We start from the raw sequence: 115,343 nt of genomic DNA, 5'->3' as shown, positions 1-115,343 counted from the left end.
TTTCACCTGCTAATCCATCCACCACGGCAGAATTGGATGCATTGATTGATTCCGCGGTTGATGCCGCTGGGGCAAAGGTTGGCATTGTGATCTCCAAGCCATCGGCAGGCGGTGGCGCAGGTGGCGTGGTGGATTCCGCAGCCCTGGATGCTTATTCCGAGCAGATGAATTCCGTGCTGGCGAATACTGCACGCACCCTGCTGGCGCAGCTGGGCAAGACTGCACCAGCGACGGAATTCACCGACGCCGATGAGAATGCGGCCATCGTGGATCTGGTCACCGCAGAACTCGGCGCGGATTGGCCACGTCTGGTCAAAGCCACGTTTGATGCGGATAAGGCTGTCCAGCTCGATGACCGCTGGGCATCAGCGCGTGAAGACCTGGTGCGTTTGTCATTGGGTGAAATTACCGAGCTTGATATTACTGGTGCCGGTGAAGAAGCGGCCGCTATGGCGGACTACCTCGGCTTGAATGAGCAAGCTGCACAGGCGCGCGTGGATGCTTCCACGCTGGAATTCAACGGCGAAGTCGCTGTTGTCACCGGTGGCTCACCAGGTTCTATCGCGTCTGAAGTTGTAGCGAATTTGCTGCGTGGTGGTGCAACCGTTATTGCTACCACCTCACGCCTGGGCCATGACCGCTTGGAGTTCTACAAGAACCTCTACCGCACTGCAGCGCGCGGCAATGCTCAACTCTGGGTTGTGCCAGCTAACTTGAATTCTTTTGTGGATCTGGATGCTGTCATCAACTGGATTGGCACTGAGCAGACCGCCACCGTGGGTGGTACATCCAAGCTGGTGAAACCAGCGATGGTGCCAACCTTGCTCTTCCCATTCGCAGCACCACGCGTGCAGGGCACCCTAGCTGATGCCGGCGCGCCAGCAGAGGCACAGATGCGCCTTCTGCTGTGGAGCGTGGAAAAGCTCATTGCTGGTCTGAGCCAGCTCGGCACTGGCACGCACGTGGGTAACCGCCTGCACATTGTTCTGCCTGGCAGCCCGAACCGTGGCCGTTTCGGCGGTGATGGTGCTTATGGTGAATCCAAGGCAGCACTGGATGCCCTCGTTACTCGTTGGCATGCAGAACCCATCTGGGGTGCGCGTACCTCGATTACCCACGCGCACATTGGTTGGGTCCGCGGAACGGGACTGATGGGCGGCAATGATCCACTCGTGGATGCGGTTGAAGCCAAGGGCGTGAGGACCTTCTCTACTGAAGAGATGGCGGCGAAGCTGGTGGCTGAGGGGGCATCGGCAAGCAATCGTGCATTGGCCGCCACGGCACCGCAAACGCTGGACTTTACTGGTGGCCTGGGCGAGGCCGATATAAACTTGCCTGAATTGGCACGGTCTGTGCAGGTGGCACCCGCTGCGGAAGAAGCAGCAGTAGAAACCTTCCGCGCGCTGCCAAATATTCGTGAGCGCATTGAGTGGACCAGCCCGGACTTTGCTGGTGTGAACCAGAAACTCGATGACATGGTGGTCATCGTGGGCGCTGGCGAATTGGGGCCAGTGGGCTCCTCGCGTACCCGCTTTGAAGTGGAAATGAGCGGTGAGCTGTCTGCGGCTGGCGTCATTGAGCTGGCATGGACGACTGGTCTGATTTCCTGGGATGAGGCTGCGGGCGCATGGTTTGATGCTGAAGGCGAAGAAATAGCCGAGGAAGATATCTATGAGCGCTTCCATGATGAGGTCCTGGCGGGTGTTGGCGTGCGCAAGTACCACGATGACTATGGCCCGAATATGCCGATGGTGGATAACCTCATGCCTGAGCTGACCACCATCTACCTCGAGCGCGATATGACGTTTGCGGTTCAGGATGAAGAAACTGCACGCACGTTTGTGGCTGATGTCGAGGGCGCGACCGCGCACTTCGATGGTGAAGAATGGCAGGTCACCCGACCAGCCGGTTCTGAGGTGCGCGTGCCACGGCGTGTGGCGATGACCCGTTTCGTAGGTGGTCAGATCCCGCAGGGCTTCGACCCCGGCGTGTACGGTATCCCGGCTGACATGATTGACAACCTCGACCGCGTGGCGCTGTGGAACCTGGTGTGCACCGTGGATGCCTTCTTGGCTGCGGGCTTTAGCCCAGCTGAGCTTTTGTCACACGTCCACCCAGCGCGCGTAAGCTCCACGCAGGGTACCGGCATGGGCGGCATGCAATCCATGCGCTCTTTGTACCTGGATAAACTGCTTGCGCAGCCACGTCCGAATGACATTTTGCAGGAAGCACTGCCCAATGTTGTGGCAGCGCACGTCATGCAGTCCTATGTGGGCGGCTATGGCCAGATGGTCCACCCAGTCGCAGCATGTGCCACCGCAGCGGTGTCTGTGGAAGAAGGCATGGATAAACTGCGTCTGCGCAAGGCGGACTTTGTGGTTGCTGGTGGTATTGATGACCTGTCGATTGAGGGGATCACAGGCTTCGGTGACATGGCGGCCACGGCTGATTCTTCCGAGATGGAAGCCAAGGGCATTGAGCACAAGTACTTCTCACGTGCCAATGACCGTCGCCGCGGCGGCTTCATTGAATCTGAGGGTGGCGGCACCATTCTGTTGGCCCGTGGCTCGCTCGCTGCGGAGCTGGGCCTGCCGGTTCTTGGTGTCGTTGGTTTCGCTGAGTCCTTCGCTGATGGTGCGCATACGTCCATTCCAGCTCCTGGCTTGGGTGCGCTGTCTGCTGCGCGCGGTGGCGCGGACTCACGTCTGGCATCTGGCCTAAGTGAGCTGGGCGTGAGCGCGAATGAGATCTCCGTGATTTCTAAGCATGACACCTCCACCAATGCCAATGACCCTAATGAGTCTGACCTGCACGAGCGTATCGCTGCCTCCATTGGCCGTGATGCAGGCAATCCGCTATTTATCATTTCGCAAAAGACCCTGACCGGTCACGCGAAGGGCGGTGCCGCCGCATTCCAGCTGGTTGGTCTAACCCAGGTACTGCGCAATGGTGTTATTCCACCGAACCGCTCTTTGGATTGCGTGGACCCAGCATTGCGTCGCCACTCCCACCTGACGTGGTTGCGCTCGCAGCTGGATCTGCGTCAGACTCCGCCAAAGGCTGGTCTGGTGACCTCCCTGGGCTTTGGCCATGTCTCTGCATTGGTGGCTATTGTTCACCCGGGGGCTTTCTTGGAAGCCTTACGCTCTGAGCGTGGCGACGCTGCCGCAGCTCAGTGGCAGCAGGCAGCAGCCGCACGTGAGACCGCTGGTCTGATGCGCCTGACGTCAGCCATCTCTGGTGGCGCAGCGCTGTATGAGCGCCCTGTTGACCGTAACCTCGGCGGCACCGGTGACGGTGTCAAGGAACGTGAAGCTGCCGTCTTGCTGGATGATTCAGCTCGCTTGCGCGGTCATCTGCTCGAGCCTGGTGCTGAAGTCAACCCCAGCTAAACATCAGGAAAACTGCGAACCGAAACGATTCACAAGAAGCGACTCAGCAACAAGAGCCACGAGGCAACAAGAAAGTGGGACACATGGAGCAATTCAACACGGTGACCGTGGGAGTGGACTTGGTTCATATCCCTGGCTTTGCTGAGCAATTGCGCCGTCCTGGTTCCACTTTCGAGCAAGTCTTCTCTGCTCTGGAACTACGGCATTCACACCAACGCCGCGATGGCCAAGAGACGACGTCCGCTGAGTCTTTCGCCGGCACCCGCACTGAGCATTTAGCTGGGCGCTGGGCTGCGAAAGAATCCTTCATCAAAGCGTGGTCACAAGCCATTTATGGCCGCCCGCCGGTCATTGACCCCGACCAAGTCAACTTTGCTGAGATCGAAGTCATCCCCGATAGATGGGGCAGGGTAACGCTGCAACTGAAAGGCGAAGTTGCCACAGCCCTTGCCGAATCCGTTGGCGAGGTCGCTTTGAGCCTTAGCATTAGCCATGACGGCGACTACGCGACCGCACAATGCCTCATGCGCTATAACGCTGGTTAAGCAACAGTCTTGACTAACCTGGTCAAGGCATAAAAGAACACCGCTCAGCAGGACAATCACTGCCTGCTGAGCGGTGTTTGCGTGTTAGCCTATCCAAAATCCATGGTGAATTGATCCGCTGGAAGTTGAGCGCCTTGCGCAACGCTAAAGAGATAAGAAATGAGCATGCGCTTGATTTCTCGAATGATGGAATCAATAGATTCTGAATCATCATTGCGGATAGCGTAATTCAGCAAAGAAACCACGGTGTGAACCAAGAAACCGGCCAGCTCCATGCGCTGCTCATCAGTCATCCCTTGTGCCAAAGGCTTCAAGATTTGTGACAGCGGTTCCAGCATTTCACGCTCGGTAGCGGCCGCTGTGTAGCGGGTAGCTGGGGTGGACTGGACGGCATGCCACACCGCACGCCGGGACGGGTCTTCCCGCCACATGCGCGCTAAGTGGTCAATGAACTCATCCAGCAAATCAGGCCACTGCAAGGCCGGTACCTGCTGAGAGAACTTCTCCAGCTCTTCAACGTTGGCTGCTGTATCTTCCCGGTCCAGTTCACAAATCAGAACATACTTATTGGCAAAAAACTGATACAACGTACCAATGGGAACCTCAGCACGTTTGGAAACTTCATCAAACGTAAAAGACTCAAAACCGAGGTCCACCAGCACGTCACGAGCTGCCTTTAAGATGCGCTGATAGCGTAGCCGACTACGCGCCTGAGAAGGGCGCCGCCGGGGGACAAGCAACTCTGGGTTTTCTTCGGTCATCTGTGAAAATGCAGACTCTTCTTAGTCTCGGTGGAAAGGATACGAACTTTTAATCAAGGTCCTTGATGATGCGGGCAACGTGGCCGGTGGCCTTCACGTTGTACTTCGCAACACCAATCTTGCCATCTGGCTCAACAACAAAGGTCGAGCGGATAACGCCCTGGACAACCTTGCCGTAATTCTTCTTCTCACCGAACGCGCCATAAGCGGTCAGAGTTTCCTTCTCAGGGTCTGAAAGGAGTGGGAAGTTCAGATCATGGTCTTCACGGAACTTGGCCAGAGCCTCTGGCTGGTCTGGGGAAATACCAACAACTGCTACCTCGGAGCCGTTGAGCTGTTCCATCGCGTCACGGAAGTCACAAGCTTCAGTGGTGCAGCCAGGGGTATTCGCGCGAGGGTAGAAGTACACTACTACGCGCTTTCCTGCGTAATCGGACAAAGAGACAGTGTTTCCTGCATCATCTTGCAAAGAGAATGCTGGTGCGGTGTCTCCAACTTCTAATCTGTTCTGCTCAGTCATGCCTTTTACTCTATCGTAAGATAAGTCGCGCTAGACTAGGTGCGAACCTTATATCCAATGTAACTTTTCAGGAGACTATTAACGTGGCACGCAATATTGATGATATTCAGCGAGACATCGAGCGCACCCGTCGCCAGCTCGCAAGCACTTTGGACGAGCTCGCTGATCGCTCCAAGCCAGAGAACTTGGTTAATGATGCCAAGTCAGCAGCAACTGAGAAGCTATCCCAGCAAAATGTTCAGATTGCTCTCGCATCCGTTGCGGCACTCGTTGTTGGTGCGATTACATTTAGCGTTGTGCGTTCACGTCGTCGCTCCAGCGACCTGAAAGAAGTACAGCGCCTGCTTTCCCAGCGCTAAACCTTCCTGCGCTGATAAGAAGCAATTAGCAGTGGACATTTCCGGGGCCCTTGAATGTGGGTGCCCGGATTTTGGTGATCGCAGGGCAGCAACGCTAGGCATTAGATAGGCTGGGTCAGGTGCAAACACCAATCCCTTTTTACCTTCAAGAGATCCTGGATAAAGTTCGTTATCAGGATGGCGGCGCTGTCGCAGATTATATTCCGCCCCTGGCTGCTGCTAATCCTTCCTACTTGGGGGTCGCGCTGTGCACGAACACGGGCCACCTTTATAGCGCCGGTGATGATGAAGAAGAATTCACCATGCAGTCCATCTCTAAGCCTTTCGCTTATGCTTTGGCCTTGCAGGAATTAGGTCTGGAGGCTGTCCGCGAAGTAGTGGGCATGGAGCCCTCTGGTGAGGCCTTCAATGAGTTATCAATCAACCGTGATGACCACCGCCCGGTGAACCCGATGATTAATGCGGGTGCCATGACGGTTACCCAGCTCATCAATGGCGTGGATTCTGGTGTGGATGAGCGCGTTGAACACATCCGAAAATATATCTCCCGCCTAGCGGGCAGGGAACTGTTTGTGGATGATGAAACCTGTGATTCTGAATTGGAGCACGCCGAACGTAATCTTTCGCTGGCACATATGCTGCGCAACTACGACATTATTCAAGATGACGCGCATGATGCAGTGATGACCTACACGCGTCAGTGCTCCATCAAGGTCAACGTCAAAGACCTTGCGGTAATGTCTGCGACATTGGCAAATGGCGGCCGCCAGCCAGTCACCGGCGAGCAAATCTTAGACGCCGATGTGTGCCGTTTGACTCAAGCCGTGATGAGCTCCGCCGGCATGTATGACGGCGCTGGAAGGTGGATGGCTGAGGTAGGCATCCCTGCTAAGTCAGGGGTCTCTGGTGGTCTTTTGGGAACGCTGCCTGGCCAGCTCGGTATTGCGACCTTCTCACCACGCCTGAATGCTGAAGGCAACTCAGTCCGTGGCGTGGAGGCTTTCAAGCGGCTGAGCCGCGACATGGGTTTGCACCTGATGTCCACTGACCAGCGCTATGGCATTCACCCAATCCGTGAGACTGAAATCATTAATGACACCCTGGTGGTGCGCCTGCAGGGAATCATGAACTTCTCCGCGGCTGAGTCGATCCTTTACCGCATTGAAGACTATGACATCACTGCGGATGAAATCCTCCTTGACTTCAGCCAAGTCACCTCAGTCAACCGTATTGGCCGTGTCATGCTGAAAGAAGGATTGCGCCGCCTGCGTGAGACGGGGCTGAAGATTGGTGTCATTGACCCCGACGAGCGCATCAAAGACCGCATCATGCGCGATGGCACTGAGGTCCGCCGCGACAACACTGAGGATTACATGATCGCAGACGAGGATATGTTTGAAATTTAATCCAGCGCAAGATTCGTGCGGTGTCCATGCATCAGTGGAGAAGGCTTGAGAAATTTAGCGCCTAAGAGCCCTGCTCTCTTCTAAAAAGATAGAGCAGGGCACCGGCGCATAGACGCGCGAGAGCCACGCTAGAGACTCGGAGCTGAATGCAAGCTTACGAGACTTAATTATCGTCCTCGGAGGATGCTCCGCCCTCATCTTCCCAGCGTTTGAGTTGACGAGTCTTGGATGCGGTGTGACGTTTGCGCACACCGTGTCCAAGATCTGACTCTTCGGCGATGAAAGCTATGCCGTAGCTCTCCAGGGTCTTTTGAAGACGCGTTTTCTCGTCGAGAGTGAGGCTTCCCACGCGCTTTTCAAAGTCCCTGACCTGCTGTCGGGTCAGACCAGCTTCTTCGGAGATGATGAGGGAATTGACTTGGGCTAGTGCACGGCCAGCGCGGGCGAGCCCGGGGGTTAAGTCCTGAGGTAGTACACGCATGATCTCATCCTTTCTAGATGTGATTCACCACAGTGGAACTTATGATGTGGAACACAATGTACCTACGAGTGTACCGGCTTTAGATATGCCTGGATATCCCCTTAACCCCCAACGGGGCTCAGGTCTTCGGTGCTAGGATTGAGCGCGGGAAATACAAGAAGACCAGGTGAGAAACTTTCATAGTTTCCGACCTGGTCTTGATTGTGCGCCATCAGGGTTTCGAACCCCGGACCCACTGATTAAGAGTCAGTTGCTCTACCAACTGAGCTAATGGCGCAGTGTTGTTTTGACTAGGCACCTAAAGCGTACTTTCGGTGTTTCCCCGGCCTGTGCAACGAGAATTAACTTTAACATCAGATTGCGTTAAACAAAAAATCTGCAGGTAAACAACGATTCTAGCCCCTTTTAATGAATGATTCTAGGGCGTTTATGCCGTAGTTGCTATGGCTTCGAAATAGTTGCCTGATTGAAGCTATATCTCGTCATATCCCTGCTCGGTATAAATACGATAACGAACCGGCTACGCTTGCGTGCCCAAGCTAGTGTTTTGACTGCTTTGCGGATAAGTTTAAGGGGTTGATTTGGTGCGAGAAGGTTAGGTTTGTTCGTTGTTCGGTTTGCGTAAAGTAAATACTCGTCGTTTCAGCCGTTCGGCTGTTGCGATTGCTGTTGTATCAGCGCTCGGATTGGCAGGATGCACGATTGACCGTGGAACCGATGCTGATCAAGAGGCAGCGGCGGCAGCGTCTTCATCGTCGGAAGATCTTGCACCGGAAGAAGCAGAGGAAGAAAAGCTCGCTCCGGAAGTCTCTGTCGAAGATGGCAACGATGACCATAATCCTTATGAGCCTGTCACCGTGACTTCACAGGGTGAAGGCTTGGAAGAGGTCACTATGACCAATGAAGAAGGCTATGAGGTCATGGAAGAGCTTTCTGAAGACGGGATGGAGTGGAGCTCAGCTGAGACACTGGGCTACAACCGCACGTACACAATCGAGGCCACTGATGAAAATGGTGAGTCCACAACAGTGACGTTTAAGACCCCTGAGATGGTCAATACCACTGCGGCGTCATTGTCCCCACTGCCTGATTCTGAGGTTGGCGTTGGCCAAACCATTGGTATCCGCTTCGGTGTTGCTATCCCTGACCGCGAGAAGGCTCAGGAAGCAATTACCGTGACCACCGCGCCAGAGGTTGAAGGTGCGTTCTATTGGCTCAATGACTTTGAGGTGCGCTGGCGTCCGGCTGAATACTGGGAGCCAGGTACTGAAGTAGACGTGGACGTTGATATTCAGGGCGTGGACCTCGGCAACGGTGTGTTTGGTAGTGAGAACAATGAAACCAACTTCACCATCGGTGACCGCGTGACGGCGATTGTGGATGATGCCACGAAGCTGATGACCGTGTACAAGAACGGTGAAGTCTTGCGCGAAATCCCCGTGTCCTTGGGCAAAGACGGCGGCCGCTGGGCTACCCCGAATGGTCGCTACATAATTGGTGACCGCCACGAGTCACTGTTGATGAACTCAGAGACCTTCGGCTATTCCATTGAAGACGGCGGCTACAAGACCATGGTCAATTATGCGACGCAGATGTCCTACTCGGGCATCTATGTGCACGGCGCACCGTGGTCAGAGTGGGCACAGGGCAACACTAACACCTCCCACGGCTGCATCAATGTCACAGAAGAAGCTGCCCAGTGGTTCATGAACAATACCAAGCGTGGCGACATCGTACTGGTGAAAAACACCACGGCGGGCACCCTGCCTGTTTATGACGGTCTGGGTGACTGGAATATGTCCTGGGAAGAATGGTCCGCCGGTAACGCTTAAGCTGGTGGCGAACTTTTTACCAGAGCAATGCGCGCATGAGTACAGTCGTACTTATGCGCTTTTCTGTTCTTGACCGGGCAGCCGGAACCCACAGTGAGACCTCAGATGAGACATTGCGAGGTGTGGCAACGCACGCGCAGCACGTGGAGAAACTTGGCTTTTCACGCTTCTTGGTAGCAGAGCACCACGGCGTGCCAGGGATTCCGGGCTCGCAGCCGGCGCAGCTAGCAACCTATGTTGCGGCCAATACCAGCACCGTCCGCGTGGGCACGGGTGGGATTATGGTGCCGAATCATCCGCCGTATCTCATCGCAGAGCAAATTGGTTTATTGCAGTCGCTGTTCCCGGAGCGCATTGATATCGGGTTGGGTTCGTCGGTGGGCTTTACCAAGCCGGTGCGCCAGGCACTGCGGCAGGGCGAGCCGAAGGAGCTTAAGGCGCGGCTGGAGGATGACGTAGAGGAGCTGTTGGGATATCTCGCTGGCACAGGTGCGGTGAGTTCCTACCCGGCAGATAATGCGCGCACACCCATCTATATGCTCGCTGGGTTCCGCTCAGCGCTCACGGCGGCAAGGCTGGGCATTGGAGTGATTACGGGTGGGCCTTTGTCCACGCAGGCAGATGCTATAAAGGCCTATCGGGAGAACTTCCAGCCTTCGAAGGTCTTGGATAGCCCGCACGTGATTGCGTCGATGAATATCGCCGCAGCAGATACCACGGAGGCCGCCCGGAACCTGTTGTTGCCGGAAGCCTATTCGCAGGTGCTTTCGCGTTCCACGGGTGTGTTTGATCCGCTCAGAACAGCCTCGGAGTTGGATATTGATTCCTTGACCTCGCAGCAAAAGAAGCGCATTGATGAATCGCTGGTCAATGCTATCTATGGCACAGCGGCAGAGGTGGGAGCATTGCTTGCCGATGCCACCGCGCAGCTATCCGTCGATGAATTCCTCATCACAGGCGACATTCCAGACCGCGAGGGTCGAAGCCGCAGCGAAGAGCTGCTGGCTGGCATCATGTAGTTCTTACGTGCGCTGCTCTTCGGTCGCAGTCGACATCTGCTCAATGAGTACGGAAATATTGCGAGTGGAAGAAATAAGCGCACCATAAAGTGGCCAGCTTGTTTCAGAAAGCTGATTTTCGGCCACCATTTCTCGCGCCAGTCGGTCTAATTCGTCAACAGAGGGTTCGACATCTGCGTTGGGATCACTGATTCGCCTAGCAATCGTTTTGAGGATCTCCGACCAGCGCTCACGGAAACGCTGGCCTCCGGGTGATTCTGAAGAATTTGTAGTTTCCAGCGTGCGGGTGAGGTTACGAAGGTGTGCGACGGCTTCATCGAGTCCGGTCAAAACCTGTTCGTATTTCTCCCTGCTGGTTCCTTGGAAAAGGAGACGTGGATTTCGTCGCCTGCTGTCTCTTGCAAACTGAACGGTTGACCAAGACTGATCCAAATCATTACGTAATTGCTGGACAGCTTTTGAAGATTCCCGTGCTTTGTCGCGGTCCCATTCTTCTCTGAAATCATCGCTGATTTCGACCAATATCTCGCCCATACGAACCCGGAGGGATTCCACGGTCTGGGAGGTTAAGCACTCCCAGACTGATCTGGTCAACGTCACCACTCGTGGTAACTCCTCTATGCAGGAGGATGGCGTACTGGCCAAGGACGGGCTGAAAGCCCCAAAAGCGTGAAGCGCGACAGTCCTGACGAGCGGGCATGGTACCGCCGTCACGTGCTGTCGCGCACCGGAAAAGTGACCTACGGCTACACACGTTTTCCGAGTTTTCGGGAGTTATCGCACGCCACTGACCGGGTGGATTTCATGCCGGTCTATACCCAGATTGACCGGAGCCTGGACTACGACCTGAAGCGACAGCCCGTGTGGTCGTCGATGACCGCGGAGACGGTGCCATTCGAGGGTGAGCAGTATGAGTTTGCCTCGTTCGCCACCACGGCATGGGACACGGTGGGTGATTACACCCGGGCCAAGGAGAAGGCTCGACACATTGCCGCCAATCGTCCGGGGACCACAGGGGATGACCGCCCCACAGGGTGTCTGCGCACCGTCAAGCAATGGCGGACCCTGCAGCGTCGAATCGGCCACGACGGTGAGCGACGCGTGCGCACCGACGACAGTGCCACGCTGACCGAGTTGGTCGCCGGCCACAAGGAAGGTTTGTGGTCATTGCCGGTACTGGCCTCGAAGCAGTCGGTGACTGACAAACTCACGTGGTTGTCGAGTCTCGGATACGGAGATTTTACCCGTGCTCAGTGGGAGCACATGAGCAAGCGGGATCGGCGGGCCCGGGTGCTCAAGAGCGCCGACATCGACGTGATCAAGTGCGTGGTCGAGGACGTGCTGGATGCGGCTGGTGAGGCTGCATGATCTCGCTTCCAAGCCTTGGGCGGCCACGGTCCCCACCGACGGGCGGTGCGCCGCCTGCCCAGGAAGACAACTCGCAACAACCCCGAAAGGACGCCAATCACCATGACCACCCCCACCGAAATTCAGGCCCAGATCGACGCCGAGAAGCACGCCCACGCCCGTCGTCTGGCCGAGCTGGAACAGAAGAAGCTCATCGCTGAACACGACGAGTTGACCGAGCTGATCACCGCCCACGCCCGCACCCTGCCCGCCGACGAGGTCGAGGCCCTGGAACTGGCCTAAATCCGCCACGACGTGACCCGCCTCAAGGCTGACATTAAGGCCGCGAGGAAGCTCGCGACGATGGTGTCTGAGGCTCGGAATCCAGGTCAGAACTGGGTCAGTTCTGGACCGGAAACCGGGTCGGAACTGACCCAGTAAACCAGTCAGCGCGGCCCCAGCGGCCACGCGGTGACGGCCCTCTGCAGATCATCTGCAGGGGGCCGTTGTCATGGCCCCGGACAGCCAGCGGAAGGAACGAGACATGACAGACAAAGGCCGGGCAGCATTCAACGCGCGCCACCTCCGCCACGGGACCGGACACGCCAAAGGCAAGTCCGGCACCACCGGCGACCGACAGCGGTTGCTGGAGGAGATGATGCGCGAGCTTGAAGAGAAGTGGGCGAAGCACCACGCAACGAAGAACCCGAACATCGTCTTGGATGAGACCCACCTCAACGAGAGCTTCATGTTCGACCCGGATACCGGCGGCTGGAGGACTCCGGAGTCCGTCGACGAGGTCGTCACGTACGGCGATGACCGGGCGGCACAGGTGGGCCGCAAGATCGGCGCCACATCGTTCGAGACTACGACACTGGTAGTGCACCTGCCGCGGACCCTCTGCACGGAGGTGCCTGGCTACTACCCCGTCCATGGCGAGGACGGTCAGATCAAACTCGACAAGGACGGCAAGGAGCTGCGCCGGTCGCGGTGGGTGGCCCGTGACCGGGCCGAGGCGAACCGCTACTTGATCGACGCCACGGAGTGGCTCGCCGACCACGTTCTGCCCGGCGGGCGTGAGGCCGTGCACGGATTCAACGTCCAGCATGACGAATCCACCCCGCACGTGCAGATCATGGCCGACACCTTCGCAGAGCATCCCGAGAAGCCGGGGGTGCTGCGGGTCGAGGCGTCGCAGGCGTGGGGGTCGCACCGGGATGTGCGCTACCCCGAGGACCATCCCCAGGCCGGCCAGCAGATGGGTGGTCCCCAGAAGATGCGGATGTACCAGCAGGGGTTGCGTGAGTACATGCGCTCGCTGGGCTACGAGGTGGAGCTTGAGGTCTCGGAGCGTGCCCACGAGAGTCTGGACAAGGACCGCTACGCCGCCGAGGACAATGCCCGGCGGGCGTTGGAAGCCGATCAGCAGGCACTGGCGGCCGACCGTGAGAAGTACACGGCCGATGCCGCGGTGCTGGGTATGGCGCAACGGAACTTCGACAACGATGTCGCCCTGTTCAAGGCTGACATTGAGAAACTTCGGTTCGCCAGGGAGGAGGTGGACGTCGACATGAGCAACGTTCTCGCCTTCTCCGACAAGTTGGATGAGGTGAAAGAAGAGCTTGGCGACCGCGAAAACGCTGTAACCGCTCGTGAAGAGACGGTGGAGACCCGGGAGAGAGCCGTGGAGGCCGAAGAAGCCTCACTGCCGGAGCTGAAGCGTAAAGCCCGTGAGGAAGGGCATGCGGTCGGTAAGGCTGAAGGGCTGCAGGCCGCCCAGGAAGCCGCGCAGGAGGCTGTGGCCAAGATCAAGGCCCAGGCGGCCGCTGACGCCCAGCGGGTGGCGCAGCGGGCCGCTGAGGCCGCCCAGCGGGTTCGCCACGGCGCTGAGGCCGCGGCCGCGGATAAACGCGCACAGGCCGACCAGGCGGTGGCTGATGCCGCCGTCTACCGAGCCCGGGCCCAGGACTCTCTGGCGGAGGCCGAGCAGAAACTCACCGCGGCGGCCGAGGAAGTGGCCACCATGCGCGAGGAGGCCGAGGAGATCAAGCAAACTGCCCACGCCGACGGTTTCACTCAGGGACTACGGCACGGCCACGATAAGTTCAACGAGTCTGTGGCCGATCTGCTCACCCGTGATGGCGGCGAGAAACGCATCACCATGGAGCTGATCAAGGTCTTGTCGGGTGGAAGCCAGGACCGCATCGACCAGGCCCGCACGCAGGCGATGGGCAAGCTGCGCCGTGAGGCAGAGGCCACCCTGATGATCGGTACGCCGGTGCGCCCCACGGAGCAGCAGATTGACGCGAAAACCCGACAGGCGGCCGCGACCCCGGTTACCGATCCCGAGCAGGTGCGACGGATTATGGCAGCCAGCTCTGGCACTGGGCGCGGCCCCAGCCGCGGCCTGAGCAAGGGAAAGGGCACGGGGCCCCAGTTTGGAGGATAAGCAGCAGGAGGCCCCACGGCCGCGTGGCGGGGTGGAAATACGCGCATCCCCGCCACAGACGCAGCGTTCGGGGGGGGGATTGCTGCGAGGGCGGGGATACGTTAGTGACCATAACCTCGGCACTGTAGGGGCGCATTTTTAGGGTAAGGCGTGTCGCATTGCTGGAGTTCAATTCCACAGCTCGTGTCTTGAATGTCTGGGGTCTCGCGTGTAGCAATCTCCCTTAGGGAATTTCTGACGGACGGGTCCATAGAGTCCTACCCTGAGAGGTCAGCTTGACTCCAGGCTTCCACTTGATGATGAGGTCTTTGTCCTCTTCGGTGCGTGGGAGGTAGGCGAAACCTGGGGTGTTAGTGAATCCGGGAACTGCAGGGTAGTTGGGGTCAAAGTCGACCACCTGGTTGAAGGCTACGATTTTCCGGAGGAATGCCCGCATCTTCGTCATGGAAGACTTTGAAAGGCCAGCGGGGTCGATTCTCCAGCTCCTGTACAGGCGTAGGGCCTGGTAGATGGTATTTGGATAGTAGTCGGGCCCAATTTCCCAGGGAAGATTTTCAGTAACTTGCGTGCTGATTGATTCCAGGCCGCCCTGTTTGGCGAGCTTGTGAACATATTGGCGAGAGACGCCATGAGCATTGGCGATCTCGGTTTGGCTCTTACCTTGGTTAAGCAATTGGATGACATATCCGGGACTAAGACCTGACATATTGCTGCTGGTTACCCAGTGCCCTTTCTCTGGAGCTTATCTCGACATCCTATGAAACTAGCGCTCTGTTCGCGATTAACCTATTTGTCAGTTGTTAACGCCCCCGACCTGTCGTCCTAGGCTGTCAGGTCAGAATCCGAATGCGTCTGACCTGTGGGAGGAAAGCGCATTGTGAAGCTGTGTGGGGCCGATCGTGAAGCACCCGGGAGCGGTACGCCCCGGATCCCCAGGGCGTTGGGAGCGACTCAAGCCAGGGCACCGCGACCGGAAAGCCGGGGTGGAACCGCAGCGTGTGGTTAACGTCTGTAACGGCCCGGCAACCTCTCCCGCGTGCCGGCCCCAGAGTGGAGCCCCGCATCCGCCTTTCCAGTCGTGGGGTGGATGTGAGGTTGTGTTGTTCCCGAGTGCGGCTACCTGCGCAGCGGTCCGGCGGAGTCATCGATCGCCTGGAACACCGTTTCCCAGCTCGCCCGGATGACCTTGGCCGGAGTGTTGCCCAATCGCCGTGCCGTGGCCAGGCGTCGCGGGGTGATCTCCATGGTGTCGACTCCCTGGCGTCGCGCTCGCCGGGCCGCCGAGTTGTTGATGTCCATAGGGGCGACGGCCTCCGTTCATGACGATGAATGTTCACTTCAGACTATCGCCCAACGGGCAGTGAGCCACCCTCGGGACTGACCCTGTTTAGTGGACCCCGTTCTAGCGTGTCCACTAAACGGGGATCAGGCCCCGACCTGGTGAGCCGCTTCCAGTTCGTTGACGACTACCGGAACACCCACGGGGTGAAGCGGCTGTGTGACGTGCTTGGCCTGAACCGGTCGAGCTTTTACAAATGGCATTCGGGACGCGACGCACGGAACGCCCGCCAGGACGAGGACGAAGCCCTCGTGGAACGCATGCGTGAGTACCACGAGGAATTCGATCGCACCATCGGAGTCAGGAGGATGACCATCGAGCTCAATGAGAACGCAGATCAGCCGATCAACCACAAACGCGTCGAACGGCTCATGCGCACCCACAACATCATCGGAGTGAACCTGCGCAAGCCCAAGAAGACCACCATCAAGGATCAGGGCGCGCGCGTCTTCGATGACCTCATCAAGCGGAAGTTCAAGGCTGAGGCGCCGAATCAAATCTACGTCGGCGACATCACCTACCTGCCCTGCGGCCAGGGGCAATTCCTCTACCTGGCTACCGTCATCGACGTATATTCGCGGCGTCTGGTCGGTTGGTCGATCGCTGATCACATGCGCACCAGTCTCGTCGAAGACGCCCTGGAAAACGCGGCCCGGGCACGCGGCTCACTACGCGGTGCGGTATTCCACTCCGACCACGGCCGGCAATACACCTCGTCGGCCTTCCAGGCCACCTGTCGGCGGCTGGGGGTCCGCCAGTCGATGGGCCGGATCGGATCGAGCGCGGATAACGCGATGGCCGAATCTTTCAACGCCTCCCTCAAGCGTGAGACCCTGCAAGGGGCGTGTGGTTGGGAGTCCGCCGAGGCGTGCCGACGTGAGGTCTTTAGGTGGGTCACCCGCTACAACACCCGCCGGCGTCACTCCGCCCTGGGCTACCGCTCACCTGTTGTCTTCGAGTCCGCGACGGTAGCTGCTACCGTAGGCCTCGTTGCCTAACCGACACCAACACCGTGTCCACTCCTCGGGGGGACACCCCCCACTTCCGCGGACTTGACCGGCGACGGTTGCGCTGGCGGTGATCCGGTACTGGCTGAAACGACTTTCGTAACACGACCTAGCCCGGCCTTTTCACGGTGATGGTCTAACACGACCCCGAAAATAGAAGAAGTGACCCCTCTGACCAGGTAAATTGATTGTTACCACACAAGAAATTTCCGAACCAGAAAGGTCACCTACACGGTGAAGACTACCACCATCACTATCGGGCCTCCCACAACACGCCAGCTCTGCTCCAACGCCGGGCTCATCGCCTTCGCACGCACCGCCACCAACCTCGGCGTCACCGACATCGTCGACGAGGCGTTCCTCGGACTGCAGAAACCGACCCTGACACACACCATCGGCTCAACGATGACCTCAATGGCGTTGGCGTTGATCCTCGGCGCCGACGACGCCAGCGACATCGACCTGCTGGCCCCACTGGTGGCCACCGGCCTGATCACCCAGATCCCGTCGGACTCGACGATCCACCGCCGGCACCAGGACATCGCCGAGGATGACAAGCACGCGCAGACCTCCTACTACGCGGCGATGAAAACACTGCGCACCCGGGCCTGGAACCAACTCGCCGACCGCAACCCGGCCTACTGGGCCACCGAGTCGAATCCACTGGTCATCGACATCGACGCCACCGAAATACGTGCCCACTCCAACAAAGAGCTGGCCACCCCGACCTGGAAGAAGCACTTCGGCTTCCACCCCTTGTGCGCCTTCGTCGACTTCGGCGATCAGCACGGCGGCGAAGTCCTGGCCGTCCAACTACGCACCGGCAAAGCCGGCTCCAACACCATCGACGACCACAAACACATCCTGGCCATGGCGTTGGCGTCACTACCCGAACACGCCGACGGTCAACCCTGGGGCAAGCGCCTGGTGATCCGATCGGACGCCGGTGGCGGATCAACGAAGTTCCTCACCCACCTCGACGAGCTCGGGCACGGCTACCTTGTCGGTTTTCGGGCGACCGAAGCGATCGGGGAGATAGCCTCGACCACCGGCCAGCTGGTCAAGTCGCATATCCTGCGCCCGGACGGCACGCCAGCACAGCTGGAGACCGGGTTCATCGCTGAGATCACCGACCGCATTCGTACCTGGGGTAAACGCCGCCCGCCGACGATCAGCATCAACCTGGACAACCACCCCGACGGGATGCGGGTCATCATGAAAGCCGAACACCCCGCCAGTGGAGCACAGTTGAATATCACCGACGTCGACGGCCGCCGGGTCCGGTTGTTTGTGACGAACCTGCCGGGGCAGCCGCAACGGTTGGACCGCGCCTACAGCCTGCGGGGGCGATGCGAGCAGCGCATCAAAAACCTCAAGGACCTGGGACTATCGAAACTCCCGCACCACAGCTTCGGGATGAATCAGGCGTGGATCTATGCGGTGATGCTGGCACACAATCTCATCGTGTACACCGGACTGGCGAACGCTCAGGCTGATTATCAGGAGAAGTGGTGGGCGTGGGAACCGAAGACCCTGCGGGCCCGGATCGTCAGCATCGCCGCGGTGGTCATCCGGCATGCCCGGCGGTTGGTGCCACGTGTTGATCAGGCCGCACCCTGGCAACAGTTGCTGCGCCAGGTGCTGGCGCGCCAACACGCCCGAGTACCGACGTAGACGCTGACTCTGTCTCCTGGTTTCTGCGCTGTCCCTGTTGTTCCGAGCTCCCGCTTCGTTTTGAGGAAAGGACCTTATCCCCACGCTGACCCCGGCACCCTGGGGTGGTTTCTCATGCCGTCATCCGCGAGGGTTCACTGTCGCGTCAACGACCATCACTTCGGAGGCCCCGTGAAAAATCCAGGCTAACGATGAAAATGTGCCGTGCCGATAAAATAGCTCAAAGCGCGTGCAGAAGACGAGGCGATTGCCATAATGGATTTATGCCCATCTCGTTGACATTCAGTGATTACACGGCTTCCGGCCATTCATATGCGGACGTTTTAGGCGTGAAGTACAGATTTCCAAGGATCTATCGCAAACTAGTCATCCCCGGCGAGACCGCAGTGTTTTATACCGGACAACGGGCTTATCCAGGGAAGACCCCGCTTTCATATCTGGGTATCGCAATTGTTTCTGATGTCCGAGAAAAAGAAGGGCCTGGCGATGGCGCTTTGGAATGCGGATTTCGTCTGTTTACCGAGTTTAAGAACCCGGTCCCTTTTAAGTGGGAGGGAGACTATCTTGAAACCAAGGCCCAAACGAATCCGAACCATTGGAGGCAGGGAGTGAGAAGGATCGATCAGAGTGAACTCGATAGCATCCTCACGCTCGAAGAGCAGATCAGAAAGGTTTAATCAGCACCCGATATGTATACGCTTATCTGCCATCGTAAAGTGTCCTGCTTTCCTGCTTGACATGCCACGCTACCGTAGGATTCCTTGAGAAATCCCCTTAGCAAGATACTCCCCCATACGAACCGGAACAGCGTTCCCAATAAGCTGCTCCGCGTTGGTCCTGGCGCAACTAAATTTAAAGTCCGCGGGGAAAGTCTGGATCTGAGCGCGCTCAATCGTCGTCAGCTCTCGGAGGTTACTCGTTGTTTTAGGGTTCACCGGATCTGCCGGATGCTTTTCATATGTCTTAGGGATGGGGCGGTTGACTCCCCTGATCGTCGGCGACGGCTCATCCACCGAGAAAATTCCACGACGCAAATAGCTTCGGGGATGACGATAATAGTGGTCGAACTCGAGCTCCTTTTGTCCCACCTCACGAACGTATTCGCGAATCGTCATCGGCTTAGCGGCTAAGTTATCTTGCCAAGTTTCCAACACGCGCGCCACAAGAGAGCGGTCCCTAGAGCCGAAGGCAATCAATCTCTTTCGAGACTGCGGGACTCCCATGAGCGACGCGTCGAGCACAACGGGTTCAATGGCATACTTAAGACTCCTCATGTGCTGAATCGCTCGCTGGTATGCACCTGCCTTCGCGGCTATCGACACGTTTTCCATCAAAAAGAATTCAGGCTCAAATTCCTCGATGATTAGAGCAAACTTTTCTGTTAAGTCAGCCCTGTCACCTTCAACCCTCTTTCCAGCTGAAGAAAAATCTTGGCACGGCGGTCCCCCGATAATCGCAGGAAACTGCTTCCCCGACTGCCGGTACTTGCTGAGTTCGTCGACGGTTGCATCGACGTCCGAAAGATCTAGAATTCTTGCCTCGGGTTGCCCGGCACCTTGGTGATTCAGATTGAACGTATCAACTGCGCAATCCCAATTGTCATAAGCACCCAGAACCTTGAACCCGGCGTTCTGAAAGCCCATCGATAGGCCGCCACATCCGCTAAACAGATCGACAACATCTGGAAGCTCCGTCTTCGTAATACCCGGAATTGCGCTGTAAGAATCAGCCGACGATAACATCGTCTGACTTGCAGGTTGAGCGGGTAAACGCTCCGCCTCGTTTGGCTGATGGGTGCCTGGCCGATTGGACGAAGTGTTAGTACTCATGTTTGACATGGTATTAGATTGACCGGACACAGGCCGTGAGACATCAGTTGGCATATAGCCCAATTTAGTTGGGCTCAGCCGTTTTCCTGAATTCGCGAGGCGCTGGTGCTTACACGGGCCGACCACCTGCTGCGTAATCTGGCTGCCAGGACCGCTACCACTCACTGAACGTCCCTAGTCTTCTTCGTTCTCCTCTCTTTTTCCTTCTTTCCCCACTCATCTCTAATCTGCGGCAACGACTCGCGTATTTCAACAAGAAAATCGTTGACCAGTCCATTCACCTCATTCTCCGACAACACGGCATCATCGACATACGCGAGCCTGCGGAGGAGGCGTGCCGAAATTTCACCGATCGCCTTGGTCCTGGGAATACCAATCTGTCCGTAAAGCTGGTAAAACTCGTCGCGCCTAGTACCGAATACGGACATCAGAGTGGAGTTAGCAGCAAGCCCGTCAGGGCGTTCGAGGAGCTGAGTCATCTCAGTCTCAGTCAACTGTCCGATTAACTCTGGATCGTTATTAAACCGGACAGGGCGCCACCAATACCTCGCCCACGTGTGTCGAGTGAGGTCGCCCCCAATCCATCGCTCAACATTCCATGTTTCATCCTGACTAGTGCGTGCGAACCGCCATCGCCAGTGCGTCAAATCAGGAAGAAACGCCAGCGAAAACCAAGACCAGACCTCATTCGAACCGGCTTCGGCCCAGCGCATGGGTGCTAATTCATGAAAGGCCAGGGTTAACTTGTGGTCCAGGTCCGACCGTGCATCGTCACCAGGATCATCTGTCATGTCGTACGCGTCATAAGAACGGCGAGCTCTAAACCCGAACGGCTCCGCAATCTCGATTATCGCGTCCCTGAGCTCCTGAAGGTCTCTGCTGTTTTTCCTCTGGCCGACACCGCTGTAGTCAAACGATGACACATCTAAATTGACTTCCGGTCCGCTCGTACCGCTCACTTTCTCAAACAATGACTCAGCAGTGGACCTGTCCATTCGGGGCCATACATAATAATTGGTCACTTTATTATCCTTCCAGCGCCGATGTCTCTAGCAAGACTGTCAAAGTATGCTCGCCTGTGTGAGACCCTTGAGGACCCAGACTCGCTGTCCCAAGTGGCGTCTCCGGAGTCGACGACAAATTCCGCCAACACGGCGCCGACCGAACCGTCTTCGTGCCCTTCGAGGTCCAAACTGTCTTCAGATCTCAAGAAGTAGGCGAGCTCGAGGAGCGTGGCGATTACTCCATGCTCGAGATTTTCAAGTAACGCGGTCTGTTCCCGGTCAGGCTTTGTCGCCTCGATCGCTTTAACCAACTTTTCATCACGTTGATTGATCATGACTTGGAACGTCGAGCTGAATCTTGCCTCCAGCTGTGTCGATGTAACCAGGTACCAGGAAGCATTATTCGGGTATGCGGTAGACGTGAAATCCACCACGGCCATCGGAAATACCGATCCGTCGCCTTCGACGGAGATTGGTACTTCTTCTCGAAGGAGCATGGAGCCGGGCTTGCTCGCCACCCACGCTGGAGTGAAGGACAGAGAGTTCATAAGAATCAGCGATGTCCGGAGTTTGATTGTGCTACTAATCTCATCGCCGGACAGCCTCGCCCTTATGTGAACTGGTTCTACACCGATTGGTGCCCGGTACACGGATCGACGAAATTTTGTGGAGTCGCTAAACCAACTCACCGCGATGCCCAAAACTGCAGCGTCGGGTAAACCGGTAGTGCGAATGATCTCCGGACGGTCTATTTCGATAGATCTGGTCACATAAATGTCAGTGCCTTGGCTCCAATGCGGAATACTCGATTCTAAAGGCTCCAGGCTGTCGCCGTTTTCGATGGACCACTCCTGTGCATGTAATGCCGCCGGCGAAGGGGTCAAATAGGGCGTATCAAGCGGAGAAAACACTAGGAAGCCCTTCCAACGGTTGCACGAAGTGCGACATTCTCGATCTGCCGAAATCGCACAGTAAAGTGTCCTGGCCCCAATGTCTTAGCATCTACTTTTTCGTCCGTGGAGACTAGGCGACCGTCTTCGTCGAACCACCCGAGGAAATCGGGTACGGGAGACCCTAACGGGCCGCCATCTTTTCCTTCCTTCTTGTTTTTGATGAGCACGACATACGCAGAGGCTTCGATGACCAAGTCTTTGGGGAAGCTAGCCGCGACCTCGATCGGCAACTCAACAGTCGGATTGCCTTCAAAGAGTCTGACAGCAGAACGTCCACGGACACTGAATCCCTTGCTGGAACTTTTAGCATTTTTCCCGCTACCGTTTGGGTGTCGTTTCTTTGGACCCGAGCCCGTGGCACGGGTGCCCGTCGCGCCCTGCACGAACGTGCCCAATTTGTGTGAAAGCCGACCCAATCCCTGGACGGTTTTTGACCTGGCACCACTGCGAGCGTTTACGAGCGACTCAGTCTCTGCTCTGATGAAGGACGAGGACTTAATAACAATCCCGCGATCATCCCCTGTTAGTCCTGCGGTTGACCAGTCATCATGCGTCGGTGGCTCAGCAACAGCGAAGCTTTCATCCGCGAAGGCGGTGCTCCTGAAGACACCGACATAACCGATTTCAGGAGTCGGCATTTGCACTGTGGGCAGGAAGTCCACCACCAATTCAGCTTGCCGCATACGTGCGATATGACGGTATGGAGCCTCGATTGGTGCCTCACCAAGGATTGAATCAAAGACATCCCCCTGACTACCGAGCATGGATTGGACAACCCATTCAGTGGAGAATTCTCCAATCGGCTTAGCGTACTTCTTCATCGTGCAATCGATGCCCTCTCGCAAAGAGATGTTGTCAAGCGCCCTTGCGAAGTCCCTCAAGACGGGAACGTTCTCAATTGACGGGAAGTCCAGCGCCTCCCCCTCTACTTCCACGCTGAAGTAAATCGACTGAGGCCTGGTCTGGGTATGGAACTTTGGCCACAGGTTCCAATAAATATGCCTGCGTAGCCTTTCACCTAACGATTGCGGCGTTTCCTTCGGGTTTTCCAGAGTGATGTCGGGCAGGAGAATCACTATGTCAGAGCCAGTCTCTCCTTCCGCAAACCCTGGCAGACCAAGATCTCTCGCTGCGAAAGCCGCTTGCTCTCCGAGCAATGGGTCTGGGACGTCGTCTACGACTTCTCCCCACCAATGTCTTCCTGTGAATCGCCGCCCGTCTTCATCATCAAAGGCATTGCTAAGGGCGGCGCCCATGAGTCTTCGGCCAGTTTTCCCCGTCTCCAAATTGCGAGAATCGACGAGAATCGCAGATGCTTCACTAATTCGGTAGTAAATCCCCTTGCCGAAACCGTAAGTTCCTCCGCCTAGGTGTGTATCGCGAGCCTCACCCACATTCCTAAGAAACTGGATGAAGTTGGCTGATTGGCCTTCCCTTACGGCTTCGTCAGATCGGATGGGGCCGTCGAGCCCTACGGTGCCTCGATCGCTCACGATCAGAACGAGCGAATCTGGCCCCACCTCTCGGAGGGCGCGCCCTGGTTTTCCTGGAAGCGTGGAGTTTCCGAGAAACTTCTTCCAGGTTTTGGAATGATCTCCAAGGCGCTTCAGTGAGAACTTCACTGTCACCGCACCTGAATCCGACCGACGCGCATCCCAGCTATTCTGGACAGCTTCTCTCACCAGCACCGCGTACTCGCCAAGGCGTGGGCGCCCCAATTGGTTCTTTATCCCGCTTCCGGTGTTGTCACCTTCAGGACGAAACGGCTGCGCCCACCATTCTGCGTTAGCTCGCAATTTCAGACACCAATTCCTTTAGCTCGATGAACTTCAACTTCGGCTGTACCTCGGAAAGCCGAAGTTCATACTGGATTCCATCTAACGCATGACTCAAAAGCGGACTTAATTCTTCAACGGTCAGCCTCGGAAAGGAGTGATCGACTTCGACAACCCCTAGTTTGGTCACGCGCAGTTTCACTGAGTCTTCAACATCTTGAAAGACCCCGAGCGACGCAGCTTTCATACGAAGATCGTCTCCCTCCGACGAACGGTTCGCGATAGACTCCAGCAACTCATGAACTGTGAGTCCTTCTTCAGACTCTTCCAGCCCAACTACCGCCAAATACAAGGGATTGGCTCCGCTTTGAGAGAGTTGATTAATTCCGTGAATCGAAATCGTTCTAGAGCTGACACCGATCGCTTTCACCTCAATGGATGCCCAAGGTACCTCGAAGTCATGTTCATCCTGGTTCGGCCCTGTCCACCAATTCGCCGAAAAATTTTCAGCTTGAAGCTCAAGCTGATCCATTACCGCCAGTTCAGCAAAAATCGCGTACTTCTCATGAAGAGAGAGCGACTTCGCCGAAGCTAAAGTGGAAAAAAGCCGCCGCCACGAATTCACCGTTGCCACAGCTCGCTGGGCTGGGTCAGAGGCTGTCTCGATCGACTCTAAGATGTCCACTACTACTCGATCGAACTGCTCATTCAGCTTCGGGACCCGACAGAACACGTCTAGGTATCGACCTTCGACCGCGGCGCCATCGTCAAACTCGAATCTTTGCTCATCCACGCCCACCGAGAGGGGACTCCGTGTGTTAACGGAGTACCGGCCCGGGCCTGCCGGCACAAGAAGATGACGTACATGGTTTTCATCTAGCGCGAGGAGCAATTTGCGCTCAATGGCTGACTCTGGAAGACGGATAGCAGACCAGTTCCCGCCAGAATCCCTCTCCTCGAGTTCTCGCCAAGCCCGGTCAAGAAAGTCATTGGGTAGCCCGCTCATCAATGGTCCTTGCTTCCGTCCGCGAACACATCCTCGTCAATGTCAACTTCCTCCGGGTAGGCAGACACATCGACGGACATGTGGGTGGAACGAACCGATGCCCTCTCGCTGTCGGAAAGGTTGTCTTGAGGAAAGACAAGGCCTAGGCCGAGAATGTCCATCGGTGCCCCCATCTTGTAACGCACCGCCTTCGCCTTCTCCGTCGTCGGCTCGCTATTGCGGTGGATCGGGTAAAGCACAAGCAAGCCGTTATCCTTCGTGGCGTCCGACTCAAGACGCTTAAGCTTGAGTTCGGATTCCGTGTAGGATTTCGCTTCCTTTGTGGTCATCTCCGGCATGTCAATCACCAGGTCTTGCGGGGTCATCAGTGTTCCGATGTCAGCAATTGGCGACGGGTCCTTCAGAGGCGCACGGTTTACAAATGGCACGTCGTACCCAGCGAATTCCTGCGGATCTTTTTGGCCCGAGCGAATGGCAATGTTCCAACGCGTCAGTTGCGGATGATCTGCACCGTTACGCTCCGTGATGTACTTCTCAAGCATCTCGCGGTTGATGTCTGCCTGGTCAGGAAGAATTTCATAACGGTCGAGAAACTTGAGCACATCACCGACCGGGACGTTCTTGAACAGCAAGCTTCCGTTGGACAGTGTGGTTCCCTTCGAGAGCCGCTCTGCCGCCCGAACTAGATCCAAACCGGCGTCCCAGTTGTTCTCGAGCCACTCGAGATCGTTCCTCTTGTAATAGCGCACCTGCAGTCGCGCTCCAGAGTAAGACGTTCGAGCCGGCTGCGCCGCACCCATCTTTGCCGTGACACGGAGCGACGGATGGGTTCTGATACGCACAGCTGCGTCCATTGGAGTCATGTGCTGCAACTGATACATGTTAATGTCGCTACGCATTTCATGTTCGACCAGGGAGAGATGGCGGAAGGCTCGCCGCAGCGAATCAGTAGTCCAAATCCTGGGCAGGTCCTCGTAGCCGTTTCGGAAGCCAAACCAGCGGCCCATCTGCAGTAGCGTGTCGTAAGTGTTTGTAGGCCTGAGAAAGATGCTGGAAACTAGCCCTTCCAACGTAATGCCACGGGAGAGAGTGTTTCCACCTACTGCAATGATTGTGTTGTAGTCATGTTCATCGTAATCAAGGCGTTCTTCACTCTTAGAGTTGTCAATCACGATGCGAACGTCATTGAGGACGTGTGGAACGTAGTGCATGACATCCGCAAACAGCTCGGTTTCTCGTCCCCAATCAGATGCAGGGACGCTGGCACCTTCCGACACCCATTGTTTTTCGAGCCTATTCAGTTCGGCGCTGGCGGATGCATCGATCGCCTTTTTTAGACGATCGAGCTCCCTTTGAATGACCGATTCATAGGACTCGTGAATCTTAGTTTTGAAAGACGTGTGAATAAGCATCGAGCTGTCTACGGGTCCCTGCCGGCCCCACCGTGCTGCCGTGGCCAAAACAAACCACGAAATTGCGTCGCGCAACTCGTTAGTCATCGTCGGTGCGAATCCGTCCTCATCATCCTTTGTTTTGGGGCGGTATAGGAACTCGTCCTCCTCTGGAATCTCGCGAATCATGTCATAACCGTCGATGTCATCGCTGTCTCGATCGAGGACGTCACGACCAAAAAGAACCTCGGGGCCGAAATATCCCTCCGGCTGAGGCAACGAATAGATAAAATCCTTTGGATATAAATCGGTGCTGTCATTCGGATCGATGAACACGTTGGCGAAGGGCGATGCCGTGTAACCGATATAGGTGCTTCGCGGCATCAGCTGCAGAATTTCACGAATGAGCGGGTTGATGCTCCTCGTCGCCACTGAAGCCTGATCAGCCTCATCGTCAATGATCAGTACCTGCTGATTCTGGAGCGCCTTCACTGCTTCGGGTGCGCTGAGCCATTTCAGCAGCTTTTTCAGAACAACGTGGTTCTTCTTGACCACAAGCAGCGACGTTTTCCCGGGGTTCCGCAGGTAAGCAGCGGCGTCGTGCTTCGTCGTCTTGTCATTGTCATTCAACGACGACAGGTCAAAATCCGAGGAGGAGCTGGTCAGGGGGAACCAGCGGCCCTTATTTGCCGGAATGAGGTAGTGATAAAGCCTGTCTTGCGTCTGTCGTCGAAGCGCGTTGTGAATTCCGGCGAGAACGATAACCATGCGATAGTCCCGGTCCGCTAGCTTCGCAGCAACAGCTGTGAAGTTAGTTGTCTTGCCACTCTGGATAAAACCGACCACAAGGCCCTTTGATGCGTACGGTTCTACTGCAGGATCCGGAGTCAGACCGACAATCGCGTCACTTGATTCATGGACCGAAGGAAGCTGAAAATCCTTGCCTTCTTCTTCCATCGTGTTGACGAAATATGACCAGGTGGGGTCCGTGGATTGAGCTCCCGGGTACCAGCCCTCCCGTGTGCGGGTCATCACCGGTCCGCCCTCACCGACGCGATCAACTCCAGCCTTGTACCAATGACGGAACTGTTCAGCTTCGTCGTCTTTGATAAACCCGAACGACTGGTATTGAGAAATGGCCGGTTCCAAGCCCATCTGAATAGCGTTCTGACGAATCAGATTGAACTTCTCTTGCAAACGGTCGTGCACCGGTACTCCTGCTCCGAATTTTTGGGACATGCTTAATGTATCCACATCTAGCACTTACTCGCCGCTGTTGGCGACATCATCTTACCCCACACTCGGGGAGTGATTATTGATTCAGGTTAATTCGTAGGACCGACATCCGCTGGTAAACGTTCGTAAGGAATTTTGAGAAGGAAGCAATCGTGTAGCAATCGATGGACAACTCGGGCCACTTTGCCCCACGCGGCCCAAAGGTGGAGCGGGTGATTCTCACGAGATTCCACTCGTTGGTTGGTTGCGTCCGTTAGCGTGGTGTATCTGTAACTGCCGGTGACGACCTCATGAATGCACGAGGCGACCACCGCAGTACCTTTCGACTAAACTCCTACATCTCCTCGAAAGGAACCACCACGATGGCCGCTGGCCCCCATTCTATCGACCCCACCACCTATCTCGACGACCTGCTGTCTCAAGCCTCTCCGGACCTGATGAGACAGATGCTCCAGAACTTCATCAACCAGATCCTGTCCACCCAGGCCGACCAGATCTGCGGCGCCGACTACGCCACCACCTCCGAGTCGCGCACCAACGTTCGTAACGGCTACCGCCACCGCGACCTCGACACCCGGGTCGGCACCGTCGACGTCGCCGTGCCGAAACTACGCACAGGTTCCTTCTTCCCCGACTGGCTGCTGGAACGACGCACACGCGCCGAACGAGCCCTGACCACCGTCATCGCCACCTGCTACCTCAAAGGCGTGTCCACCCGCAGGATGAACGACCTGGTCGCCAGCCTGGGGATCAACAATCTCTCGAAGTCCCAGGTCTCAGACATGGCCAAGGATCTCGACCAGATGGTGGAGGACTTCCGGACCCGCCCGTTGGATACCGGCCCGTATCTGTATGTTTCGTGTGACGCGTTGACGATGAAGGTTCGCGAAGGCGGACGCGTCGTGAAGACTTCCGTCCTGTTGGCCACCGGGGTCAACGCCGAAGGCTATCGGGAGTTGCTCGGTATGCAGGTCGCCACATCTGAGTCGGTAGCCTCGTGGACTGGATTCTTTCGCGACCTGAAAGCCCGAGGCCTGGACCAGGTGTACCTGGTCACCAGCGACGCACATCTGGGCATCCAGCACGCCATCAGCGACGTCCTGCCCAACGCCTCCTGGCAGCGGTGCCGCACGCATTTCGCGAAAAACCTCTCCGGTCTTGTGCCGAAAAACCAGTGGCCGACGTTGTCGGCGATGTTCCACACGATTTTTCAGCAACCGGACGCTGAAGCGGTGTGGAAACAGGCCCGGGAGGTTGTGGCGTTCTGTGAGCAGAAGTTCCCGCACGTCGCCGACTACCTCGAGGAAGCCTTAGACGAGCTGCTGGCGTTCACTCAGGCCCCGAAGGCAGTATGGACGAAGGTGTGGTCGAATAATCCGACGGAGCGGTTGAACCGGGAGATTCGGCGGCGTACTGACGTCGTGGGGATTTTTCCCAACCGGGAGGCGGTGATCCGTCTGGTCGGGGCAGTGCTTGCGGAGCAGCATGATGACTGGATCCAGCAGAAGCGTTACATGTCGTTGGCGAGTCTGGAGCAGACGAAGGCGATGATGGCTGCCAACGTCATCGATGCCGACGAGCCCACTGTGGAGGTCGCATGATTCCCCGCCAGCACCAGGCTCGGGCCGGGCCCTGAGACTGTCACGCTGCTTGTTTTATCGAAAGGGTAGATACACCACTTCACCGGACTTGATCGGGTGGCACGTCTGGCGCCGTCGTGTTTCGGCTATGACCACAACCTGGCGTTGACCACCCTGACGGAGGCGGCGACTGGGTCGACGCTGGTGGCGTCCGTGGCGGCGAACCTGGGATTCTACCTCACTCCTGAGGACCGCCACTTCGACGGGATCCTGGGCCGGCAGCATCTCGCGGTCGTCGAGGGGGTCCTCGACGACGCCAAGGTCGACGACCTGATGGCTCACCTGCCCGAGGGCCACACACTGCTGATCGCGGCGACGATCGTCCCGGAGGGCGTGCGCGATCATGTCCGACGCTTCAAGAACGGCTCCCGGGTACTCCACGTCCCGCTGGACCTGTTCACCTACACCACGGCCCAGGAGGAGAAGTAGACCATGGCTCTGCATATCAGCTACGACGAGAACCTCGTCGAGGAGTTGTCTTCCCGATTCGACCTGCGCACCCCCAACCGGGAGGCCCTGACCGAGCTGGTCAGGCGCCTCGACGTCGGCGAGTACACGCCCTTGGGCCAGCTCACGCTGGACCTGGCCACCGGAGTGGGCAAGACCTTCGTCATGGCGGCGTTCATCGAGTACCTCAACCGCCAGGGCCACCGCAACGTCATGGTCGTCACCCCCAATACGGTGGTCCAGGACAAGACGGTCCGGGACTTCTCCCACGGCTCCGAGCGCTACATTGACGGGTTCACCCGGCCCCCGGTCATGGTGACCCCTGACAACGCCCAGGGATTCGCCCTGGCCGAGAGCACCCGCAGCCTGTTCACCACGGATGAGGCGTCCATGCTCTACGTCTTCAACGTCCAGCAGCTGTTCCCGCCCAAGGACGGAGGCAAGTCCCAGACCACCGGTCAGGAGGCGCAGCGGCGCAAGACCTGGCGCTGGCAGGAGGAGTACGGCTCGCTGATGGATCACCTGCGCTCCCTGGATGACCTGGTGGTCATCGTCGACGAGGCGCACCTGTTCGGGTCCACAGCCAAGGTTTACCGCTCGGCGCTGGAGGAGCTGCTGCCACAGGCGACCGTGGGCCTGACCGCCTCACCGGGCAAGAAGGACGACCTTGTCTACCGGTATCCGCTGTGGCGGGCCATCAGCGACGGCTACGTCAAACAGCCCGTACTCGTCTACCGCAACTCCGGCTACGACTCCGAGGAACGTCAGCTCCAGGACGCCATGAGCCTGCTGTCGCTGAAAGAGAAGGCCTATGCCGGGTGGCGGGCGGCGCATCCCGGAAGTAAGAAGACCAAACCACTGCTGTTCGTCGTCTGCTCCGATGTCGCTCATGCCAGCGAAACCGCCGCACGCCTTCGCACCGCAACCTTCACTGGCAGCGATGTAGCGGTGCTGCAGGTCGACAATGAACACGATGATGCCACCACCCAAAATTTTCTGCGCTATCTAGACGCCGAGCATTCCCCGGTGCGGGTGATTGTCTCGGTCAACAAGCTGCGCGAAGGCTGGGATACCAAACGCATCGCCGTGATGTGCACCCTGCGGGCCATGGGCTCAGAGGCGCTGACCCAGCAGGTCATGGGCCGTGGCCTGCGGTTGCCCTTCGGGGGATTGACTGGCGTAGAGGCCATCGATGAGCTTGACATCATCTCGCACAAGTCGTTTGTTTCCCTGCTCAAGACCGAAAACGTCCTGCGCGAGTTCGGCATCGACTCCGAGGAAAAGGTTGCCCCGGAGGACGTGCTGCCTCAGCCGGGCACCAGGCATGTTCCCAACCCGCAGGTCGGCACGGGGCCACAAGTCCCTGGCCCGGCCACCGGCGAGGAACAGACATCGGGGGTCGATGCCGCGAGCTCACCGGCCCGGTCGGTGGCTGACGCTCTCGGTGCCCGTGCTCTCACCGACGACGAGGACATCGTGGACGACGCTGACCTCTTCGAGCAGGTGACGATCTCCATCAACCCTGAGTTCGCGGGCACCACCTTCCTTTTCCCGGCGACGGCGATGGAGAAGACCATCGCTCCCTTCGAGCTGGCGGACATCTCGACCGAGGCAGTCACGGCCGCGGCCAAGCGCACCCGGAACACCTCCGAGTATCTGGAGCGCACGAAGATCGTTGCTGACGCCAACCAGGCCGGCGAAGGGGCAATTACCGCCCAGGACGCTGACCGAGTAGCAGTGGAGAGCCTGCGGCAGTCGGAGGCGGAGGTGCGCACGGAACTGATCCGCCGCGTACTCACCACGGGGATCGTGTCCACGGATCCGGAGAACCGCAATCAGCTCACCCACCGCATTGTGCCGACGTTCATGGAGCACGCGGGCATCGAGGCATGGACGGAGAAGGCGAAGTTCTCCGCCGCCGAGGAACTGCGTGGCCTCGTCGTCGCTGAGATGAAGAAGGCCGCCAGCCAGGCCAAGACCAGGACGACCATCACCCCGGTTGAGCTGCCCATCGATGATTCTTTCACCCTCGACTTCGACAAGAAGGTCCTCGAGCGCCTGGACGTGAATGCCCAGTCCACCAAGTCCAGTACGGGCTTTAGGGAGCGGGAGTTTTACGGGCCCTGGTCCAAGGGCTTGTTTGAGGCTGCAGCCTTCGACTCCTTCTCCGGGGAGTACCGCTTGGCGGAGATCCTCAACTTCGACCCGGACGTGGTGTGGTGGAAGCGTCTCTACCCGCACGAGGGCGCTGTTGTCGCCTACACACCGCAGAATGACTACTATCCGGATTTCGTGGTCCTGGCCGCTGACGGCACCCACTGGATCATTGAGGGCAAGTCGAAGCGTGGTCGCGACGACGAGATTGTCCAGCGCAAGAAGGACGGCGTCGAGAAGGCCATTCGCCTGCTTGCCGGCAAACCGGACTACGTAGGCCAGTCATGGGGCTATCTCATCGCCTTCGAGGACGACATCGCTACCGCTGACTCCCTGGCTGACCTCTTGGCGACAGGAGCCACAGAACGAACCCGGTAGAGCCCTTCTCGGTGTTATCGGTCAGTGCGCCCACGCGGTCTGTGGAGCGCGCTGCCCGATCTTCATTGTCGTGGGGGCGTCAGTGGGGGAGGGAGGCGCACAGGCGGCTTCTGAGGTTGCTGTGGCCACTGACGGTCTGCATCGCTGAGCCCCCCTTCGAGGAGTGGTAGTCATCCGTGCCGTCGACGTAGTTGTGCTACTTGGCATGAATCCGAACGCTTAAGCGTAGTTTAAAGCTGAATGGGCTCAGACATAAAAAGTACCCTTACCTGTTTGTGCAGGTAAGGGTACTTTTTAGGGGTGGCTGACGGGGCTCGAACCCGCGACACCCAGGATCACAACCTGGTGCTCTACCAGCTGAACTACAGCCACCATTGCCGCTCTAAAGCAGCGTATTAAAGATTAACCCACTTATCCGAATTTACAAAAACGCCTGGTAGGAAGCGTTTGATTCCTTGGCTGCTTCGGTTGCTTCCGTGGATGTTGGGCCCTCGTCTGAACGGAAGACCGAGCGACGGTAGTAGTCCAATTCGCGAATGGACTCCACGATGTCGGCGAGTGCGCGGTGGGCCATGCCCTTCTCGGGTTGGTTGAAGTATGCGCGTGGGTGCCAGCGGCGTGCAAGTTCCTTGATGGTGGAGACGTCAATCATGCGATAGTGCAGAGCTGCGTCAAGGCGCGGCATGTATTCACGGATAAAAGCGCGGTCAGTGGCGATGGAATTGCCGGCCAGCGGAGCTGGGTGTTCAGGGTCGCAGTACTTTTCGATGAGTTCCAGAACCGCGGTTTCAGCCTCCGCCAGTGTTGTGGACGAGGCTTTGATTTCCTCTGTTAGGCCAGAGGAATTGTGCATGTTGGTAACAAAGTCATCCATTTCTGCGAGCTCTTCTTCAGTGGCATGAACGACAATGTCGAGCCCTTCGCCGATGATGTTGAGATCTGCGTCCGTGATGATGGCGGAGATTTCTACGATGACATGCCGCTTTGGCTCGAGGCCAGTCATTTCCAGGTCAATCCATACTAGGCGGTCATGTTTCGCGGGAGTGTGCGTAGAAGACATGCCCATCATCTTAGCCCTTGCTATTGATGCGATTTTTTAGCCCCCAAATTAGGGTACCGGGAAAGTATATAAATGTAACCATTGGCGACGATTCCGCAGGTTGCTACTATTTCTATAGAGCAACCGAAATGGTGAGCTCGAATGTTTGGAAATAAATTGAGTGATTCAGTTCACTTTCACAACGTAAATAGGGCACAATTTTCCTCATCTGACACGAACCTTCGCGTTGGGTGTGTGCGAATAATCTCAAACAAAAGGAGCCCTCATGGCAGCCTTACTCGATTGGCTAAACGGAGTTATCTGGTCACCAGCGTTGGTTTTCCTGTGCTTGGCGGCCGGCGTCTACTTCACCATTGTTACTAAATTCATCCAGATCCGTGGAATCCCAGACATGCTTAGGCAACTTGTGCGGGGCGAAAGGTCTGAAAATGGTGTCTCATCTTTTGAGTCCCTCATGATGTCATTGGCGGGACGCGTTGGTGTTGGAAACATCGCCGGTGTTGCAACCGCTATTGCTTTTGGTGGCCCAGGCGCGGTTTTTTGGATGTGGACCGTGGCATTGCTCGGCTCCGCAACGTCATTTATCGAATGTACTCTTGCTCAAATCTATAAAGAGCAGGACAAGGATACTGGTGAGTATCGCGGTGGTCCGGCTTACTACATTGAAAAGGCGTACGCCCACACCAAGGCTGCTCCATTTATGCTGATTTACGGCATTGTCTTCGCAGTCGCGATGATTTTGGCGACTGCATACTTCCTCCCAGGCATTCAGGCTAATGGAGTTTCTTCTGCTGTTGAAAATGCTTGGGGCATCAGTACCACCGTCACCGGTGTAATTTTGGCAATCGTCCTCGCGGTTATTGTTGTCGGCGGTGTGAAGCGTATTGCATCGTTTGCTTCCATGGTGGTTCCATTCATGGCAGTCATCTACATCATTATTGCGTTTGTCATCCTGTTCATTAATTACCAGGACATTCCTGAAGTATTCAGCCTGATTTTCACCTCGGCATTCAACCTTAACGCTGGATTTGGAGGCATGCTGGGCGTCGCCATCATGTGGGGTGTTCGCCGCGGTATCTACTCCAATGAAGCTGGTCAGGGTACTGGTCCGCAGCACGCTGCCGCAGCAGAAGTTTCGCACCCGGCAAAGCAGGGCTTTGTTCAGGCATTCGCTGTCTACGTTGACACCTTGTTCGTATGTTCCGCCACTGCATTCATCATCATTTCTACTGATATGTACCGCGTGTTCGAGGGCGAAAGTGAAGATGGTGCTATCCGCTACGAAGGTCAAATGCTGCCTTCTGACATTGCGGTAGGACCTGGATTCGTGCAAGAAGGTATGGATGCTCACTTCTCTGGTTTCGGTCCTAGTTTCGTGGCTCTAGCAATTATGTTCTTCGCCTTTACCACTGTGCTGGCGTACTACTACATGGCTGAGACCAACCTGGCCTACTTCAACCGTTGGATTCCAAATTCTAATGTCCGTCGCGGCATCATCTGGGTACTGCGTGTTCTCGTTATCATCTCCGTTATTGTTGGCGCAACCTCTGCTTCTGGTGCTGCTTGGGCACTGGGCGACATCGGCGTGGGTGCGACCGCATGGCTTAACATCATCGGTATTCTGTTCCTCCAGGTCCCAGCTCTCAAGGCTATGAAGGACTACTACGAGCAAAAGAAGGCTGGCAAGGAACCACAGTTCGATCCAGAGGCTCTTGGTATCAAAGGGGCGACTTTCTGGGAGCAGCGCAAGCTGCAAAAGCCAGAGCTGTACGGCAATGCTCCAGCAAACCCAACCACCGCTCCAGTTAACGAGTAGCTAGTAAGACGGGTGGCTAGTAAACCCGTTGAAACCAGAAGGCTCGTTATGAACGCTGATTCATAACGAGCCTTCTGCGTGCCTTCACATTCTGGTGAAAATTGGACGCCAAATCCTAGTGAAAACTCGACGCTCGTCCCCCGTGAAAAGCGAGCGTGCGAAGCTTTTCACCCCATCTTGGAATAGAACTTCCCAATCAGTGGTGCGGTGACTGGGGTGGGCAGGATTTGGGAAATCGTGTTCATGGCTTTGGAGAGTGGGCCTGGCACGACTCGGCGTTGGTTCTTGGCCATGGCGTTGAGGGTTTCTTCAGAGCAGGATTCGTAGGTGGTCCAAAGGAAGTCGGGAACGACTTTGTCCACGATGGACTGCTCGGATTCGGGGATGACTGCGGCGCGCACGGGGCCGGGTGCTAGCAGGGTGCAGGTGACGCCGGTCTTTTTAAGTTCGTAGTGCAGGGCTTCGGTAAATGCGTTGACGCCGGCCTTAGTGAAGACATAGGTGGCGTTATAAGGAATTGGGACGTTGCCGGCGGCGGAGCCAACGTTACAAATAGCGCCGGAGCGTCGCGGCAGCATCTGGTCCAATGCAGCGCGGGTGAGACGGTGCACGGCCGTGGCGTTGAGCTGGAACTGGTTGGTTTCATACTCCCAGTCCTGGTCCATGAATTTGCCGAAGCTGGCGATGCCCGCGGAGTTAATAATGATGTGAATCTTGGTTTCAGCCATCTTAGAAATGACCTCATCCACATCTTCCTTCTTGGACAGATCCGCTGGCCAGCTGAGGGCGTCGATGCCGTGGTTGCCCACGAGTTCATCGGCAAGCGACTGCAAAACCTCTTGCCTGCGGGCAACGAGAATGACATTGTGGCCCAGCTTGGCAAGATCGCGTGCCATAGCTTCACCGATTCCCTGGCTAGCACCCGTGATGAGCGCGTAGGAATCTTGAGCGGGGGAGGGAAGTGCCATGGTGTGTGGAAATCCTTTCACTTCAGGCAAAAATATTCAGTGCTTGTTTCAGTACTTGTTCTAGCCCTCAAATCTACTGCACCCGTGGTCTACCCGAGTAGCTCAACCGCCTTGAAGGCATATCGACCTTGAGAAATAGTTTCCCATGGAATTAATTGTCTTGGCGTGAAGTTGTACCGCTTGGACAAACACTCATCGAAAGGGAGACAGTGACAAAGCTTTTTGATTCGGTACAAATCGGCCGATACACCCTCGACAACCGCGTAACCATGGCGCCTTTGACCCGCCAACGTGCAGGCGAAGACGGCACCCCTACCGAATTGCACAAGGAATACTATTCCCAGCGGGCTTCCGCTGGCCTTGTCGTGACTGAGGGAGTATTCCCGGCGTATAGCTGCCGTTCCTTCCCCGGCCAGGCAGGTCTTGCTACCGATGAGCACACGGAAGCCTGGAAGCCTGTGGCTGAGGCCGTGCATGAGCGTGATGGCGTCATCTTTGCTCAGGTAATGCATGGTGGTCGTACCTCGCACCCTGACCTTTTGCGCGATGCGCCGGTAAAAGCACCTAGTGCTCTTGCTACCGGTGGGGAAGTTCGTGGCTTTGGCGGAAAGACCGAAGGCGTGGTTCCTGAGGCGCTGACCACGGAGGAGATCGCTCAGGTCATCGAGGAGTTTCGACTCAGCGCGCGCCGGGCTATCGATGCCGGCCTAGATGGCATCGAAGTCCACGGTGCAAACGGCTACTTGCTCCATGAGTTTATGGCCCCAAACTCCAATGTGCGCGAGGATGAATATGGCGGAAGCCCCGCTAACCGTGCGCGACTCACCGCGGAGATTATCCGCGCAGTGGCCGAGGAAATTGGTGCCGACCGCACTGCGGTGCGTATTTCCCCACAGCACAATATTCAGGGCATTGCGGAAGTTGATGAGGACGAAACCATCGCGACCTACCAGGCGCTCTTTGAGCAGATCTCAGACCTGAAACTCGCGTATGTCTCCGTACTCGTAAATGACCCACAAAGCCCGGTTGCAACTGAACTGCGTCAACAGATCCAGCACACCCACGGCTGGCCTTTACTGCTCAACACTGGTTTTGCAGTGGTGACCCAGCTGGATGAAGCACAAAAGATTGTCGACGAACTAGGCGCCGATGCCGCTGTGGTTGGCCGCATGCTCATTGCCAACCCAGACCTAGTGGAGCGCTGGAAGAGCGGTTCGGAACTCAATGAGCCAGACATGGCTACCTTCTACGCTGGTGGACCAAAGGGCTACATCGACTATCCATCGCTAGAAAAGGCTCACGTTAGCTCCTAAAAATCTCCCCGTGGGTGGTGTGCGCCTTGCTAGACTGAGGCGCATTACCAGCAGCGCTTTGAGGAGTTGGCTATGCCCGCACAACCTGCACCCCTGGCCGACATGGCGCCTTTTAGCGGCGAGATAGCTGGCTTGCTTTACGATGGCCTCCAGCCGCCACGAAGGGCCACGCTGCGCTTGGACGCTGGTGTTGTCACTAACATCAGCAATATTAATGACATCACGGACACCGGGGATGTTGAAGACCGCGACCTGACGACGACGAGCGAACCGCTGATCGTGCCGGGATTTGTGGATCTGCATAACCACGGCGGTGCCGGTGGTGGTTTTCCCAACGGAACCGTTGAAGAATGTATCGAGGCTGCGCTGTATCACCGCCAGCGCGGCACCACGACGTTGTGGGCCTCGCTGGTCTCAGCCCCAGGCGCTGAGCTTATCGCGCAGACTAAGCTGCTAGCCGGATTAGCTGAGCAGGGGTTGATAGCAGGTATTCATATGGAAGGGCCTTTCATTTCCGCGTGCCGGTGCGGGGCGCAGAACCCGGCCCATATTATTGACGGGGATCCGCAGCTCTTTACTGATGTCATTGCCGCGGGCCGCGGATTTTTAAAAGCGATTACCTTCGCTCCGGAGACCCCGAATGCGGATGCACTTTTTGAACTGTGCGCCAGGCACAACATCGTTGCCTCACTGGGACATACCGATGCCGATTTCACCACGATGGCCGAAGCAATTGCGCGCGGTAGGGCCGTGGGCGCGACGGTGACAGCGACGCACCTTTTTAATGCCATGCCGCAGATTCACCACCGGGATCCCGGTGCCGTCGCCGCACTACTGAGCGCAGGCGCGCGCGGTGAAGCGGGACTAGAAGTTATTGGCGACGGCGTGCATCTAGATGATGGCACCGTCGACATGGTTTATAACATTGCACCAGATAGGGCTTTTGCTATTACTGATGCGATGGCAGCAGCCGGCAAAGCAGATGGTTCTTATGTTTTAGGTGCACTGGATGTCACCGTCAGCGACGGTGTTGCACGGTTGACAGATGGCGGCGCGATTGCTGGTGGTACGAGCACGCTTGCGGAGCAATTCGCGCGCCGGGTTGCCCACGAATCATCAATTGAAGAAGCAAGCGCATTTGTCACCCGCAATGCAGCGGCGATTGCAGGAGTCCCCGGCACGATAAGCCGCGGTGATGACGGGAATCTGGTGGTCTTTTCTCGTCTCGGTGACCAGACTCCTGCGATGACAATAGCTGCGGGCTGCGCCTACTATCCGGCCTAGGATTGCAAAGATTTAACGATCCGGTTGGTCTCCATAGCTACTCGTGTGACCTTGCCAATCAAATCTGCAATATAGCGCGGATTGCCGACCTCATCGGCCCAGTCATTGGGATCATTGACGATTCCAGAGGCTTTGTCTTTCTTCACCTGGTACCGGTTAATAATCCACGCCAGCGCTGAGCGTGACCCCAACATGTACTCATCAGCTTCTTCTGGAATGTCAGTGATAGTGACATACTTGTTGTACTTCAGCGTCGTAACATCATTGACGTTCCTCTCGGTCTCTGGGTCTTTCTTCTTCGCCCAGGCAAGCTTTACCACGCGCCACGTCTCGCGGTCATTCTCATCGCTTTTGACGTTGAACGTCACCGGCCATGGCTCCGCATCTTCATAATTGATGTGCAGATCCATAAGCTGCTTACCAGCAACCACGAACTTATCGAACTCGTCACGCGTCGCCGGGGTCTCAATATGAGGCAACATTTTCTTCAAATCTGCCGCATACTTTGTGCGATACTCCGGATCATGCAGCTTGCCATACACGAAGTGGAAGATGTCATCACCAGAAATATCGGAACCTAGAGAATCACGATACAGTTTCTTAATTTCATCCGTGATGTTGTCAACGCGGCGGTAGCCGTAGACTTCTTCGCCGACCTCACCGTAAATCGATGATTCTTGCTTCGACGAGTTTGAGTTTCCATCAGCGAAGAGCCCGCCGTCGTCAGCTTCGAGGGGTTCCCATGTGAATCGGGGGAAGTACTGACCGCCATTCGAACCCCAGAAAGCCAAGTCGGGAATGGTTTCAGTGCCCATGGCCGAAAATGGTTTGGATGCACCCGGGTTAACAATGTAGAAGCCTATATTGGTGTGTATAGCTGTGGGGAAAATCGTAGGCAGTTGGTACCTACGGTGCATCAACTGTGGAGAATAATAGAGATTCTGTGGGAAAAACGGTCGGTAGAGTCCCTGGGTCACGTACTCACTATCTAATTCTAATTTTTCGCCTTTTTCTGCCTTGCGGTACAGAATATCTGACCATTTAATGCTCGCTGGATCCAAAAACTCGCTGTTCTCTGTCAGCCAATCAGTGAAGCTAGCGTAAGACTTGTCTTGCAGAAATGCATTCGAGGCTAAAGAATAAGTGCGGATAAGCTGACCGACATTAGCCAGAAGTTGATTGCGATTGCTGTTATAAACCCAGTTGTCTTTTGAAGTTGCGAGACCAGAGGAAAACGATTCAAAGAATTTGATGGTTGCATTCGCTGATTTCGCAGCGATTACAGGGAAAGTAGAGAAATCCGCACTTCGTTGGTTGATCCAATCTCCATATTTGTTCGGATTTATCTGCTCCCAGTCGATCACATCGATTGGAGAAGAGTAAGAATTTACAATCTCTAGTTTCTCTTCGGCAGTTAAATAGTCACCTATGTCTTTGTAGTTGATTTGAAAGCCCTTTCTGGAAGGGTCCTTAATACCAATGGTGACTGCGATGGTGCTTCGAGAGCCAGAGCCGAAGACTTTACCGCCTTCTTTTCGCGAAAGCTCGCCGGCTGTGCGCTGGTTTCCTCTCAGATTAAAGACATAAATATCCGTAAAGTCCTCTGCTAGCGAAAGACGAATTCCATCGCCAGTGTTGCCGTCTATCCAGCCACCATTAGAGACGAACGCGACTACTCCCTGGGTGCCAATCCGGTCAGTCGCCCAGCGGAAGGCTCGCAAATAAGAATCATAGAGAGAGTTTTTCAGCTGTGCCGTTGACTTTGCTGCGTAAGTTTCCGCGATTCTCTTATCTAATGTTGGATATTTTAGATTCGCATTGTTGTCATTCGCCGAGCGCTGACCTGCTGAGTAAGGAGGATTTCCGATTACGACGTTAATCGGCGCGGCCTTCTGACGTTCAATGCGCTGGTTGTTGTTCTTGAAAACATCCATGTCGAGGATGTCGCCTTCCTCGTGGATTTGGAAGGTATCGGCGAGGGCGATGCCATCGAAAGGCACGTAGTCGGGCTCTGGTTCGCCATTGCGAAGTGCAGCTTCGGCTCGAAGGGCGTTGTATGTCGTCTCAATATTGACGGTTGAGACGTAATAAGCGAGTAGCATGATCTCGGTGGCGAAGAGTTCATTTGCGTACTTGCGCGCCATATCTTCCGGTTTGATGAGTCCTGACTGTAGGAGTCGGACCATGAATGTTGACGTGCCGGCGAAGGGATCGAGGATGCACACGCCTTCATCGGTAAGCCCCTTGCCAAAGTGCATCTTTGATACGTCATCTGCGGCATGCAGAATGAAGTCCACGATTTCTACTGGGGTGTAGACAATGCCCAGGGATTCAGCTTGCTTCTTAAAAGCCTTTTGGAAGAAGCGCTCGTAGAGTTCTTTAATGACTTGTTGCTTACCGGAGGCCGAAGAGACTTCCGAAGCACGGACATGAACAGAATCGTAGAATTTTTCTAGTGAATCGGTCTCGGTCTCGAGGTTTGCTTCTTGCAAAACGTCGGCCATACGCTGCATGACTTGGGCAACCGGGTTATGAGCAGAGAAGTCATGCTCAGTAAAGAGTGCGTCAAAGACTGGTGCTGTGATCAGGTGCTGCGACAACATGCTGATGGCTTCATCATCAGTAATCGAGTCGTTGAGATTGCCGCGCAAGCCTTCTACGAAGCGGTCGAATTCCTTTCGGAGTTTCGGATTAGCGCCATCGACGAGAACCTTGATGCGGGTGATCTGCGACTGTGCAATCGTTGCGACATCATCCGCCCAGTCTTCCCAATACGTACGAGTACCGACCTTATCCACCAGCTTGGTGTACATAGCTTCCTGCCACTGTTCTAAAGAAAACAGCGCAACCTGCTGCGCTAGGGAGCCCTCGTCGTAAGCGGCATCTGCCTTGCGGGCATCATCGGCATTAAGCTTCTTCTTTGGATCCTCGACTGGCTCTACCTGGATTGGTAGGTCATCCATGGTTCCTTCATTCAGCGCAATGGAGTTCACCTTCGCATTGAAACGATCATCGTGTGCGCGAAGCGCGTTGAGAATCTGCCAGACCACTTTGAAGCGGGTGTTGTCATTTAAGGCCTGCGAAGGACTCACCCCAGGCGCAACCGCGACCGGGAGAATGATGTAGCCGTAGTCCTTGCCCTCTGCCTTGCGCATGACACGACCAACGGACTGAACCACATCCACCATGGAATTGCGTGGGTTGAAGAAGATAACAGAGTCCAAGCCCGGAACATCGACCCCCTCAGACAGACAGCGAGCATTGCTGAGTACTCGAGACTCATTCGATGGCATATCGGCCTCGAGCCATGAAATACGGGAGGAACGCTGCAACGCATTCATCGAACCGTCGACGTGGTCCGCGGCAACCTCAAGATCCAGGTTCTGCTCATCAGTACCGGACAGTGCCTGGTGCTCCATCAATTGTGCTTTGTGAGTCTCAATGAGAGACGGGAAAGATTCAGCAATCTGCTTCGAAGCTTTAATGTCCTTGGCGAATGCCACGGTGCGCTGCATAGGAGCGGCATCAATTTCAAAGCCGTCCTTTTCACCCTGTAACTTTCCTGATCTCTTGGCCAGTGCGTTCCATGCGCCAATCATTGCCGAGGCAGTGGTCAGATTGATGTCAGGACTTGGGAATGATGCCAGAGCTTCCGCAGCAACATCTTCATCAACGGTCATGACGAGGACCTTGTAATCCGTCAGCAGTCCTTTTTCAACAGCCTCGCCGAATCCCAGGCGGTGGAATTCAGGACCATAGATAGCCTCATCATCCATGGAGGCAAGCTCAGCAGAATGCTCTTCTGCTTTGCCCTTAATAGAATCATCGAAAAGGCGAGGAGTAGCCGTCATATACAGGCGCTTATCCGCCTTGATGTAATCCTCATCATGAACGCGAACAAAGTTCGAGGCGTCTTCGCCCGCGAGGGTCACACCCGTCGTGCGGTGAGCCTCATCGCAGATAATGAGGTCGAAGTCCTCAAGTCCCTGCTCCTGTGCCTCATACACAGCTGGAAGGGACTGATAGGTGGAAAAGACCACATGCAGACCTTGCGCGCGTTTGCCGCTGGCAAAAGTCTGAGCCACCATCTCCCCATTAGTGGAGACTGGAACTTCCAAGTCATGGGGAGCGATATCTTCGGCCGCACGACCGACTTTCGTATCAGAACACACCGCGAAGCAGCGCAGGTCCATCGTGGCTTGAGCAGTCCATTCACGAAGCGTCTGCGAAAGAAGCGCAATAGACGGAACAAGGAATAAAACACGAGCTTTATTTCCGTTGTTCTTCGCGTATTCCTCAGCCAAGCGCAGCGAGGTAAACGTCTTGCCGGTGCCACAAGCCATGATCAGCTTGCCGCGGTCATTGTTCTCAAATCCGGTCATTACCTTGTCGATTGCTTCGACCTGGTGCTTACGCGGAGCGAAAGCTTGTTTCCTGGACAGGTTGATCTGGATCTCAGATCCCGGGAACGCGACATCCCAATTGACTGGAGCTGTAGCGATATCAGCCATACCGATGCGGCTGGTCTCAATCATTTGGTTTTCGAGTGCTTCTTCAGCATTCTTGGACCACTTATCCGTGGTGGAAATGATGTAGCGATGTGAGAAGTGCTCTTTACCCTTTTCGGTTTCGAAAGAATGCCCACTGGCCTCAAAGAACGAGTCAATGTGGCTCTTTTGAATACTGGTGGTTTCTTTATAGAACTTCGCTTGGATAGCTACCCAGCTATCGTCATCAATGCGGTGTGCCACCAAGTCGATTCCGGTATCTGCTTTGCCGCCGTTATAGCGCCAGTCACCCCAGCGATAGACCTCATCAAACTGGCTCGCAAGAGCCGGAGCCGTACGGAAGAAATTCACCATCAACTTCTCAAAGGCGATGCCGTACTTGCCCTGAGGCTGATTTTCGCGGAGTTGTTCCAGTACTTCACCAAACGCAGTCATAGAGACATTATCTACGAAACCTGCTCGCTACGTCATAGTAGGGGTAGGAAGCGACGGACCTATCGAACTACAGAACCCAATACTCCCTTGTGCCGCAGAGTGATTTAAAGCAAAGACGATTCGACTAGAAAGAAATAACGCCCCGGCTGGTCATGTACTCGACACATTCCTTGACCTCATCGTAAATATAGGCACGCGCGAGCAGCTCACTGAACTTGTTTGAAACCTCAGGGTCGGTTTCACTAAAAGGAACAGTGAGAACGTGATTATGAGGCAGAAGTAAGAGATTCGCTGCTAAAAGCGCTGTGCGTTTATTGCCGTCCCCAAAAGGCTGAGCTTTCGCGAGAGAAACAAAAAGCGTGGCAGCTGCCTTCTTAGCGGGGAGGTGGGATGCATCATCGATGAACCATTGAAGAGCTGCTGTGGTTACTGCAGTTGGACGGTGATCACCGAAACGAGTGGAGACACCAATGTTATCGCTATCCTGCCGAAACTTCCCTGGCTGTAGCGCAGCCGAACGAGTCATGGCGGAGTTGATAGAAACAATGATCTCGGGACTCAGCGCAACACTGTCGTTATGGCAATCAATGACGACCTGTGCGGCGTCTTTGAGATCTTTGAGCAGCTTGAGATCTGCTCGACTGGTGATGCCGCGGGTATCGCCGCTGGCAATAAAAGATTGCGCGGCTAGGCGGTCGCTTTGGAGATTATCGAAGACTTTAGCTGCCGTATAAATGACTTCAGTCATTATTGGTAACTCGAGCATGGAAATCCTCCCTAGATGCTCGTCGGCAAGCTAAAAGCGCCTGTGACCTGCGTGCCCCCAGCAGGGTTCGAACCTGCGACACACGGGGTAGAAGCCCGTTGCTCTAATCCGCTGAGCTATGGAGGCGAGACATTAATACCGCTCAGCGCCGCGGGCGGTGCTGAGTCGGATTAACAGTCAGTGATTTTAGCCTATGGGGTCAAGAAACTTGAACTGGCATGTGTGACGGAGTCGATCTCCACCATTTATGAGGCATGCGCGCCGCTCAGTAGACTAAGGGCCATGTCGATGACCGCGCAGCAATCGCCAACAAACCCCGCCGAAAACCCCAAACCCAATGTTCGATCATCCTGGCCTATTTATCTAGGCGCAGCGCTGATCGCAGGCTTGGTCGGCGGATTCATTTCTCTCTTCTTCTTGGCAGATTCACTCGCTGCTCTGGGCATTCCTGACCCGGGGCGTCTCACCACCTTTGGTTTGCCCTTCTTCCGCGCTATTGCGTGGATTCTCATGGCGCTATCCGTGGGGTCCTTCTTAACCTCAGCATTTTTCATTAGCCCAGCCATTCCGGAGAAAGACAACTCCCGTTTGAATGAGGCAACGCTGACGGTTGATGGGTTCATCGCTAAGCGAACTGGCTCTTTTGCTGCCTTCGGCGTTGCCCTGATTGCGCTGCTGGAAGCGCCACTGGTGATGTCGGATGTTTCCGGCACCCCGCTGCCCCAAGTCCTGAATGTGCAAATGATGTCCATGGCACTCGATCAAGTAGCCACCGCGCAGGTCTGGGTGATTACCGCTGTCATCGCAGCTGTCGTGGGCGTGCTGGGACTCTTAAGTTTCAAGTGGGCTATGCAGCCAGTGCTATTTGTGCTGGCAGTCCTCATGCTGGTGCCACTGGGTATGGAAGGCCACTCGGCCTCCGGCGGGGACCATGATTATGGCACCAACTCTTTCCTGTGGCACCTAGTGTTTATGGCACTGTGGATTGGCGGCATCATGGGATTGATTGCCCATGGTCGGCGCTTGGGCCCTGATATGACGATGGCGGTACGTCGCTATTCCAGTCTCGCGCTGGTTGCTGCTGTCGTGATGGCTATATCTGGCCTGGTCAATGCCTCTATCCGCATTGAATTCTCTGACTGGTTTACTACCCGCTATGGCCTGATCATCGTGGCTAAGACCACGCTGACCTTGCTCTTAGTGTTCTTCGGCTTCGTTCACCGTCAGCTCACCATCCCGAAGTTGGCCAAGAAACCTCAGTTGTTCATTCGCGTTGCTATCGTGGAACTAGCCGTGATGGCAGCAACCGCTGGTGTTGCCATCACGATGGGCCGTACCCCGCCGCCACCTCCGCGCGACCCGAATCTGAACTCCATGCAGATTGTCATGGGATTCGAACTTAATGAGCCGCTTACCTGGGGCAATGTGCTGACCCAATGGCGTTTTGATGTCATGTTTGGCACCATCGGCCTGATTTTGGCCGCCTTGTATGCCTACGCCCTGTGGAAGCTACACAAGCGTGGACTGTCCTGGTCCACCTGGCGCACCACGTGGTGGATGCTCGGCTCCCTCGGACTGACCGTGTTTATGTCTTCCGGCGCTGGCATGTTTATCCCAGCTACCTACTCGATTCACATGCTCGGCCACATGGTGCTATCCATGGTCATTCCACTGTGTTGGGTTCTGGGTGCACCATTGACGCTGATCATGGAAGCCTTTGAATCAGGCCGTCCTGGCAAGCCCACCGTGCATGACTGGGCAGTGGCGCTGACCAAGTCGAAGATTCTGCGTGTGATTACGCATCCAATCGTGAACGTGCTGCAGTTCCTATTCTTCTTCTACGTTCTCTACATTTCCTTCGAGCTATACCAGTTCGCGATCTCCGAACATGCCGGCCACGTCATCATGAACTTCACCTTCCTGATTTCTGGCTACATCTACTTCTGGGAAGTTATTGGTCCCGACCCGATTCCAAAGCGTTCCAAGACACTCATCCGCCTAGGTATCCTGTTTGCCTCCATGCCGATTCACCTCTTTATGGGGGTCTACCTCATGCAGCTCAATGAGATCTTGGGCCTGGAATACTACCTCTCCCTGGACTTGCCATGGGACCCTGATTTGCTGCAAGACCAGAAAGTCGGTGGTGGCATTGCGTGGGCATTCGGCCAATTCCCATTGGCTATTGTCTTTGCTCTGCTATTTACCACTTGGCTGCGGGAAGACCGCTCCGATTCCAAGTTCTATGACGCCAAGGCAGAAGTTGATGGCGATAAAGAAATGGAAGAATACAACCAGATGCTTGCGCAGCTCGGTCAACGTGAAAATGGGGGACGCTTCCGCGAGCGTTAGGGTTTCGTTGCCGAATTGGCAGGATTCACGGTCTACCTGTGGACAACTGTGACACTTAAGTGATGTGTCAGCATAGTTGTCCACAGGTTTTCTTCTTTTCTCTTTTCAAGTGTTGACGGCGCCGCAATGATGGTTTTCGAGGGCGAAAGCTCGGAAGTTATTGCACCAAGTATGAATCAATAGAAGGAAGAAAACCTTATGTCTCAGTACACCATTGCCGTTACCGGCCACTTGACCAATGACCCTTATGTCACCCGCTTTGATAATGACAAAATCAACACCCGCCTGCGGATTGCATCCTCTCGTCGACTCCGAACTGTGAAGCCGAATGGTGATCCGGAGTGGCGTGACACTGACACGGTTTATATCAACATTGAATTATGGGGCCAGTTGGCGGTGAATACCTCTAAGTCGCTCAAGCGCGGCATGCCCGTGATAGCGCTGGGCTCATTGTGTACCGATACATGGACGGATAATGAAACCCAGAAGCAGCGCGAACGAACCTACATTCGTGGCTTGCAAGTGGGTATTGATATGAATCGCTATATTTTGGCATCTCAGCGCATGGATGGCACCCATAATCCAGAAGGAATTGAGCTCAACACTGGCAGTGAACCACTGAAGGTGGATAAGGACTATCTCACCGATAACCGTGAGGTCATTGATGACGCTGGCATGAAATCACAGGATATGAGCCCTGATGAAGTGGCTATCGAGTCCGGAGCGGAAGTGGATTTGGAGGATGCAGAAGACTCCATGCCGGAGGTCGTTGGTTTCTAAAGTAAATGCAGGATAAACCGAGGATAGCCCATATAGGAAGCCCGTAGTTTGGGACTCTCACGCTTGCCGCTGGCTTATACCGGTGGCAGGCGTTCATTTGTTTTCTGAGTCGGGTAGTCTTTGTGGTGATAAAAACTCAGAAAGAATAAAGGGGAGTGAGATGGGCGAATTCATCTATACGATGAAGAACGTGCGTAAAGCCATCGGCGACAAAGTCATTTTGGACAATGTCACCATGGCGTTCTACCCAGGCGCGAAGATCGGTGTTGTAGGCCCTAACGGCGCGGGTAAGTCTTCAATTCTGAAGATTATGGCTGGCCTGGATCAGCCATCCAACGGTGAAGCATTCCTGGATCCAGGCGCTACCGTAGGTATCTTGCAGCAGGAACCGCCTCTGAATGAAGAGAAGACGGTTCGTGAAAACGTCGAAGAAGGTCTTGGTGACATCTTCGAGAAGAAGCAGCGCTTTGAAGCTATCGCCGAAGAAATGGCGACCAACTACACCGATGAGCTCATGGATGAAATGGGCAAGCTGCAGGAAGAACTCGACGCAGCTGACGCGTGGGAAGTTGACTCCAAGATTGAGCAGGCAATGGAAGCGCTTCGCTGCCCGCCATCTGATGCCAACGTTACCCAGCTCTCCGGTGGTGAACGTCGCCGTGTTGCACTGGCCAAGTTGCTGCTGAGCGAACCTGACCTGCTCCTGCTCGACGAGCCTACTAACCACTTGGATGCGGAGTCCGTGGAGTGGCTGGAGAAGCACCTGGAAAACTACCCAGGCGCCGTCCTTGCTGTGACACACGACCGTTACTTCCTGGACCACGTTGCTGGCTGGATCTGCGAGGTCGACCGCGGCAAGCTTTATCCTTATGAGGGCAACTACTCCACCTACCTGGAGAAGAAGGCCGAGCGTCTTGAGGTTGCTGGCAAGAAGGATGCGAAGCTACGCAAGCGTCTGAAGGATGAACTCGCATGGGTTCGTTCCGGTGCGAAGGCACGTCAGGCAAAGAACAAGGCTCGTCTTGAGCGCTACGAGGAGATGGCAGCCGAGGCAGAGCAGTACAAGAAGCTGGACTTTGAAGAGATCCAGATTCCAACTCCTCCACGCCTGGGTAACAAGGTTGTGGAAGCGAAGAACCTGACCAAGGGCTTCGACGGACGTACCCTGATTAAGGAGCTGTCCTTCACCTTGCCTCGTAACGGCATTGTTGGCGTCATTGGCCCGAATGGTGTTGGTAAGACCACGCTGTTCAAGACCATCGTTGGTTTGGAAGAGCCAGATTCGGGTTCGGTAGAGGTTGGCGATACCGTCAAGCTGTCCTACGTTGACCAGAACCGTGCGAACATCGACCCAGAGGCAACCGTCTGGGAAGTTGTGTCTGAAGGCTTGGACTACATCGTTGTTGGCCAGAATGAAATGCCATCACGTGCGTACCTCTCCGCTTTCGGCTTCAAGGGTCCAGATCAGCAGAAGCCATCCAAGGTTCTTTCCGGTGGTGAGCGTAACCGCCTGAACCTAGCGTTGACGCTGAAAGAAGGCGGAAACCTGATTCTGCTCGATGAGCCTACCAACGACTTGGACGTGGAAACCCTAGGCTCCTTGGAGAACGCCTTGGAGAAGTTCCCAGGCTGTGCAGTGGTTATTTCGCACGACCGCTGGTTCCTCGACCGCACCTGTACCCACATTCTGGCGTGGGAAGGCAACGTTGAAGAAGGCCAGTGGTACTGGTTCGAAGGCAACTTCGGTGACTATGAGAAGAACAAGATTGCGCGTCTTGGTGAAGATGCCGCTCGTCCTTCCCGCGTTACCCACCGCAAGCTGACGCGTTAATCAGAAAGCTTGATGCCCATGGCGCAGATAGCGCCCTGGGCACGGTCTGAATAGACTGTATGGCGATAGTGCGAGGAGGAAAGTGCCTTGTCCTATCGCCTTTTCGTTTGCTTCAGTACTTAATGAATTTTTAAACCCAATCATTTAATGTGTGCCCTGGTCATACCAGGAAAAATACCCAAGGAGCATTGCCGCCTCATGGCTTCAGATTACATTCACTCTCACCGCGTTCCAGTTCGTTGGGCGGATTTTGACCGCTACGGACACATCATGAACGCGAACTATGTTGAAATCGCCCAGGAAGCTCGCCTGGCGTTCGCGGAAGATAAATTCTATTCACAGGATATGGAGTTCGCTGCTTTCGTTCGCCACCTGGAATTGGACTTCCGCAAGCCAATTGAGCCTGAAGGCAATACTGAGCTTCTGGTGGAGTCACAGGTAGTTGAGGTAGGAAACACCTCTTTTGTGACTCGCCAGGAAATCAAGGATAAGCATGGTCGCACCGCGTGCGTAGTGGAGTGCGTCCAAGTGGCTGTTGACCTAGATACCCAAACTCCACGTCCACTCAATGATGCTGAACGTGAGGTTCTGCTTGATATCGGAGCAACCAAGGAAGAAAAGTCTGCGGATAACTCCGACCTCGGATTGGGTGAGATCGGATACGACGACTAGTCAAAACCCGGTTGCACGCTAGAGTCGATGGAGAATAAGTAACTTACACTTTCATCGATTTTAGAAGGAGACGCACCATGGATGAATCATTAGTGCTTTACGGCGGCGGTGCAGGGATAGTTTCTTTCCTTGCCCGTGTGACGGGCATTGATGCCTCAGCTATGGTGCGTCTTCGTCAATTGACGGACGGTTCTGACGGTAATCCACCAGTAGTGGACGTCTTTGCTACTACGCCATTTGAGGTTGTCGCAGCCCGCCGACTGCAAGGCACAGTAAGCCGCGATGGGGCAGTAGTTGGTGCTGACACCATGTTGTCAGCATTGAACGCGACCGATGTTTCCTCGGCCAGCATGGATGCTCCGCTGGAACTGAATTTGGGACGCCCGCGCGACCCATCTTGGCCCGGTGCATTGCCGCCGGCTACTGGCTTTAAGCTCATTGATAATTTGCCGGTGGATGTGGTTCGGCATTTGGCTGATGAAGGCCAAAAACTTGCCCGGCAATTCTCTGGTCCCATGGGACCTCCACAAAGTTTGATGAATCAAACCGTGGTTACGGCCGAATCTGGGGATGTGAGCGTGGAAATTCCGATGCGGATGATCTTCGCCTGCACGAACCTGGGACTAATCCCCAGCTTCGCAGCCCCCATGGACGTGCCCCGCCACCTACGCGTGTCTGGCTTAAGCCGTTGGGTACGCATTGATGCGCCTTTCGGCTCGGTTTACCACTCCAACCGCTTGTCCCTGTTCTAACAGACGAAGAAGATTTTCTACCTTCAGAGGAAAACCGCGCCGTAGATGATGGCAAATGCTGCGATAACCCATGGCGGTATTTTGCCCCATGACAGTGCAGCAAAGCTGGTGGCGGCAAGGACGAGCGAGCCGATTCCGTTAACACCGTGCGTGATGATGGGATCCCACAGAGCAGCTGCCAAAATGCCGACAACCGCGGCGTTGACAGCAGTAAATGCTCCGCGAAGCGTTGGGTTGTTTTGCCACTTCTGCCAGAAGTGAAGACCGGCAATCATCAGCAGCGCACCAGGTAAGAAAATCATGATGGTGCCAAAGACTGCGCCACCTATCCCTGCGTCGACTGCTCCCACATAGGAAGCGAAAGTAAACAGCGGCCCGGGGACTGCTTGGGCGAGAGAGTATCCTGCGATAAATTCTGACTGCTCCAGCCAGCCGCTGTGCACAAAATGTCCCTCCAAAAGCGGAAGAACAACGTGACCGCCTCCGAAGACCAAAGCGCCTGCCTGAAAGAAGGCATTGGCGCGGGTAAAGAACCATCCCCCAATCAAAGCCGCGCCTGCCCACAGTCCGACAAGCCCGAGCATGAATACGGCGAGTGAGATTATTGCTGCGCGTCCGGAGACAGTGCGTGTAACAAAAGAAGCCTCGGGAGTGGTACCTGCGGATTTCCCTTTGTCATCAGGCGTGGTGGTGTTTCCTGCAGTGCGAGGGGATAAGAAGATAATGCCAATAATTGCGGCTGCGACGATGATAGCGATGTGCAGGAAAGCGGCTGAGAAGAGAACCAAGACTGCCAAAGTGACAATCGCGATTACCCACGTCAGTGGCGACGTGAGTAATTTGCGCGCCATTCCTAATACTGCGTGGGCGACGACTCCGACAGCGCACGCCAAGAGCCCCGCGATCCAGCCGGTGCCTGAGACATCAATATTGGACTGGCTCAGTGCAAGACCAGCGATAGTGAGCAAGATTGCTGATGGTGCTGTGAAAAGAAACCACGAGTAGATAAGCCCTAGCCATCCGCCGCGGAAATAGCCGATAGCCTGTCCTACCTGTGATGAGGCTGGTCCGGGTAAAAATTGAGCGAGGGCGACCGTATCTGCGTAGCTATCCTCACTTAACCAGCCTCGACGCTTAACAAAGACCTCACGGAAGTAGCCGAGATGGGCAGTAGGACCCCCAAAAGCGGTCAATCCTAGTGGGCCAAAAGTCGAGGTGAGGTCCTTGAAAGCAGTCACAGTAAAAGACCCTAAACTAGTATTCCGATTTCCGCTGAAGACGAGATTATGCAGCGTAGTGTGGAAAGTATCTACTTAGTAGAAAGAAACACTCCGCACCTAGAAAGGCTCAATATGCGCATCGGTATTCCTGCAGAAATCATGAACAGTGAAAGCCGCGTGGCCGCCACTCCGGCGTCCGTGAGCACCCTGGTCAAGGACGGACATGAGGTCTTCGTTGAATCTGGCGCTGGTGTAGGTGCAAGCTTCCAGGATGAGGAATACCGTGAAGCCGGCGCGACCGTGCTGGAGACAGCGAAAGAAACTTGGGAAACAGCCGAGCTTGTCCTCAAGGTTAAAGAACCGCTGGAGGAAGAATACGGCTATCTTCGTGGAGACCTCATTCTGTTTACCTATCTGCATCTTGCTGCCTCAAAGCCCTTGACCCAGGCGCTGATTGATTCCGGCTGCACAGCAATTGCGTATGAAACCGTCACTGATCGTAGCGGTGGCCTACCGCTGTTGACTCCGATGTCACAGGTGGCAGGACGCCTTGCCGTAATCGAAGGTGCACACCACTTGATGTCGACTCAAGATGGACGCGGTGTGCTGCTACCTGGTGTCCCTGGCACGAAGCCAGCACGCGTTGTGGTTATTGGTGGTGGCCAGGTGGGTGCTTCGGCCGTGGCTATGGCAACGGGACTTCGCGCCGAGGTTACTGTCCTCGATTTGGAACCACGCATCCTGCAGAATTTCGACGACCAGTACAAGGGTCAGGTGCGCACGCAGATTTCTGACCCAGTTACGCTTCACGAGGAACTATTGGATGCTGACTTGGTCATCGGTGCTGTGCTCATTCCAGGTGCCGCTGCACCAAAGCTGGTAACTGAAGACATGGTCAAAGACATGAAGCCGGGTGCAGTCCTCGTGGATGTTGCGATTGACCAAGGCGGTTGCTTTGAGAATTCTCAAAAGACCACCCATGATGCGCCGACCTATAAGGTGCATGACACCTTGTTCTACTGCGTGGCCAATATGCCTGGTGCGGTTGCAAATACGTCCACCCGCGCATTGACGACAGCGACCCTGCGCTATGTTCGCGACATTGCGGAAGAAGGAGTGGAGGGCGCCTTCGACCACTTCCCAGGTCTGCGCGATGGCCTCATGACCCGCGGTGGCAAGCTGCTTTCTGAGCCAGTACGCAAGGCACTAGACCTGTAGTTTTTAGTTCGTTCTTACATACAAAAAATGATGGCCCGAGGAATCCTAGGAAGGAAACCTCGGGCCATCAGCATTTAAGAGAATTAATGAGCACCTAAGGGGCTTTGTTAATCAGCATGGCAGCAACTTGCTGCATGTGCTGCCAAATCATCTGGCGATAAGCTTGCGGAATGGTTTCTTCATCGATCTTTTCCAATGAATTCGCCATCAACTCCAACCAGCGATCATGTGCTGCCATGTCGATGGGGAACTCAAAGTGGCGCATACGCAGACGCGGGGCACCGCGGTTCTCGTTGAACAGCGCGGGGCCACCCCAGTATTGAACGAGGAACCAGCGGAGGCGATCCTCAGCACCGGCCATATCCTCTGCCGGATACATCGGGCCTAAGATGTCATCTTCTGGGATTTGTTCGTAGAAGCCCCTGACGATCTTTTCGAAGGTTGGCATTCCACCAATCGCCTCATACACGCTGGCTGGCTGCATGTGCTTATTCCTCGTCCTTCTTCAGCTGTGGTGCAGTTATACCAATACCATACGGGTAGGGGGTAACAATTCCAGCTTCATGCATGTCATTGAGGACGCGAGCCTGCAGAATACGCTGCACGTCCCACTGGGAACCAGGCAAGGTCTTTACAGAGACACGGAAGGAGAGGTAATCCGGCTGGAAGTCGGTGACACCGTTGACCACTGGTTCATCCAGAATAAGGTCAGCAACTTCTGGAGTCGTTGCGTTGTATTTAACGCTCTTATCAATGACCTCAAAGGCCTTCTCTGTGTCATTAGAAAGTCCAACAGGGACCTGTACACGGGCAACAGAGAATTCATCAGAGTGGTTAGCGACCTGCAGAATCTCACCATTGCGGACATACCAAAGCGCGCCGTCGATATCGCGAACGGTAGTAATGCGCAGGGTGATTTCCTCGACGTCACCAAAGATGCCATTGCCCAAGTCAATGGTGTCGCCAATGCCGTACTGGTCTTCCAGCAGCATGAAGATACCGGACAGGAAGTCCTTGACCAGCGACTGTGCACCAAAACCAAGTGCAACACCAATGACACCGGCGGATGCAATCAGCGGCGCGATGTTCACGCCAACCTGGTCCAATATGAGCAACACGGCCAAGGACCAAACCAAGATTGCAGCCGCAGAACGGGCGACATTAGCGAGGGTCTTGATTCTGGAAACGCGCCGATTCTCATGCGCCTTATCCATCGCGTCGAGCTGTTTTTCTTGCTTCTCTTTTTGTTTCCGATTGTTGCGGCCGGGCACGGTCAGCTTCGAAATCGGGTTATTTCGAATGGTTTTCTTCTCAATGGAAGACTGGGCGAGCTTATTAATGACACGGCGTACCAGCCAGTGCAATATCAGCGCGACAATGATGATCATGGCGATGCGGAGTGGTACCCGAATTAGCCATTCCTGCGTCGTCGGGTCTTGCCACCAGGTGGTCACATTATCCACTGCTTCACTGGTAGATGACGGCGCCGAAGCCATCAACGTCGTATCTGAAAGTGAGAAGAAATGAGACAGAATAATCACAAACTTTCGAATCCATTTAGTTGCGCATCAGAGACCATCTGGTCTGACCTGGCCCTAAAGACGGCCCTTGCGTAGACCGAATAGTCTCTACGCGCTGTTTTAAGTACTACCCCGATAGTAGTGAAGCACCCTTAATCTTTCCTGAACGATATGTCTCGGAGAGGTAAACCACCTCGTATTTGCTTAACAAAGCAGTTCCGTCTGGAGGTGTATTCGCAGGTTATCGAGGTTGTAGAGCTGGAGATCCGTGGCGCCGTGCTTTGCAATTGCAGCCTCGTGTGGCCGATTAGTGCATTGGCACTATTGGTGAGGTGAATAATATTCGTTGATCTGTCCTGGAAAATGAACAGCTTAGTCTATAGTGGGCAGTGTTTGAGAGAGTCCCGCGGGCGCTAGTTCTTATTATTTATCGGCTGAAATATGAAGTATTAAGCAGACTGATCAAGTGCCTGTACTCGAGTAACGACAAGAGATCTCTGGAGGATTGAGTAGATGTCTGGAAAGACGAAGCGCGAACTTGCCAACGGGTTCAACTCCCGTGCTATCCACGCAGGTTGGGAACCAGATGAGCATATGGGCTCCATCAACGTGCCAATCTATGCATCTACGACCTTCGCACAAAATGGCCTGGCAGATCTGCGTGGCGGATTTGAGTATGGCCGCGTAGCAAACCCAACCGTGCGCTCTTTAGAGCACACCCTGGCAGCATTGGAAGATGCCAAGTATGCACGAGTGTTTGCGTCTGGAATGGCTGCGACGGATGCGTTGATTCGCATCCTTGTCCGCCCAGGTGATCACGTCATCTTGGGCAATGATGCTTATGGCGGAACCTACCGCCTGCTCAATAATGATTATGGCGAGTGGGGCTTGGAGCTGACCATCGTGGATACCTCCGATGTTGACGCCGTGAAGTCCGCTATTCGCGAGAACACCAAGCTCATTTGGCTGGAGACCCCAACCAACCCTGCTCTGACGGTATCGGATATTCAGGGTATTTCTGACATTAAAGGTTCCGCTCAGGTAGTTGTGGATAACACCTTCGCAACCCCTTACCTCCAGAACCCTTTGGAACTCGGTGCGGACTACGTATTGCATTCCACCACCAAGTACCTTGGCGGCCACTCGGACGTTCTGGGTGGCGCTGTAGTAACGAATGATGAGCATGTTGATGAGCGCTTGCTCTACTTCCAGGGCTGCGTTGGTGCGGTATCTTCACCATTTGATGCGTACTTGACTGCTCGTGGCATAAAGACTCTGGCTGTGCGCATGGAGCGTCATTGCACCAATGCTCAACAGGTGGCGGAATACTTGGAATCTCGTCCTGAAGTAAAGCAGGTTCTATACCCAGGTCTGCCGTCCCACCCTGGCCATGAGCTAGCGCAGAAGCAGATGCGTGGATTTGGTGGCATGATGTCCGTGCGCTTCCACAATGAGGACCACGCACGCCAGATCTGTTTGAACACTCGTTTGGTGTGTCTTGCGGAGTCTCTCGGTGGTGTTGAATCTCTTATCGAGCACCCAGAAAAGATGACCCACGTTTCCGCTGAAGGCTCTGAGCTGGTTCCACCATCAGACCTGGTTCGTATCTCCATCGGTATTGAAGATATCGAAGACTTGCTTGCAGATTTCGAGCAAGCGCTCGATGCTCTCGACTAGTCAGGTAGCTTTTGCACTTTACTAGCTTCATGGCTCATTAGGTTGTTGTCTCGCTAGGGTGGTGGGTATGACTCAAAACAATGAATCTGCAAATGGACTCGGTACCGAAAAGATAGCCGTCGTAACCGGTGCTACTGGCGGTATGGGCGTAGAAATCGTCGCTGATCTTGCTCGTGACCATCACGTATATGCCTTTGGCCGTAACCAAGAAAAGCTCGATGCATTGGCTCAGCAGCATGAGGGACAGGTGACCGCTCTCGGTGTGGATTTGCCTGCGGAACTAGAGAACCTCGAGGCAGTAGTCCCAGATCTTGAGCGAGTTGACGTGCTGGTTCATGCGGCTGCTATCGCGCAGGCGAAATCAGTTGAAAGCGCCCGCGTCGAAGACTGGCGTGGCCACATGGACCTGAACGTGCATGTGCCAGCAGAATTAACTCGCGTGCTGCTGCCTGCGCTGCGGGAGGCGGAAGGAACCGTCATCTTCATTAACTCCGGCGCCGGACGCGGTGGCTTTGGGGATAATGTGGTGTACGCAGCAAGCAAGCATGCGCTCTACGCACTCGCGGATAGTCTCCGAAAGAGCGAGCTAGGAATCCGCGTCTCCACTATTGCACCCGGTCCGACCGATACAGGAATGCTGCAGGGGCTCAACGCTGGATACAACCCAGACCATGTCATCGCTCCTGTTGAGGTTGCACGCGCTATCCGCGCGGTAGTCGACGCCGGGCCAACAACTCAGCTCACCGAGATTCAGGTTCGCCCACGAATTGAATTGGCTGACCGTAAATAGCCAGGCAGTCATCTAATTGAAGAAAGTGAGCGAATAGGTGATTGTCACCGCTTTGGCCTTGGTCATTGTTGGCTTAGCCATGATGTTTATAGGGCTGCTCATGCGCCGCAAGCGGCTCAAGATGGGATCCTCGTGGGGATTTAGAAACGAAGAAACAATGAGTTCAGAGGCGATATGGAAGCGCAGTCATGTTGCTGGCGGATGGACAATCATGATGGCGGGCTTGGGCGGAGAAATTGGCGGAATCATTCTTCTATTTCTTTCCGCTGCGTCCATGACGGCTCAAACAGTGATAGTTATCTGTACCTTGGCATGGATCGTCATGATGTATATGGGTGCACGAAGCAAGGTTTCAGAAGCTGCCCGGAGGATGAATCTTTAGGGTATGGGAAAGTATATTTATTGTTGTATATGTTCATACTTTGTTGAACTCTTGGGGTCCGGTCTTTGAAGTATCGCTCTTGTTCGGCGCGTTGGCCTGGCTTGAATGTGGCTGATTTTGTGGTTTGTGTTCCGTAAATTCTGGCGGGGTTCATTCCTAGACCTTTAGGGAAGCTCCCCAATTAAATGTATAAACTATTAAACTTATTGGCGTGAATATCAAGCGTCCTATTAAGCCCGCCTATCTTGTTATCGCAGAATCGATTCGACAACAGGTGAGAAATGAGCAATTGAAACCTGGCGATCGGTTGCCCACCGAACGCGAGTTGGTAGATGAATTCGGCGTGGCAAGAATGACCGTGCGCCACGCACTGGATACTTTACAATTAGAGGGTCTTATCGAAAGGCGCCGGGGGCGCGCAGGCGGCACGTTCGTCTATGCAGAAAAAGCCGTTATTGAATCCATTAGCGTGGATGGCCTCCAGTCGCGCATCGTCGTTGAAGATTCAACGATTGAAACCAAGATTCTTGGTCTTCAAAAGCTTTCCGCCACGCAAGAAATAGCCGAAAAACTTGAGATGAGGGCAGGAGCGGAAGTGTGGGAACTGAAACGCCTGAAATTTCGAGATGGCGAGCCAGTAATGCTGGGGATTTACTTCTTTCCCGCCGACATCTATCCAACACTATGTGAAGAATCCGTCGCTATACCCTTGGGCGAAATGATGAAGGATCGCTTTGACATCACGCCGGCTCATTTAGTGGAGTCCGTGGAGCCGTATCTTGCGAATGAACAGGAATCCGAGCTGCTTGGGCTCAGGGAGAACCAAGCAGCGCTGCAGATTACTCGGCAAACCAAGGGACGTGATGGAGCCATCATTGAAGCCTCACGAGGCATTATCCATCCCGATCGGGGACGGCTCGAGCTGGTCGCAGGACGTGATCCTGCACCTCGATAGGGGGTACTCACGGGGTAGACCATTAAGAATTGGGCGCGTACTTTTCATGTAATGCCAGCCTTGTTGGTCCACTTTATGGCCGCTATTAAACTCCAGGGCGTTGTCTTAGATTCGAGGCGTACTTTGTAGGACAAAGAAACCTCACACACCCCTCACAGCATGAGAGGCTATCCCCATTGTCTGGAGATAGCCTCAACGCAGTAGGAGGTGTGAAGTCCGGTTAGGACTCTTGTGCGTCAATGGCACGGTTACGAAGCACGCGTGCCAGGCGATCACGTTCTTCGGTCACCGCGCGACGCAAGCCACCAGGAAGCTCAGATGCCAGGAACGCATCGGTTGCATCGATCGTGGACTGCTCGACTATCCATGATGGGTAAAGGCCCTGAATAGTGGTCAGTGCAATCTCGGTAGAGCCTGCATCCCAGACCTTTTGTGCGTTGGCAAAGTACTCATCAACCGCAAATTGCAGGTGCTTATCCGACCCGGTCTTGTTCAAGCCCTCGAGCTTGCTGCGCAGCTCCAGGTTGGTCAGAGATAAGGACATGATCTCATCCCACACCGCACGCTTATTCTCATCAGAGTTAAACGCAGCAAGTGCACGCAGCGATGCCTGGTAGCCGGAAGCAGTGTTATCTGCTTCCAACTCCTGGGCAACCAGCTGCTTCACCGCTTGCTCATCCTGTTCACCTTCGCCGATAGCACCGTTGGCAATCAGCGCTGCTAGTCCCTTCCAACGCAAGCCCTTGTCGTCAGAAGTCTCACGCAGATTAATCAGGTGATCACGTGCGGCATCATTCAAAGTAATCTTGGTCAGAGCCTGATTGAAGACAATGGCACGATTATCGGCACCATTAGCATCGGCAGCATGTGCTTCGGCCAAGAAAGCATCGGCAAGCAATGCATGACCTTCAGCCTTCGCCCACGCTGGGTCGGCGTAGGTGTCCACGGCGGTAATCGCCTGGTTGATGATGCGCTCGAGCACGCCCATCTCCGTCTCAGCAGCCAGACCGCGGGCCACCAGCTGAGCAAAATCACGCGCGCGCATAGTGCCAGCGCGGGTCATTTCCCAAGCAGTAGACCAGCACAACGTACGTGCCATAGGGTCTGCGATCTTGTCAATGTTGGCGATGACAAAGTCCACGGTTTCCGGGTCAAACTCGAGCAAGGTGTAGGTCAGGTCATCATCGTTAAGCAAAATAAGCTCTGCAACCTCGGCACCCGCGAGCTCTGGAACTTCGGTTAACTTGCCGGTGATATCAACTTCAACCTGCTGATAACGGGTAACCTGCTCGCCGTCTTGGCGGTAGAGGCCAATCGCGATGCGGTGGGTGCGCAAGGTATCGCCGGACTGCTTGACCTTAAATGAGGTGTAGGCGCCATTCTCCTGCTCCGTCTCAGCGGACAGTGTGTTCACGCCAGTGGTCTTGAGCCATTCCTCAGCCCAAAACGAGAGGTCACGGCCGGATGCTTCTTCCAAATGGCCGAGGAGATCTGCGAATGTCGCATTTTCCCAAGCGTGGGTGGTGAAGTGGCGGCGAACGCCAGCGAAGAAATTCTCGCGGCCCACATATGCCTGCAATTGCTTGAGCACCGATGCACCCTTGGCATAAGTAATGCCGTCGAAGTTTTGCTCCACGGTCTCTATATCGGAAGCATCCGTGGAAATTGGGTGAGTGGTGGGCAACTGATCCTGCTGGTAGGCCCATGACTTCTCCACGTTGGCGAAAGTGACCCATGCGGTGTCATATTCGGTGTTTTCAGCCTGGGAGATAGCCGCTGCCCAGGTTGCGAAAGACTCATTGAGCCACAGGTCATCCCACCATTTCATGGTGACCAAGTCACCGAACCACATGTGTGCGAGTTCGTGCAGGATGGTATCCGCGCGGCGCTCATACATGTAGTGCGTGGCCTGGGAAGAGAAAACGTACTCATCACGAATGGTGACACAACCAGCGTTTTCCATGGCGCCCGCGTTAAACTCTGGCACGAAAATCTGGTCATACTTGCCAAATGGGTACGCGAAGCCGAAATTGGCGTGATAGAAATCAAAGCCCTGCTTGGTTTCAGTAAAGAGCTTCTGTGCATCGAGATGCTCCGCCAGCGATGCGCGGCAGTACAAGCCCAATGGAACCTCAAGGTCTGCGGCAGGCTGGCCCTCTGGATGTGCCGCAAGTTTGCCCTGCCAGGTGTCGGTGACCTCATAATAAGGACCCGCACACAGCGCGATGAGGTAGGTCGACAGCGGCGTATCAACCGTGGCGCGCCAGGTATTGCGCTCACGGGTAACAGGGGAGTTGGTGATGATCTTCCAGTCACTCGGCGCGTGGAAGGTCAAAGAGTAGGTAGCCTTCATATCTGGCTGGTCGAAGCAAGCGAAAACACGCTTGGCGTCTGCCGTTTCAAATTGGGTGTAGAGATACACCTTGTCATCCGCTGGATCGACAAAACGGTGCAGGCCCTCACCCGTGCGGGAGTAGGCAATCTTCGCGGTGACCTTCAGCTCATAGTCTGCGATTTCTAGACCACTCAGCGCGATGCCATAGGTGGGGTTATAAGCATTGAGCGGCAGTGGCACGCCATTGAGACGGGCATCAATAATCTCATCAGCACGCAAATCAATGAAGGTGGAACCTGGCTTCTTTACCTCAAACTTCACGGTGGTGGTGGAAGTGAAATAGTGCTCATCATTCAGGTCCAGCTCAACGTCATAGTGTGCGACATTGATCAGGTCGAAGCGGTGTTGTGCCTCATCGCGAGTGAGGTTGACAGAGGTCATAAAAGTAAACGCTCCTTGGTCGAAATTATTCATTAAGCTTGTTGGTTGCAACAAGCGACAGTATTCATACTATGCCTAGGAGCTAAATCTGTGTCTCAATCAGTGAAATTTTGGTTTGACGTAACCTGTCCATTCGCGTGGGCTACTTCCCGCTGGATCAAGGAAGTAGAGAAAGTCCGCGATATTGAGGTCGAGTTCGTTCCAATGTCTCTGGCAGTGCTTAATGATGGCCGTGACCTGGACGAAGGTTACATGGAGATGATGAAGGCTGCGTGGGGTCCTGCACGCGTTTTTGCCAAGGTTAAGACCGAGGAGCCAGCCAAGGTTGATGAGCTCTACACCGTATTGGGCACCATGCTGCACGGCGAAGAGCAGGCCGGTAAGAAAGGCTCCGGCGCTTATGATGAGCTAATCAAGGAAGCACTGGCTGAGGTTGGTCTGGATGCTTCTTATGCTGATGTAGCTAACACTGAAGACGTTGACGCACAGCTGCGTGAGTTCCACAACGAGGGCATCAATTCCGTTGGTGATGAGGTTGGCACTCCAATTGTGAAGCTGGGCGACACCGCTTTCTTCGGCCCAGTTATTACCCGCATCCCAGCCGGCGAAGAAGCCGGCGAGATTTTCGACGCCGCTGTTCGCCTATCTGAGTACCCTTACTTCTTCGAGATCAAGCGCACTCGCACCGAGATGCCACAGGTTTCCAACAAGTAGGACTTAAGCCCAAGCCTGAAGTCCTAGTATTCAGTGCAAGAAAATATCGACTTCATGCAGGAAACTACTGCTTAAAGTAGCGCGCATGCCAACCATTGTTAATATGGTGGCATGCGCGTTTATTTAGGAGCAGACCACGCAGGGTTCGAGACCAAGAATCTCATTAAAGAACACCTGACCAGCCAAGGCCACGATGTTATTGACTGTGGCGCACATGTTTATGACGCTGAGGATGACTATCCAGCATTTTGTATTGAAGCCGCACAGCGGACCGTCAATGATCCAGGTTCCTTGGGCATTGTTTTGGGCGGTTCCGGCAATGGCGAGCAGATTGCTGCCAACAAGGTGAAGGGTGCACGTTGTGCTCTTGCTTGGTCCCCTGAGACCGCGCGCCTAGCGCGTGAGCACAATAATGCTCAGCTCATTGGTATCGGCGGCCGCATGCACTCTGCTGAGGAAGCACTAGCGATTGTTGATGCATTCTTGGACCAGGAGTGGTCCCAGGCTGAGCGTCACCAGCGCCGCATTGACATTCTTGCTGCTTATGAACGCACCGGTATCGCACCTGAGGTACCAGAAGCTTAAATTGAGCTCTTCTTGGCTGCAGCGCTTTTGCCGCGCCCAAGAAATGACGATGCCCACGCACACTTCCTGTTCATAGAGAGGAAGTGTGCGTGGGCATCTTTGCGTCCTAAACATTCGGTCTAGGCAGGGATAAAACCCCGGCTTTGCGCGTTAAGACAATAGTGTGGCTTAGCTGAATTCGTCCGGGTCAGAACCAACACGGCCATCATCGCCGCGGTCCAGGTCATTAATCGCAGCCATTTCAGCATCAGTGAGTTCAAAGTCAAAGACATCGAAGTTCTCACGCATGCGTGATGGGGTGACGGTCTTCGGGAAGACGATGACATTATTTTGCAGGTGCCAGCGCAATACGACTTGGGCTGGGGTCTTGCCATGTGCGTCGGCAGCAGCAACGATGTCATCCTGTTCCAGGATGTCCGTCTTGTTTTGGCCCAATGGACCCCAGGACTCTACCTTGGTGCCGTGTACGCGGCCTGCGTCAATGTCCTTCCAGCGTGCGAAGTAAGGGTGCAGCTCAATCTGGTTGACTGCAGGGGAGACGGCAGCGGTCATTGCGAGGTCTTCCATGTTCTTCACGGTGAAGTTAGCTACGCCGATGGACTTGGTCAGACCCTGCTTCTGCAGTGCTTCCAGGGACTTCCACGCGGCTTTGAAATTGCCGGTGCGGGTGGATGGCCAGTGAATCAGGTACAGGTCTACGTAATCAAGACCTAGCTTGTCCAAAGACTCTTGCAGAGCTGCTTCGGCGTCTTCGTGGCGGTCATTCCACAGTTTGGTGGTGATGAAGAGTTCTTCACGTGGGATACCGGACTTGGCGATGGCTGCGCCAACGCCTTCTTCGTTGCCGTAGATTGCTGCGGTATCAATGTGGCGGTAGCCCACCTTGAGAGCCTCAGCAACATTCTTCTCAGTTTCTTCTGGGTCTACTTTAAAGACACCATAGCCCAGCTGAGGGATGGTATTTCCGTCATTGAGCGTGACGGTAGGAACCACTGCTGGATCAAATTCTGACGTTGAGTTCTGTTCAGTCATGGGAACGAGGATACGCCTGTTAAGAAAACTTGGCCCTAATAAATCAACGGGCCTTTCACGCTAGCTGCAACAGTGACGTTGCGTGCGCGAAAGGCCCGGTTAATGAAGGGGAGTGGAGGGCTAGAAATCGAAGCCGAAGTCAAAGATTCCGCCGCCGTCGCCTCCGAAGAGGCCACCGCCGTCACCCATGTCACCTCCCATATCGCCGCCCATGTCTCCACCAGCGTCACCACCGGCATCACCCATGTCACCGCCAGCGTCGCCCATATCTCCACCGGCGTCTCCGACCTCACCAGCCGCTGCTGCTTCACCGGAGTAGCCAACGCCCGCCATGCCCATGAACATGGCGTTGAACATCATGGAATAACCCATCATCCAGACGCCCGTTGCCATGGCATCTGCCCACCATGGGCGGGAGTACCAACCGGCTGGAACTGGGCGTCCGGCGACGGTGCCGCCTGGGTAGTAATTCGGGGTTTCTTCTGAGGCATATGGTGATGCAGTCAAAGTCTGACCATCTTCACCTTCAATGGTGCGCTTTTCGGTAACCTTGCCCGCGCTGCGCTGGCCTTCCAGTGGCGGCAGGTCGGGTCCTGCATTCATACCCATGATTTCGCGCGCTGCGGAAACATAGTGCATGCCTTCCAACGCGGATTCGCGCGCTAGCTTGGCCTGCTTAGCGGTGGTGGCCTGGGAAAGCGCAGAATTAGCTGCGGTAAAGCGCTCAGAGGCATCAGCCATAGCCTGGGTGGATGCGGTATCAGTACCTGAAATCTGCATCACCTGGCCGCCGAGACGCTCAGTCCAGCGCTGGGCATCTGCCATCGCGTCCTGGAATTCAATGCGCTCACGTTCTTCTTGGTTCTTCTTAGAATTCTTCGAAGACAGATACCAAGCACCGCCACCAAGGACGGCAAGAACTAATAAGATCTCCATAATTTGGCGTTCACTTCCCACATTTGTTGATTGTCTACTTAGAACAACGTTTACAACCAGCATAAAGTTCCATGCGGAACTTTGAAACCTGTTGACCGAGACGGTTTCTTCCAGTGTGCGTCAATTTGCGGTTAGCGAGGGGCGATTTTGGTTAGCGTTGGGATAGTGGGCTAAGATAGCTAACGCACGTCACGCAGACGCGCTGTGGGAATGTCGTATAGTGGCTAATACCTCAGCCTTCCAAGCTGAAGACGCGGGTTCGATTCCCGTCATTCCCTCCAATTACAACCCATCTACCAGTAGAAATGGCGGATGGGTTTTCTGCTTCTCCCGTTTATTCCAATGGGGTGGCTTAGAACGTAACGGCGACCGTTTCATCGGGGATCGCGGATGCAGAAACCGATGATAGACCGTATTCAGTGCAGGTATCGAGGGGGAATCCTGCGTGCCGGCTTATTAAGTTCGGTTTGGAAGTCTGTTTGAATCACAATATTTCTAGCCGCGAGTGTCCAGTATTTATGGAATAGTCATGAAGCATGACACTGAAATCGCACGCGCTTGGATTCAAAAGGTTCAAGAATGATGCACTTGAGTTGTCGCTGCTAAGAAGCGATAACTTTCCAGTGGTTTTGGCTGTGGTGAAGGAGTACTTCCCTAATGGTGCAGTAGCTCTTCCCGCAGCGGAGCTGTATCAGGAGCTCAATGAAGATTTTCGCGAGCTTCGCAGTCAAGGATTTGAACTGCCTAAAGCCCCTGCCGAGTACATTTCCGACTGGGTAAAATCCCAATGGTTCGTGCGCCGACCAGGAAGCTCTCAGACCGGCGAAACGATTGAACCTAGTGAAGAAGTCCTAGCAGTGCTCGATTCAGTGCAGCGCTGGGATAGCCCACATCGAAGCATCTCTGCTTCACGCATAGAGTCACTAACTCAAGCGCTTCAGTCCTTGGCAGTTGAGTCAGATCCAAATACAGCTAAACGCTTGGATGCGCTGGAACGCGAACGTGAACGCATTGAAAAACAGGTTGAAGCTGTACACAAGGGCGACTTTAAAGTGCTGACCGGAACCCAAATCAGTGAGAGAGTAGCGGACATCATGGACATGGCCGCACTGATTCCCGCAGACTTTGCTCGCGTCCGACACGAGATTAGCGACCTGAATCGAAAGCTTCGTCGGCAGCTATTGGATCCCGAAGAATCACGCGGTGAAGTTCTAGAAGAAATCTTCCGCGGCGTAGATTTAATCAGCAATTCAGATGCGGGGCGAAGCTTTAATAGCTTTTTTGAAGTGCTGCTTGACCAAGAACGTTCAAGCCTGGTTGAAGGCTGGATTCGGGAAGTTCTGAGCAGAGAAGAGGCTGGGTCAATCGGCGTGCACCTACGCCATGGTTTGTCCCATGTATTTCATGACATGGAGGAGTCCAGTTACAAAGTCAACAGTGAAATGACCGGTTTAGCGCGGAGTTTGCGCCACTATGTCACAACCGACGAATTTGCTGAAAATCGCAGGATGGTCCAGCTTCTACGTGAAACACGACATGCGGCGGCCACAGCAGCACAAGCAGGCGAAATTACTTCGTTGAACCAGATGGAAACACCCCTTGTGCGAATCGGCATGGATGTGCGCTCAATTGCTGGCCTTCGCTTAAAGAACCCAGGTGAGGAAAGAGTTCAAGAAGAACCAACAATCGTGGAAGAACGTGAGTTGGATACTGAAGCATTAATCGCACAGATTCGTGTCAGCGAAATTGACTTTGATGAGCTTGAAACCGCAATTGATGACATTTTGGCAGAGCAAACCAGCGCGACTATCGCAGAAGTCTTACATAACACACCTGCATCCCAAGGCTTGGCTAGCGTTGTTGGATTGCTATACATCGCTATGCGTGAGGGCGCGCCGACTGGCGACCCGCAGGTTGTTGAGTGGGAAACCAACGGGACAGTACACAAAGGCAGGATTACCGGCTGGCAGTTCATCCGGTCACTGCGCCAACATAAGGGGAGCGAGCTGTAATGAGTGAAGGATTATGGCCAGGCGATTCAGGGACATTGACCTTCGAATCACGGAAAGCATTAGTGCAACTGCTTAAAGGACCTATGGTCAATGCCCTGCAGCATGTGGAAGTGTGGAGGGCGATTACAAGTGATCAAGAAGCGCTGAATGCGGAGCTCAACAATCTCTTCTTGGAACTCATCGTTGATGAGGATGCCGGAATTGCGTTTACTCGTCCAGCAAATGGTGGTCATGACGTTACATTCTCCGATGGCAAGACTGAGAATATGCCGAAAGTACTGCGTACCGAAACCCTGTCGCACTTCGATACCTTGATCATCCTTATACTCCGCCAGGAGCTGACGATGGCACCGCCGGAAGATCGGGTCATCATTGATAAACAGGAGCTTCGTGACCAAGTCTTGCTGTACCGTGTCGACGAGGAACGTGATGAGTCCAAGCTGGCTAGGCGATTCGACGCGGCATTCAAAAGAATCACTAATTATGCGTTGCTGAAAGCGACGGAGACCCCCGAAAGGTTTGAGGTATCTCCGGCGCTGCGGCAAATCTTTAACGCAGACGTTGTGGCAGGCGTCCGAGCGGAATACGAAAAGTTCAATACTGCTGATAAATACGATGGAGAGATTTCAGACGATGCTCCGCTCACGGGGGAGGGAGAGGGAAATGAGTAATGAAGTCATTTATCCTGGTCAATTCAGGTTGTCTCGGATTCAGTTAATCAATTGGGGAACATTCCATGGAACTGTCGATATACCGGTGGCTCGTGAAGGTTTTCTGATTACTGGTGGATCTGGCTCAGGTAAGTCCACAATGATCGATGCGATTACCGCGGTGCTACTTCCGCCGGGCAAATTGCGATTTAACTCAGCAGCTCAGGCAAATACCCCACGAAGCAAGGGACGAAACCTGGTTTCTTATATTCGGGGCGCCTGGCGTGCGGAAGAAGATCCACAGCAGGACAAAATCGTGTCTACTTATCTTCGTCCGAATGCAACCTACTCGCTGGTTGGCTTGACCTATTCAAACGGTGAGGGAGTAGAACACACTCTCGTCGCAATTTTCTACCTAAAATCCGGACACAACTCAACGGCGGATATTTCTTCTTTCTATGGAGTTATTCCGAATGACCAAGACCTCAGCGAGATTCTCCAGTTCTTAAAGGAAGGCGTGGATAAGCGTCGTATCAAGGCGCATTTCAAGGAAGCGACATTCAGTGATAAACACTCGGTCTTTTCCTCACGTTTTCGTAGTCGCTTAGGGATTTCGAGTGAGGAAGCACTCCTCCTACTGCACCGTGCCCAGTCCGCCAAGGATTTGCAGAGCCTAGATGATCTCTTCCGCAACTATATGCTTGAAGTTCCAGAGACATTTGACCTTGCTTCTACTGCTGTCGAACAGTTCCGCGACTTGGAAGTCGCCTATGAGCAGGTCGAAGACATTAAGAGACAAATTGAGACGCTCGAGCCGTTGATAAAGCTCCAGGAGCGAAGCGAAAAAGCGCAAAAGGACAAAGAGCATGCGAAGATCCTCAGAACTGCTCTGCCTTCTGTCCGAGATCGCATTAAGAGGATTGAGCAGGAAGATTTGGTGAGACGCTATAGCGTCGAACATACCCAGACCAAATCAATTCTGGAATCGGCGGATAGTGAGCTTAAACGTGCCGAGGAGATTGAATCCGCTGCCCATGATCAAGTCAAGCGCATTGGTGGTCAGCATGAAACCTTGCGGGCTAAGCGCGAAGCCGCAGTTGAGCGCCAGAAGACTATTTCAGATGCGCGTGCATCTTTTGAGAAAGCAGTAGTGGCCGTTGGGGGTGTGAAACCGTCATCGCCTGAAGACTTGTTTGAATTGATTAATTCAGCTCAGGAAATTGTTGAGGAATACCCTGCAGAACGCGAGAAAGTTGAATCTCAAGGTCAGCAAGATATTGCTGATCGAACACGTGTTGGCGACAAGCTCGATAAAGCACAGCAAGAGTTGTCCTCACTGAGCAAGAGCAGTAGTAATTTGGAACATCGTTTGTTGAGCGTTCGAGACCGCATTGCTCAAGAGTTAGGTATTCGGCCCCGAGATCTACCTTTTGCTGGAGAGCTTATAGACCCACTTGATGAGCATAAAGAGTGGGAGCCTGTCATTCAGCGTATTTTAGGTGGCTTCGCTGCGACGCTTCTGGTGCCGCAAGAGTTGCTGCCACGGGTCCGCGACTGGGTAAACCACGAAAAGCTCAACGCATTGCTGAAGTTCAATGGCATTCACACAACTGGTTCCTACTCATCGCCAAGGTTGCCGTTCGATTCGCTTGTTCGCAAAGTAGCTGTTGTGGATTCGCCTTTCAAGGAGTGGATGAACCAGGAATTGGGCAAGAAATTTAATATCCGTTGTGTTGAAACGCCAAAGGAACTTTCCGAATTGGGAAAGAATGAAGAGGGCGTCACCATAACCGGTGTTCGTCGATTTGCTCAGCGAACCGGTGATCCCACGACTAGGTGGGAAAAAGATGATCGACGAAAGCTGGGAGACCGTTCAGCTTATCGCCTGGGATCCAATAATGACGCCAAAGTCGAAGTTATGAAGGACGATGTCAAGAGGCTGAAAGAGCTCAAAGCCGCTGCAAATAATCGAATTAGCGCCAGCGTTGCATTACAGAAAAGGCTCGATAGTCAATTCCAACATGCCCAGGCAATTTTGAAAGTTACGTGGAGTCAGATCGACGTCGAGTCAGCTAATCAAGCAGTTTCAGATTTTGATCGGATGCTAGAGGAGCTCAACAACACACCAGAAGCTCGTGAGCTTGCCCAACGGCATGACGCAGCATTGAAAACATTGAACCTTGCAAAGTCGGCGCGAGAACGAGCTTCTCGAGCCGAAGCAGCCAAGGAGTCACAACTTGAGGCGGCCAAAAAGGAGTTAGATCGTCTCAAAAACCTCGTTGTTCAGGAAGTACCAGAAGATATCGAGCGTGAAGTACAGCAACGGTTGAACAAGAACACACGCCGCGTTCATTCAGGAAACGTTGACGAACAGACGAATCTCCTGCAAAAGGAGCTCGACAGCCAGATCGATAGAAAGAATGATTTACTACGCCAGCTTGAAGGCCAGATCGTCGGGGTCTTACGCAGCTACATTGAAAATTGGAGAAGCAATGAGGCTGATTTGATGCCGGAAGCCAGCTTCGTGGGGGAGGCTTTGAACCGGCTTGGTGAACTACGCAGCAACAGATTGGCAGAGTTCACCGATAAGTTCTTGGACTTAATGAACCGGATGTCCACAAACATCCTGAGCCTAATTTCGAGCAGATTACGTAATGCGCGCCGGGAAATTGAAGACCGAATCAACCCCATTAACGATTCGCTGTCTAAGTCGGAGTACAACACTGGACGCTATTTGCATATTGATGTGCGTGATCAGCGTGGGGACGTAGTTAAGGAATTTCAGCGAATGTTGGATCAAGCTGTCAGCGGCAGTTTGAATTTTCAAGATGAAAAGCAAGCTCGTGCGCGGTACCTAAAAATCGCCGAAATTATCTCTAAATTGTCTTCGCAGCATGCAGGTGATGCACGCTGGCGAAATACTGTTTTGGATACGCGCCGGCACGTGCGTTTTATTGGGCTCGAGAAGGATGCAGACGGAGTTAATGTCAACTCTTATGCTGACTCCGCATCCCTATCGGGCGGGCAGGCGCAGAAACTGGTGTTCTTCTGTTTAGCGGCGGCATTACGCTATCAGCTTGCGAAGCCCGGGGAGACCATACCTACGTATGCCACGGTAATTCTGGATGAAGCATTTGATCGGGCAGACCCTGAATTCACACGGCAGACAATGAATGTGTTCCAAAGCTTCGGATTTCATATGCTCTTAGCAACACCGTTGAAACTCATTCAGACTCTGGGGGAATATGTCGGTTCCACCATCGTTGTCTCTTACTCGGAAGCATATGGTGAAGACGGAAACATGCGTGGCACCTCAGGGTTTTCAAAAATAGAGAAAGTATAGAATGCCATTAACTGTCGCCGAAGCTCGAGCCAAAATCCACCGCTACTACATATCGCATCTTAAAGAATTCCTGCGTGGAGAGTTTGACGGTTATAGAGTCGGCTTACAACCGCCGACCGCCGTGAAGGCAGCTCAAAAGTATGAAGAAACACAGGCGTTCATTCGACAGTGGGAGCACCAGGAGAACGTTGAATTCGTTGCAAGGAACTGGTCCTCCGCCGGTCTCGGACGTGTAGAAGTGCCTATCCGATTGGTGTTTGACTCAATGGAGGCGCTTATTAAATTTGCAGAAGCAGATCGGGATTGGGACGAACTGCTGAACCGATTTGATGCTCTTGCAGCGTTCAGTGTGGACGCACGAACAAGCACCATCAAATTGTGGAATGAGCTTCCGATGGAGGACATTGAGAAAATTGCTCCCGTGGTGCAGTGGTTTGTAGAGAATCCTGATTCTGGTCTGCTTAAAAGGGCGGTGGCTGTTGAAGGAGTGCATACCAAATGGTTGGAGAGGCACAAAGAGCTCGTGGAAACCTTCTTAGCGGATAAGCGCGGGGAGCAAGGGCGAGCAGAATTGGGGTTGAGTACACCGGAAACCCGGGTACGGCTGCGATTTCACGAATCAGAGGGACCCGGTGGACTGAGTGATATCGAAACTACCCTGAGCAATCTGTCAGCTTTAGAAGCTGCGCGGGCAGTCTTGATGGTGGAAAACCTTGAGTCCTTCCTTGCTCTGCCCACCTGGCCGGGCGTTATCCTGGCTTGGGGAGCAGGTTATCGAGTACTAGACATCGTGACTGCCGAATTTTTTCAGAAGCAGGCGCTCTTCTATTGGAGTGACCTGGATATCGATGGTTTTAAGATACTAGACCAAGTTCGTGCCCGAGTTCCGGGAACTAGGTCGGTTCTTATGGATCCGGAAACGGTTACCCGTTGGGCCTATCTCGGGGTTGCGGATCGGAGCTTTGTTGCTGAAAGTCTTAAATCACTGACAGCACAAGAATCCGAGGCCCTAGAACAGTTGATCATGGCGGGGCACTTAAGAATTGAGCAAGAGCGAATCAGGCTCGACATAGCCGTGACGGAGATTGAAGCCGCTCTGGGGAAGTGAGCATTAACTGGCGGCACTGGAAGCTCCCCGGGGATTGTCGATGATGATTAGAACGATAACTCTGAGTGCTTTAAAGTCGTGGAAATGCGAAAACCAATATGGCAGACGACTTTTCTTGATTGCTCTTGACCTGCGGAAATAGTGCGCGTCTTCTTAAAAGTGGGGTCGGATTTGTAGCTTTAAAACTTCCTAGGCTAGAGTATTCAAACGTACGCAGCACGGAGTTGAACTCCGGTGGCTTACATACGGGGCGTGGCGCAGTTTGGTAGCGCACCTGCTTTGGGAGCAGGGGGTCGCAGGTTCAAATCCTGTCGCCCCGACGTATGGGGTCTGGGAAGCCTGATAAAGGATTTTCCCAGACCCCTTTACTGTTTCAAAATGGTGTTTGGTAAATTTAACACTTGACAATTTCTAAACACTGCAGCAGTAAGTTAATGCAGACAACTAATCAGGAGAAATACTCGTGAAGACTACCGTGGACAAGCTGAGCGACACCCGCGTCAAGCTCACCGTCAACGTTCCGTTCGCTGAGCTCGACAAGGAAATCGACCAGGCTTACTCTGCGATTGCGCAGCAGGTACAGATTCCGGGTTTCCGTAAGGGCAAGGCACCACGCCAGCTGATCGATGCACGCTTCGGCCGTGGCGCAATGCTGGAGCAGGTCGTCAACGACATGCTTCCATCCCGTTACGAACAGGCTGTCAACGAAAACGAACTCAAGGTTATCGGCCAGCCAGACATCGACATCCCAAAGGTAGAAGACAACGACTTCGTTGAATTCACCGCTGAAGTTGATGTTCGCCCAGAGATTGAGGTTCCTGACTTCTCAAAGATCTCCGTCACCGTTCCAGCCCTTGCTGTAACCGACGAAGACGTTGAGAATGAGCTCAACCAGCTCGCAGAGCGCTTCGGTGAGCTCAAGGACACCAAGCGCAAGTTGAAGACCGGTGACTACGCAATCATCGACATCGACGCTGAAGTAGATGGTGAGAAGGTCTCTGACATCTCCACCGAAGGCCTGTCCTACCGCGTTGGCGATGACGACCTCATCAAGGGCCTGGACACTGCACTGCGTGGCCTGAAGACCGATGAAGACAATGAGTTCACCGCGACCATCGAGTCCGGCGAGCACAAGGACAAGGAAGCAACCATCAAGGTTCGCGTTCAGCAGACCAAGGAGCGCAAGCTGCCTGAGCTGAATGATGACTTTGCACAGGAAGCATCCGAGTTCGACACCATCGACGAGCTGCGTGAATCCACCAAGTCTGGCCTGGAAGAGTCCAAGAAGAACGACCAGGCAGTGGCAATCCGCGACGAGGTTTTGAAGGCTGCTCTCGCAGAGGTTTCCTTCGAGCTTCCTAAGTCCGTTGTTGATGAGCAGGTTCACGCACAGCTGCACCAGATCCTTGGCGAGATGGCGCATGATGACGCTGCTCTGACCCGTCTGCTCGAAGCACAGGGCACCACCCGCGAGAAGTTCGACCAGGAATCCCGCGAGTCCGCTGAAGAGTCTGTACGTACCCAGCTGTTCCTGGATACCCTGGCTGACATCGAAGAGCCTGAGGTTTCCCAGCAGGAGCTGAGCGACCACATCCTGTTCACCGCTCAGTCCTACGGCATGGACCCTAACCAGTTCATCCAGCAGATTTCCTCCAACGGCCAGATCGGCAACCTGTTCGCTGACGTTCGTCGCGGCAAGGCACTGGCAGCAGCTATCTGCCGTGTTGAGGCTAAGGACGATGAAGGCAATGCTGTTGACGTTGAGCAGTACTTCGGCGAGGAAGACTCTGCAGCAGCTGAAGAAGCGTCCAACGACGAGGCATAAAGCTGCCTGAGGATTTAGTTCCTCCTTCGTGCTCTACTTAAATGAGCTCATCAGCAAAGGACCTAGCATTGTGCTAGGTCCTTTGCTGATCCTTAAGGCATTCTTAGGCTTTGCGCCAGCTTGTTGTGGAACTATTGACTGGCGATGGTGACATCGGTGTAAGTATGGCGCTGCGTGCGGGATGTGACCTGATAGACCTTGGGGCGATGTTTCCCAAGGAGAGTTAACGCTATCAGCGAACAAGGACATATTTTGTCGCATAGGGAGGGCCAATTTAAGTAGGGTAGGTGCCATTGACAATGAAGAGGACTCTCTTCAGGGCCAACAATAAACATTAGAACTGACAAGGAGCATTAACCATGTCTGACAAGCTTCAGATGTCCTCCCAGAGCGTCGGAATGAACCTGGGCGACAGCGTCTATGAGCGTCTTCTTAGTGAGCGCATTATCTTCCTGGGTACCCAGGTGGATGATGAGATTGCCAATAAGCTGTGTGCGCAGATTCTGCTGCTTTCCGCTGAGGACCCAAACCGCGATATCTCGCTGTACATTAACTCCCCAGGCGGCTCTGTCACCGCAGGTATGGCTATCTACGACACGATGAAGTACTCACCATGTGATATCCGTACTTACGGCATGGGCTTGGCTGCATCGATGGGCCAGTTCCTGCTCTCCGGTGGCACCAAGGGCAAGCGCTTTGCACTGCCTCACGCACGCATCATGATGCACCAGCCTTCCGCAGGCGTTGGCGGTACCGCATCCGATATTGCTATTCAGGCTGAGCAGTTCGCTGCAACCAAGCGTGAGATGGCAGAGCTGATTGCAGAGCACACCGGTCAGACCTTTGAGCAGATTACCAAGGACTCTGACCGTGACCGCTGGTTCACTGCTCAGGAAGCTAAGGAATATGGCCATGTTGACCACGTTATTTCAGCCGCACACGGTTCCATTAGCAACTAAGGGATAAAGGAGAATAACTATTATGTCTAACTTCCAGATGCCTTCATCCCGTTACGTACTGCCATCCTTTATTGAGCAGTCGGCACAGGGCACGAAGGAAACCAACCCATACTCCAAGCTCTTCGAAGAGCGCATCATCTTCCTAGGCACCCAGGTTGATGACACCTCCGCCAATGACATCATGGCGCAGCTGCTCGTTCTTGAGGGCATGGACCCAGATCGCGACATCACCATGTACATCAACTCCCCAGGTGGTTCTTTCACCGCGTTGATGGCAATTTATGACACCATGCGTTATGTTCGCCCAGACGTGCAGACGGTCTGCTTGGGCCAGGCTGCATCCGCAGCTGCTGTCCTTCTGGCAGCAGGCGCGCCAGGCAAGCGTGCAGCGCTTCCTAACTCCCGCGTGTTGATTCACCAGCCAGCAACCCAGGGCACCCAAGGCCAGGTTTCTGACCTGGAAATCCAGGCTGCTGAAATCGAGCGTATGCGTCGCCTGATGGAGCACACCTTGGCTGAGCACACCGGTAAGACCGCTGAGCAGGTCCGTGCAGATACTGACCGCGATAAGATTTTGACCGCTGAAGAAGCAGTAGAGTACGGCATCATCGATCAGGTCTTTGATTACCGCAAGCTCAACTCCTAAATGATTCTTTAGCCTGTCAGGCAAAGCTCTTCATTGCAGTGGGGATGGATTCATTATTGAGTCCATCCCCACTTTGGCTTTTGTGTAGGGGCCGATTTTATTCGTTGATGTGTCCAGGAAAGCATAGCGTCGCAGGGCAAAATCACGGTGAATTTCCCATATGGTGGGAAATTAGACACTAGGCCTCGATTGTTCTTTAATTCACTAAATTGAGCATTGTGTAGATTGAGTAATTTCATGCATGGAGATTGCGCTGAGATGTCAAGATTGCGCCCTTTTAGGATCTGATAGTGGTGAATCCAATGCCGATCTTGCTGCGTTTACAAGATGAAAGCAGCGATACTACAACATGCTTAGAATTGCTTAATCGAGGCAATTCGTGCCCTAGGATTGGCCCTAACCAAAGTGGTTGCAGAATTCGAGTTATGGCGTTGACCTGCTTAAACTAAGGTTAATTGATTTTGTTTGGGGGTTGAGCATGTGGTGAAATTTAATCCATGTCTTCTACTCAAACATCAGTTGGCGCAGGTGATTCACATCGCGCGCCAGAGCAGGAGGAGAAGCAATTCTTCGGCCATCCTTGGGGACTGGCTAACCTCTTTGGCGTTGAAATGTGGGAGCGTTTCAGCTTCTACGGCATGCAAGCCATCGTCCTGCTCTACATGTACTATTCCGTTACCGACGGCGGCCTGGGCATCCCTCAGGCAGCAGCGGCTTCCATCGTGGGCGCCTACGGCGGCTTGGTCTACATGGCCTGCCTCTTGGCCTCTCTGGTCGCAGATAAAGCCCTTGGCTCAGAGCGCACTCTGTTCTACTCGGCCATCATGGTCATGCTCGGCCACATCGCACTCGCGATCATCCCCGGCATTACTGGTCTGGGCATCGGCCTAGTCCTGATTGCAATCGGCTCCGGTGGTGTGAAGACCACCGCGCAGGTTGTTCTGGGCTCGCTGTATTCCCGTGATGATCCACGCCGTGATGGTGGTTTCTCCATCTTCTACATGGGCATCAACATCGGCGGTCTGCTCGGCCCACTGATCACCACCGCGATGTGGGGTTGGAAAGGCTTCCACTGGGGCTTCGGTATCGCCGCAGTGGGTATGGCGCTGGGTCTTATCCAGTACATGGCTATGCGCGGTCACACCATCAAAGAAGCCGGCCACGAGGTTCCAAACCCGGCAACCAAGAGCCAGCTCATCTGGGCTGGTGTAGTCATTATCGCAATCGTTGCTATCTTCACGGTCTTGCTGTCCACCGGCATTCTAGAGATGCACTGGTTGGCGAATATCGTGACCATCGTCGCGCTGATCGCAGCCATCGTGCTGTGGCTGCAGATGTACCGCTCTGATTTGACCACCGACTTGGAACGCAAGCGTCTTATCGGTTTCATCCCGATGTTCATCTCTGGCGTGCTGTTCTTCGCTATCTTCCAGCAGCAGTTCACCGTGTTGACCATCTACTCTGATGTCCGCCTGGATCGCGAAATTTTGGGCTGGGAAATCCCGCCATCACTGGTTCAGTCCTTCAACCCAATCTTCATCATTATCTTCTCTGGTGTCTTTGCAGCTGCGTGGACCAAGCTGGGTAAGCGCCAGTGGTCCACACCGGTGAAGTTCGGTATTGCCAACATCATCATTGGTGTTTCCTTGTTCTTCTTCCTGCCTTTCTCCGGCGGTGCAGCGAACTCCACCCCAATGATTGCGATTGTCTGGATTCTCTTCCTCTTCACCATGGGTGAGCTGATGCTGTCTCCAGTCGGCAACTCTTTGGCCACCAAGGTTGCGCCAGAAGCCTTCCCATCCCGCATGATGGCGGTATGGATGATGGCTGTGTCCGTCGGTACTTCTCTCGCGGGCTCTTTGGCTTCCTTCTACCACCCAGAAGATGCTTCCGCTGAGAACACCTTCTTCATCTCCCTAGGTGTCGCCTCAGTCATCTTGGGTATCATTTTGCTATTCATCTCCAAGTGGGTAGTCAAGCAATTCGCTACCTTCCGCTAGTCGTGATGCCCGTTGGCACCATGAGGCCATGGCGCCGCTAGTCATGGATAGACTTTGGCCGGTCGTTTCACTAAATGTGAGCGACCGGCTCTTGCATTTCAAAGGGGCTACGTTTCTGTGGAAGTGGTTGGGGATGTGTTCGCTAAGGGCTGAAAAGGCTTTGAAGGTGTACTAGCTGCGAGGATGGGGAAGGACGACGCTGGGAATGACTGGGGTGAATGTCGCGTTGGTGGGAAGTAGGCACCATTTACTAAGGTGGAGTAAATACGCCTGCGGCGGTGAGAAGTTAACGTCGCACACATGGGTCGTTTATAGCGATAGAATTTGGCTGTAAGCGAGAAAACTTCACGCACTCATTTCTCCAAGTAGAAAGATCTTCATGGCACGTATGCAAGAAAGCGCTGACCTGCTTAAGTGTTCCTTCTGTGGCAAGAGCCAGAAGCAAGTTAAGAAGCTGATCGCCGGCGGTGGCGTCTACATCTGTGATGAGTGCATTGAGCTGTGCAATGAGATTCTGGAAGAGGAGCTCGGTGCGGCTCAAACACAGGCGGCAGAGAATGAAGAAAAGAAGCTTCCACGTCCTTCGGAAATCTCTTCATTCCTGGATAAGTACGTCATCGGTCAGGATGCCGCTAAGCGGGTATTGTCCGTAGCGGTTTATAACCACTACAAGCGCATCAAGGCAGAAGAGCAGCAGGCAGCAGCCGCGTCTAATAGCCGTCGTGCGCCAAAAGAGGATGAGATTGAGATTTCCAAGTCCAATATCCTCATGCTTGGCCCAACCGGTTCCGGTAAGACCTACCTGGCGCAGACATTGGCACGCATGCTGGATGTCCCATTCGCTATTGCTGATGCCACGTCGTTAACTGAGGCAGGCTACGTCGGCGAAGACGTAGAGAATATCTTGCTCAAGCTGCTTCAGGCTGCAGACTTTGATGTGGACCGCGCAAGCCGCGGCATCATCTATGTTGATGAGGTAGATAAGATTTCACGCAAGTCGGATAATCCTTCGATTACGCGTGATGTCTCCGGTGAGGGTGTTCAGCAGGCACTGCTGAAGATTCTTGAAGGCACGGTTGCTTCCATCCCACCACAGGGCGGACGTAAGCACCCGAACCAGGAATTCATCCAGCTGGATACTTCCAACATTCTGTTCATCGTCGCTGGTGCCTTTGCTGGCTTGGAAAAGGTCATCGCAGAACGCGTTGGTAAGAAGGGCGTTGGCTTCGGTTCCAAGTTGGACACTGCCCAAGAGCGTGAGCGTGTTGACCTCTTTGAAAAGGTTCGCCCAGAAGACTTGGTCAAGTTCGGACTCATCCCAGAGTTCATTGGCCGTCTTCCAGTTGTTGCTACCGTAGATAACCTAGACCGTGAGTCGCTTGTGCAGGTTCTGACTGAGCCAAAGAACTCTTTGGTCAAGCAGTACCAGCGTCTCTTTGAGATGGACGGTGCGCACTTGGAGTTTGAGCCAGGTGCGCTGGGTGAAATCGCTGAGCTCGCGCTTGAGCGTAAGACCGGTGCGCGTGGTCTGCGCGCCATCCTGGAGGAGCTCCTTGTTCCCGTGATGTATGACTTGCCAGACCGTGAAGACATTGACACCGTGCGCATTAGCGCAGAGGTTGTTCGCGGTGAGGCAGAACCAGAATTCGTCTACTCTGATTCTGAAGAAAGAGCATCCTAGTCCCACCTCCTCAAGGAGAAGGGTGGATAGCAGCAAAAGGAAGTTCCTTATCCCCACGTTTGGTTCGGGGATAAGGAACTTCCTTTATTTTCTTGGTTTAAGAGAAGATGTCGCCGTCTTCGCCGTCGTAGATACTGGAAGGAGAATCAGCCTTGGTCTCTGAGATGTCTTCCTCCAAATAGCTTTGGTGGCCGCTATCGGGGATATTCGAGGTCAAGAAAGCTAGGACCATGTCCACAATCAGGCGGTGCATGCCACGGGCATTCTCAGGCGAAGACAGATCCACGTTAAAGAGATTTTGTGTGGTGCTTTGCATGGACACCGGCAGCAAGATCATCGAAGTGATCAGCAGATAAATATCATTAGCTGAAATGCCTGGGCGGAATGCGCCGGAGTCTTGGCCGAGCATGAGCAGACGGTTGAGGTGCAACATGACTGGGGAGACATCACCAATAGCGGGCTGGTCGGAGCCATCCATGACGGGATGCGTGTTTTCCTGCACCAACAGGCGTAACGCATTCTGTTCCTTCATGAACAGATCAAAGATGGAATCCACCAGTTTGCGCATACCTTCAACCGGGACGGCAGAGTCAATAACCAACTGGTCTGCAGGAGGCTGCAAAACTGCCACGGCTTGGTTCAGGGCTTGCATGTACAGCCCCTTCTTGTCACCGAAATGGTAGTGAATCATGCGCTTAGACATTCCTGATTCACGGGAAATATCGTCTAACTTAGTTCCGTCATAACCATCGGTGGCAAAGAGAGAAATGGCAATGCCAATGACATCCTCAATAGTCACATTGGCCGAAGCGTCAACGTGGTCATTGGTTGTCATCCTGTGCAAGTCTCCCTGTCTTGTATTATTCGGTTTCGCGTCTCAGACGCTGCGCTTTATGTGGATAGGGCCGAATGAACCGATTCAGATTGTTGAAAAAATGAGAAAGTCAATCCTAGCCTTTGCCCTCTATCGTGCCCCAAACCAGCCAAAGGTGTTGCGTGAACGGTAATTAACCAAGAAAATGCTGCATAAGCGCAGGAATAGTGGGGGTAATTCGGGTCAAAAATGTGAGTTTGTCAACCACATTTGGGGTTGGCGGATGTCGGTATGGGATTCAGACTAGGCTGGGGCCACGCGCGCACCACGGTGGTGTGCCAATGGAAGTGCAGCTTTGGTCCGTAAATTCTAGGAAGGTCTCAAAACATGTCCGATACGTTGAATTCTGGTGAATCATTCGCAGACGTCACCGCCGCCGAGCCTGTCAAGATAGCGGTGACGGGGGCTGCCGGAAATATCGCCTACTCACTTCTTTGGCGCTTAGCTGCCGGTGAGGTCTATGGTGCAGACCAGCCGGTGCAGTTGAATCTGCTGGAGATTGAACCAGCGCTGCAGGCAGCCCAAGGTGTGGCCATGGAATTGCTGGACTCGGCGTTTCCATTGGTGACAGACATCCAGGTGACAACCGATCCCCGTGAGGCATTTCGGGATGTCTCTGCAGCATTCCTGATCGGCGCAAAGCCACGTTCCAAGGGGATGGAACGCGCAGACCTTTTGGAAGCCAATGGCGCGATTTTTAGTGAACAGGGCGCAGCGCTCAATGAGGTAGCGCGCCGGGACGTCCGCGTGCTCATTGTTGGAAACCCAGCAAATACCAATGCTCTGATTGCCTCGTCGCACGCACCAGATTTGATGCCGGAGCAATTCAATGCGCTTATGCGTCTAGACCACAATCGCACGGTGTCGCAGCTATCTTCGAAGCTGGATATCCCAGTGGCAGATTTTGCTCAGATTGCGGTGTGGGGCAATCACTCAGCGACCCAGTTCCCGGATATCACCTATGCCACCGCGCAGGGCAAGCAGGTCACAGACCTGGTGGATGCAACATGGGTGGAGGATTATCTCATCCCGACCGTTGCCAAGCGTGGCGCTGAGATTATTGAGGTGCGCGGCAGTTCCTCAGCAGCATCGGCGGCATCGGCTTCCATTGACCATATGCGTGACTGGATCCACGGTGTTGAAGACCCACAGGCCTGGCGAACGGCAGCCATTTACTCCGATGGCTCATACGGTATCGAGGAAGGTCTTTTTGTTGGTTTGCCTACCCGTGCGGTGGCAGGAGGCTGGGAGGTTGTAGAAGGCTTAGAGCTTTCCGATGCCCAGTTGGCCCGCATTCAAGCTTCCGTCGACGAGCTGAAGGCAGAGCGTGACATGGTGGCTGACCTGCTGAAGTAAGCAGGTTGGCTGCAGTGTAGAATTGTCTGCGTGACTGAGCAGAATAAGACTATTGGTACTAACCGCGCAGACGCTTTGCCTAAGTCCTGGGATCCCCAGGCAGTAGAAGCGAAGCTTTATGAAAGCTGGGTGGAAAAGGGCTACTTCCAACCGGATGAAGATCCGAAGAAGGAGCCTTTCTCCATTGTGCTGCCGCCACCGAATGTGACGGGCCAGCTTCATATGGGCCACGCGCTGGACCATACGCTTATGGACTCAATTATTCGCCGCAAGCGCATGCAGGGCTATTCCACTCTGTGGCTGCCTGGCTTTGACCACGCGGGCATTGCTACTCAGACCAAGGTTGAGGGTCGCCTGAAAGAACTTGAGGGCAAGTCCCGTTGGGATTATGAACGCGAAGAATTCATCGCCAAGGTGTGGGAGTGGAAGGAAGAATTCGGCTCCACTATTACCTCTCAGATGAAGGCCATTGGCGACTCCGTTGACTGGACCCGTGAGCGTTTCACCTTGGATGACGGGCTCTCACGTGCGGTTCAGACCATCTTTAAGAAGCTTTATGATCAGGGCATGATTTACCAGGCCAACCGCCTGGTTAACTGGTCGCCAGTGCTGGAAACTGCGGTTTCTGACATTGAGGTGGTGTACCAAGACGTTGAAGGAGAGCTGGTCTCTCTACGTTATGGCTCTCTGGATGATTCTGAGCCACACATGGTGGTGGCTACTACCCGTGTGGAAACCATGCTCGGTGACGTTGCTATTGCTGTTCACCCAGAAGATGAGCGCTACGCTCACCTGATTGGTCATGAGTTTGACCACCCCTTCCGTGATGACCTGAAGCTGAAGGTCATCGCTGATGATTATGTCGATCCAGAATTCGGTACCGGTGCGGTGAAAATTACGCCAGCGCATGACCCGAACGACTACGCCATGGGCAAGCGTCATGATCTGGATATGCCAACGATCATGGACACCACCGGCCACATTGCTAATACCGGTACGCAGTTTGATGGCTTGTCGCGTGAAGAAGCCCGCGTGAAGGTCCGTGCGGCACTGGCGGAGCAAGGACGAATCGTTAAGGAAATCCGTCCTTATGTTCACTCCGTGGGCCACTCGGAGCGCTCCGGTGAGGCGATTGAACCACGACTGTCCCTGCAGTGGTTCGTGGCAGTGGAGAAGATGGCAAAGATGTCAGCGGAAGCCGTTCGCGCTGGTGATACCAAGATTCACCCAGAAGCACAGGAAGCCCGCTACTTTGAGTGGGTAGATAACATGCATGACTGGACTATTTCCCGTCAGCTGTGGTGGGGTCACCGCATCCCAATCTGGTACGGACCAGAAGATGAAAACGGTGAGCGCGACATTGTCTGCGTCGGCCCTGATGAGACCGCACCGGAAGGCTATGTCCAGGACCCAGATGTCTTGGATACGTGGTTTTCCTCCGCTCTGTGGCCATTTTCCACCATGGGTTGGCCTGAAAAGACTCCAGATTTGGAGAAGTTCTACCCAACCAATGTGCTGGTCACCGGCTATGACATCATCTTCTTCTGGGTTGCCCGCATGATGATGTTCGGTACTTTTGCTGCCACCGAAACCCCTGAACTCTTGGGAACAGGGGAGGATGATCGCCCGCAGATTCCTTTCAAGGACCTGTACCTGCACGGTCTGGTGCGTGATGAACATGGCCGCAAGATGTCCAAGTCTTTGGGCAATGGCATTGACCCGATGGATTGGGTTCGTGACTATGGCGCGGATGCATTGCGCTTTACCCTGGCCCGTAACGCCAACCCAGGCACGGACTTGCCGCTGGGACAGGATGCGGCAGCATCAGCGCGTAACTTTGCCACCAAGCTGTTTAACGCCACCAAGTTTGCGCTGATGAATGGTGCTGGCGTGGGTGAGCTTCCGAACCGCGATGAGCTGACCGATGCCGATCGCTGGATCCTCGACCGCGCCGAAGATGTTCGCGGGCGTGTGGATGCTTACTTGGATGAGTACCAGTTCGCACGCGCTAATGAGCTTCTGTACCACTTCGCGTGGGATGAGCTGTGTGACTGGTACCTGGAAATTGCCAAGACCCAGATCCCACGTGATGGTGAATCGGCAACCGGACGTAATACCCAAATCGTGCTGGGCCGCGTGCTGGATGTTGTGCTGCGCCTGCTGCACCCAACCATGCCATTTGTGACTGAGGTTCTCTGGCAGGCATTGACCAATGGTGAGAAGGAAGAATCCATCATGATCGCGCCGTGGCCAACGGCTGCGGATACCAATGGTGGGGCAAGCACCGATGAGGTTGCGCTGCGCCGCATCCAGGATTCGGAAAAGCTCATTACTGAGCTGCGTCGTTTCCGCGCGGATCAGGGCGTGAAGCCTTCCCAGAAGGTACCGGGCCGTCTGGACTTTGCTGCATGTGATTTGCAGGGTCAAGAAGACTTGGTGCGCAATCTGGCGAATATCACCGCACCGGATGATTCCTTCACTGCGTCCGCAACTCTAGAGATTCGTCTATCTCAGGCGACCGTCGAGGTAGCACTGGATACTTCCGATGCCATAGACGTCAAAGCTGAACGCAAGCGGCTGGAGAAAGACCTGGCGAAGGCTCAGAAGGAGCTCGAGCAGACTACAGCGAAGCTGGGCAATGAAGCATTCCTGTCCAAGGCACCTGACCACGTCGTAGAAAAGATCCGCGATCGTCAGTCCATTGCGAAGGAAGAAGTAGAACGCATTAATACCCGTTTGGAGGGTCTGAAGTAGTGACTAACCCAGGTGAGGGCCACACCGATAGCCATGGCGAGGGCCATGATGAGCACGTCGACAGCGTTGAAAAGCGTCAGCAAGCAGCTAAAGGCATGCTGGATGATTTGATTGCTGAGTCTGGCGCGGAATCAACCGGCGAAGAGTATGAACTCGTGGATGCTCTTGCTGAGGGCACCGAGGATAGCCCGGTGGAAATCACTGAGTCGGGTCTGAAACTCAACCTGGGATTCGGTGAGGAGGATGAATATTCCCAGGCTGCACCTGAAGAAGTCACTGAGGAAGAACTCGCTGCTTTGGCCGTGGTGGAAGCTGAGCTCAATACCCGGTGGCCGGAAACGAAGCTAGAGCCATCCCTCGACCGCATTGAGATGCTCATGGATCTGCTGGGCAATCCGGAGAAGTCATTTGATGTCATCCAGGTTGCTGGCACCAATGGTAAGTCGTCGACTGCGCGCATGATTGATGGACTGCTGCGCGGTTTCCACCGCCGAGTGGGTCTCGTGACCAGCCCGCACCTGCAGCGCGTGACTGAGCGCATCGGGATTGATGGAAAGCCCATCCACCCGCGTGATTATGTGCGCATCTGGGAAGAGATCAAGCCTTATGTAGAGATGGTGGATAAGGTCTCTCTCGAAAAGGGCGGTCCAGCAATGAGTAAGTTCGAAGTGCTCATAGGCTTGTCCTACGCCGCTTTCGCCGATGCCCCAGTTGATGTCGCAGTCATCGAGGTCGGCATGGGCGGCACATGGGATGCCACCAATGTGGTCAATGCGGATGTCGCTGTGGTGATGCCGATCGGCTATGACCACACTGACTACCTTGGGGATACCCTGACGGAGATTGCTGGTGAGAAGGCCGGCATCATCAAACAGCGTCCGGAGTCTGATGACTTCGCGGAGCCGAAGGAAAATATCGCCATCATTGCTGAGCAGGAGCAAGAAGCGATGGACGTAATTTTGAAGCGCACCATCGATGTTGATGCTGGTGTGGCTCGTGCCGGTAGTGAGTTCGCTGCCGTGGAATCACGTATCGCCGTTGGTGGCCAGCAGGTCAATCTCCAAGGCCTGGGCGGCATGTATGAGGATATCTTCATTCCGTTGCACGGGGAGCACCAAGCCAAGAATGCCGCTGTGGCGCTCGCCGCGGTGGAAGCCTTCTTCGGCGCATCCTCGGGTCACCCGCTGGATATCGCGAATGTGCGCAATAGCTTCTCCCATGTCATTAGTCCAGGCCGCTTGGAGCGAGTGCGTACCTCACCAACCACGTTCATTGATGCCGCCCACAACCCACATGGCGCACAAGCGTTGGGCAAGGCACTAGATCGCGACTTCGACTTCGCGCGTCTCGTTGGCGTCGTTGGCGTGCTGGGGGATAAAGATGCCTTGGGCATCTTGCAGGCTCTGGAGCCTTTCCTGTCAGAGATCGTGATTACGCAGAATACATCCCCACGCGCCTTGGACGCTTATGAGCTGGCCGAGTCCGCTCGCGACGTCTTCGGTGAAGAACGCGTGTACGTCTCCGATGATTTGCCGGGCGCATATGCGCAGGCAGTGGAATTGGCTGAGGATGCTGAAATCCAATCCGGCTCGGGTATCGTCATTACTGGATCTGTAGTCACCGCTGGCGAAGCACGAAGCATGTTTGGAAAGGAACCGGCATGACAGACAATCACGCACAACACCCGGAGCAAATAAGTCCCCTGGGCATGGGCCGTGAACCCACCAAGGATCCGTTGAAGGGTTTCAATGGCATGGTCTCTGCCACGTTGCTGCTGGAAGCCATCTCTATCTTCCTTGGACTGCTGGTCGTGTTGAAGATTGATGGCGGTAGCTACTGGACCACGTTTAACTGGCTGTTCATCACCATCTTGGGCGCGTTCCACCTGGTGATGCTGGGATTCGCGCGCAAGCCTTGGGCTATTACCGCGATTATGGTCGTGCAATTTGCGGGTGCTATCGGCGGTATCCTCGTTCACTGGTCGATTACCGCGATCATGATTTTGTACATAGCTGTGTGGGGCTTTGGTCTCTATCTGCGTTCTATCATTCTGGAGCGCATGAAGCGCGGTTACCTGACCACTCAGCACCTGGAAGCTAAGAAGTAGCCCATGCGTTATACCTACTCCGGTATTGCTGCCTTATTTTGTCTGGCTGCGCTATTGGCGAATCTCGCCGATATGCCGGTGTTCGTGCCGCTATTGTGCCTGGTGGCTGCCGCTGTGTTCCTCGTTTTGGCGTTGCGTACTAATCAAGCGCCGCAGCCGGGTCGTGAGCGTGAATTGACCCGTGATGATCTATCCAATGACCAAGTGGACAAGATTAAAGCCTTGCTTGCCGATGGCCAATTCGGCACCGCCGTCAAACAAATCCAGTTGTGGTTCAAGTACGTTTCCTATGCTGAGGCCGAAGCCTTCGTGAAACGCTTCGTCTAAAACGCCACCGCAATTAAACAATAATGGTGCGCCCGCTTGAATTAACGGCTGCACCATTATTTATATCCTTCGCTTCTATGGCAGCATTCTGCGCGTATCAGCATTGGAGACAACCCATTCCGCACCAATTGCCATGAGGAGTGCGAAAATCGCTCCAAACGTCGTGGAAATGGAGGACCCACTAGGCAGGCTGGAGCCTGCGAGGATGTTCTCAATGTCCTGCTCCTCGTCGTCGCCGGGTGCTTCCGGTGTTTCCGGTTCTTCCGGCGTGCCAGGCTCCTCTGGTGTACCCGGCTCTTCCGAATGGGCCGGGTCACCCTTGGACAAAGTCACTTCATCGACGACGGAGCCATCTGCCACGTTATAGGTAGTGACGGTGAGCTCTTCTGGGCTGACTTGAATGTTGGAATAGTCCGGGGTGTAGTCCTGGTTCCACAACGCGGTCCAATCTTGGGTGAGACCTTGTGCCCGGGATTCTTCCAGCGTCATGTCCTCATAGGTCGTACCGTCGTTCCAGAAAGAGTAGTACTTGGAGCCGGAAGAAGAATTTCCAGTAAGGTACAGGACTTCATTGTCTTTCGGATACAGCACATCGCCTTGGGCAGGTAACGCGTCAGGAACGACCGGGGTATTGCCATCCATCAAGTGTGTACGCGTGTAGATGTGGTCGTGGCCGTTGAGCACCAGATCCACGCCTGCTTCAGAAAGCGCGGGGGTCAACGATTCGCGGAGACGCACTGCACCTGGATCAGACATGTGATAGGCCTGCGAGAATGGCGGCTGGTGGAAGGTAGTGATGATCCAATCCTTATCGCCGCCGTGCTGCGCCACCACATCCTTGACGTAATCGGCATGACGATCAATCTGGGACGGCAAGTGCTGGTTTCCATCAAGGGAGATAATCAGCGCATTATTGTGCTCAAAGAAGTAGTTACGCTCAGCGTGCTCATTGGTGGCATTCGGCCAAGAATAGTTCTGGCGGTAGAGCTGATAGTCAATCACGTCATGGTTGCCATTATTGACCGCCGTTGGATAGGAGCGCAGCTGGGATGGTGATTTGAAACCGCGGTGTTCTGCCTGCAGCACGGATTCCACTTGGTCACCAGCAGAGAGCAAGAAAGATGCGTCGGGGAATTGCGCGGTGGAGACATCCGTGGTGTTGTGCCAACCCGTGATGTCAGCAGGCCTATCACCGGCACCGATTTGTGGGTCGCCATAGAAGAAGAAATTCCAATTATCACCGGAATGACCAGTCTTGAAGGTCTCATTGGTGGACCAACCATGGGAATCAGAGCCAACCTTGTAGGTGTATTCAGTATCAGGTTCTAGGTCAGAAACTTTCACGTCATTGGCATAGCGTGCAACGCGCGTCAGCTCTTGCTGAGCTTTAATTTTCTGTGCGGACTGCGGAAATTTATCTCCATCCATGTCCGCTGTTGGCGCAAGAATCGCATATTCATCGCGGACCTCGAGCGTGCTCATCCAGGTGAACATGACATCGGTTTCAGTGGCACCAACGCCCAAAATGACGCTGTCCACGGCATCGGTTTGTGCATTCGCTGGGGCAGGGGCAGTCAGCACGCTGGCGCTGAGGCTGAAAGAAGTTAATGCTGCCAATGCAATCGTGGAATGAGTCTTGGTGAGCCGAGGGCAAGTGAGGGAAGTATTCATGACACAGCAAAGTCCTTGATTTATGAAGCTAAATAATTCTGTAGCCTGGGTGCCCTCGTGCTCAACCACATCACCCATGAACCAACTATGATTTGTTTTCCGCATCCTTGCGAAAACGCGGTGAAATGTTGTGAGCGCAGGGCCCAAAGCACCCACACCCTAACGCAGGTTCTGATGGTTCGCAGTGCAAGATTTTGCTTTAAATACCCCTGGTAGACCCATGTAATCCCACCGGAGGTTAACTAGGATGTGGCACCCGGGTGTATCAAGGTGTGCAATTTCATTCCCCCGAAACTGCGATGTGATTAGTGCTCGTCTACGATGTTTAGCATGACTGAACGTACACTCATTCTTATTAAGCCAGACGGCGTTGCAAATGGCCACGTCGGCGAGATCATCGCACGCATTGAGCGCAAGGGTCTCAAGCTCGTCGAGTTGGACCTGCGCACCGCAGACCGCGAAACCGCTGAGAAGCACTACGAAGAGCATGCTGATAAGCCATTCTTCGGCGAACTCGTTGAGTTCATCACCTCAGCACCTCTGATTGCTGGCATCGTTGAAGGCGAGCGCGCAATCGACGCTTGGCGTCAGCTGGCTGGCGGCACTGACCCAGTCTCCAAGGCAACCCCAGGCACCATCCGTGGTGACTTCGCTCTGACCGTTGGTGAGAACGTTGTTCACGGCTCTGACTCACCTGAGTCCGCAGAGCGCGAAATCGGCATCTGGTTCCCAAACAAGTAAACCTCATGCGAATCTGAGATTGTGCCAAACGCATAGTCTCAAAGATTTAAAGCCCAAGAAGAGTATTCTTCCTGGGCTTTATGCATTAGTGCATGCATATACACGGCGATGGGCTTAGCGTTTCCCTAGCTGCGCGATGTTGCGAATGCCATCGGGGGTAACAGTGAATTGCCAATGCTTAGGATCCTTATACAATGCCATGCCGGTGACTTTGAGTAGTCCAAGCTGCTCCAAGTCTTTAACTCTGGTTTGCAGGATCCACGTATCTTTTTTATCCCACTCTAGTACCTGGCGCAGATTAGCTACAGAAGTTTCATTCCCATCAACTGCGCCGACGGCAATCATTGCCCCTAAGATATCGGGATTTTCTTCCACTGCATTCATGCGTGCTTCAGTTACGCCCTCAAGGCTTTCTTTCTCTGTGATTTTCTTGATGCGGCGTTTGCCAACGCGGTAAGCCTGACTCCAAGCAGCCCATAAGCCAATGGCGCCACTGATACCGAAAAACACGCCGCTAAAAAGTGAACTGATGACTGGTGGCGTAGACAGCGGCTCAACGCCCAAAAGATCCAAGGGGAAAGCAATGACCCAAGTAAGGGCGGGTAAGAAGGGTGCCCAGTATGTTATCGCCGAATAGTCGCCAGATTTGTACTCCGTATTCGCTGCCCCGATACCCTTTGGACGTTGGGCAATCATCTTGATGCCATAGATAACCGCAATGACAAAAAGCGGGATGGACATGAAACCGAGTGCTAAAGAACCAGAGCCAATGAGCCCAAGCCCAATACCGGTTGAAAGCCCGGTGCGAAGCGCCAGGTTTAAGTCGATTTCATTCTTGGCGCGGTTGTGTTTGATATGCGCGGATACAGGTGCAGCGGGGGCAAGTTCGGTGGACTGCTTGTGGGTGACCTTTTGACCCGTGCGATTTTCTTCTTGATAGTCCTTAGAAGTCACTTGTTGGGACTCGGGCTGTGCACCTGTTTCATCGTCCATATGAACCACCCTAATCAAGCAGCGGGAATATTGCATCCACTTTTATGCATGGCAGGATCTCAGCCTTGGTATTTCTGTGGAAGAATGGAACCCATAATTTCATAGAAGTGACGAGTTTTCATTTTCAATTTCTGAGAAATTGCACCTTGTGTGGCAGCAGCGCTGAGGGATTCATGCCAGCGCCTGCGCCCGAGGATGCTTTTCCTAACCGACGACAGGAGCGTGGCCGATGGCTACAGCAGACGAACAATTAAACGCACAACTTTCTGGCGCAGCCGCACTGGCTGCCAAACTAGACAAAGAGCAACTAGGCAATAAAGTCCGGGTTTATTCTTTGGCCAAGCAGCTGGGGATTTCTTCCAAGGTCTTGCTTGGCCAGCTTCACACCATTGGATTGGACAAGAAAGCGCAGTCTGCTCTCAATACCGAAGAAGTAACCAAACTTTTTGACTCATTGCAGGCTTCTACGAGCGAATCAGCTGCAGAAGAGGAAACCGAGAAGCCAGCAAAGACCTCTAAGCCTGCAAAGAAGGCCACGAAGGCAGCGAAGAAGACGTCCAAGTCCCCACGTAAACGAGCGGTGAAAGCAACCTCCGCCAAGAAAGAGTCCAAGGAATCGGCGTCGGATGCTGCTCCATCCGCTAACACCGAAACGGCTAATACCGAACCAGCTAACACTGAGTCAGCTAATGCTGAACAGTCAGCTGAAGTGGAAACACAGGCTCAGGCACAGCAGACTGAAGAAGCTCCAGCAGCCAAAAAGACCCGTAAGCGTGCGGTGAAGAAGTCATCACGCACGAAGCCAAAGATGAATGCGCAGAAGGCAGACGGGCCAGCGGATGAGCCGGTTGCACAAGAAGTCCTCAAGCAGGATGAGCCACAGGCAGAGGTAATTGACACCACGCCAGAGGCCGAGTCTGAGACTGAATCACCAGCACGCAAGCGCGGCCGCACCCGCCGCGTGGTGAAGCGTTCTGCTCCTGCGAAAGACGCAGACAATAAGGCTGATTCCGGGCAGGAGCCAGCTGCGGAGGGCTCTGCAGTTGGTGCTCAGGAGCAGGCTCCAGAGACCACTGTGAACGAGGCCACTACATCAGTCCCTTCTGAACCAGCTTCCGCTGAATCAGCAGGACAGGATGAGGAGTCTGAAGCAGGGGAGAAGCTGCGCTACCGCGTTCAAAAGAATGTCGAGAATGAGATTCTGCAGATTGAAGGCAAGGTTGAAACCGAGCTTGCCCAGGCAGCGCTTGAAGCATTGAGCGAGCATGGGCATACTACGGAAGACACCGCAGATAGTGACTCTGAAGAGCACGACATCGATATCGATGATTCCTTCGTGGAGTCCTTGCTGACTCCACCTGCGAAGCCTGCACCAGAAGATGACGTAGCCGCGGCATACGCACCCATCTTCATGCCGCCGCGCGAGACCACCAAGCCAGAGGCCTCTTCGACGAAGAGCGATGCTGATGGTGATGAGCAGGAAGGCTCATCGCGTCGACGTCGCGGCAGCCGGGGTACCTCCCGCGGTCGTGGCAAAGAAACGGAGAACACTGAGAAGAACAGTGTTGATGAGCATGGCGTAGAAATCATTGAGGAACCACGCGGTATCAAGGGTTCCACGCGTATTGAATCCCAGCGTCGTCGTCGCGCGGAGATGCGCTCGAAGGATAAAGAAAACCGCCACGTCGTTACTCAAGCCGAGTTCTTGGCGCGCCGGGAAGCTGTTGAGCGCACCATGGTCGTTCGTGAACGCGAACGCCATGACCACCATGGCTCGATTACACAGGTAGGCGTGTTGGAAGACGGCATGCTGGTGGAGCACTTCGTTACCGATGAGACCAACACCTCTGCCATCGGCAACATCTACCTGGGACGTGTACAAAACGTTCTGCCTTCCATGGAAGCAGCGTTCATTGACATCGGAACCGGGCGCAATGGCGTTTTGTACGCTGGTGAAGTTAATTGGCGCCAGGCGGGACTCGGCGGGCGTTCCCGCAAGATTGAGCATGCTTTAAAGTCTGGTGACCAAGTATTGGTTCAGGTTGCCAAGGATCCAATGGGTCATAAGGGCCCACGCTTGACCACGCAGATTTCTCTGCCAGGTCGCTTCTTGGTTTATGTTCCAGGTGGCCGAAATGCAGGTATCTCCCGCAAGCTGCCGGCACCGGAGCGCAAGCGTCTGCGCGAAATCCTGGAGAGAGTCGTACCAGACCAGGGCGGCGCAATTATTCGCACTGCAGCGGAAAACGTTTCCGAAGAAGCCATTGCTGCGGACGTAAACCGTCTTCATGACCGCTGGAATGACATTCAGGCCAGCGCGGAGAAGGAAAAGAAGTCCAAGGGCACAGACCCGGTTGCGCTCTATGAAGAACCAGCGATGCTGGTCAAGGTTGTTCGTGACCTCTTCAATGAAGACTTCGACCGCCTCGTGGTCGATGGTGAATACCCGTATGAGGTAGTAAGCAACTACGTCAACATGGTTGCTCCCGACCTGGCTGATCGCGTGAAGAAGTATGACCGCAGCCAAAATGGCGGCGTGGATGCGTTTGAGACCTACCGCATTGATGAACAGCTCCAGAAGGCGCTCTCGCGAAAGGTCTGGCTGCCATCGGGTGGCACCTTGGTCATTGACCGCACTGAAGCCATGACCGTGGTGGATGTCAACACCGGTAAATTCACGGGTACCGGCGGAAACCTGGAAGAAACCGTTACCAAAAATAACTTGGAGGCGGCAGAAGAAATTGTTCGCCAGATGCGTCTGCGCGATTTGGGCGGCATGATCGTTGTCGACTTCATCGACATGGTTCTGCCTGAAAACCAGGAACTGGTCCTGCGCCGACTTAAAGAGGCACTAGGCCGTGACCGCACCCGACACCAGGTCTCTGAGGTGACCTCATTGGGTCTGGTTCAGATGACCCGTAAGCGCCTGGGGTCAGGGCTATTGGAGACCTTCTCCACCGAGTGTGAAGTTTGTCAGGGTCGTGGCCTGATTCTGCATGAAGATCCAGTGGATGAAAGCCTCCACGAGTCACACGCAGATGATAAGCATGAACACCGCCACGATAAGCGTCGCGGCAAGAAGCACTCTCACAATGACCATCGCGACGATCATCGTGAGGACCGCAAAGGCGATAACAAGAACGAACACCAGGATGAGCAGCATGATTCTTTTGATGAAGAATCGAAGTCTTCCGCTCGTCATAGCAAGGGCCGCCGCAACCAGCGGGGCAATACTGACCCGAAGCGGTCATCACAGCGTGAGCATTCCCCTAAGAATGAACGCCGCCGCGATGATAGCGATTTGGAGAAGCTGATTGCGGGCGTCGTTGTTGAAAGCTCTGGTGCCGAACCAGAAGAGTCTGTTAGCGATATCGAGTCCATTGCTTATGCTGCATCTGAACGTGCTGAAGCACTCGATGAGGTAGGGGAGTTCTCTTCCTATGTGTCTGATGCTGACAAGTCGCATGATGACGGCGAACCTCATGATGAGTCTCGCACTAATTCCGGTAATGAATCCTATGAACAGGTGTTGAAGGAATTCGAGGAGTCACCCCGCCGCAAGCGCAAAACTCGTGGCAACTCCCGCAGTGACTATAAGCCACGCCCAGAGGACTTCGGTGCAGCTGCACAAAAGGAATCAAATGCAGCAGACCGAGCATCTCAGGATGAGGAGCAGGGTCTAAAGCAGGACAGCGGTCTGCAGGTCAAGCGTGACCCCAAGCGTCGCCGTGTCCGCGCGCTTAAGAAGAAGCCTGCGCAGCAGCAGACTCAGGTCGAAGCACAGCCTCAGCCAGTAGCTGAGACAGCGGATGAACAAGCTACGAAGAATGCAGATGCGAAGGCGAAGTCCGAGCATCGTGAATCGCAGCGGGCACAAGTCAAGGCGGTCACCCGCGGACGTCGTCGTGCCGTACGCCGAGTAACGCAGCCACAGCAGGCATCCTCGAAGGCGACGGCTAAGGAGGCATCGGCAAGCAAAGCTTCGGCGCCTGAGGCAACAAGCAACGCTGATACTGGCACTGCGACGCGGCGTGTGCGTACCGACAATGGGGTAGAAGTTACTACCGTTCGTCGTGGGCGCAAACGTGCGGTTCGTCGAATCAAGCAGCCCACGGCTGGGACAAACCAGACTCCAAAGGCTCAGAAGGCACAACCACAGCAGTCTGTGGAAGAAAAGACCTCTGTGGCGAAAGACGGTGGAAATGGGCGTAAAAACACAGCTGGGCGCACTCGTCGCCGTGTGGCACGACGCACCACATAATTAGGTATTTCCTAGTTCGCGGGTGAGTGCAGTCAGGTGGGGTTTTAGAATCTGCCCCATCTGGCTGTATCCTAGTTTTCTAGGCAGGTTGAGCGCATTCGCGAGTCGTGCCTGCGCAACAGTCAAAGCGAAACGAAGCCGTGTCGATAACGCGGTTTGTATTTTAGACCTTTCTCGGGGTATTCTTTGACGGTTGCTGTTTGGGCGAAGATTTCGCCGGCCCATAGGGACGGTGCGCCGCCTAAACGCTGTTTTGAAGTAATTGTCCATTCGAGGACTTGCCTTTTACTACACCCGGGCAGGTTCTTGAGCCGAGTTTAGATAAGGGGTAACCCTCTATGTACGCGATCGTCAAGACCGGCGGAAAGCAGTACAAGGTTGCCGAAGGTGACCTCGTCAAGATCGAGAAGATCGAGGGTGAGCCGGGTTCGTCCGTAGCTCTTACCCCGATTCTGCTCGTTGATGGCGCAGATGTTAAGTCCAAGGCTGATGACCTGTCCAAGGTTGAAGTTGCGGCTGAAATCGTTGAGCACGCACGTGGCCCAAAGATTGACATCCTGAAGTACAAGAACAAGACTGGCTACAAGAAGCGCATGGGCCACCGCCAGCCGCTTACCGTAGTCAAGATCACTGGAATTAAGTAAATAACCACCGAATACCTTTAGAAGGAGGGAAACCACATGGCACACAAGAAGGGTGCATCCAGCACTTCCAACGGTCGCGATTCTGAGGCAAAGCGCCTCGGCGTCAAGCGTTTCGGTGGTCAGCAGGTTAAGGCCGGCGAGATCATCGTCCGTCAGCGCGGCACCAAGTTCCACCCAGGTGAGAACGTTGGCCGTGGCGGCGACGACACCTTGTTCGCTCTCGAAGCAGGTGCAGTTGAGTTCGCTATCAAGCGCAACCGTCGCACCGTGAACATCGTTCCAGCCACCGAGCAGGTTGTTGAAGCAACTGCTTAAGGTATAAGCGCTTAGCGCTATAAAGAGTCTGGCTCCCTGGTGGGGTCAGGCTCTTTTACTTTTGTTGCTCGTTTACAGGTAAACTGGCAAGCCACTATCTATTTTTGTCTCGGGGAGTTATCGAGTTGGCACGATTTATTGACCGCGTTGTACTACACCTGCAAGCCGGTGACGGCGGGCACGGCTGTGTTTCCGTACACCGTGAAAAGTTTAAGCCACTCGGCGGCCCCGACGGTGGCAACGGTGGACACGGTGGAGACATCATCTTGGAAGTCTCCACGCAGATTCACACCCTGATGGACTTCCACTACCGTCCCCACATTAAGGCCGGTCGCGGCGGCAATGGCGCCGGTGACCACCGCAATGGTGCGCGTGGTGAAGACCTGATCATGGAAGTTCCGGCCGGCACCGTGGTACATGATGCCAAGGGCAATATGCTTGCCGATCTCACGGTGCCCGGCACCCGTTTCATCGCCGCGGAAGGCGGTTTTGGCGGCCTTGGTAACGCAGCATTGGCCTCCGCGCAACGCAAGGCGCCAGGTTTTGCGCTCCAGGGTGAGCCTGGTCAGCAGCATGATCTGGTGCTTGAGCTGAAATCCATGGCGGATGTCGGCCTGGTTGGTTTCCCATCGGCCGGTAAGTCTTCGTTGATTTCGGTGCTTTCTGCGGCCAAGCCGAAGATTGGTGATTATCCATTTACTACCCTGCAGCCCAACCTGGGCGTGGTGGACATGGGTGATGCGTCGTTTACCATCGCGGATGTACCCGGCCTGATTCCAGGTGCAGCCGATGGCAAGGGCCTTGGCCTAGACTTCTTGCGCCACATTGAGCGCACCGCAGTACTTGCACACGTGGTGGATACTGCGTCGATTGAGCCAGGACGTGACCCGCAGTCCGACATTGAGGCGCTGGAAAAGGAGTTGGCTAATTACCAATCCGCGCTCGATGAAGACACCGGTCTGGGTGACTTGCGTGAACGTCAGCGCATCATCATTTTGAATAAAGCAGATGTGCCTGAAGCCGAAGAGCTCGCTGAGTTTGTTAAAGAAGACCTTGAGGCGCACTTTGGCTGGCCAGTCTTCATTATTTCGGCAGTAGCACGCAAGGGCCTAGAGCCATTGAAATACCGTCTGCTGGAAATGGTGACCAAGCATCGCAAGTCCCAGCCGAAGGTCAAGGTGGATAAGGAACACACCGTTATTCGCCCGAAGGCTGTGGAGAAGAAGGGCACTGGGCGTTTCGCTGACTTCACCGTTAAGCCAGACCCTGAGGTCGAAGGCGGCTTCATTGTTGAAGGCGAGAAGATTGAGCGCTGGATCATCCAGACCGACTTCGAAAATGATGAGGCAGTGGGCTACCTTTCTGACCGTTTGGCTAAGGCCGGTGTGGAAGATGAGTTGCGCAAGCAGGGTGCTGTTGAAGGCTGTCCTGTGACCATTAGCTACATCACATTTGAGTGGGAACCAATGACTGGCGGCGACCCAACATTGGCAGGACGCGGTCAAGATGCGCGATTGTTGGGAACATCACGTAGCTCCGCTGCGGAGCGTAAGCGCGCCTCCCAAGCACGTCGTGGCCTTATTGATGAATTTGATTTCGGTCAAGATGAAGAAATTACCCGCGAATCCGCGAATGAGGACCGCTGGCAGGGTTAAAATCATGGCATGAGTTCTTCGACAACTTCCGAGTCCCTGTCAGACCTGTTGCCAGAAGCTACCCTGCGTGAGCAGATTAATGCGGCGAATCGAATCGTGGTGAAAATCGGTTCCTCCTCGCTGACCGAAGAAGACTTCTCGGTCGCGAGCGACAAGATTGATCGCATTGTTGATGCAGTTGTTAAGCGAATGGAAAACACTGATGTCATCATCGTGTCTTCCGGTACTGTCGCTGCTGGTATGCGCCCCTTGGGCTTAAACCAGCGCCCGCGTGGGCTTGCTGATAAGCAGGCGACTGCCGCTGTTGGCCAGATTCACTTGGCCAATGAATGGTCCCGTTCCTTTGCACGTCATGGCCGTACCGTTGGTCAGGTGTTGTTGACCGCGTCTGATTCCGGTCAGCGTGATCGCACGCGTAATGCGAAGCGAACCATTGACAAGCTTTTGCACTGGGGCGTTGTTCCCATCGTGAATGAGAATGACACGGTGGCAACCTCCGAGATGCGCTTTGGTGATAATGACCGTCTCTCTGCGCTAGTAGCCCAGCTAACAGAATCTGAAGCCCTTTATCTGCTATCCGATGTGGATGGTCTTTATGACAAGAATCCAGCCGAACCAGATGCGAAATTCGTTTCTGAAGTTCGCTCTGGGGAAGACCTGAAAGAGGTCGCTGCCGGTGATGGCGGCAAGGTTGGTACCGGTGGAATGGCCTCGAAGGTTCAGGCGGCACGCCTGGCTACCCGCGCTGGCATTCCGGTATTGCTGACTTCTGCTGAGCGCATTCATGACGCGCTCGGTGAAACCCGCGTGGGTACGGTCTTCCATACCCGTCCGGAGCGTAAGCTCAGTGCCTGGAAGTTCTGGGCGCTGTATTCCGCTGATACCGGCGGTGTGCTGCGGATAGATGCTGGCGCGATGAAAGCAGTGACCAAAGACCGCCACTCGCTGCTATCCGTGGGTATCACTGATGTGGATGGTGAGTTCACCGCAGGTGAAATCGTGGAAATCGTTGGTCCGGAAGGCCAAATCATTGGCCGTGGTGAAGTCAGCGTTGACTCCACCGACCTGCGCCTGATGGCGGGCAAGCCGATGACTGAATTGCCCGACCGTTTGCGCCGCCCGGTAGTTCACGCGGATTACCTTTCAAATTTCGCATCTCGGGTATAAAGCGCATATCCGTGACGTAATGTGGTGCCATGAAGTATTTCATGGCACCACATTTTTGGCCGCAAATGAAGGCCGATATTGATGCAGCAGGTCATAAGCAAGTAGAAGCTATTGAAAACGCACAGGTGTATATCAACACCACCGTTGCTGCTGATGAAGTTCCTGTCATGCCGGACAATATTGAGTTTGTCCAGCATTGCTTTGCTGGCGTGAATCAGATGATTGCCGCTGGCCATCTTTCTGAGACCAGCATCCCGTGGTGCAATGCCGCGGGTGCTTTCGCGAAACCTGTCGCAGAATCAGCGCTTGGACTGCTGCTATCGCAGGCGCATCACCATAAGCGTTTTGCGCTGGAAGCATCCTGGGATGGCAAGCAAGCCATTGATGAATCTCAGGCGTGGCTGTATTCACCGGAAAGTCAGCTGAAGAAGCGCGTCGCAATTTTCGGCGCGGGTGGTATTGGGCAGGAATTAATTTCAATGCTTGCACCGTTCGGCGTGCACATCACTGCTGTAAATCGTTCCGGTCGAAAAGTTACAGGCGCAGATGAAACTTTCGCGCTAGACGATGCCGCCGAAGTTTGGTCTTCCGCCGATTTCGTCGTGCTGATTATGCCATTGACCAAGGAAACAGAAGGCCTGGTAGATGCCGAGAAATTCAAGCAAATGAAGAATACCGCCATCCTGGTCAACGTGGGCCGCGGCAAGCTGGTTAACACTGATGACCTGGTGGATGCTCTCCGTACTGGTGAGATTGCCGGCGTGGGTCTGGAAGTTATGGATCCCGAGCCGCTGCCGGATGGGCACCCGTTGTATGAATTGAAAAATTGCACCATGACTCCGCATATTGGGGCAAGCTGGCAGGTGGCCGATCTCCACATGGGCGCCATCTTTAATGCCAACGCTCAAGCTTGGTCCAAGGGCCAACCGCTTCCTACCCACGTCGATCCGAAAGCAGGTTATTAACCATGAAGTACGCAATGCACCCCGCTGTGTGGGAAGAATCCGCTGCGGCGCTCGATGCCGCGGGGCATACCCACGTTGCGCTGAGTGAGAACCCCGACCTACTGTTCTTTGCAGGTAAAACCGAAGACTTCCCGGAGGATTTGCCGGAGTCAGTCCAGCTGATTCAGGTTCCTTTTGCTGGTGTCGATGGCATTTTGGATCTGATTGCGGACACCCACAGCAAGTACGGGGTGCGCTGGTCTAATGCTGCTGGAGTCTATGATTCTACGGTCGCAGAATCCACCATCGGCCTGCTGCTGGCGCAGCTGCATGCGCACAAGCGCGTGACGTTGGCGAAGTCGTGGGATGTCCGCGATGAGGCTGAAGCGAACACCACTTTTCTTTTTGAGGACTCCACCGTTGCCATCATTGGTGCCGGCGGGATTGGCAAGAAGCTCATTTCGATGCTGAGCGGTTTTGGCCCGAAGATCATTGCTGTTAATCGCTCCGGCAAACCCGTTGAGGGCGCTGATGAGGTTTATACCTTCGACCAGATCGATGAAGTGTGGCCGGCGGCGGATTACTTCCTGATGCTCGCACCATTGACACCAGAAACCCACCACATGGTGAATGCTGATGCCCTGGCAAAGATGCCAAAGCATGCCGTCGTGGTCAACGTGGGTCGCGGACCACTGGTGGATACTGATGCTCTGACTGAGGCACTCAAAGATGGCACGATTGCCGGCGCCGGTTTGGATGTCACTGACCCAGAACCACTGCCTGATGGTCACCCGCTCTGGGATGAAGTCAATTGCATCATCACCCCACACTTGGCCAACCCGCCATATTCTGTACGCAACCGCATTGGTGCGCACACGGTTGAGGTACTCAAAGCACTAGAAGCCGGCGAGGAAATCCCCACCGAAGTTGACCCGAAACTGGGTTACTAACTTACGACCAGATAATGGAACATCAGCCCTCATCCTGTGTTTGGGCTGCTGCGTTGAGTCCCTGAATCTAGTCCATTTTCATGATGCTTGAAAATGATGTGCGTTGATAAGGCTCCAGGTATGAGTGCCCAGTCCTTCGATACGGACCCATTGCCTTCAGGCAAGGGGATAAGGATCGGGGATATCGATAGGAACCGCGCCATTGATACGCTGTCCACTCATTATGCTGGTGGTTATCTCTGCTTTGAAGAGGTTCAGGAAAGAACCGATCGTGTAGCCGATGCCCGTCATTCAGACCACTTAAATGTGTTCTTTGAGGACCTACCGTCTACTTCCCTTATTCCCACTACTGCGGTAGGAGACGGCGATGGAAATGGCCCTAGTGCTGAGATGGCAAGCGTCTCCGCGAATCAAGAACTTGAGCGCATCGCACGTTTGGTGCCCATCCGCGAAGCAGGAGCTATTGCATTAAGAATCGCCATGCTTGCCGTCCCATTCCTCGCTGGAGCGTTGAGCAGCTGGTTATACCTGCTGCTCATTCCGGTACTCATCGCACTTGCGTTGATTGTGGATCCTAGCGCTGAAGACAAAGAAATCCGCAGGCAAGTAAATGAAAAGAGACAACAAGTACGCCTGGCACAACTGCGCAACTACTGAGAATCAATGGCGATTGAAGGTGAAAAAGATTCTGAAGATTCCCAATAGCTAGGTAGATGCTGGGAAACTGTCAAAGAATGATTCATATCATTTGAGACCAGAGAAATGTCCCGAGTGGATTGGCTCTGCTCGGGCCTATCAATACTGATAGGCTTTTGGTTATGACGACGCCTCAACAACCCAGTCCTGAACCGTCGCCGGATTCTGCACATATTCGCGTAGGCGATAGAGAACGCAGCCATGTCTTGGAGCTGCTTTCAGCGCATTTCGCGGATGGCTACATTGATATCAATGAGTTTGAGGAACGGACTGGTCAAGCCGCGGTTGCGCGGACACGAGGTGACTTAGATGTCTTGCTTAAAGATCTGCCTTCAGTCAATTCTTTAGCACCAATTCCTAACTTGGCGCCTGATGCCCAGCAGCGCGAGACCGCGCAACCACCCGTCAAGCGTGACGCTGATAGGGAACTGGAATCGTTGGTGAAACGCGGCAAGCGTGTGGAGCAATTCGATTCAGCTATTTGGTCTGTGGCGATGATTTTATTCTTCGTCTTTATGATCTTTACCAGTTGGTCTTACTTCTGGGTTTTCCCAATTGTGGCTGTGGGCGGCTCTATTGCCATCCGGTCTTTTTATCAATTGGATGATGAGGAAGAAGAGATCTTCCAGGAAATCAATGAAAAAGAGACGTCGGAGCGCAATGAACGCCTTCGCCAGGCAGCCAAGCGTCGCCGTGAACTCGAGGGCTAATGCCCATAGGGCGCTAACCCGTTAGTGTGAGAATCCCAGAATGACTTCGATGTGATTGCCTGGTGAGATTTGTGCCCAAGGGGTGGGCACTTTACGTAGACTGGTAGCCATGACTGATCAATCAACTCTTAATCGTGATCAAGAACGTAAAGAAGTATTGGACAAGGCCACCAAGGCCAAAGAAGTAACCCCTGCGGTTGCTCGTCTAGCTACTCCACAAAAGAATGAAATTCTGCTTGCTGCCGCCGATGCCTTGATTGCCCAGACGGACGATATTATCGCTGCCAATGAGGCTGACTTGGCCGCTGGGCGCGAGCGCGGAATGAGTGAGTCCTTGTTGGACCGTTTGGCATTGAGCGCTGAACGAATCGAAGGTATTGCTGGTGGCCTACGCCAGGTTGCAGGTCTGTCCGATCCAGTTGGTGAGGTGCTCCAGGGTCGCCGCATGGACAATGGCATCGAAATGAAGCAGGTTCGCGTCCCTTTGGGCGTAATGGGAATGGTGTACGAGGCACGCCCGAACGTGACCGTTGATGCTTTTGGCTTGGCGCTCAAGTCTGGCAACGTGGCACTGCTTCGCGGCTCGAAGTCTGCCCGCAACTCCAACGCGCAGCTGGTAGAAATCCTGCAGGATACCCTGGCGAAGTTTGACGTCCCACGCGAAGCAGTACAGCTGCTGCCATGTGAGACCCATGATTCCGTGCAGGACTTGATTACTGCCCGTGGTTTGGTGGACCTGGTTATCCCACGTGGTGGCGCAGGTCTGATTAACGCTGTGGTTACTGGCGCGACCGTGCCAACCATTGAAACGGGTACGGGTAACTGTCACTTCTACATTGACGCTTCTGCTGACATTGAAAAAGCGATTGACATGGCGCTTAATGGCAAGACTCGTCGCTGCTCCGTCTGCAACTCCACTGAGACGATCTTGCTGGATAATGCGCTCGGAGATGAGACCAAGCTGCGCGTTATTAAGGCATTCCAAGATGCTGGTGTCACCGTGCACGGCTACTTGGATGAGCTTAAAGCGCTGGGAGCTGAGAATGTTCATGAGGCAGAGCAGTGGACTGATGAGCACCTATCCTTTGATGCTCGTATCACCGGCGTTGACGGTATCGAAGCAGCGATCAAGCATATTGCTCAATACACCACTGGTCACACCGAAGGCATTGCTGCACAAGACGCAGATGTGCTGCTGAAGTTCGCTAATGAAGTAGACGCAGCGGCCGTCATGCTGAATGCTTCCACCGCATTTACTGATGGTGAGGTCTATGGCATGGGCGCAGAAATTGGTATCTCCACCCAGAAGCTGCATGCTCGTGGACCAATGGCGCTGCCGGAGCTGACCTCCACCAAATGGATTCTGCAGGGTACTGGTCAGACCCGCCCATAAGAATCCAGCCACTTCACAAAGTATTTAGTTCCAACATAAGAGCCGGATTTTATGTCCGGCTCTTTAACCGCGCCACAACAATAAGGGTGACGCCACAGACAGAGAAAGAGTAGAGCAACCTGACATGAAGATCGTGTTTATTGGCGCGGGCGCCATCGGCGGATACTACGGCGGACAACTGGCCAAGGCCGGCCATGACATTACCTACGTGGTGAGGGAGGAAACCCGCAAGGTCATTGACGCGGAGGGCTTGACTCTGATCAATCCTGAGGGCACAGAGACCATCACCAACATTTCAACTGTGGCAAGCCTTGATGAGGTAGAGCACGCTGACGTGGTTATCTCCGCCATCAAGATCTTCGGGGAACCTAGCTTGCCGGAAAAGCTGCCTGCAGGTGCGGTGTTCATGACCACGGAGAATTCTGTGGAATACCCCATGCTGGCTCAAGAAAAGTATGGTTCTGAAAATCTCATACCGGCAGTAGCGCGTGCGTTTATTCACCGTGAAGGACCAGCCACCGCGCACCACATGGGCGGCGTATTGGCGTTGTCTTTCGGCTCAGTGGACCCGGTCACGGAGCCGGTTGTGCAGGCATTGAAAGAAGCCCTGGACCAGACTCCGATCACGGCTAAGGTCCATCCGGCGATTCTGCATGATGTCTGGATGAAAGCCATGATGGTGACGTGTTTCGGCGTCCTGGGCGCGGTGATGGAACAGCCCATTGATATCTTGCGCACTCAGTACCGGGAGAGCCTGCGAGCTCTTATGGCAGAAGCTGCTGATACAGCACGGGCAGCCGGCATTGAGCTGAAAGAAGATGCTGTGGATAAGGTCATGCACTTCACCGACCAGCAGCCAGAAGGTGCTACAGCATCCATGCAGCGCGATATCCTAGAGGGACTTCCAAGCGAGCTGGACTCCCAGGTCGGCGGCATCGTTAGGGTTGCTCAGCGCAGCAATACGACAGCGCCACTGCACCAACTGGTGTGGGAGACCCTTCGCGTGAAGAGCGAAAAACTCCGCGGAGCCTAACCCAAGGGTTGAAATCCGCGGAGTAAAAGATGAGTGGGAAACGGCTTATGCGTCAGCCATAATCTGAGACCACTCTTCACGCTTGGAAAGCAGGGTACGTGCTGCATCCTGTGCACCTTCCAGCGAGTGGGACTCGCCCCAGCCACACTGAACTTCATTCGCTGCTGGAACTTCAGTAGCGGTGAGTACATCATTGAGTCCCTTTTCCAGGATGGAAAGGAACTCATCCATTTCCACGCCTAAGGTCAGGGCATAGAAGCCGGTCTGGCAGCCCATTGGGGAAAAATCAATCAGCTTATCGGTGTGATTGCGAAGCAGCTCTGCCAGCATGTGCTCCAAAGAGTGCACGGTAGGCATCTCTAGGTGCTCAACGTTTGGCTGTGCAAAACGAATATCGTACTTAACCAGTACGTCGCCGCCTGGTAGTTCCTTGCGGTCTGCCACACGCACGAAAGGAGCGGCGACAGCACGGTGGTCAAGGTTGAAGGATTCTACATTCATCTTCTGTGTATCAGTCATGCCTCCCAGCGTAATAGCTTTGCCAAGAATTATCTGTCGGAGTAAGGAATACGTGCACCTTCAACCCACCGATGGCGAAGCTTCCTGCAGCGCGTGGAGCTGAGCACTAAACTTAAGGCCATGACGACATTGGAACGTGAGCTTGAAACAGCGCTGAGCAAGGCCCTGAAGAAGCACGAGTTCACACCACATGGACACATTTGGATAAAGCCTGTTGCCGGAATGGCCAACACGTATATCGCGATTGAACTGCCCACCGCTTCGGCCACGTTGTCTGGCGAAACTGAGGTTGCTTACTTCACACCTATCTTCCGCCTAGTTGTTGATGTCAACCAGATTGAGCCATATCTGCCGGGAGAAATTACAGACTCATTGTTGAGTTTTGCCTCCCGCTCTTGGAGTGAATTATGGGTGCAGCGTCCGTATGATTTCAGTGATCGTATTCCCACCACAATCGGCGTGCAGGCAACAGCTGATATCAATACGGTGATTGAACGGCAAGTGTTGGGGCGCCTGAAAATCTTTGAAGACCACATTGACCTGCACGCGTGGTCGATTTCGGGCTTGCTCAACCTAGCGCTTGAGCTAATCGATGGATACGTCCTAAGCCCTCTGCATTGGAAATCAGTAATGATGGTCCTGGCAGCCAATGGGCGTGATGCACGCGAAGGTCTCGAGCATGCTGCTGGGATCATCGATAACTATTACGGCGCGGAAATCGGCACTGCTTTCGTGGCCCTGCTGGATACCCTTCCCATGGATAGGTGGAAGCTGTGGTACCTAGTGGGCGCCGATGAAGATATTGAAGAATTCCGAATGCCTGCGGTGCCGCGCCCCGGCCAGATAGTGCCAAGTCGCGCCGGGTGGCGCCACCAGGGGATGCCATCGCGTGCGCCAAGCGGAAAGCGCGTGGAAGCAATCGATTTGAACTGGCCCGCGGATGATATCGAAGGCTGGGTAAACCACAGCGGCGGATTCTTAGAGGACTTTTTGACCCGCGATATTTTCTTTGACGTTGATGCGCGTGCACTGAATTTTGCGGATGCGATGAAGTTGGAATGCCAGCTGCTGGATACATTCGCGGATTATGCGGAATTCTCCCAGCCGCGCAACTTCTATTTGCAGACCATGTATATCCGTATCTTCGGTGAGTTCTACTGTCACCGCGTGCCTGATGCACGGTGGATGCAGCACCCGATGGATGAGTGGCTGCACCCAGGCATTGAACTTGCCGATGGCGGAGTCATTGACCTTTTCGCCATCTGTGAGCAAATCTTTGATAAGCGCAATGGCATGGTCTTAGGCGAAGCCCTGCCATTAGGCCAGTACTGAGCGGCATCTATGGTGACACAAAGTCCTGCGGTTAGAGCGGGACTTAGTCAGCGACGTAGAAGAGCTGCTTGTTGACGAATTCATCCATGCCATAAGGGCCCAGCTCGCGGCCGTAGCCGGAGCGCTGCACGCCGCCGAATGGCATCTCTGCACCAGCAGTGCCGGTGGCGTTGACTGCGATCATGCCGGTATGAATCTGAGCTGCGACGTTTTGTGCGCGCTGAGTATCAGTGGAGTGCACCGAGCCGCCAAGACCGAAGAGAGAATCATTGGCAATCGCTACAGCTTCCTCGTCGGTAGAGAATTTATAGACTGATGCGACTGGTCCGAAGAATTCCTGGTGGAAGGACTCAGAATCCATCGGGATATCGGTCAAGACGGTTGGGGAGTAGTACGCGCCGACATCGGCGAGCACGCCACCCGCGCGCACCGTTGCACCATTAGCGGAGGCGGTTTCAATCTGCTTGGCCAGGCGTTCTGCTGCATCGCGGGAAGACAACGGGCAGTACTTGGCATTATCACGATCATCAGGTGAACCTGGAGCCATAGAATTAGCAAGGGTGACTAGTTCTTCAACGAACTCGTCATAGATGTCTTCATGAACAATCAGGCGCTTATTAGAGGTACAGGACTGACCGGTGTTCGACATACGTGTCCACCACGCAGTAGAGGCTGCCTCGGCGACATTATCGGTATCGAGCACGATATAAGGATCATTGCCGCCGAGCTCTAACAGGGACTTCTTCAAGTTCTTGCCGGCGTGCGCCGCAACAATCTCGCCAGCGCGCTCGGAACCGGTGAGGGATACGCCCTTTACACGGGAATCCGCGATGATATCCGCGACCTGGTCATGGGTAGCAAAGAGATTGATGTACACGCCCTTTGGAACACCAGCGTCATTGAGCAGCGTCTGGATCGCGAGTGCGGAACCGGCGCAAATTTCAGCGTGCTTGAGCAGGGCAGTATTACCCAGCATCAGGTTAGGCGCGATAAAGCGTGCTACCTGGTAGTAAGGGAAATTCCATGGCATGACACCCAGCAGGGTACCCAGCGGCAGGCGACGGATGACAGCCTTGCCGGGGGAGTTGGTGGGGATTTCTTCATCGGCAGCAAACTGCTCACCGTTGTCGGCGTAGTACTTGATAATCGAAGCACAGTACTTGACCTCGCCCACCGCTTCGCCCATGCGCTTGCCCATTTCTTGGGATGAAATCTGGGCTAGTTCAACGCGGCGCTCCAGCATCAAATCTGCCACGCGGTGCATTACCTCGGCGCGTTCGGCGAAAGAACGTGCCGACCATTCTTTAAATGCAGAGGCGGAGTCATCGAGCGCTATCTGGATGTCAGCATCAGAAGCGAAATCATAAGTTGCAATGATTTCATCATTGACGGGGTTTTGGGTGCGGTACTGTTGCATTCTTATCCTCACTTCATTCTTAGTTTTCTAGGAACTAGATCCCACTGTAGGTAAGAATGTGACCTACGGCCATAAATGCGTGAGTCAGGGGGAGGGGAACGCTACTTTTGCACAACGTCCTCAACGTTTAGCGTGACAGATGCTGCATCTTCATCGACGATAAACGCAGGAATGCCGAGATAACCTTCGGCCTTAGCGTCATCAAAGGCTGGATTAGTATCGCGCAGGCGCGTGAATTCTTTGAGCGCTGGAACTGAGCCGGTGATGTCAACGAATTCATAGGAGGTCTGGGAATCTTCCAGCACCTTATGTGCATCAACGCAATCTGGGCACATCATCGTGCCGTAGAACTTCAAAGCCATGTTGGTCTCCTTTGGGCTATTTAACGTCATCAACAGATAGTGTGATTTCACCGGAGTCGGTCACAAACGCTGGAATCCCAATGCGGCCTTCGTTGCGTGGGAGATCGAAGAGCGCGCTGGAATCACGTAGCTGCAAGAACTCTTTGAGGTTGTCTTTGGAGCCGATGACATCAATGAATTCATAGGCTGTCCCAGCTTCATCAAGAGTTGCTTTTGCTGCCCGGCAGCGGCTGCATTCGGTGGAACCATAAAACTTCACGCTACGCTCCTTAACATTTCGCGTCGAGATTAAAAGTCATCGATGATGAGCTTCTTCATCTTCATCATGTTTTCAAACCCCTGGGGACGGGCGAGCAGCTCTTCAAGGTTTTCAGGCGCAATCTGCCAACTGACCCCGTACTTATCTTCGAGCCAGCCACAGACTTCTTTTTCAGGAACTGCAGACAATGCATCCCAGTAACGGTCAAGCTCTTCCTGATCTTTGACAATGATCATGAATGAAGTCGCCATGCTGAATGTGAATGGTTGTTCCACGCCAGAGTCCATTGCGCTAAACCATTGATCCATAAGCTGAAAGTCGGAGAACACCACGTGGTGTTGCTGTGGAATGGTGTCAGGCGAATCGGTTCCTGCCGCGCCCATCGCGCCATAAGTAACGCGATTACCGAGCTGGGCATCATCAAAAATCGCGATATAGTCATCTGTTGCTTCAGCTGCTTTGCCCTGAGCGGGGCCACAAAACATCAAATTTGGGACGATGAATGGGCGCGGATCGCCCTCAGGGTTGGTCAACATGAGCTGCCAGTTATAGCCATAGCGGTCAGCAACCCAACCATAGAATTCACTGAACGCGTACTCACCCAAGTCCATGAGTACGGTACCATCCTGGGTGAGCTTGTCCCACAACAATTGGAGCTCCTCACGTGGATTCTCCATTTTGGAAGGGTCATAGTTGACGAAAAAGCTCATAGCCGGAGTCGGCTTGGCATCCGGGCCGCCATTGATGAGCGCTATCTTATAGCCATCAATCTCAAGTTCAGCGGTAATGGGATCCCCAGTTTCTGGGTGGGCAACGCCAGTAGATGCTTGGGAATTAGGAAATGCGGAGGTATAGAATTCGGCGGCTTCACGAATATTTTGGTCAAACCAAAGGTGGGGCACGATCTTCTGCATGCCGCCGATTGTACGCTACATCACATTATTCTAGAGCAGGCTTATTTGCCCTTGTTCTTCTGGATGAGAACCTCAATGCCATCAAGTGCGCGCTCAATCGCGAAATCCAGCTGGGTATCATCAGTGGTTCGAGCGGAAGACTTAGGTACCTGGCTCAAGGTTGGGTACGCGTCTTCGCCTTCTTTTTCCAGGGATTCGGTCAACAGCTCATGACGCTGGGCCGCAATGGCGTTTCGCGCATTGACTACATCGCGAGTGTAAGCAGCGCAGGTATTGGTGATGACGGCGGAACAACGGATGGCCTGGTCAATGTCCAGACCAGCTTCGGTCATTGAACGCATGAGCTGCTCGGAAGCATCCAGGAAGCGAGCGGCGTTATTGGACCCAGTCTGCAGGTAGTCCGACAATAGCCCAGCCGCGAGCATGCCATTTGCCGTGCTGTGTGCGAATGCTGATGCAACGGTGCGCCAGTCGGCGTCCTGTGGCACGTTGAGTTCATCGAATGCCTCAGAAAATTCAATGCCAGCAACGATGCTGAGTAGGTTCTCGCGATCGTGGACATAGTGATTAAGCGCCTTGCGGTCTACACCGAGGGTGTTGGCGACAGCTTGCATGCTTAATTGGGTCTGCGGCAATGAACGCGCAGCATCTACGATTTTCTCAATGCTCAAACCGGCGCGGTGTCCACGCGGACGGCGGAACCCTTCTGGTGGTTTGGTTGGGGACGCAGATTGTCCGACATTGCCCTTTGTGGTTGCAGTGGCGTCGGCGGAATTTTGGGGATCGCTATTTGTGTCAGGCACGACTCTCACAATACAAAAAGTCTTAACTCCTAGTGCAGGAATTTGGGGCAGGGGTGTGGGGAAAGTGCTTAGCCTGCAACTTTAAAATTCTACCGGGGGTGATTGGAGTTTGGGGGTGTATGTGTCATGACAGTAAAGGTGTCGTTTCTGTTTCGGATGCGGTAGCAATTTTCCCGTAATGGAAAGGTGTTAACCTTGTCTAATTCATAACTGAAAGTTAAAGCGTTAATTAAACGGTTTGAAGTGATAGTGAATGAAACCGATAGGCGCGGATCGAGCTACGGGGGTACTCTTTTGGACATTCGGTCATATTCTTTGCGAAATGAAAGCGAACTTCTGCGAAAGATTTAGGTGCATATGATACAGAATCTCGGGCTGGGAAGTGTGGATGTGAGATGCCTTTCTCGATTCCGAATCCCAGAAATGACTTAGGTAAGCTATAGCTAATGGAATTTCAAGGGTGCCAATAACGTTGATTGATAAGTAGGACGTTAGGTACAGCGTGTTGCGAAACCGCTACGAGAATAAGTGGAGCGAGTGCTGAGTTGAATGAGATGATTGCAGACTTCCCATTCTGGGGTGCCTGGGTTTTTATGTTCATACTCGGAACGCTTCGCGGACAAGGCACTTATTGGATTGGTCGCGGTGCATCGAGGGCTGCGACTCATATCGGAAGCGACAACGATTCTCAGAGCAAATGGGCGAAGATCAAAGCCTGGCTCAATAGCGATAAGACCAAAACCGGCCGAACCTTGATTCATAAGGTCGGTGTCGTTGCTGTCCCGTTGAGCTATCTCACCGTTGGTTTGCAGACTGCGGTACTCGCTGGTGCTGGCCTGGTGCGCATTCAATGGTGGAAATTCACCCTCGCCCAGATTCCGGGCGCGATGGCATGGGCAACAATCTATAGTGGCGTCGGGCTTGCCGGCTGGAGCGCGATAATGGCTCTGTTTACCGGTAATGGTGCCGTAACAGCGTTCGTACTCGTGATTATTGCCGCAGTAGTGATCGCAGCAATCTGGTTTATCTCCAAATCTATTCGAAACAAATCCTCTCACCAGACTTCCGCTGCCTCGGCAGATATGGATGGGGCAATAGATTCCAAGGAAATATACGCCGCTGAAGATCGTTCCGAATTGCGTCACTAATCCACAGTAGGTGGGCACAGAAAAGTCACCGTCTCCATTCCGTCTTGATGACTGGAGGAGACGGTGACTTTTAAGTAGTTAAAGCGCTGCTTTACTTACTGGTATAAGGGTTGCGAATACCGATGTACTGCACGGAGGTGTATTCCTCAATGCCTTCGGCGCCGCCCTCGCGGCCCATGCCGGACTGCTTCATGCCACCGAATGGAGCGGCTGCGTTGGAGATGACCCCAGCGTTTGCGCCCATCAGTCCAAACTCCAGGCCATCAGCAACACGGAACATACGGTCCATGTTCTCGGTATACACATAAGATGCCAGGCCGAACTCAGTATCGTTGGCAATCTTCAACGCTTCATCTTCATCGGAGAAAGTGATGATTGGAGCGACTGGGCCGAAGATCTCCTCCTGAGCCACGCGTGCATCAGCTGAGACGTTGGTCAGAACGGTTGGCTTGTAGAAGAAGCCCGGGCCGTCTACCTTTTCGCCACCGACCAGAACCTTAGCGCCCTTCTCCACGGCGTCATCAACGAAGGAAGCAATGGATTCCTGCGCCTTCTTCTCAACGAGTGGGCCGCAGGTAACGGATTCATCCATGCCATTGCCCAGGTTCAGTGCGCCGATCTTCTCAGCGAACTTCTTGGAGAATTCATCTGCTACGGACTCGTGGACGATGAAGCGGTTAGCAGCGGTGCAGGCCTCGCCAATGTTGCGCATCTTCGCGCCCATAGCGCCTTCAACAGCCTGGTCGATATCAGCGTCTTCAAAGACAATGAATGGTGCGTTGCCGCCGAGCTCCATGGAGGTGCGCAGAACATTGTCAGCAGCAGCCTTCAGCAGGGTCTTGCCCACTGGGGTAGAGCCAGTGAAAGAGACCTTGCGGAGGCGGGAATCCGCCATCAAAGGACCAGAGATAGCAGAAGCGGAATTACCGCAGACTACGTTGAGAACACCTGCTGGAAGACCGGCATCAATCATGGTCTGAGCGAAGTACTGGGAAGTCAGTGGAGTCAGCTTCGCTGCCTTCAAGACCATGGTGCAGCCTGCCGCAACAGCTGGAGCAACCTTTCGGGTTGCCATAGCCAGTGGGAAGTTCCATGGGGTGATGAGCAAGCATGGACCGACAGGCTTGCGGCGGGTGATCATGTTCAGAGTGCCTTCAGGCGCTGGGAACGAACGGCCGTAGTCACGGACTGCTTCTTCAGAGAACCAGCGCAGGAACTCACCACCGTAGGTGACCTCACCGCGGGCTTCAGCCAAAGGCTTGCCCATCTCCAAGGTCATCAGGGTTGCAAAGATTTCCGAACGCTCATGCACGAGGTCGAAAGCGCGGCGCAAAATGTTGGAGCGCTCACGTGGAGAGGTCGCAGCCCACTCATCCTGAACTGCGCATGCTGCATCCAAAGCAGCCTTGGCATCTTCTTCACCAGCAGAAGCGAGGGTTGCAATTACTTCACCGGTCGCCGGATTTTCCACATCAAAGGTCGCGCCGTCTTTGGCATCTACCCACTGCCCACCGATGAGAAGTCCGGTTGGCACCTGGGACAAAACCTCTGAAATGTTCGCGGTCATGTAAATCTCCTTAAAATTGTTTCTTGACCTTACCCACACTAGTCCTAAACGGGCATTGTGGGGTCAAAAAATGTTGGTGATCTTTATCCATCCGTATGGATGGTTAGGGCAGGAGTGCCTGAATGATCAGAACGATCGATGCACTAATGGATACGATGATGACAATCCGGTTGAGTACTACTCGGTCAACGAAACGATTGAAGTAATTAGCGGCGAATAGTCCGATGATCGCGAGTGGCAGATATAGGGCTGCGACCTTGAGCTGATAGGTACTAATTTGCCCACCGATGCCCAAGCTTGCCATCGATACGAGACTGCCCACCACAAATGTCGCAGACAACGTGCCGCGTGCTTTAGTGGGGTTAAACGACTTCATGAGCAGCGCCATCGGGGGTCCTCCAATGGAGGTGGAAGTGCCCAGGAAACCAGATGTTGCGCCCGCAATTACTGTGTTAGCCACATTGATTTTTGGGGTCCAGCCCAATGAACTCAAGACCATGGTGAAAATAACGGCGCAGCCGATGAAAATCTGAAGAGAATTAGTGGACAATACCGCGAGCGCCCAAACTGCGAGAGCTGTGCCTGGAAGACGAGCAATGCATGAATAAAGGACCATTTTCCAGTCAGTTTCAGCCCATGAACGGTGCAAGGTTGTGCACGCAATGACAAAAGCGAGGCAGAGTACGACAACTGGAACCAGTTCTGGCTTTAATAAAGCGATAATCGGGGTCGCAATGGTGCCGAGACCAAATCCGATGACGCCCTGGACCGTAGAACCGATCAGGATGATGATTCCAAGAAATATATAGGGCAATGCGTCATTGAATGAGGTGATGTCCACCGAAAAGTGCCTTTCGCCGGCGATTGAAGATCCAGATGACTAGGTTACGCTCTTTGTAATTGCATAGCGCAATTGCACGAAATGGTCACACGACCTTCCCTTAGCCCCTAGTCCATGCAGAGGACTAAGGCTTGGAATATGAAGAGGTGAACCCTGGTCTCGGGTGGATGACCAGGGTTCACCTTCGTCGGGGCGGGGCTGCCGGACAATCATCGGGGGGATTACGTCGGGCGCCGCTCAACCTCGCAATAATTATGCTATCGATTGTCGCTTGTGTATGCATCATCAAAAAGATTGATACTGCATTCTAGCTCTATCCTGGGTATATAGATCTGTTTAAGATTGTGGCATGACAGTATTTGATGCAATCCCTGGCGTTGGCAGTCCTGCTCGTAGAGCATTAGAAGGAGAAGGTTTCTCTGATTTGGAATCGCTCGACGGGCAAGATTACAAGAAATTGCTCGCCATCCATGGGGTCGGTAGGCGTGGCTTGGAGCGTCTACAGAAAGCTTTAGTCGAGCGCGGGTTGAGTCTTTCGGGAGATATTCCACAGCCTGAGGAGCGCAAGAATGAGTGGAGTATCGGGCACACCGGAGTGCAGTCAGAAGATATTAAAACTAATGCTGGCAGTGACTCTGACCTAGAGGAGTACCTAGAAACACTCGAGGCTCGGCGTTTGGGGCATGCGGAGATTCTTTTTGAGATCTTCAATCGGGCTACCGGCGATTCCCCGAGGCTGTGGGGCCCTTCCATGATTGGCTACGGTGAAGCGCATTATAAATATGCCACCGGTCGTGAAGGTGATACTTTCCGCGTGGGCTTTTCCCCACGCAAAGCCAAACTGTCACTGTATGGGCTCCAGGAAAGCCTTCGGTGGGAGGAGCTAAGTCACAAGCTTGGGAAGCACACCACTGGTGCATCGTGTGTCTATGTCAATAAACCAGAAGACGTTGATCTTGATGTTTTGGAAACTCTGGTGCGAGAGACATGGGAGCACGGCCCAGCTGATTGCTAAAGAGCGCTCAGCTGTTTAGAGCCATAGCTAGAGCCGAGCGGTGGTGTTTTCGTTGTTGGCAATGTGCTCGAGTCTTTCAGCGGTGCTGAGACCAGCGACGATAACTGCGGAACCACCAGCGGCAAGTGGATGTATGACTGACTGGGTGAAGGTGTCATTATCGTGCCAGCCGGTGGAAAGCAGCCGTTCTGGATTACCTGCATCGGGATAAAGCTCTGGTAGTGGGGTGGTGTGGCCGAAGTAGTCATCGCCGTAGAAGCGAACGGTCGGGCCGAAGTCAACGGCGCCGGCAGGCAAACTTCTGCCGGATTCTACGACCCCGCGGCCGAAAGGATCATCGGTGACCAGCACGATATCCGGGGAAGAACCATCAGATGCGACCGCAATATTGCCCGCGCTATAAAGCTCAAACTTGTCAGTTGACGTAAACACAGCATCAGCTGTCAAAGCTTCCTCGCCGGAATCGGTGAGGTTGGCATCCACGGTTGCGGAATTAATGAATTCAAAAGACGAACCCGCGGCGAGCGAACTAAGAGCGATGACGGCGGCTTGCCACGTGACAGGCAAGTCAATGAGCAAAGTGGAATCTTCATCCAATTCCAGTTCTTCGCCGAGCATATTCGCAATCTTTGAGACCCAGTTCTCCAGCGTTTGGGCTGAGAAATCCATGCGTGCGCCGGTGGATTCGTTATAGACCGTCAAACGAGGGGTGGCGGCATCAGAAGTCAACAAATGATTAAGCAAGTCCATACTCGCCCATCGTAAACAAAACCCGTGAATCTCGGCGAAGCGAGATTCACGGGTTTTAGATTAAACGAGACTCAGACTATGTGAGCGGTGCTAGTTGACGCAGCGTGGGCCGTCTCCACCCGCGTCGATTTCAGGGCTAACCTCAGCAGCGCCGAAATCTTCACCAGGGGTGCCCACTGCATCCTCAGCGCTTGGCTGGTTGGTGGAAGTTTCAGGCTCAGTGGAAGATTCATCCAAAGGACCGGAGTAATCATCGGCGGTCACAATCACCATGGAAGAAGCATCCAGACCAGCGTTAGCGGTCACTGGCAGGCCACCCAACTGCTCAGCTAAGGCGAGCGCGCGTGGGTCTTGTGGGTCAGCGGCAACAATCTGGGATTCGCCATAGATGCCCGGCATGGCATTGGAGGTTTCCACCACGGTGTAGCCAGTCTGCTCCAGCCATGCGGTCAGACCGCTAGCCATGCCTGTCACGGAACCCGCATTGAGAACGTGCAGGGAGATGTCTTCAGCGACTGGTTCTTCACCGGTGTCTTCGGTTTCCTCTTCAGTTTCCTCCGGTGCAGGTGCAGCGGTAGAGGTTTCCTGGACCGCCAAGTCGTCAAAGAACTGCTGGACCTGGTTTGGGTCAACGGTGACAACAGACTCGCCGTAGTCACCAACACCGTCCACGGAGGTAACCGGGATGGTGTTGAACGTAACGTTGCCACCCGCGAGATTCGCCAGCTGTGTGGCAAAGCCCATGATGTCCCAGTCCTCATCAATCACGACGGAGCGCTCAACTGCCTCAGAAATTCCACTGAGCGTGCCAGGGGAGGTCAATGTACCAGTCGATAGAACCTTATTGACCAAAGAAGCCATGAAAGCCTGTTGGCGCACGATACGGTCCAAGTCATTACGTGGCAGCCCATAGCGCTGACGCACAAACGACAATGCTTCTGCGCCATTCAACGTCTGCTCACCAGCAGGGAACTTTGCGCCTGACATTGGGTCATCGACGGCATTATTCAGGCAGACATCTACGCCGTTGACGGCATCGGTCAGCAGCACAAAACCCAAAAGGCCGACTTCAGCGTAGTGGTCAATTTCAATATCGGTAAGGCTGCGGACAGTCTCCAGCAGAGCCGCACGGCCGGCATCCACACCAGCCTGCTCAATTTCCTTGTCCGTCATTAACTCTGAATCTTCAGCGCCTTCTGCACGCTTAGCTTCATTTTCCGTCACCAACTTATCGACGGCGTCAGACTTATGAGCAGCATAGACACCATTAATCTTCATGTTGCCATATTCTTCATCGTGAACATACGTATCACGTGGA

Annotated in this window: 93 protein-coding genes, 5 tRNA genes and 1 pseudogene (2 of these 99 running past the window's edge); 61 read left to right on the top strand and 38 right to left on the bottom strand. The window is 54.3% G+C overall.

Features of this window, described 5'->3' with window-relative positions:
• Both ACG98I_RS09090 and ACG98I_RS09085 read left to right on the top strand, forming a co-directional pair.
• Positions 1 to 3,392, top strand: the 3' portion of a protein-coding gene (locus tag ACG98I_RS09090; protein ID WP_394720188.1) for a fatty acid synthase subunit beta domain-containing protein. It extends 5,683 nt beyond the left edge of the window; only the last 3,392 of its 9,075 coding nucleotides appear in the window; its start codon lies off the left edge, out of view; its stop codon occupies positions 3,390 to 3,392.
• An 83-nt stretch (positions 3,393 to 3,475) separates the two neighbouring features.
• Complete coding sequence (locus ACG98I_RS09085) at positions 3,476 to 3,937, top strand: holo-ACP synthase (protein WP_394720187.1); 462 nt, start codon at positions 3,476 to 3,478, stop codon at positions 3,935 to 3,937.
• Positions 3,938 to 4,026: 89 nt separating this feature from the next.
• On the opposite strand, the gene ACG98I_RS09080 is transcribed toward ACG98I_RS09085, so the two are convergent.
• Together ACG98I_RS09080 and bcp are read right to left on the bottom strand one after the other, a co-directional pair.
• Positions 4,027 to 4,698 carry a TetR/AcrR family transcriptional regulator gene (locus tag ACG98I_RS09080; RefSeq protein ID WP_394720185.1) on the bottom strand — a complete coding sequence of 224 codons (672 nt, stop codon included), beginning with the start codon at positions 4,696 to 4,698 and terminating at the stop codon, positions 4,027 to 4,029.
• Positions 4,699 to 4,747: 49 nt separating this feature from the next.
• Entirely contained in the window at positions 4,748 to 5,218 is a 471-nt protein-coding gene (gene bcp / locus ACG98I_RS09075) for a thioredoxin-dependent thiol peroxidase (RefSeq protein WP_394720184.1), read from the bottom strand.
• A gap of 83 nt (positions 5,219 to 5,301) precedes the next feature.
• On the opposite strand from bcp, the gene ACG98I_RS09070 reads away from it, so the two are divergent.
• Positions 5,302 to 5,577, top strand: a complete 276-nt coding sequence (locus ACG98I_RS09070) for a DUF3618 domain-containing protein (RefSeq protein WP_394720182.1) — start codon at positions 5,302 to 5,304, stop codon at positions 5,575 to 5,577.
• A gap of 119 nt (positions 5,578 to 5,696) precedes the next feature.
• Positions 5,697 to 6,983: a glutaminase gene (locus tag ACG98I_RS09065; protein ID WP_394720180.1), complete on the top strand. Its 1,287-nt coding sequence runs from the start codon at positions 5,697 to 5,699 to the stop codon at positions 6,981 to 6,983.
• 163 nt (positions 6,984 to 7,146) lie between these two features.
• Here ACG98I_RS09065 and ACG98I_RS09060 read toward each other — a convergent pair whose 3' ends face one another.
• Both ACG98I_RS09060 and ACG98I_RS09055 read right to left on the bottom strand, forming a co-directional pair.
• The gene (locus ACG98I_RS09060) at positions 7,147 to 7,464 is read right to left on the bottom strand and encodes a hypothetical protein (protein WP_394720179.1); all 318 of its coding nucleotides are present in this window, start codon (positions 7,462 to 7,464) and stop codon (positions 7,147 to 7,149) included.
• Between the two features lie 204 nt (positions 7,465 to 7,668).
• Positions 7,669 to 7,741, bottom strand: a tRNA-Lys gene (locus ACG98I_RS09055).
• A gap of 331 nt (positions 7,742 to 8,072) precedes the next feature.
• Here ACG98I_RS09055 and ACG98I_RS09050 point away from each other — a divergent pair.
• Both ACG98I_RS09050 and ACG98I_RS09045 read left to right on the top strand, forming a co-directional pair.
• The gene (locus ACG98I_RS09050; RefSeq protein WP_394720177.1) at positions 8,073 to 9,296 is read left to right on the top strand and encodes an Ig-like domain-containing protein; all 1,224 of its coding nucleotides are present in this window, start codon (positions 8,073 to 8,075) and stop codon (positions 9,294 to 9,296) included.
• Positions 9,297 to 9,331: 35 nt separating this feature from the next.
• Positions 9,332 to 10,315 (top strand): MsnO8 family LLM class oxidoreductase, encoded by a 984-nt coding sequence (locus tag ACG98I_RS09045; RefSeq protein WP_394720176.1) that lies wholly within the window; start codon positions 9,332 to 9,334, stop codon positions 10,313 to 10,315.
• Between the two features lie 3 nt (positions 10,316 to 10,318).
• On the opposite strand, the gene ACG98I_RS09040 is transcribed toward ACG98I_RS09045, so the two are convergent.
• Entirely contained in the window at positions 10,319 to 10,870 is a 552-nt protein-coding gene (locus ACG98I_RS09040; protein ID WP_394720174.1) for a hypothetical protein, read from the bottom strand.
• 114 nt (positions 10,871 to 10,984) lie between these two features.
• Here ACG98I_RS09040 and ACG98I_RS09035 point away from each other — a divergent pair, with 114 nt between their 5' ends.
• The 3 genes from ACG98I_RS09035 (at position 10,985) to ACG98I_RS09025 (ending at position 14,111) form a co-directional block, all read left to right on the top strand.
• Positions 10,985 to 11,683 (top strand): hypothetical protein, encoded by a 699-nt coding sequence (locus ACG98I_RS09035; protein WP_394720173.1) that lies wholly within the window; start codon positions 10,985 to 10,987, stop codon positions 11,681 to 11,683.
• Positions 11,684 to 11,785: 102 nt separating this feature from the next.
• Positions 11,786 to 11,965, top strand: coding sequence for a hypothetical protein (locus tag ACG98I_RS09030; protein WP_394720171.1), 180 nt, complete (start codon positions 11,786 to 11,788; stop codon positions 11,963 to 11,965).
• Positions 11,966 to 12,206: 241 nt separating this feature from the next.
• Positions 12,207 to 14,111, top strand: coding sequence for a hypothetical protein (locus ACG98I_RS09025; protein ID WP_394720169.1), 1,905 nt, complete (start codon positions 12,207 to 12,209; stop codon positions 14,109 to 14,111).
• A 223-nt stretch (positions 14,112 to 14,334) separates the two neighbouring features.
• Here ACG98I_RS09025 and ACG98I_RS09020 read toward each other — a convergent pair whose 3' ends face one another.
• Positions 14,335 to 14,817: a hypothetical protein gene (locus tag ACG98I_RS09020; protein ID WP_394720168.1), complete on the bottom strand. Its 483-nt coding sequence runs from the start codon at positions 14,815 to 14,817 to the stop codon at positions 14,335 to 14,337.
• 410 nt (positions 14,818 to 15,227) lie between these two features.
• Positions 15,228 to 15,410 (bottom strand): hypothetical protein, encoded by a 183-nt coding sequence (locus tag ACG98I_RS09015; protein WP_394720166.1) that lies wholly within the window; start codon positions 15,408 to 15,410, stop codon positions 15,228 to 15,230.
• A gap of 135 nt (positions 15,411 to 15,545) precedes the next feature.
• Here ACG98I_RS09015 and ACG98I_RS09010 point away from each other — a divergent pair.
• The 3 genes and pseudogenes from ACG98I_RS09010 to ACG98I_RS09000 all read left to right on the top strand — a co-directional run.
• Positions 15,546 to 16,448, top strand: a pseudogene (locus tag ACG98I_RS09010) (IS3 family transposase); the annotation flags it as partial.
• 243 nt (positions 16,449 to 16,691) lie between these two features.
• Positions 16,692 to 18,131, top strand: coding sequence for an IS1380 family transposase (locus ACG98I_RS09005; protein ID WP_394720164.1), 1,440 nt, complete (start codon positions 16,692 to 16,694; stop codon positions 18,129 to 18,131).
• Positions 18,132 to 18,394: 263 nt separating this feature from the next.
• Entirely contained in the window at positions 18,395 to 18,808 is a 414-nt protein-coding gene (locus tag ACG98I_RS09000; RefSeq protein ID WP_394720162.1) for a hypothetical protein, read from the top strand.
• 69 nt (positions 18,809 to 18,877) lie between these two features.
• On the opposite strand, the gene ACG98I_RS08995 is transcribed toward ACG98I_RS09000, so the two are convergent.
• From ACG98I_RS08995 to ACG98I_RS08970, 6 genes are all read right to left on the bottom strand, one after another.
• Complete coding sequence (locus tag ACG98I_RS08995; RefSeq protein WP_394720160.1) at positions 18,878 to 19,960, bottom strand: DNA cytosine methyltransferase; 1,083 nt, start codon at positions 19,958 to 19,960, stop codon at positions 18,878 to 18,880.
• A gap of 161 nt (positions 19,961 to 20,121) precedes the next feature.
• Complete coding sequence (locus tag ACG98I_RS08990; protein WP_394720158.1) at positions 20,122 to 20,982, bottom strand: hypothetical protein; 861 nt, start codon at positions 20,980 to 20,982, stop codon at positions 20,122 to 20,124.
• Positions 20,979 to 21,734 carry a hypothetical protein gene (locus ACG98I_RS08985; protein WP_394732556.1) on the bottom strand — a complete coding sequence of 252 codons (756 nt, stop codon included), beginning with the start codon at positions 21,732 to 21,734 and terminating at the stop codon, positions 20,979 to 20,981. Before ACG98I_RS08985 ends, ACG98I_RS08990 begins: the two co-directional genes overlap by 4 nt.
• A gap of 140 nt (positions 21,735 to 21,874) precedes the next feature.
• A complete protein-coding gene (locus ACG98I_RS08980; RefSeq protein WP_394720154.1) occupies positions 21,875 to 23,539 on the bottom strand; it encodes a hypothetical protein in 1,665 nt (554 codons plus the stop codon).
• Positions 23,540 to 23,702: 163 nt separating this feature from the next.
• Positions 23,703 to 24,698 carry a PD-(D/E)XK motif protein gene (locus ACG98I_RS08975; RefSeq protein ID WP_394720152.1) on the bottom strand — a complete coding sequence of 332 codons (996 nt, stop codon included), beginning with the start codon at positions 24,696 to 24,698 and terminating at the stop codon, positions 23,703 to 23,705.
• A complete protein-coding gene (locus tag ACG98I_RS08970) occupies positions 24,698 to 27,328 on the bottom strand; it encodes a Z1 domain-containing protein (protein ID WP_394720150.1) in 2,631 nt (876 codons plus the stop codon). The genes ACG98I_RS08975 and ACG98I_RS08970 overlap by 1 nt, the downstream gene beginning before the upstream one ends.
• 359 nt (positions 27,329 to 27,687) lie before the next feature.
• On the opposite strand from ACG98I_RS08970, the gene ACG98I_RS08965 reads away from it, so the two are divergent.
• From ACG98I_RS08965 to ACG98I_RS08955, 3 genes are all read left to right on the top strand, one after another.
• Positions 27,688 to 28,926: an IS256 family transposase gene (locus ACG98I_RS08965; protein WP_394720148.1), complete on the top strand. Its 1,239-nt coding sequence runs from the start codon at positions 27,688 to 27,690 to the stop codon at positions 28,924 to 28,926.
• Between the two features lie 96 nt (positions 28,927 to 29,022).
• Positions 29,023 to 29,394: a hypothetical protein gene (locus tag ACG98I_RS08960; protein ID WP_394720147.1), complete on the top strand. Its 372-nt coding sequence runs from the start codon at positions 29,023 to 29,025 to the stop codon at positions 29,392 to 29,394.
• A 3-nt stretch (positions 29,395 to 29,397) separates the two neighbouring features.
• The gene (locus ACG98I_RS08955) at positions 29,398 to 31,944 is read left to right on the top strand and encodes a DEAD/DEAH box helicase family protein (RefSeq protein ID WP_394720145.1); all 2,547 of its coding nucleotides are present in this window, start codon (positions 29,398 to 29,400) and stop codon (positions 31,942 to 31,944) included.
• A 299-nt stretch (positions 31,945 to 32,243) separates the two neighbouring features.
• On the opposite strand, the gene ACG98I_RS08950 is transcribed toward ACG98I_RS08955, so the two are convergent.
• A tRNA-His gene (locus tag ACG98I_RS08950) sits at positions 32,244 to 32,316 on the bottom strand.
• 49 nt (positions 32,317 to 32,365) lie between these two features.
• Positions 32,366 to 33,013: an oligoribonuclease gene (gene orn / locus ACG98I_RS08945; protein ID WP_394720143.1), complete on the bottom strand. Its 648-nt coding sequence runs from the start codon at positions 33,011 to 33,013 to the stop codon at positions 32,366 to 32,368.
• 256 nt (positions 33,014 to 33,269) lie between these two features.
• Here orn and ACG98I_RS08940 point away from each other — a divergent pair, with 256 nt between their 5' ends.
• Positions 33,270 to 34,820, top strand: coding sequence for an alanine/glycine:cation symporter family protein (locus ACG98I_RS08940; protein WP_394720142.1), 1,551 nt, complete (start codon positions 33,270 to 33,272; stop codon positions 34,818 to 34,820).
• A 167-nt stretch (positions 34,821 to 34,987) separates the two neighbouring features.
• On the opposite strand, the gene cmrA is transcribed toward ACG98I_RS08940, so the two are convergent.
• The gene (gene cmrA / locus ACG98I_RS08935; protein WP_394720140.1) at positions 34,988 to 35,788 is read right to left on the bottom strand and encodes a mycolate reductase; all 801 of its coding nucleotides are present in this window, start codon (positions 35,786 to 35,788) and stop codon (positions 34,988 to 34,990) included.
• 209 nt (positions 35,789 to 35,997) lie between these two features.
• Between cmrA and ACG98I_RS08930 the strand changes: the two genes are divergently transcribed.
• Both ACG98I_RS08930 and ACG98I_RS08925 read left to right on the top strand, forming a co-directional pair.
• Entirely contained in the window at positions 35,998 to 37,101 is a 1,104-nt protein-coding gene (locus ACG98I_RS08930; protein ID WP_394720138.1) for an alkene reductase, read from the top strand.
• 72 nt (positions 37,102 to 37,173) lie between these two features.
• Positions 37,174 to 38,385, top strand: a complete 1,212-nt coding sequence (locus ACG98I_RS08925; RefSeq protein ID WP_394720136.1) for an N-acetylglucosamine-6-phosphate deacetylase — start codon at positions 37,174 to 37,176, stop codon at positions 38,383 to 38,385.
• On the opposite strand, the gene ACG98I_RS08920 is transcribed toward ACG98I_RS08925, so the two are convergent.
• From ACG98I_RS08920 to ACG98I_RS08910, 3 genes are all read right to left on the bottom strand, one after another.
• Positions 38,382 to 43,328 (bottom strand): DEAD/DEAH box helicase, encoded by a 4,947-nt coding sequence (locus ACG98I_RS08920; protein WP_394720134.1) that lies wholly within the window; start codon positions 43,326 to 43,328, stop codon positions 38,382 to 38,384. The genes ACG98I_RS08925 and ACG98I_RS08920 overlap by 4 nt on opposite strands.
• Positions 43,329 to 43,452: 124 nt before the next feature.
• Positions 43,453 to 44,076, bottom strand: coding sequence for a Fic family protein (locus ACG98I_RS08915; protein WP_394720132.1), 624 nt, complete (start codon positions 44,074 to 44,076; stop codon positions 43,453 to 43,455).
• Positions 44,077 to 44,146: 70 nt separating this feature from the next.
• Positions 44,147 to 44,220: transfer RNA gene (locus tag ACG98I_RS08910), tRNA-Arg, on the bottom strand.
• Positions 44,221 to 44,376: 156 nt separating this feature from the next.
• Here ACG98I_RS08910 and ACG98I_RS08905 point away from each other — a divergent pair.
• From ACG98I_RS08905 to ACG98I_RS08885, 5 genes are all read left to right on the top strand, one after another.
• Positions 44,377 to 46,443: a cytochrome c oxidase assembly protein gene (locus ACG98I_RS08905; RefSeq protein ID WP_394720130.1), complete on the top strand. Its 2,067-nt coding sequence runs from the start codon at positions 44,377 to 44,379 to the stop codon at positions 46,441 to 46,443.
• 198 nt (positions 46,444 to 46,641) lie between these two features.
• Positions 46,642 to 47,223, top strand: a complete 582-nt coding sequence (locus ACG98I_RS08900; RefSeq protein ID WP_394720128.1) for a single-stranded DNA-binding protein — start codon at positions 46,642 to 46,644, stop codon at positions 47,221 to 47,223.
• Between the two features lie 160 nt (positions 47,224 to 47,383).
• Positions 47,384 to 49,054, top strand: coding sequence for an energy-dependent translational throttle protein EttA (gene ettA, locus ACG98I_RS08895; RefSeq protein ID WP_394720127.1), 1,671 nt, complete (start codon positions 47,384 to 47,386; stop codon positions 49,052 to 49,054).
• 198 nt (positions 49,055 to 49,252) lie between these two features.
• Positions 49,253 to 49,726: an acyl-CoA thioesterase gene (locus ACG98I_RS08890; RefSeq protein WP_394720125.1), complete on the top strand. Its 474-nt coding sequence runs from the start codon at positions 49,253 to 49,255 to the stop codon at positions 49,724 to 49,726.
• 77 nt (positions 49,727 to 49,803) lie between these two features.
• The gene (locus tag ACG98I_RS08885; RefSeq protein ID WP_394720123.1) at positions 49,804 to 50,478 is read left to right on the top strand and encodes a hypothetical protein; all 675 of its coding nucleotides are present in this window, start codon (positions 49,804 to 49,806) and stop codon (positions 50,476 to 50,478) included.
• 23 nt (positions 50,479 to 50,501) lie between these two features.
• Here ACG98I_RS08885 and chrA read toward each other — a convergent pair whose 3' ends face one another.
• Positions 50,502 to 51,716, bottom strand: a complete 1,215-nt coding sequence (chrA, locus tag ACG98I_RS08880) for a chromate efflux transporter (RefSeq protein WP_394720121.1) — start codon at positions 51,714 to 51,716, stop codon at positions 50,502 to 50,504.
• Between the two features lie 114 nt (positions 51,717 to 51,830).
• Here chrA and ald point away from each other — a divergent pair, with 114 nt between their 5' ends.
• Positions 51,831 to 52,916, top strand: a complete 1,086-nt coding sequence (gene ald / locus ACG98I_RS08875; RefSeq protein ID WP_394720119.1) for an alanine dehydrogenase — start codon at positions 51,831 to 51,833, stop codon at positions 52,914 to 52,916.
• Positions 52,917 to 53,010: 94 nt separating this feature from the next.
• On the opposite strand, the gene ACG98I_RS08870 is transcribed toward ald, so the two are convergent.
• On the bottom strand, positions 53,011 to 53,400 hold the full coding sequence (locus ACG98I_RS08870; RefSeq protein WP_394720117.1) for a globin: 390 nt from the start codon (positions 53,398 to 53,400) through the stop codon (positions 53,011 to 53,013).
• A 4-nt stretch (positions 53,401 to 53,404) separates the two neighbouring features.
• Positions 53,405 to 54,457 (bottom strand): mechanosensitive ion channel family protein, encoded by a 1,053-nt coding sequence (locus tag ACG98I_RS08865; protein ID WP_394720115.1) that lies wholly within the window; start codon positions 54,455 to 54,457, stop codon positions 53,405 to 53,407.
• A gap of 492 nt (positions 54,458 to 54,949) precedes the next feature.
• Here ACG98I_RS08865 and ACG98I_RS08860 point away from each other — a divergent pair, with 492 nt between their 5' ends.
• From ACG98I_RS08860 to ACG98I_RS08845, 4 genes are all read left to right on the top strand, one after another.
• The gene (locus tag ACG98I_RS08860; protein WP_394720113.1) at positions 54,950 to 56,113 is read left to right on the top strand and encodes a cystathionine gamma-synthase; all 1,164 of its coding nucleotides are present in this window, start codon (positions 54,950 to 54,952) and stop codon (positions 56,111 to 56,113) included.
• Positions 56,114 to 56,180: 67 nt separating this feature from the next.
• Positions 56,181 to 56,903: an SDR family oxidoreductase gene (locus tag ACG98I_RS08855; protein ID WP_394720111.1), complete on the top strand. Its 723-nt coding sequence runs from the start codon at positions 56,181 to 56,183 to the stop codon at positions 56,901 to 56,903.
• Positions 56,904 to 56,940: 37 nt separating this feature from the next.
• A complete protein-coding gene (locus tag ACG98I_RS08850; protein ID WP_394720109.1) occupies positions 56,941 to 57,285 on the top strand; it encodes a hypothetical protein in 345 nt (114 codons plus the stop codon).
• A gap of 211 nt (positions 57,286 to 57,496) precedes the next feature.
• Entirely contained in the window at positions 57,497 to 58,240 is a 744-nt protein-coding gene (locus tag ACG98I_RS08845) for a GntR family transcriptional regulator (RefSeq protein WP_394720107.1), read from the top strand.
• 220 nt (positions 58,241 to 58,460) lie between these two features.
• Here ACG98I_RS08845 and pepN read toward each other — a convergent pair whose 3' ends face one another.
• Positions 58,461 to 61,016 (bottom strand): aminopeptidase N, encoded by a 2,556-nt coding sequence (gene pepN / locus ACG98I_RS08840; RefSeq protein ID WP_394720105.1) that lies wholly within the window; start codon positions 61,014 to 61,016, stop codon positions 58,461 to 58,463.
• 90 nt (positions 61,017 to 61,106) lie between these two features.
• Between pepN and ACG98I_RS08835 the strand changes: the two genes are divergently transcribed.
• Both ACG98I_RS08835 and ACG98I_RS08830 read left to right on the top strand, forming a co-directional pair.
• Positions 61,107 to 61,730 carry a DsbA family protein gene (locus ACG98I_RS08835; RefSeq protein WP_394720104.1) on the top strand — a complete coding sequence of 208 codons (624 nt, stop codon included), beginning with the start codon at positions 61,107 to 61,109 and terminating at the stop codon, positions 61,728 to 61,730.
• Between the two features lie 111 nt (positions 61,731 to 61,841).
• Positions 61,842 to 62,315, top strand: coding sequence for a ribose-5-phosphate isomerase (locus ACG98I_RS08830; RefSeq protein ID WP_394720102.1), 474 nt, complete (start codon positions 61,842 to 61,844; stop codon positions 62,313 to 62,315).
• Positions 62,316 to 62,483: 168 nt separating this feature from the next.
• Here ACG98I_RS08830 and ACG98I_RS08825 read toward each other — a convergent pair whose 3' ends face one another.
• Both ACG98I_RS08825 and ACG98I_RS08820 read right to left on the bottom strand, forming a co-directional pair.
• Entirely contained in the window at positions 62,484 to 63,347 is an 864-nt protein-coding gene (locus ACG98I_RS08825; protein WP_394720100.1) for an aldo/keto reductase, read from the bottom strand.
• Between the two features lie 120 nt (positions 63,348 to 63,467).
• A complete protein-coding gene (locus ACG98I_RS08820) occupies positions 63,468 to 64,283 on the bottom strand; it encodes a DUF1542 domain-containing protein (RefSeq protein WP_394720098.1) in 816 nt (271 codons plus the stop codon).
• A gap of 206 nt (positions 64,284 to 64,489) precedes the next feature.
• Here ACG98I_RS08820 and ACG98I_RS08815 point away from each other — a divergent pair.
• From ACG98I_RS08815 to clpX, 11 genes are all read left to right on the top strand, one after another.
• Positions 64,490 to 64,564, top strand: a tRNA-Gly gene (locus ACG98I_RS08815).
• 255 nt (positions 64,565 to 64,819) lie between these two features.
• A complete protein-coding gene (locus ACG98I_RS08810; protein WP_394720096.1) occupies positions 64,820 to 66,295 on the top strand; it encodes a DUF3375 domain-containing protein in 1,476 nt (491 codons plus the stop codon).
• Entirely contained in the window at positions 66,295 to 66,966 is a 672-nt protein-coding gene (locus ACG98I_RS08805; protein WP_394720095.1) for a DUF4194 domain-containing protein, read from the top strand. The genes ACG98I_RS08810 and ACG98I_RS08805 overlap by 1 nt, the downstream gene beginning before the upstream one ends.
• Complete coding sequence (locus ACG98I_RS08800) at positions 66,959 to 70,288, top strand: ATP-binding protein (protein ID WP_394720093.1); 3,330 nt, start codon at positions 66,959 to 66,961, stop codon at positions 70,286 to 70,288. Before ACG98I_RS08805 ends, ACG98I_RS08800 begins: the two co-directional genes overlap by 8 nt.
• A 1-nt stretch (position 70,289) precedes the next feature.
• Positions 70,290 to 71,396 carry a Wadjet anti-phage system protein JetD domain-containing protein gene (locus ACG98I_RS08795; RefSeq protein WP_394720092.1) on the top strand — a complete coding sequence of 369 codons (1,107 nt, stop codon included), beginning with the start codon at positions 70,290 to 70,292 and terminating at the stop codon, positions 71,394 to 71,396.
• Between the two features lie 246 nt (positions 71,397 to 71,642).
• Positions 71,643 to 71,716, top strand: a tRNA-Pro gene (locus ACG98I_RS08790).
• 143 nt (positions 71,717 to 71,859) lie between these two features.
• A complete protein-coding gene (gene tig / locus ACG98I_RS08785; protein ID WP_394720090.1) occupies positions 71,860 to 73,221 on the top strand; it encodes a trigger factor in 1,362 nt (453 codons plus the stop codon).
• A gap of 359 nt (positions 73,222 to 73,580) precedes the next feature.
• A complete protein-coding gene (locus tag ACG98I_RS08780) occupies positions 73,581 to 74,180 on the top strand; it encodes an ATP-dependent Clp protease proteolytic subunit (RefSeq protein ID WP_394720089.1) in 600 nt (199 codons plus the stop codon).
• 22 nt (positions 74,181 to 74,202) lie between these two features.
• Positions 74,203 to 74,826 carry an ATP-dependent Clp protease proteolytic subunit gene (locus ACG98I_RS08775; RefSeq protein WP_394720087.1) on the top strand — a complete coding sequence of 208 codons (624 nt, stop codon included), beginning with the start codon at positions 74,203 to 74,205 and terminating at the stop codon, positions 74,824 to 74,826.
• A gap of 497 nt (positions 74,827 to 75,323) precedes the next feature.
• Positions 75,324 to 76,826: a peptide MFS transporter gene (locus ACG98I_RS08770; protein WP_394720086.1), complete on the top strand. Its 1,503-nt coding sequence runs from the start codon at positions 75,324 to 75,326 to the stop codon at positions 76,824 to 76,826.
• Positions 76,827 to 77,205: 379 nt separating this feature from the next.
• Positions 77,206 to 78,507, top strand: a complete 1,302-nt coding sequence (gene clpX, locus ACG98I_RS08765; protein WP_394720084.1) for an ATP-dependent Clp protease ATP-binding subunit ClpX — start codon at positions 77,206 to 77,208, stop codon at positions 78,505 to 78,507.
• A 97-nt stretch (positions 78,508 to 78,604) separates the two neighbouring features.
• Here clpX and ACG98I_RS08760 read toward each other — a convergent pair whose 3' ends face one another.
• Positions 78,605 to 79,342: a TetR/AcrR family transcriptional regulator gene (locus ACG98I_RS08760; RefSeq protein WP_394720083.1), complete on the bottom strand. Its 738-nt coding sequence runs from the start codon at positions 79,340 to 79,342 to the stop codon at positions 78,605 to 78,607.
• Between the two features lie 366 nt (positions 79,343 to 79,708).
• Between ACG98I_RS08760 and ACG98I_RS08755 the strand changes: the two genes are divergently transcribed.
• The 5 genes from ACG98I_RS08755 (at position 79,709) to ACG98I_RS08735 (ending at position 85,925) form a co-directional block, all read left to right on the top strand.
• Positions 79,709 to 80,737, top strand: coding sequence for a malate dehydrogenase (locus ACG98I_RS08755; RefSeq protein ID WP_394720081.1), 1,029 nt, complete (start codon positions 79,709 to 79,711; stop codon positions 80,735 to 80,737).
• Between the two features lie 30 nt (positions 80,738 to 80,767).
• Positions 80,768 to 83,491: a valine--tRNA ligase gene (locus ACG98I_RS08750; protein ID WP_394720079.1), complete on the top strand. Its 2,724-nt coding sequence runs from the start codon at positions 80,768 to 80,770 to the stop codon at positions 83,489 to 83,491.
• 95 nt (positions 83,492 to 83,586) lie between these two features.
• Complete coding sequence (locus tag ACG98I_RS08745; protein ID WP_394720269.1) at positions 83,587 to 85,155, top strand: bifunctional folylpolyglutamate synthase/dihydrofolate synthase; 1,569 nt, start codon at positions 83,587 to 83,589, stop codon at positions 85,153 to 85,155.
• On the top strand, positions 85,152 to 85,598 hold the full coding sequence (locus ACG98I_RS08740; RefSeq protein WP_394720077.1) for a DUF4233 domain-containing protein: 447 nt from the start codon (positions 85,152 to 85,154) through the stop codon (positions 85,596 to 85,598). Before ACG98I_RS08745 ends, ACG98I_RS08740 begins: the two co-directional genes overlap by 4 nt.
• Before the next feature lie 3 nt (positions 85,599 to 85,601).
• Positions 85,602 to 85,925: a hypothetical protein gene (locus ACG98I_RS08735; protein ID WP_394720076.1), complete on the top strand. Its 324-nt coding sequence runs from the start codon at positions 85,602 to 85,604 to the stop codon at positions 85,923 to 85,925.
• Positions 85,926 to 86,000: 75 nt separating this feature from the next.
• On the opposite strand, the gene ACG98I_RS08730 is transcribed toward ACG98I_RS08735, so the two are convergent.
• Positions 86,001 to 87,596 (bottom strand): fibronectin type III domain-containing protein, encoded by a 1,596-nt coding sequence (locus tag ACG98I_RS08730; RefSeq protein WP_394720074.1) that lies wholly within the window; start codon positions 87,594 to 87,596, stop codon positions 86,001 to 86,003.
• A gap of 330 nt (positions 87,597 to 87,926) precedes the next feature.
• On the opposite strand from ACG98I_RS08730, the gene ndk reads away from it, so the two are divergent.
• Entirely contained in the window at positions 87,927 to 88,337 is a 411-nt protein-coding gene (ndk, locus tag ACG98I_RS08725; protein WP_394720073.1) for a nucleoside-diphosphate kinase, read from the top strand.
• Positions 88,338 to 88,451: 114 nt separating this feature from the next.
• Here ndk and ACG98I_RS08720 read toward each other — a convergent pair whose 3' ends face one another.
• Positions 88,452 to 89,291 (bottom strand): hypothetical protein, encoded by an 840-nt coding sequence (locus ACG98I_RS08720; RefSeq protein WP_394720071.1) that lies wholly within the window; start codon positions 89,289 to 89,291, stop codon positions 88,452 to 88,454.
• Between the two features lie 268 nt (positions 89,292 to 89,559).
• Between ACG98I_RS08720 and ACG98I_RS08715 the strand changes: the two genes are divergently transcribed.
• From ACG98I_RS08715 to ACG98I_RS08665, 11 genes are all read left to right on the top strand, one after another.
• A complete protein-coding gene (locus ACG98I_RS08715) occupies positions 89,560 to 93,591 on the top strand; it encodes a translation initiation factor IF-2 N-terminal domain-containing protein (RefSeq protein ID WP_394720070.1) in 4,032 nt (1,343 codons plus the stop codon).
• A gap of 338 nt (positions 93,592 to 93,929) precedes the next feature.
• Positions 93,930 to 94,235: a 50S ribosomal protein L21 gene (rplU, locus tag ACG98I_RS08710; RefSeq protein ID WP_394720069.1), complete on the top strand. Its 306-nt coding sequence runs from the start codon at positions 93,930 to 93,932 to the stop codon at positions 94,233 to 94,235.
• A gap of 36 nt (positions 94,236 to 94,271) precedes the next feature.
• Entirely contained in the window at positions 94,272 to 94,550 is a 279-nt protein-coding gene (rpmA, locus tag ACG98I_RS08705; protein WP_394720067.1) for a 50S ribosomal protein L27, read from the top strand.
• 125 nt (positions 94,551 to 94,675) lie between these two features.
• Positions 94,676 to 96,205, top strand: a complete 1,530-nt coding sequence (gene obgE / locus ACG98I_RS08700; RefSeq protein ID WP_394720066.1) for a GTPase ObgE — start codon at positions 94,676 to 94,678, stop codon at positions 96,203 to 96,205.
• Positions 96,206 to 96,214: 9 nt separating this feature from the next.
• Positions 96,215 to 97,372: a glutamate 5-kinase gene (proB, locus tag ACG98I_RS08695; RefSeq protein ID WP_394720064.1), complete on the top strand. Its 1,158-nt coding sequence runs from the start codon at positions 96,215 to 96,217 to the stop codon at positions 97,370 to 97,372.
• 29 nt (positions 97,373 to 97,401) lie between these two features.
• Positions 97,402 to 98,337: a D-isomer specific 2-hydroxyacid dehydrogenase family protein gene (locus ACG98I_RS08690; protein ID WP_394720062.1), complete on the top strand. Its 936-nt coding sequence runs from the start codon at positions 97,402 to 97,404 to the stop codon at positions 98,335 to 98,337.
• Positions 98,338 to 98,339: 2 nt separating this feature from the next.
• Positions 98,340 to 99,266 carry a D-isomer specific 2-hydroxyacid dehydrogenase family protein gene (locus ACG98I_RS08685; RefSeq protein ID WP_394720061.1) on the top strand — a complete coding sequence of 309 codons (927 nt, stop codon included), beginning with the start codon at positions 98,340 to 98,342 and terminating at the stop codon, positions 99,264 to 99,266.
• A 120-nt stretch (positions 99,267 to 99,386) separates the two neighbouring features.
• Positions 99,387 to 99,923 carry a DUF1707 domain-containing protein gene (locus tag ACG98I_RS08680; RefSeq protein WP_394720059.1) on the top strand — a complete coding sequence of 179 codons (537 nt, stop codon included), beginning with the start codon at positions 99,387 to 99,389 and terminating at the stop codon, positions 99,921 to 99,923.
• Positions 99,924 to 100,084: 161 nt separating this feature from the next.
• Positions 100,085 to 100,672, top strand: coding sequence for a DUF1707 domain-containing protein (locus ACG98I_RS08675; RefSeq protein ID WP_394720057.1), 588 nt, complete (start codon positions 100,085 to 100,087; stop codon positions 100,670 to 100,672).
• A gap of 109 nt (positions 100,673 to 100,781) precedes the next feature.
• The gene (locus tag ACG98I_RS08670; protein ID WP_394720056.1) at positions 100,782 to 102,065 is read left to right on the top strand and encodes a glutamate-5-semialdehyde dehydrogenase; all 1,284 of its coding nucleotides are present in this window, start codon (positions 100,782 to 100,784) and stop codon (positions 102,063 to 102,065) included.
• 124 nt (positions 102,066 to 102,189) lie between these two features.
• The gene (locus ACG98I_RS08665; RefSeq protein WP_394720054.1) at positions 102,190 to 103,098 is read left to right on the top strand and encodes a 2-dehydropantoate 2-reductase; all 909 of its coding nucleotides are present in this window, start codon (positions 102,190 to 102,192) and stop codon (positions 103,096 to 103,098) included.
• A 45-nt stretch (positions 103,099 to 103,143) separates the two neighbouring features.
• On the opposite strand, the gene ACG98I_RS08660 is transcribed toward ACG98I_RS08665, so the two are convergent.
• Entirely contained in the window at positions 103,144 to 103,617 is a 474-nt protein-coding gene (locus ACG98I_RS08660; RefSeq protein WP_394720053.1) for an S-ribosylhomocysteine lyase, read from the bottom strand.
• Between the two features lie 120 nt (positions 103,618 to 103,737).
• On the opposite strand from ACG98I_RS08660, the gene ACG98I_RS08655 reads away from it, so the two are divergent.
• A complete protein-coding gene (locus ACG98I_RS08655) occupies positions 103,738 to 104,949 on the top strand; it encodes a hypothetical protein (RefSeq protein WP_394720051.1) in 1,212 nt (403 codons plus the stop codon).
• A 43-nt stretch (positions 104,950 to 104,992) separates the two neighbouring features.
• On the opposite strand, the gene ACG98I_RS08650 is transcribed toward ACG98I_RS08655, so the two are convergent.
• The 5 genes from ACG98I_RS08650 to ACG98I_RS08630 form a co-directional block, all read right to left on the bottom strand.
• On the bottom strand, positions 104,993 to 106,366 hold the full coding sequence (locus tag ACG98I_RS08650; protein ID WP_394720049.1) for an NAD-dependent succinate-semialdehyde dehydrogenase: 1,374 nt from the start codon (positions 106,364 to 106,366) through the stop codon (positions 104,993 to 104,995).
• A 101-nt stretch (positions 106,367 to 106,467) separates the two neighbouring features.
• Positions 106,468 to 106,728 (bottom strand): glutaredoxin, encoded by a 261-nt coding sequence (locus ACG98I_RS08645; protein WP_394720048.1) that lies wholly within the window; start codon positions 106,726 to 106,728, stop codon positions 106,468 to 106,470.
• Between the two features lie 16 nt (positions 106,729 to 106,744).
• On the bottom strand, positions 106,745 to 106,987 hold the full coding sequence (locus ACG98I_RS08640) for a glutaredoxin domain-containing protein (RefSeq protein ID WP_394720046.1): 243 nt from the start codon (positions 106,985 to 106,987) through the stop codon (positions 106,745 to 106,747).
• Positions 106,988 to 107,016: 29 nt separating this feature from the next.
• Positions 107,017 to 107,901, bottom strand: a complete 885-nt coding sequence (locus ACG98I_RS08635) for a VOC family protein (RefSeq protein ID WP_394720045.1) — start codon at positions 107,899 to 107,901, stop codon at positions 107,017 to 107,019.
• Between the two features lie 41 nt (positions 107,902 to 107,942).
• Entirely contained in the window at positions 107,943 to 108,704 is a 762-nt protein-coding gene (locus ACG98I_RS08630) for a TetR/AcrR family transcriptional regulator (protein ID WP_394720044.1), read from the bottom strand.
• Positions 108,705 to 109,258: 554 nt separating this feature from the next.
• On the opposite strand from ACG98I_RS08630, the gene ACG98I_RS08625 reads away from it, so the two are divergent.
• The gene (locus ACG98I_RS08625; protein WP_394720267.1) at positions 109,259 to 109,852 is read left to right on the top strand and encodes a VTT domain-containing protein; all 594 of its coding nucleotides are present in this window, start codon (positions 109,259 to 109,261) and stop codon (positions 109,850 to 109,852) included.
• A gap of 91 nt (positions 109,853 to 109,943) precedes the next feature.
• Here the strand turns inward: ACG98I_RS08625 and ACG98I_RS08620 are convergent, their stop codons facing one another.
• On the bottom strand, positions 109,944 to 111,419 hold the full coding sequence (locus ACG98I_RS08620) for an NAD-dependent succinate-semialdehyde dehydrogenase (protein WP_394720043.1): 1,476 nt from the start codon (positions 111,417 to 111,419) through the stop codon (positions 109,944 to 109,946).
• 103 nt (positions 111,420 to 111,522) lie between these two features.
• Entirely contained in the window at positions 111,523 to 112,260 is a 738-nt protein-coding gene (locus ACG98I_RS08615) for a sulfite exporter TauE/SafE family protein (RefSeq protein WP_394720041.1), read from the bottom strand.
• Positions 112,261 to 112,609: 349 nt separating this feature from the next.
• Between ACG98I_RS08615 and ACG98I_RS08610 the strand changes: the two genes are divergently transcribed.
• Positions 112,610 to 113,275, top strand: a complete 666-nt coding sequence (locus tag ACG98I_RS08610; protein ID WP_394720040.1) for a DUF1801 domain-containing protein — start codon at positions 112,610 to 112,612, stop codon at positions 113,273 to 113,275.
• Between the two features lie 27 nt (positions 113,276 to 113,302).
• On the opposite strand, the gene ACG98I_RS08605 is transcribed toward ACG98I_RS08610, so the two are convergent.
• Together ACG98I_RS08605 and ACG98I_RS08600 are read right to left on the bottom strand one after the other, a co-directional pair.
• Positions 113,303 to 114,025: a TIGR03089 family protein gene (locus ACG98I_RS08605; protein WP_394720038.1), complete on the bottom strand. Its 723-nt coding sequence runs from the start codon at positions 114,023 to 114,025 to the stop codon at positions 113,303 to 113,305.
• 90 nt (positions 114,026 to 114,115) lie between these two features.
• Positions 114,116 to 115,343: the 3' portion of an LCP family protein gene (locus ACG98I_RS08600; RefSeq protein WP_394720037.1), read on the bottom strand. Its footprint extends 425 nt past the window's final position; 1,228 of the gene's 1,653 nt are visible here — the last part of the coding sequence; the start codon falls outside the window, past its right edge; its stop codon occupies positions 114,116 to 114,118.

This window comes from Corynebacterium sp. L4757 (assembly GCF_043673995.1).
Classification (GTDB): Bacteria; Actinomycetota; Actinomycetes; order Mycobacteriales; family Mycobacteriaceae; genus Corynebacterium.
This window is presented reverse-complemented; position numbering and strand designations above follow the sequence as displayed.

Coding starts and splice junctions, on each gene's coding strand:
- ACG98I_RS09085 (WP_394720187.1), top strand. CDS start 3,476: ATGGAGCAATTCAACACGGTGACCGTGGGAGTGGACTTGGTTCATATC.
- ACG98I_RS09080 (WP_394720185.1), bottom strand. CDS start 4,698: ATGACCGAAGAAAACCCAGAGTTGCTTGTCCCCCGGCGGCGCCCTTCT.
- bcp (WP_394720184.1), bottom strand. CDS start 5,218: ATGACTGAGCAGAACAGATTAGAAGTTGGAGACACCGCACCAGCATTC.
- ACG98I_RS09060 (WP_394720179.1), bottom strand. CDS start 7,464: ATGCGTGTACTACCTCAGGACTTAACCCCCGGGCTCGCCCGCGCTGGC.
- ACG98I_RS09045 (WP_394720176.1), top strand. CDS start 9,332: ATGAGTACAGTCGTACTTATGCGCTTTTCTGTTCTTGACCGGGCAGCC.
- ACG98I_RS09030 (WP_394720171.1), top strand. CDS start 11,786: ATGACCACCCCCACCGAAATTCAGGCCCAGATCGACGCCGAGAAGCAC.
- ACG98I_RS09025 (WP_394720169.1), top strand. CDS start 12,207: ATGACAGACAAAGGCCGGGCAGCATTCAACGCGCGCCACCTCCGCCAC.
- ACG98I_RS09020 (WP_394720168.1), bottom strand. CDS start 14,817: ATGTCAGGTCTTAGTCCCGGATATGTCATCCAATTGCTTAACCAAGGT.
- ACG98I_RS09015 (WP_394720166.1), bottom strand. CDS start 15,410: ATGGACATCAACAACTCGGCGGCCCGGCGAGCGCGACGCCAGGGAGTC.
- ACG98I_RS09000 (WP_394720162.1), top strand. CDS start 18,395: ATGCCCATCTCGTTGACATTCAGTGATTACACGGCTTCCGGCCATTCA.
- ACG98I_RS08995 (WP_394720160.1), bottom strand. CDS start 19,960: ATGAGTACTAACACTTCGTCCAATCGGCCAGGCACCCATCAGCCAAAC.
- ACG98I_RS08975 (WP_394720152.1), bottom strand. CDS start 24,698: ATGAGCGGGCTACCCAATGACTTTCTTGACCGGGCTTGGCGAGAACTC.
- ACG98I_RS08970 (WP_394720150.1), bottom strand. CDS start 27,328: ATGTCCCAAAAATTCGGAGCAGGAGTACCGGTGCACGACCGTTTGCAA.
- ACG98I_RS08965 (WP_394720148.1), top strand. CDS start 27,688: ATGGCCGCTGGCCCCCATTCTATCGACCCCACCACCTATCTCGACGAC.
- ACG98I_RS08955 (WP_394720145.1), top strand. CDS start 29,398: ATGGCTCTGCATATCAGCTACGACGAGAACCTCGTCGAGGAGTTGTCT.
- orn (WP_394720143.1), bottom strand. CDS start 33,013: ATGATGGGCATGTCTTCTACGCACACTCCCGCGAAACATGACCGCCTA.
- ACG98I_RS08940 (WP_394720142.1), top strand. CDS start 33,270: ATGGCAGCCTTACTCGATTGGCTAAACGGAGTTATCTGGTCACCAGCG.
- cmrA (WP_394720140.1), bottom strand. CDS start 35,788: ATGGCACTTCCCTCCCCCGCTCAAGATTCCTACGCGCTCATCACGGGT.
- ACG98I_RS08925 (WP_394720136.1), top strand. CDS start 37,174: ATGCCCGCACAACCTGCACCCCTGGCCGACATGGCGCCTTTTAGCGGC.
- ACG98I_RS08920 (WP_394720134.1), bottom strand. CDS start 43,328: ATGACTGCGTTTGGTGAAGTACTGGAACAACTCCGCGAAAATCAGCCT.
- ACG98I_RS08915 (WP_394720132.1), bottom strand. CDS start 44,076: ATGACTGAAGTCATTTATACGGCAGCTAAAGTCTTCGATAATCTCCAA.
- ACG98I_RS08905 (WP_394720130.1), top strand. CDS start 44,377: ATGTCGATGACCGCGCAGCAATCGCCAACAAACCCCGCCGAAAACCCC.
- ACG98I_RS08900 (WP_394720128.1), top strand. CDS start 46,642: ATGTCTCAGTACACCATTGCCGTTACCGGCCACTTGACCAATGACCCT.
- ettA (WP_394720127.1), top strand. CDS start 47,384: ATGGGCGAATTCATCTATACGATGAAGAACGTGCGTAAAGCCATCGGC.
- ACG98I_RS08890 (WP_394720125.1), top strand. CDS start 49,253: ATGGCTTCAGATTACATTCACTCTCACCGCGTTCCAGTTCGTTGGGCG.
- ACG98I_RS08885 (WP_394720123.1), top strand. CDS start 49,804: ATGGATGAATCATTAGTGCTTTACGGCGGCGGTGCAGGGATAGTTTCT.
- ald (WP_394720119.1), top strand. CDS start 51,831: ATGCGCATCGGTATTCCTGCAGAAATCATGAACAGTGAAAGCCGCGTG.
- ACG98I_RS08870 (WP_394720117.1), bottom strand. CDS start 53,400: ATGCAGCCAGCCAGCGTGTATGAGGCGATTGGTGGAATGCCAACCTTC.
- ACG98I_RS08860 (WP_394720113.1), top strand. CDS start 54,950: ATGTCTGGAAAGACGAAGCGCGAACTTGCCAACGGGTTCAACTCCCGT.
- ACG98I_RS08855 (WP_394720111.1), top strand. CDS start 56,181: ATGACTCAAAACAATGAATCTGCAAATGGACTCGGTACCGAAAAGATA.
- pepN (WP_394720105.1), bottom strand. CDS start 61,016: ATGACCTCTGTCAACCTCACTCGCGATGAGGCACAACACCGCTTCGAC.
- ACG98I_RS08830 (WP_394720102.1), top strand. CDS start 61,842: ATGCGCGTTTATTTAGGAGCAGACCACGCAGGGTTCGAGACCAAGAAT.
- ACG98I_RS08825 (WP_394720100.1), bottom strand. CDS start 63,347: ATGACTGAACAGAACTCAACGTCAGAATTTGATCCAGCAGTGGTTCCT.
- ACG98I_RS08820 (WP_394720098.1), bottom strand. CDS start 64,283: ATGGAGATCTTATTAGTTCTTGCCGTCCTTGGTGGCGGTGCTTGGTAT.
- ACG98I_RS08810 (WP_394720096.1), top strand. CDS start 64,820: ATGACACTGAAATCGCACGCGCTTGGATTCAAAAGGTTCAAGAATGAT.
- ACG98I_RS08805 (WP_394720095.1), top strand. CDS start 66,295: ATGAGTGAAGGATTATGGCCAGGCGATTCAGGGACATTGACCTTCGAA.
- ACG98I_RS08800 (WP_394720093.1), top strand. CDS start 66,959: ATGAGTAATGAAGTCATTTATCCTGGTCAATTCAGGTTGTCTCGGATT.
- ACG98I_RS08795 (WP_394720092.1), top strand. CDS start 70,290: ATGCCATTAACTGTCGCCGAAGCTCGAGCCAAAATCCACCGCTACTAC.
- ACG98I_RS08780 (WP_394720089.1), top strand. CDS start 73,581: ATGTCTGACAAGCTTCAGATGTCCTCCCAGAGCGTCGGAATGAACCTG.
- ACG98I_RS08775 (WP_394720087.1), top strand. CDS start 74,203: ATGTCTAACTTCCAGATGCCTTCATCCCGTTACGTACTGCCATCCTTT.
- ACG98I_RS08770 (WP_394720086.1), top strand. CDS start 75,324: ATGTCTTCTACTCAAACATCAGTTGGCGCAGGTGATTCACATCGCGCG.
- clpX (WP_394720084.1), top strand. CDS start 77,206: ATGGCACGTATGCAAGAAAGCGCTGACCTGCTTAAGTGTTCCTTCTGT.
- ACG98I_RS08760 (WP_394720083.1), bottom strand. CDS start 79,342: ATGACAACCAATGACCACGTTGACGCTTCGGCCAATGTGACTATTGAG.
- ACG98I_RS08755 (WP_394720081.1), top strand. CDS start 79,709: ATGTCCGATACGTTGAATTCTGGTGAATCATTCGCAGACGTCACCGCC.
- ACG98I_RS08745 (WP_394720269.1), top strand. CDS start 83,587: ATGCTGGATGATTTGATTGCTGAGTCTGGCGCGGAATCAACCGGCGAA.
- ACG98I_RS08740 (WP_394720077.1), top strand. CDS start 85,152: ATGACAGACAATCACGCACAACACCCGGAGCAAATAAGTCCCCTGGGC.
- ACG98I_RS08735 (WP_394720076.1), top strand. CDS start 85,602: ATGCGTTATACCTACTCCGGTATTGCTGCCTTATTTTGTCTGGCTGCG.
- ACG98I_RS08730 (WP_394720074.1), bottom strand. CDS start 87,596: ATGAATACTTCCCTCACTTGCCCTCGGCTCACCAAGACTCATTCCACG.
- ndk (WP_394720073.1), top strand. CDS start 87,927: ATGACTGAACGTACACTCATTCTTATTAAGCCAGACGGCGTTGCAAAT.
- ACG98I_RS08715 (WP_394720070.1), top strand. CDS start 89,560: ATGGCTACAGCAGACGAACAATTAAACGCACAACTTTCTGGCGCAGCC.
- rplU (WP_394720069.1), top strand. CDS start 93,930: ATGTACGCGATCGTCAAGACCGGCGGAAAGCAGTACAAGGTTGCCGAA.
- rpmA (WP_394720067.1), top strand. CDS start 94,272: ATGGCACACAAGAAGGGTGCATCCAGCACTTCCAACGGTCGCGATTCT.
- proB (WP_394720064.1), top strand. CDS start 96,215: ATGAGTTCTTCGACAACTTCCGAGTCCCTGTCAGACCTGTTGCCAGAA.
- ACG98I_RS08690 (WP_394720062.1), top strand. CDS start 97,402: ATGAAGTATTTCATGGCACCACATTTTTGGCCGCAAATGAAGGCCGAT.
- ACG98I_RS08685 (WP_394720061.1), top strand. CDS start 98,340: ATGAAGTACGCAATGCACCCCGCTGTGTGGGAAGAATCCGCTGCGGCG.
- ACG98I_RS08680 (WP_394720059.1), top strand. CDS start 99,387: ATGAGTGCCCAGTCCTTCGATACGGACCCATTGCCTTCAGGCAAGGGG.
- ACG98I_RS08675 (WP_394720057.1), top strand. CDS start 100,085: ATGACGACGCCTCAACAACCCAGTCCTGAACCGTCGCCGGATTCTGCA.
- ACG98I_RS08670 (WP_394720056.1), top strand. CDS start 100,782: ATGACTGATCAATCAACTCTTAATCGTGATCAAGAACGTAAAGAAGTA.
- ACG98I_RS08665 (WP_394720054.1), top strand. CDS start 102,190: ATGAAGATCGTGTTTATTGGCGCGGGCGCCATCGGCGGATACTACGGC.
- ACG98I_RS08660 (WP_394720053.1), bottom strand. CDS start 103,617: ATGACTGATACACAGAAGATGAATGTAGAATCCTTCAACCTTGACCAC.
- ACG98I_RS08655 (WP_394720051.1), top strand. CDS start 103,738: ATGACGACATTGGAACGTGAGCTTGAAACAGCGCTGAGCAAGGCCCTG.
- ACG98I_RS08650 (WP_394720049.1), bottom strand. CDS start 106,366: ATGCAACAGTACCGCACCCAAAACCCCGTCAATGATGAAATCATTGCA.
- ACG98I_RS08645 (WP_394720048.1), bottom strand. CDS start 106,728: ATGGCTTTGAAGTTCTACGGCACGATGATGTGCCCAGATTGCGTTGAT.
- ACG98I_RS08635 (WP_394720045.1), bottom strand. CDS start 107,901: ATGCAGAAGATCGTGCCCCACCTTTGGTTTGACCAAAATATTCGTGAA.
- ACG98I_RS08625 (WP_394720267.1), top strand. CDS start 109,259: ATGATTGCAGACTTCCCATTCTGGGGTGCCTGGGTTTTTATGTTCATA.
- ACG98I_RS08620 (WP_394720043.1), bottom strand. CDS start 111,419: ATGACCGCGAACATTTCAGAGGTTTTGTCCCAGGTGCCAACCGGACTT.
- ACG98I_RS08610 (WP_394720040.1), top strand. CDS start 112,610: ATGACAGTATTTGATGCAATCCCTGGCGTTGGCAGTCCTGCTCGTAGA.
- ACG98I_RS08605 (WP_394720038.1), bottom strand. CDS start 114,025: ATGGACTTGCTTAATCATTTGTTGACTTCTGATGCCGCCACCCCTCGT.